This window comes from Streptomyces sp. NPDC097617 (genome assembly GCF_044761485.1).
Classification (GTDB): domain Bacteria; phylum Actinomycetota; class Actinomycetes; order Streptomycetales; family Streptomycetaceae; genus Streptomyces.
Genome location: NZ_JBIWCL010000007.1, coordinates 55,361 through 164,183 on the forward strand (window position 1 = coordinate 55,361; position 108,823 = coordinate 164,183).

At 71.2% G+C, this 108,823-nt stretch carries 94 protein-coding genes, 2 pseudogenes and 1 riboswitch; of the genes and pseudogenes, 28 read left to right on the forward strand and 68 right to left on the reverse strand.

Annotation, left to right across the window (positions count from 1 at the left end; genetic code table 11):
* Nucleotides 1-513: 513 nt before the first annotated feature.
* Nucleotides 514-672 carry a transposase gene (locus tag ACIQZO_RS14360; protein ID WP_403625745.1) on the forward strand — a complete coding sequence of 53 codons (159 nt, stop codon included), beginning with the start codon at nucleotides 514-516 and terminating at the stop codon, nucleotides 670-672.
* Between the two features lie 37 nt (nucleotides 673-709).
* Here ACIQZO_RS14360 and ACIQZO_RS14365 read toward each other — a convergent pair whose 3' ends face one another.
* The 6 genes from ACIQZO_RS14365 to ACIQZO_RS14390 form a co-directional block, all read right to left on the reverse strand.
* Nucleotides 710-1,216 carry a DinB family protein gene (locus tag ACIQZO_RS14365; RefSeq protein ID WP_403625184.1) on the reverse strand — a complete coding sequence of 169 codons (507 nt, stop codon included), beginning with the start codon at nucleotides 1,214-1,216 and terminating at the stop codon, nucleotides 710-712.
* Between the two features lie 779 nt (nucleotides 1,217-1,995).
* Nucleotides 1,996-3,168, reverse strand: coding sequence for an acyl-CoA dehydrogenase family protein (locus ACIQZO_RS14370; RefSeq protein ID WP_403625187.1), 1,173 nt, complete (start codon nucleotides 3,166-3,168; stop codon nucleotides 1,996-1,998).
* A gap of 147 nt (nucleotides 3,169-3,315) precedes the next feature.
* Nucleotides 3,316-4,005 (reverse strand): TetR/AcrR family transcriptional regulator, encoded by a 690-nt coding sequence (locus tag ACIQZO_RS14375; RefSeq protein WP_403625190.1) that lies wholly within the window; start codon nucleotides 4,003-4,005, stop codon nucleotides 3,316-3,318.
* Nucleotides 4,006-4,146: 141 nt separating this feature from the next.
* Entirely contained in the window at nucleotides 4,147-4,299 is a 153-nt protein-coding gene (locus tag ACIQZO_RS14380; RefSeq protein WP_403625193.1) for an SCO1431 family membrane protein, read from the reverse strand.
* A gap of 201 nt (nucleotides 4,300-4,500) precedes the next feature.
* Nucleotides 4,501-4,932 (reverse strand): SPW repeat protein, encoded by a 432-nt coding sequence (locus tag ACIQZO_RS14385; protein ID WP_403625196.1) that lies wholly within the window; start codon nucleotides 4,930-4,932, stop codon nucleotides 4,501-4,503.
* Between the two features lie 97 nt (nucleotides 4,933-5,029).
* On the reverse strand, nucleotides 5,030-6,400 hold the full coding sequence (locus ACIQZO_RS14390) for a C39 family peptidase (RefSeq protein WP_403625199.1): 1,371 nt from the start codon (nucleotides 6,398-6,400) through the stop codon (nucleotides 5,030-5,032).
* Nucleotides 6,401-6,531: 131 nt separating this feature from the next.
* Between ACIQZO_RS14390 and ACIQZO_RS14395 the strand changes: the two genes are divergently transcribed.
* Nucleotides 6,532-7,119, forward strand: a complete 588-nt coding sequence (locus ACIQZO_RS14395) for a uridine kinase (RefSeq protein WP_403625202.1) — start codon at nucleotides 6,532-6,534, stop codon at nucleotides 7,117-7,119.
* A gap of 422 nt (nucleotides 7,120-7,541) precedes the next feature.
* The gene (locus ACIQZO_RS14400; protein WP_403625205.1) at nucleotides 7,542-9,470 is read left to right on the forward strand and encodes an AAA family ATPase; all 1,929 of its coding nucleotides are present in this window, start codon (nucleotides 7,542-7,544) and stop codon (nucleotides 9,468-9,470) included.
* 113 nt (nucleotides 9,471-9,583) lie between these two features.
* Here the strand turns inward: ACIQZO_RS14400 and ACIQZO_RS14405 are convergent, their stop codons facing one another.
* From ACIQZO_RS14405 to ribD, 10 genes are all read right to left on the reverse strand, one after another.
* A complete protein-coding gene (locus ACIQZO_RS14405) occupies nucleotides 9,584-10,627 on the reverse strand; it encodes a hemolysin family protein (protein WP_403625208.1) in 1,044 nt (347 codons plus the stop codon).
* Complete coding sequence (locus ACIQZO_RS14410; protein WP_403625211.1) at nucleotides 10,624-12,030, reverse strand: hemolysin family protein; 1,407 nt, start codon at nucleotides 12,028-12,030, stop codon at nucleotides 10,624-10,626. Before ACIQZO_RS14410 ends, ACIQZO_RS14405 begins: the two co-directional genes overlap by 4 nt.
* Before the next feature lie 200 nt (nucleotides 12,031-12,230).
* A complete protein-coding gene (locus tag ACIQZO_RS14415; protein ID WP_403625748.1) occupies nucleotides 12,231-12,695 on the reverse strand; it encodes a PH domain-containing protein in 465 nt (154 codons plus the stop codon).
* A 71-nt stretch (nucleotides 12,696-12,766) separates the two neighbouring features.
* Nucleotides 12,767-13,615 carry an ATP phosphoribosyltransferase gene (gene hisG, locus ACIQZO_RS14420; RefSeq protein WP_403625214.1) on the reverse strand — a complete coding sequence of 283 codons (849 nt, stop codon included), beginning with the start codon at nucleotides 13,613-13,615 and terminating at the stop codon, nucleotides 12,767-12,769.
* A 56-nt stretch (nucleotides 13,616-13,671) separates the two neighbouring features.
* The gene (locus tag ACIQZO_RS14425) at nucleotides 13,672-13,953 is read right to left on the reverse strand and encodes a phosphoribosyl-ATP diphosphatase (RefSeq protein ID WP_327261486.1); all 282 of its coding nucleotides are present in this window, start codon (nucleotides 13,951-13,953) and stop codon (nucleotides 13,672-13,674) included.
* Nucleotides 13,954-13,988: 35 nt separating this feature from the next.
* Nucleotides 13,989-14,474: a 6,7-dimethyl-8-ribityllumazine synthase gene (ribH, locus tag ACIQZO_RS14430; RefSeq protein WP_351596345.1), complete on the reverse strand. Its 486-nt coding sequence runs from the start codon at nucleotides 14,472-14,474 to the stop codon at nucleotides 13,989-13,991.
* A 72-nt stretch (nucleotides 14,475-14,546) separates the two neighbouring features.
* Nucleotides 14,547-15,836: a bifunctional 3,4-dihydroxy-2-butanone-4-phosphate synthase/GTP cyclohydrolase II gene (locus ACIQZO_RS14435; RefSeq protein ID WP_403625218.1), complete on the reverse strand. Its 1,290-nt coding sequence runs from the start codon at nucleotides 15,834-15,836 to the stop codon at nucleotides 14,547-14,549.
* Nucleotides 15,833-16,486 carry a nicotinamide riboside transporter PnuC gene (locus tag ACIQZO_RS14440; protein WP_403625220.1) on the reverse strand — a complete coding sequence of 218 codons (654 nt, stop codon included), beginning with the start codon at nucleotides 16,484-16,486 and terminating at the stop codon, nucleotides 15,833-15,835. The genes ACIQZO_RS14435 and ACIQZO_RS14440 overlap by 4 nt, the downstream gene beginning before the upstream one ends.
* Nucleotides 16,483-17,106, reverse strand: a complete 624-nt coding sequence (locus tag ACIQZO_RS14445; RefSeq protein ID WP_403625223.1) for a riboflavin synthase — start codon at nucleotides 17,104-17,106, stop codon at nucleotides 16,483-16,485. The genes ACIQZO_RS14440 and ACIQZO_RS14445 overlap by 4 nt, the downstream gene beginning before the upstream one ends.
* Nucleotides 17,107-18,246, reverse strand: coding sequence for a bifunctional diaminohydroxyphosphoribosylaminopyrimidine deaminase/5-amino-6-(5-phosphoribosylamino)uracil reductase RibD (gene ribD / locus ACIQZO_RS14450; protein ID WP_403625225.1), 1,140 nt, complete (start codon nucleotides 18,244-18,246; stop codon nucleotides 17,107-17,109).
* 150 nt (nucleotides 18,247-18,396) lie between these two features.
* Nucleotides 18,397-18,527, reverse strand: a riboswitch (FMN riboswitch).
* 286 nt (nucleotides 18,528-18,813) lie between these two features.
* On the opposite strand from ribD, the gene ACIQZO_RS14455 reads away from it, so the two are divergent.
* The 3 genes from ACIQZO_RS14455 to ACIQZO_RS14465 all read left to right on the forward strand — a co-directional run bounded on the left by ACIQZO_RS14455 (nucleotide 18,814) and on the right by ACIQZO_RS14465 (nucleotide 22,990).
* Complete coding sequence (locus ACIQZO_RS14455; protein WP_403625228.1) at nucleotides 18,814-21,186, forward strand: chitinase C-terminal domain-containing protein; 2,373 nt, start codon at nucleotides 18,814-18,816, stop codon at nucleotides 21,184-21,186.
* Nucleotides 21,187-21,282: 96 nt separating this feature from the next.
* Nucleotides 21,283-22,182 (forward strand): RNA polymerase sigma-70 factor, encoded by a 900-nt coding sequence (locus ACIQZO_RS14460; protein ID WP_403625231.1) that lies wholly within the window; start codon nucleotides 21,283-21,285, stop codon nucleotides 22,180-22,182.
* Nucleotides 22,183-22,234: 52 nt separating this feature from the next.
* Nucleotides 22,235-22,990, forward strand: coding sequence for an SDR family oxidoreductase (locus ACIQZO_RS14465; RefSeq protein WP_403625234.1), 756 nt, complete (start codon nucleotides 22,235-22,237; stop codon nucleotides 22,988-22,990).
* Nucleotides 22,991-23,164: 174 nt separating this feature from the next.
* Here ACIQZO_RS14465 and ACIQZO_RS14470 read toward each other — a convergent pair whose 3' ends face one another.
* The gene (locus tag ACIQZO_RS14470) at nucleotides 23,165-24,316 is read right to left on the reverse strand and encodes an ROK family protein (RefSeq protein ID WP_403625237.1); all 1,152 of its coding nucleotides are present in this window, start codon (nucleotides 24,314-24,316) and stop codon (nucleotides 23,165-23,167) included.
* A 52-nt stretch (nucleotides 24,317-24,368) separates the two neighbouring features.
* On the opposite strand from ACIQZO_RS14470, the gene ACIQZO_RS14475 reads away from it, so the two are divergent.
* The 3 genes from ACIQZO_RS14475 (at nucleotide 24,369) to ACIQZO_RS14485 (ending at nucleotide 27,825) form a co-directional block, all read left to right on the forward strand.
* On the forward strand, nucleotides 24,369-25,616 hold the full coding sequence (locus ACIQZO_RS14475) for an MFS transporter (protein ID WP_403625240.1): 1,248 nt from the start codon (nucleotides 24,369-24,371) through the stop codon (nucleotides 25,614-25,616).
* An 82-nt stretch (nucleotides 25,617-25,698) separates the two neighbouring features.
* Nucleotides 25,699-27,108 (forward strand): uracil-xanthine permease family protein, encoded by a 1,410-nt coding sequence (locus tag ACIQZO_RS14480; protein WP_403625243.1) that lies wholly within the window; start codon nucleotides 25,699-25,701, stop codon nucleotides 27,106-27,108.
* 75 nt (nucleotides 27,109-27,183) lie between these two features.
* Nucleotides 27,184-27,825, forward strand: coding sequence for a DUF5995 family protein (locus tag ACIQZO_RS14485; RefSeq protein WP_403625246.1), 642 nt, complete (start codon nucleotides 27,184-27,186; stop codon nucleotides 27,823-27,825).
* A 90-nt stretch (nucleotides 27,826-27,915) separates the two neighbouring features.
* Here the strand turns inward: ACIQZO_RS14485 and ACIQZO_RS14490 are convergent, their stop codons facing one another.
* Nucleotides 27,916-30,843 (reverse strand): DNRLRE domain-containing protein, encoded by a 2,928-nt coding sequence (locus ACIQZO_RS14490; RefSeq protein ID WP_403625249.1) that lies wholly within the window; start codon nucleotides 30,841-30,843, stop codon nucleotides 27,916-27,918.
* 465 nt (nucleotides 30,844-31,308) lie between these two features.
* Between ACIQZO_RS14490 and ACIQZO_RS14495 the strand changes: the two genes are divergently transcribed.
* Nucleotides 31,309-37,593 carry an RHS repeat domain-containing protein gene (locus ACIQZO_RS14495; RefSeq protein WP_403625252.1) on the forward strand — a complete coding sequence of 2,095 codons (6,285 nt, stop codon included), beginning with the start codon at nucleotides 31,309-31,311 and terminating at the stop codon, nucleotides 37,591-37,593.
* A complete protein-coding gene (locus ACIQZO_RS14500) occupies nucleotides 37,590-38,051 on the forward strand; it encodes an SUKH-3 domain-containing protein (protein ID WP_403625255.1) in 462 nt (153 codons plus the stop codon). The genes ACIQZO_RS14495 and ACIQZO_RS14500 overlap by 4 nt, the downstream gene beginning before the upstream one ends.
* 161 nt (nucleotides 38,052-38,212) lie before the next feature.
* On the opposite strand, the gene ACIQZO_RS14505 is transcribed toward ACIQZO_RS14500, so the two are convergent.
* From ACIQZO_RS14505 to ACIQZO_RS14520, 4 genes are all read right to left on the reverse strand, one after another.
* Nucleotides 38,213-39,910: a flavin monoamine oxidase family protein gene (locus ACIQZO_RS14505; protein ID WP_403625258.1), complete on the reverse strand. Its 1,698-nt coding sequence runs from the start codon at nucleotides 39,908-39,910 to the stop codon at nucleotides 38,213-38,215.
* Between the two features lie 42 nt (nucleotides 39,911-39,952).
* Complete coding sequence (locus ACIQZO_RS14510; RefSeq protein WP_403625261.1) at nucleotides 39,953-40,753, reverse strand: carbon-nitrogen hydrolase family protein; 801 nt, start codon at nucleotides 40,751-40,753, stop codon at nucleotides 39,953-39,955.
* A gap of 188 nt (nucleotides 40,754-40,941) precedes the next feature.
* Entirely contained in the window at nucleotides 40,942-41,325 is a 384-nt protein-coding gene (locus ACIQZO_RS14515; RefSeq protein ID WP_403625264.1) for a hypothetical protein, read from the reverse strand.
* An 86-nt stretch (nucleotides 41,326-41,411) separates the two neighbouring features.
* Nucleotides 41,412-41,558 carry a hypothetical protein gene (locus ACIQZO_RS14520; RefSeq protein ID WP_403625267.1) on the reverse strand — a complete coding sequence of 49 codons (147 nt, stop codon included), beginning with the start codon at nucleotides 41,556-41,558 and terminating at the stop codon, nucleotides 41,412-41,414.
* An 81-nt stretch (nucleotides 41,559-41,639) separates the two neighbouring features.
* On the opposite strand from ACIQZO_RS14520, the pseudogene ACIQZO_RS14525 reads away from it, so the two are divergent.
* Nucleotides 41,640-41,840, forward strand: a pseudogene (locus ACIQZO_RS14525) (GNAT family N-acetyltransferase); the annotation flags it as partial.
* A gap of 13 nt (nucleotides 41,841-41,853) precedes the next feature.
* Here the strand turns inward: ACIQZO_RS14525 and ACIQZO_RS14530 are convergent.
* Both ACIQZO_RS14530 and ACIQZO_RS14535 read right to left on the reverse strand, forming a co-directional pair.
* Nucleotides 41,854-42,309: an Lrp/AsnC family transcriptional regulator gene (locus tag ACIQZO_RS14530; RefSeq protein WP_393850619.1), complete on the reverse strand. Its 456-nt coding sequence runs from the start codon at nucleotides 42,307-42,309 to the stop codon at nucleotides 41,854-41,856.
* A 10-nt stretch (nucleotides 42,310-42,319) separates the two neighbouring features.
* Nucleotides 42,320-43,774 carry an amino acid permease gene (locus ACIQZO_RS14535; protein ID WP_403625270.1) on the reverse strand — a complete coding sequence of 485 codons (1,455 nt, stop codon included), beginning with the start codon at nucleotides 43,772-43,774 and terminating at the stop codon, nucleotides 42,320-42,322.
* A gap of 360 nt (nucleotides 43,775-44,134) precedes the next feature.
* Between ACIQZO_RS14535 and ACIQZO_RS14540 the strand changes: the two are divergent.
* From ACIQZO_RS14540 to ACIQZO_RS14570, 7 genes and pseudogenes are all read left to right on the forward strand, one after another.
* Nucleotides 44,135-44,470, forward strand: a pseudogene (locus ACIQZO_RS14540) (SDR family oxidoreductase); the annotation flags it as partial.
* On the forward strand, nucleotides 44,467-45,516 hold the full coding sequence (locus ACIQZO_RS14545) for a GDSL-type esterase/lipase family protein (RefSeq protein WP_403625273.1): 1,050 nt from the start codon (nucleotides 44,467-44,469) through the stop codon (nucleotides 45,514-45,516). The pseudogene ACIQZO_RS14540 and the gene ACIQZO_RS14545, both read left to right, overlap by 4 nt.
* 117 nt (nucleotides 45,517-45,633) lie before the next feature.
* Nucleotides 45,634-46,578, forward strand: a complete 945-nt coding sequence (locus tag ACIQZO_RS14550) for an SCO0930 family lipoprotein (protein WP_403625750.1) — start codon at nucleotides 45,634-45,636, stop codon at nucleotides 46,576-46,578.
* Nucleotides 46,579-46,701: 123 nt separating this feature from the next.
* The gene (locus ACIQZO_RS14555; RefSeq protein ID WP_403625276.1) at nucleotides 46,702-47,544 is read left to right on the forward strand and encodes a LytR/AlgR family response regulator transcription factor; all 843 of its coding nucleotides are present in this window, start codon (nucleotides 46,702-46,704) and stop codon (nucleotides 47,542-47,544) included.
* Nucleotides 47,545-47,777: 233 nt separating this feature from the next.
* Entirely contained in the window at nucleotides 47,778-48,155 is a 378-nt protein-coding gene (locus ACIQZO_RS14560; RefSeq protein WP_403625279.1) for a hypothetical protein, read from the forward strand.
* Nucleotides 48,156-48,191: 36 nt separating this feature from the next.
* Nucleotides 48,192-49,922, forward strand: coding sequence for a cation acetate symporter (locus tag ACIQZO_RS14565; protein ID WP_403625282.1), 1,731 nt, complete (start codon nucleotides 48,192-48,194; stop codon nucleotides 49,920-49,922).
* Complete coding sequence (locus ACIQZO_RS14570) at nucleotides 49,919-51,160, forward strand: histidine kinase (RefSeq protein ID WP_403625285.1); 1,242 nt, start codon at nucleotides 49,919-49,921, stop codon at nucleotides 51,158-51,160. The genes ACIQZO_RS14565 and ACIQZO_RS14570 overlap by 4 nt, the downstream gene beginning before the upstream one ends.
* Before the next feature lie 168 nt (nucleotides 51,161-51,328).
* Here ACIQZO_RS14570 and ACIQZO_RS14575 read toward each other — a convergent pair whose 3' ends face one another.
* Together ACIQZO_RS14575 and ACIQZO_RS14580 are read right to left on the reverse strand one after the other, a co-directional pair.
* The gene (locus ACIQZO_RS14575) at nucleotides 51,329-52,771 is read right to left on the reverse strand and encodes a GuaB1 family IMP dehydrogenase-related protein (RefSeq protein WP_403625288.1); all 1,443 of its coding nucleotides are present in this window, start codon (nucleotides 52,769-52,771) and stop codon (nucleotides 51,329-51,331) included.
* Between the two features lie 346 nt (nucleotides 52,772-53,117).
* A complete protein-coding gene (locus ACIQZO_RS14580; protein WP_403625291.1) occupies nucleotides 53,118-54,386 on the reverse strand; it encodes an IS701 family transposase in 1,269 nt (422 codons plus the stop codon).
* 839 nt (nucleotides 54,387-55,225) lie between these two features.
* Between ACIQZO_RS14580 and ACIQZO_RS14585 the strand changes: the two genes are divergently transcribed.
* From ACIQZO_RS14585 to ACIQZO_RS14595, 3 genes are all read left to right on the forward strand, one after another.
* On the forward strand, nucleotides 55,226-55,735 hold the full coding sequence (locus ACIQZO_RS14585) for a hypothetical protein (protein WP_403625294.1): 510 nt from the start codon (nucleotides 55,226-55,228) through the stop codon (nucleotides 55,733-55,735).
* A 73-nt stretch (nucleotides 55,736-55,808) separates the two neighbouring features.
* Entirely contained in the window at nucleotides 55,809-56,138 is a 330-nt protein-coding gene (locus ACIQZO_RS14590; protein WP_403625297.1) for a putative quinol monooxygenase, read from the forward strand.
* A complete protein-coding gene (locus ACIQZO_RS14595; RefSeq protein ID WP_403625300.1) occupies nucleotides 56,135-56,611 on the forward strand; it encodes a group II truncated hemoglobin in 477 nt (158 codons plus the stop codon). The genes ACIQZO_RS14590 and ACIQZO_RS14595 overlap by 4 nt, the downstream gene beginning before the upstream one ends.
* A 21-nt stretch (nucleotides 56,612-56,632) precedes the next feature.
* Here ACIQZO_RS14595 and ACIQZO_RS14600 read toward each other — a convergent pair whose 3' ends face one another.
* From ACIQZO_RS14600 to fmt, 7 genes are all read right to left on the reverse strand, one after another.
* The gene (locus ACIQZO_RS14600; protein ID WP_403625303.1) at nucleotides 56,633-57,085 is read right to left on the reverse strand and encodes a barstar family protein; all 453 of its coding nucleotides are present in this window, start codon (nucleotides 57,083-57,085) and stop codon (nucleotides 56,633-56,635) included.
* Nucleotides 57,082-57,525 carry a ribonuclease domain-containing protein gene (locus ACIQZO_RS14605; protein WP_403625306.1) on the reverse strand — a complete coding sequence of 148 codons (444 nt, stop codon included), beginning with the start codon at nucleotides 57,523-57,525 and terminating at the stop codon, nucleotides 57,082-57,084. The genes ACIQZO_RS14600 and ACIQZO_RS14605 overlap by 4 nt, the downstream gene beginning before the upstream one ends.
* A 49-nt stretch (nucleotides 57,526-57,574) precedes the next feature.
* Nucleotides 57,575-57,796, reverse strand: a complete 222-nt coding sequence (locus tag ACIQZO_RS14610; protein WP_030012151.1) for a CarD family transcriptional regulator — start codon at nucleotides 57,794-57,796, stop codon at nucleotides 57,575-57,577.
* A gap of 125 nt (nucleotides 57,797-57,921) precedes the next feature.
* Entirely contained in the window at nucleotides 57,922-58,935 is a 1,014-nt protein-coding gene (locus tag ACIQZO_RS14615; protein ID WP_403625753.1) for a sugar-binding transcriptional regulator, read from the reverse strand.
* 124 nt (nucleotides 58,936-59,059) lie between these two features.
* A complete protein-coding gene (gene rpe / locus ACIQZO_RS14620) occupies nucleotides 59,060-59,746 on the reverse strand; it encodes a ribulose-phosphate 3-epimerase (RefSeq protein ID WP_403625310.1) in 687 nt (228 codons plus the stop codon).
* A 218-nt stretch (nucleotides 59,747-59,964) separates the two neighbouring features.
* Entirely contained in the window at nucleotides 59,965-61,440 is a 1,476-nt protein-coding gene (locus ACIQZO_RS14625) for an RsmB/NOP family class I SAM-dependent RNA methyltransferase (protein ID WP_403625313.1), read from the reverse strand.
* 138 nt (nucleotides 61,441-61,578) lie between these two features.
* On the reverse strand, nucleotides 61,579-62,523 hold the full coding sequence (gene fmt, locus ACIQZO_RS14630) for a methionyl-tRNA formyltransferase (protein ID WP_403625316.1): 945 nt from the start codon (nucleotides 62,521-62,523) through the stop codon (nucleotides 61,579-61,581).
* Between the two features lie 250 nt (nucleotides 62,524-62,773).
* On the opposite strand from fmt, the gene ACIQZO_RS14635 reads away from it, so the two are divergent.
* Complete coding sequence (locus ACIQZO_RS14635; RefSeq protein WP_403625319.1) at nucleotides 62,774-63,340, forward strand: hypothetical protein; 567 nt, start codon at nucleotides 62,774-62,776, stop codon at nucleotides 63,338-63,340.
* Nucleotides 63,341-63,456: 116 nt separating this feature from the next.
* Here ACIQZO_RS14635 and ACIQZO_RS14640 read toward each other — a convergent pair whose 3' ends face one another.
* The 14 genes from ACIQZO_RS14640 to pyrR all read right to left on the reverse strand — a co-directional run bounded on the left by ACIQZO_RS14640 (nucleotide 63,457) and on the right by pyrR (nucleotide 80,131).
* A complete protein-coding gene (locus ACIQZO_RS14640; RefSeq protein ID WP_403625322.1) occupies nucleotides 63,457-65,577 on the reverse strand; it encodes a primosomal protein N' in 2,121 nt (706 codons plus the stop codon).
* Nucleotides 65,578-65,685: 108 nt separating this feature from the next.
* Nucleotides 65,686-66,894 (reverse strand): methionine adenosyltransferase, encoded by a 1,209-nt coding sequence (gene metK, locus ACIQZO_RS14645; RefSeq protein ID WP_403625325.1) that lies wholly within the window; start codon nucleotides 66,892-66,894, stop codon nucleotides 65,686-65,688.
* A 211-nt stretch (nucleotides 66,895-67,105) separates the two neighbouring features.
* A complete protein-coding gene (gene coaBC, locus ACIQZO_RS14650; RefSeq protein ID WP_403625327.1) occupies nucleotides 67,106-68,305 on the reverse strand; it encodes a bifunctional phosphopantothenoylcysteine decarboxylase/phosphopantothenate--cysteine ligase CoaBC in 1,200 nt (399 codons plus the stop codon).
* Between the two features lie 161 nt (nucleotides 68,306-68,466).
* A complete protein-coding gene (gene rpoZ / locus ACIQZO_RS14655) occupies nucleotides 68,467-68,739 on the reverse strand; it encodes a DNA-directed RNA polymerase subunit omega (RefSeq protein WP_004948662.1) in 273 nt (90 codons plus the stop codon).
* Between the two features lie 73 nt (nucleotides 68,740-68,812).
* Nucleotides 68,813-69,376: a guanylate kinase gene (gene gmk, locus ACIQZO_RS14660; RefSeq protein WP_403625330.1), complete on the reverse strand. Its 564-nt coding sequence runs from the start codon at nucleotides 69,374-69,376 to the stop codon at nucleotides 68,813-68,815.
* A gap of 61 nt (nucleotides 69,377-69,437) precedes the next feature.
* Nucleotides 69,438-69,761, reverse strand: coding sequence for an integration host factor (locus ACIQZO_RS14665; protein ID WP_030008746.1), 324 nt, complete (start codon nucleotides 69,759-69,761; stop codon nucleotides 69,438-69,440).
* Between the two features lie 303 nt (nucleotides 69,762-70,064).
* Nucleotides 70,065-70,898 carry an orotidine-5'-phosphate decarboxylase gene (gene pyrF / locus ACIQZO_RS14670; protein WP_403625756.1) on the reverse strand — a complete coding sequence of 278 codons (834 nt, stop codon included), beginning with the start codon at nucleotides 70,896-70,898 and terminating at the stop codon, nucleotides 70,065-70,067.
* Nucleotides 70,899-70,900: 2 nt separating this feature from the next.
* Nucleotides 70,901-72,025, reverse strand: a complete 1,125-nt coding sequence (locus ACIQZO_RS14675; RefSeq protein ID WP_403625333.1) for a quinone-dependent dihydroorotate dehydrogenase — start codon at nucleotides 72,023-72,025, stop codon at nucleotides 70,901-70,903.
* A gap of 94 nt (nucleotides 72,026-72,119) precedes the next feature.
* On the reverse strand, nucleotides 72,120-75,428 hold the full coding sequence (gene carB, locus ACIQZO_RS14680; RefSeq protein ID WP_403625336.1) for a carbamoyl-phosphate synthase large subunit: 3,309 nt from the start codon (nucleotides 75,426-75,428) through the stop codon (nucleotides 72,120-72,122).
* Nucleotides 75,421-76,584 (reverse strand): glutamine-hydrolyzing carbamoyl-phosphate synthase small subunit, encoded by a 1,164-nt coding sequence (gene carA, locus ACIQZO_RS14685; protein WP_403625339.1) that lies wholly within the window; start codon nucleotides 76,582-76,584, stop codon nucleotides 75,421-75,423. The genes carB and carA overlap by 8 nt, the downstream gene beginning before the upstream one ends.
* Nucleotides 76,581-77,171, reverse strand: a complete 591-nt coding sequence (locus tag ACIQZO_RS14690) for a hypothetical protein (protein WP_403625342.1) — start codon at nucleotides 77,169-77,171, stop codon at nucleotides 76,581-76,583. Before ACIQZO_RS14690 ends, carA begins: the two co-directional genes overlap by 4 nt.
* The gene (locus ACIQZO_RS14695; protein ID WP_403625345.1) at nucleotides 77,168-78,454 is read right to left on the reverse strand and encodes a dihydroorotase; all 1,287 of its coding nucleotides are present in this window, start codon (nucleotides 78,452-78,454) and stop codon (nucleotides 77,168-77,170) included. Before ACIQZO_RS14695 ends, ACIQZO_RS14690 begins: the two co-directional genes overlap by 4 nt.
* Nucleotides 78,455-78,456: 2 nt before the next feature.
* Nucleotides 78,457-79,449, reverse strand: a complete 993-nt coding sequence (locus ACIQZO_RS14700) for an aspartate carbamoyltransferase catalytic subunit (RefSeq protein ID WP_398563786.1) — start codon at nucleotides 79,447-79,449, stop codon at nucleotides 78,457-78,459.
* 106 nt (nucleotides 79,450-79,555) lie between these two features.
* The gene (pyrR, locus tag ACIQZO_RS14705) at nucleotides 79,556-80,131 is read right to left on the reverse strand and encodes a bifunctional pyr operon transcriptional regulator/uracil phosphoribosyltransferase PyrR (protein ID WP_403625348.1); all 576 of its coding nucleotides are present in this window, start codon (nucleotides 80,129-80,131) and stop codon (nucleotides 79,556-79,558) included.
* Nucleotides 80,132-80,419: 288 nt separating this feature from the next.
* Here pyrR and bldD point away from each other — a divergent pair, with 288 nt between their 5' ends.
* Nucleotides 80,420-80,920: a transcriptional regulator BldD gene (gene bldD, locus ACIQZO_RS14710; protein WP_030008755.1), complete on the forward strand. Its 501-nt coding sequence runs from the start codon at nucleotides 80,420-80,422 to the stop codon at nucleotides 80,918-80,920.
* A gap of 165 nt (nucleotides 80,921-81,085) precedes the next feature.
* On the opposite strand, the gene nusB is transcribed toward bldD, so the two are convergent.
* The 14 genes from nusB to ACIQZO_RS14780 form a co-directional block, all read right to left on the reverse strand.
* Complete coding sequence (gene nusB, locus ACIQZO_RS14715; protein ID WP_403625352.1) at nucleotides 81,086-81,520, reverse strand: transcription antitermination factor NusB; 435 nt, start codon at nucleotides 81,518-81,520, stop codon at nucleotides 81,086-81,088.
* 3 nt (nucleotides 81,521-81,523) lie between these two features.
* Nucleotides 81,524-82,090 carry an elongation factor P gene (gene efp / locus ACIQZO_RS14720; protein ID WP_403625355.1) on the reverse strand — a complete coding sequence of 189 codons (567 nt, stop codon included), beginning with the start codon at nucleotides 82,088-82,090 and terminating at the stop codon, nucleotides 81,524-81,526.
* Nucleotides 82,091-82,150: 60 nt separating this feature from the next.
* Nucleotides 82,151-83,257 (reverse strand): aminopeptidase P family protein, encoded by a 1,107-nt coding sequence (locus ACIQZO_RS14725; RefSeq protein ID WP_403625358.1) that lies wholly within the window; start codon nucleotides 83,255-83,257, stop codon nucleotides 82,151-82,153.
* 84 nt (nucleotides 83,258-83,341) lie between these two features.
* A complete protein-coding gene (locus tag ACIQZO_RS14730; protein ID WP_403625759.1) occupies nucleotides 83,342-84,151 on the reverse strand; it encodes an AAA family ATPase in 810 nt (269 codons plus the stop codon).
* 92 nt (nucleotides 84,152-84,243) lie between these two features.
* Entirely contained in the window at nucleotides 84,244-84,684 is a 441-nt protein-coding gene (aroQ, locus tag ACIQZO_RS14735) for a type II 3-dehydroquinate dehydratase (RefSeq protein WP_403625361.1), read from the reverse strand.
* On the reverse strand, nucleotides 84,681-85,772 hold the full coding sequence (aroB, locus tag ACIQZO_RS14740; RefSeq protein WP_403625364.1) for a 3-dehydroquinate synthase: 1,092 nt from the start codon (nucleotides 85,770-85,772) through the stop codon (nucleotides 84,681-84,683). Before aroB ends, aroQ begins: the two co-directional genes overlap by 4 nt.
* Entirely contained in the window at nucleotides 85,769-86,287 is a 519-nt protein-coding gene (locus ACIQZO_RS14745; RefSeq protein ID WP_403625367.1) for a shikimate kinase, read from the reverse strand. The genes aroB and ACIQZO_RS14745 overlap by 4 nt, the downstream gene beginning before the upstream one ends.
* Nucleotides 86,284-87,468 carry a chorismate synthase gene (aroC, locus tag ACIQZO_RS14750; RefSeq protein ID WP_403625370.1) on the reverse strand — a complete coding sequence of 395 codons (1,185 nt, stop codon included), beginning with the start codon at nucleotides 87,466-87,468 and terminating at the stop codon, nucleotides 86,284-86,286. The genes ACIQZO_RS14745 and aroC overlap by 4 nt, the downstream gene beginning before the upstream one ends.
* 376 nt (nucleotides 87,469-87,844) lie before the next feature.
* The gene (locus ACIQZO_RS14755; RefSeq protein WP_403625373.1) at nucleotides 87,845-88,669 is read right to left on the reverse strand and encodes a shikimate dehydrogenase; all 825 of its coding nucleotides are present in this window, start codon (nucleotides 88,667-88,669) and stop codon (nucleotides 87,845-87,847) included.
* Nucleotides 88,670-88,675: 6 nt separating this feature from the next.
* Nucleotides 88,676-90,511, reverse strand: a complete 1,836-nt coding sequence (mltG, locus tag ACIQZO_RS14760) for an endolytic transglycosylase MltG (protein WP_403625376.1) — start codon at nucleotides 90,509-90,511, stop codon at nucleotides 88,676-88,678.
* Nucleotides 90,512-90,639: 128 nt separating this feature from the next.
* Nucleotides 90,640-91,110: a Holliday junction resolvase RuvX gene (ruvX, locus tag ACIQZO_RS14765; protein WP_403625379.1), complete on the reverse strand. Its 471-nt coding sequence runs from the start codon at nucleotides 91,108-91,110 to the stop codon at nucleotides 90,640-90,642.
* A gap of 2 nt (nucleotides 91,111-91,112) precedes the next feature.
* A complete protein-coding gene (gene alaS / locus ACIQZO_RS14770; RefSeq protein ID WP_403625382.1) occupies nucleotides 91,113-93,797 on the reverse strand; it encodes an alanine--tRNA ligase in 2,685 nt (894 codons plus the stop codon).
* The gene (locus ACIQZO_RS14775) at nucleotides 93,797-94,159 is read right to left on the reverse strand and encodes a DUF6167 family protein (RefSeq protein WP_403625385.1); all 363 of its coding nucleotides are present in this window, start codon (nucleotides 94,157-94,159) and stop codon (nucleotides 93,797-93,799) included. The genes alaS and ACIQZO_RS14775 overlap by 1 nt, the downstream gene beginning before the upstream one ends.
* Nucleotides 94,160-94,167: 8 nt before the next feature.
* On the reverse strand, nucleotides 94,168-94,611 hold the full coding sequence (locus tag ACIQZO_RS14780; RefSeq protein ID WP_403625388.1) for a DUF948 domain-containing protein: 444 nt from the start codon (nucleotides 94,609-94,611) through the stop codon (nucleotides 94,168-94,170).
* A gap of 147 nt (nucleotides 94,612-94,758) precedes the next feature.
* Between ACIQZO_RS14780 and ACIQZO_RS14785 the strand changes: the two genes are divergently transcribed.
* Nucleotides 94,759-96,939 carry an ATP-binding protein gene (locus tag ACIQZO_RS14785; RefSeq protein WP_403625391.1) on the forward strand — a complete coding sequence of 727 codons (2,181 nt, stop codon included), beginning with the start codon at nucleotides 94,759-94,761 and terminating at the stop codon, nucleotides 96,937-96,939.
* Nucleotides 96,940-97,055: 116 nt separating this feature from the next.
* On the opposite strand, the gene rpsD is transcribed toward ACIQZO_RS14785, so the two are convergent.
* Entirely contained in the window at nucleotides 97,056-97,667 is a 612-nt protein-coding gene (rpsD, locus tag ACIQZO_RS14790; RefSeq protein WP_008740451.1) for a 30S ribosomal protein S4, read from the reverse strand.
* A 241-nt stretch (nucleotides 97,668-97,908) separates the two neighbouring features.
* Between rpsD and ACIQZO_RS14795 the strand changes: the two genes are divergently transcribed.
* Nucleotides 97,909-98,646 (forward strand): DUF2470 domain-containing protein, encoded by a 738-nt coding sequence (locus ACIQZO_RS14795; protein WP_403625762.1) that lies wholly within the window; start codon nucleotides 97,909-97,911, stop codon nucleotides 98,644-98,646.
* Between the two features lie 12 nt (nucleotides 98,647-98,658).
* Here the strand turns inward: ACIQZO_RS14795 and ACIQZO_RS14800 are convergent, their stop codons facing one another.
* From ACIQZO_RS14800 to ACIQZO_RS14820, 5 genes are all read right to left on the reverse strand, one after another.
* Nucleotides 98,659-99,381 carry an HNH endonuclease family protein gene (locus tag ACIQZO_RS14800; RefSeq protein ID WP_403625395.1) on the reverse strand — a complete coding sequence of 241 codons (723 nt, stop codon included), beginning with the start codon at nucleotides 99,379-99,381 and terminating at the stop codon, nucleotides 98,659-98,661.
* Nucleotides 99,382-99,441: 60 nt separating this feature from the next.
* Nucleotides 99,442-100,800, reverse strand: a complete 1,359-nt coding sequence (locus tag ACIQZO_RS14805) for a replication-associated recombination protein A (protein WP_403625398.1) — start codon at nucleotides 100,798-100,800, stop codon at nucleotides 99,442-99,444.
* Nucleotides 100,801-100,868: 68 nt separating this feature from the next.
* Nucleotides 100,869-101,486 carry a vitamin K epoxide reductase family protein gene (locus ACIQZO_RS14810; RefSeq protein ID WP_403625401.1) on the reverse strand — a complete coding sequence of 206 codons (618 nt, stop codon included), beginning with the start codon at nucleotides 101,484-101,486 and terminating at the stop codon, nucleotides 100,869-100,871.
* A gap of 122 nt (nucleotides 101,487-101,608) precedes the next feature.
* The gene (gene hisS / locus ACIQZO_RS14815) at nucleotides 101,609-102,868 is read right to left on the reverse strand and encodes a histidine--tRNA ligase (RefSeq protein WP_403625404.1); all 1,260 of its coding nucleotides are present in this window, start codon (nucleotides 102,866-102,868) and stop codon (nucleotides 101,609-101,611) included.
* A gap of 10 nt (nucleotides 102,869-102,878) precedes the next feature.
* On the reverse strand, nucleotides 102,879-103,589 hold the full coding sequence (locus tag ACIQZO_RS14820) for an MBL fold metallo-hydrolase (protein WP_403625406.1): 711 nt from the start codon (nucleotides 103,587-103,589) through the stop codon (nucleotides 102,879-102,881).
* A 153-nt stretch (nucleotides 103,590-103,742) separates the two neighbouring features.
* Between ACIQZO_RS14820 and ACIQZO_RS14825 the strand changes: the two genes are divergently transcribed.
* Together ACIQZO_RS14825 and ACIQZO_RS14830 are read left to right on the forward strand one after the other, a co-directional pair.
* Complete coding sequence (locus tag ACIQZO_RS14825) at nucleotides 103,743-104,534, forward strand: peptidylprolyl isomerase (protein ID WP_403625408.1); 792 nt, start codon at nucleotides 103,743-103,745, stop codon at nucleotides 104,532-104,534.
* A 193-nt stretch (nucleotides 104,535-104,727) separates the two neighbouring features.
* Nucleotides 104,728-105,957 carry a DUF349 domain-containing protein gene (locus tag ACIQZO_RS14830; RefSeq protein ID WP_403625410.1) on the forward strand — a complete coding sequence of 410 codons (1,230 nt, stop codon included), beginning with the start codon at nucleotides 104,728-104,730 and terminating at the stop codon, nucleotides 105,955-105,957.
* Between the two features lie 66 nt (nucleotides 105,958-106,023).
* Here ACIQZO_RS14830 and ACIQZO_RS14835 read toward each other — a convergent pair whose 3' ends face one another.
* Nucleotides 106,024-108,453 carry a RelA/SpoT family protein gene (locus ACIQZO_RS14835; protein WP_403625413.1) on the reverse strand — a complete coding sequence of 810 codons (2,430 nt, stop codon included), beginning with the start codon at nucleotides 108,451-108,453 and terminating at the stop codon, nucleotides 106,024-106,026.
* Nucleotides 108,454-108,823 lie beyond the last annotated feature (370 nt).

Consider the following 108,823-nt stretch of genomic DNA (forward strand, 5'->3'; position numbering starts at 1 on the left):
GTACGTCAGAAATACGCCCGGGGACCAGCCTTCTGGCACGGTGTGACAGACCGTCACGCCACGCCGATCCCCCGGTCGCGCGGCGGGGCGGCTCGGGATGGGAGCCAGACGGGCCAGAGTGGAGGGCGCGCGGGGGCCTCGGTGGGGGCGGGATCCACGGGGCCGGTAGTCAGAGCCGCGTATGGGGGTTTCCCGTCAGCCTCATCGTCTCTCCGTGTCGTGCCGGTCCCACAAGGGCGCTCCCTCGTCGCGTCGCTGCGCGATGGCCTTCGGCCACCCTTGACCGACCGACCCGCCCCGGAAAACCGAAGACTGCCGAGAAAGGAGACGGGCCCGCAGGAGCAGCCTGCCGGGTCGGGGGGCGCACCAACCCGCTGCCCGCTCCACACGTCTCAGCGTCCGACGACCGTCTGTGGCCGGACATAAGCCGCCCACGACCGGTGGGCGCTCCTCGACGACCGCGACCGACGACCGTCCGGGACTGGGGCATGTCCGGCCGATCATGTGACCGTCGTGGGTTCGGGTCGTTGGCATGGGCATGGGGCGGGGTGGGCCGGCCACCGCAGGGTCACCGACGAGACCCCGTACCCAATGCGCACGGGGGCGCCATGGCGGAACCTACCTGCGCGTTTCGGTCCATGGAAGACGGAGTACGAACGGCACAGATGTTGATCGGCGGAGGGCACCTGGGACGCGATCTTCGCCGGATCTAGTCGCCGGTCGTGCCGTCGAGCATCTCGCGCAGGATGTCCAGGTGGCCGTTGTGGCGGGCCGTCTCCTCGGTGAGGTGGAGGAGGATCCAGCGCAGGTCGACGTGGAGGCCGTTACGGACGGCCCGCTGGGCCTGCTTGTCCAGGCCGTTCCCGGCGACCAGTTCACGGTACTGGGCGCTCTGTTCAGTGTATTCGTCGAGCAACTGCGTGAGCGGGAAGTCGACGGCGATACGCATCTCGCGGTCGGGGTCCTCCTCGGTCCAGGGGCCCCGGTCTTCCTCACCGAGGAAGACCACTTGGAACCAGTAGTACTCGACCCAGCGGAGGTGGTTGATCACTCCGCTCATGGTCATCAGCGGTGAGCCCGGCAGGAGCGCCTTGCGTGCGTTCTCCGCAGAGATGCCATCGCACTTGGCCCGGGAGGTGTCACGTGCGTAGTCGAGAAACGTGGTGAGCTGGGTACGCTCGTCCCACGCGGGCGGTGTGTCGTCGATTCGAATCATCGCGCGAAGCGTCCCCGATCACCGCGGCCGATGTCGAGGCGTTTATCGACGGACCCAACCTCCTCCACCCAACTCCTTGTCCGTCGGGTCGCCACAGCAATTCAGCGCCGGTGGGCCGTCCGGCGCCCGCCGGGGGGTGGAAAAGCGTGGGACAGCGGCCATTCCGTCGTGAAGCCGGGTCAGCGCACGAGAGCGGGCCAAAAGCTCGCCAATTCGCACCGATTGCCCCTGTCTGTGTCCCTGGTGGTGGAGTCGGTCGCGCGTTGACCCGGATCCACGACGAAACAGCTGAGGAATCAGCCGTCAGTACCTCTCAACGGCCCCGGACGGCCGTCGGACGCCGAGACGTGTGGAGGCCGTCGCGAGTTGGTGCGCCCGCCGACCCGGGCGGCCGCTCCGGGTGGGCCCGTCTCGAAAGCGGGTCGCCCCCGCCCCCGGCTCGGTCCCGCCCCCCGCCCCGCTTCCGGCGACACCTCGAACGGATGGGCGCCCCTCGGCGGGGATTACCCGGCCCTTCGGTTCCGCGTTGGCCGGGTATGACCATGCTTCAGTCTTCAACGGGCCGAAGGCGTCGCCCGGTGCCACCGGGTTTCGAAGAATCGGTTCAGCGTCCGCGTGAGCAACCGCAGCCTGCGCCGGATCCGCCGATCTACCGCGATCTGCTCGCGCGGTGGGCCGACGCCGGCCGGACCCTGCCCGGCCGACGCGATCCGGAGTGGTCGCGGCTCACGTCCTCCCCGGTGTGGCCCACCACGAGCAGCGGGCTCTACTGACCGCGGTCAGCGCGTCTCCGGTCCCGCCAGGTGGCGGGCGATGACCATGCGCTGGATCTGGTTGGTGCCCTCGACGATCTGGAGGACCTTCGCCTCGCGCATCAGCCGCTCGACGGGGAAGTCCGCCGTGTAGCCGTATCCGCCGAGGACCTGCACCGCGTCCGTGGTGACGGACATCGCCGCGTCCGTGCAGAACAGCTTGGCCATGGCCGCCTGGCGGGAGAACGGCTTGCCCGCGTCCCGCAGCCGCGCCGCCGCGAGGTACAGGGCCCGGCCCGCCTCGATCTTGGTGGCCATGTCGGCCAACATGAAGCGCAGTCCCTGGAAGTCCGCGATCGGGTGTCCGAACTGCTTGCGGTCCAGGGCGTACGTCAGCGCCTCGTCCAGGGCGGCCTGGGCGACGCCGATGGCGCAGGCCGCGATGCCCAGGCGCCCCGCGTCGAGTGCGGCCAGGGCGATGGTGAAGCCCTGCCCCTCCTCGCCGATGCGGCGGGCGTCGGGGATCCGTACGCCGTCGAAGTGCAGCTGGGCGGTGGGCGAGCCCTTCATGCCCATCTTCTTCTCGGGCACGGCCGCGGTCAGGCCCTCCGCGTCCCCGGGGACCAGGAAGGCCGTGATGCCCTTGGGGCCCTGGGCGCCGGTGCGCGCGAGGACGGTGTAGAAGTCGGCGACCCCACCGTGGGTGATCCAGGCCTTGGTGCCGGTGATGATCCAGTCGTCGCCGTCGCGCACCGCCTTGGTGGTGAGCGAGGCGGCATCGGAGCCGGCGGCCGGCTCGGAGAGGCAGTAGGCGCCCAGCAGGCCTCCGCCGAGCATCGCGGGCAGGTGGGCGCCCTGCTGCTCCTTGGTGCCGTAGCCGGCGAGGCCGTGGCAGGCCAGGGAGTGCACGCTGACGCCGAGCCCGACGGTGAGGCGGGCCGCGGCCAGCTCCTCGAGGACCTGGAGGTAGACCTCGTACGGCTGCTCGCCGCCGCCGAATTCCCCCGGGTACGGAAGGCCGAGCAGGCCGGCCTCGGAGAGCAGGGTGAAGACCTCCCGCGGGAAGCGTCCGGAGTCCTCCTCCTCGGCTGCCTCGGGGCGGATCTCGCGCTGCGCGATCTCGCGTACGAGGGCGAGGAGGTCCCGGGACTCCTCGGTGGGCAGCTGTCGGTCCACCGGCTGCGGGGCGCGGTCTGTCATGGCGGCGCTCTCCTCCCTGGTCGGGCACGGCGGCGGCGCGTGAGGTGTGGGACGCGGCGCCGGGTCTCGGTACTCCCACAGCCGATGTTGCCCTCCCGGATCACGGAAGGGGCTGTTCAGAGGCTGCGGCGGGATGAGTATGCCCGATCAGGGGCTTCCCGTCACCGGTGCAAGATCACCGAGCTGACCGAACGGTCCGTCGGGAGCGGGAGGTGCCGGACACTCCGGGACGAACTCCTCGATCACTGTCAGTGTCGCGCGCAGCTGGCGCACCAGCAGGGCGCCGAGCCCGGCGCGGTCGGGCTGGTCCGGGGCGTCCAGTGCGCCGATCCAGTCCAGGGTGGTCCCTTCGACCCCGGAGAGCCAGCCGACGAGGGCGAGGCGGGCGATCGGGGGGAGGGTGCGGCGTCCGTAGGCACCTTCGGCGATCGTGGCGACGAGCTCCTCGCGGACGGAGTCGCGGATGGCGAGCACCTCGGCGTCGGATCCGACGCCGCCGGTGACGATCGTGCGGTAGGCGGCGTGGTGGTGCTCGGCGTAGTACAGGTAGCCGTCGATGGTGCGGCGCACGCGCTCGGCGTTCGGGAGGTCGGTGTCGCCGCCGGCGCGGGCGACGAGTTCCGCCACGGAGTCCTCGACGATGGCGAGGTAGTAGCCGCGCTTGCTGGTGAAGTAGTAGTAGATCAACCCCTTGGCGACGCCTGCCTGTTTGGCGATGTCGTCCATGGAGAGCGCGTCGTACGAGGTGTCGGCGAACAACTTGCGCCCGATGGCTATGAGTTCGGCCCTGCGCACCCGGGATCGCCCTGTCGTTCCGCGCTGTTGACTATTGTTCAAATTCAGCCCTAGCCTCGAACCGCCACAGGATGCCCGCAGTATTGCAGACCCTGCGCGCCGCGCTCGTTCACGCAGTTCCCTGCGCACCGGAGGTGGGCACGGCGCCGCCGGACGACCCGCCGCTCGTCCTCGTGACCCGACTCAGAGCCAGCCGATCTGGGTGACGAACATGGCGACGACGACCACGAGGGTCCAGCCGAGCACGTGCTCCAGCCACGAGGAGTCGTCCTTGGGGCCTCCGGTGCGGACGAGGTCCCGGGGGGCGGCGATGGGGGCGGCGCTGTCGGCAGTCATGGCGTCCAATGTGCCAGCGTTCGCGGCTTTCGCGGTAGGGACGTCACGAGTGGTATGCATCACGCAAAAACTGACAGAAACGGACAGAGCCAGACAGTTGGCAAAGGGCGGACGGCCGGGTCCCGGCCTCTTCGGTCGGGACCCGGCACTCACACGCATCCTGCGTCCGCGCCCCACTCGGGCGCCTCCTGCGGCGCCCGGTCAGACGCGGGTCTCGCGGTTGCGGCCGGCCATGGCCGCCATGGCGAGGCCGAGGCACAGGGCGACTCCTCCGGCGATCACATTGCTGACCACCGTTCGCGTCGTGGCCATATCCCCGGCGATGGCCCACGGGGCGATGATCGTCCACGCGCCGAGGGCGACCGCCGTCCACGCCATCGCGTGCGTGCGCTCGTAGGCGGAGCCCAGACCGCCCATGCACAGGCAGAAGGCCAGGCCGGCGATCAAGTTGTTGATGGCCAGCGGGGTGAGGCCGCTGAATCCTGCGATCCACGGCGAGGCGGCCAGGTACAGGCCCGTGATCAGGGCCAGCGCTTCGACGGCCTGCGCGCGGGGGGTGCTGGTCACCCGCTCGAACCGGGTGCGCATCTCGGCGAGGTCGGGGTGGTGCTCGATGCTGGGATGGGTGGTCATGGCGGGCCGCCTCCTACTGAGAAGCCTTTATGTGCCATTTACCCCACTATATTCCGCTTACCCGCGCGCCTGGTCAACGGGCAATTTCACCGAGGCCTCACAGCACCCCCACCGCCCGCAGCGCACGGATCTGCGCCCGGCTCGGAAGGGCCGGGGCGTAGAGGTAACAGATGCCCCCCGAACCCGAGGTGACCTTGCCCGAGACTCCCGTGCGCTGGGTGCGAAGCCAGATGTTCCCCCACTCGGCGCGCTTGTAGACGCGGCGCACGGCGGGGTTGTCGGGCGAGTTGGGATCATTGGCGATCACATCCCCGGCAGCGGTGAAGCCGACGACGGTCATCAGGTGGCCGGCGGTCCCGTAGCCCGCGCCCGAGAGCTCGTCCGGGCGGAAGGACTGCGAGGTGATGGCCGGGATGCCGACCCCGACCAGGGTCTCCAGGTCGGCCAGGGAGGTGAGCCGGGTGACGACGCCGGCCAGCCCGGGGTACGTGGCGGCGTACGCGGCGTTGAAGGGCCAGTTGCCACAGCCCTTGTAGGCGGCGTCGTAGGTGGAGCGGGCCGCGTGGCAGATCTGCGGGTCGGGGTACTTCGGGTCGACCCAGGCCGTGGCGGAGGGGGCCGCCCGGCCGCCCCAGTACTCGACGATCATCTGGGAGGAGGTGGGGCTGCACCAGGCCTCCCCGCCGTTGTCGTACTCGGGGTACTGGCCGGCGTGGATCTCCTGCGAGTAGCGCGGGACCTTCAGCTCGCGGGCGGTGCGGGCGGAGGGCACGGAGGCGGGGACGGTGAAGCGGTCCGGGACGTCGGAGACCATGGCGCCCGCGAGCCATACGGTGGGTCCGCGTTCGGCGCCCGGCCGCCGGTGGAGGGTGAGCCGCAGCTGCCAGGCCGCGATCCGCAGGCCGGCGGTGGCCGCCGGGCTGTCGAGGGCCAGGGTGTCGGTCCCGACGGTGGACCGACCATCGGTCTGCCCGTCCACCGAGGTGCGGCGGATGTCGCCGTCGCCCGAGGCCCAGCGGCCCATCACGTACCAGGGGGTGGTGGTGGCGTCGGTGTAGGTGCCGCGCAGTTCGATCTGGATCCAGGTGCCGGCCGGGGTGCGGGCGTTCCAGGAGGCGATGGCCTCGGTCGCGGGCACGGCGGAGCGGTGCACCGGGGAGGTCCAGGTGGCGTACTCCCAGGTGGCCTTGCGCCCGGTGTGCGGGTCGGCGTACTCCGTGCGGCCGACGGCCGCCGCGATCTCCAGGCCGGGGCGGTCTCCGCCGACGGCGGTGGTGCCCCGGTGGGTGCCGGCGAGCCAGTGGGCGTAGGAGTACCAGAAGCGGTTGTCGACGGTGGGGCCCGTCACCCCCGCGGCCGCGGGGGCGGCCGCCGAGGCGCTGCCGCCGGGGACGGTGGCGGCGGTGGCCGCGGCGGCGACCGCCAGTGCGGCGACGAGTACGGCCCTGCGCGGCGTGGGTTCGGTCATCGCGTGGTTCCCCCAGGGTGGGTCGGCGCTTCGGCGGGACTTCGGTGGCACGTGGGTGGCATCACCCTTCCAGTTCCCGGCGTCGGCGGCCCGAAGCCACGGGTCGTGTCGGGCTTGTCTAGGCTGGTCGGGTGGAGCCGCAGCCGTCACTCGAGACACTCGCGCGGGAGCTCGCCGCCGTGGCGCCCTCCCTCGGCCCGGTGCGCCTGATCGGGATCGACGGGCACGCGGGATCCGGGAAGAGCACTTTCGCGGGGCGGCTCGCCGGGCTGCTCGGGGCGCCCGTGCTGCACCTGGACGACGTGGCCACCCACGAGGAGCTGTTCGGCTGGGAGGAGCGGCTGCGCGCGCAGGTGCTGGAGCCGCTCGCCGCCGGTCGGCCCGCGCACTGGGCCCCGTACGACTGGGTGGAGCGCCGCTTCGGGCCGGAGCGGGTGCTGGAGCCGGCGCCGTTGCTGCTGGTCGAGGGGGTGGGTGCCGGGCGGCGGGCGCTGCGCCCGTGTCTGGCGCGGCTCCTGTGGATGCAGACGCCTCTCGAGGAGTCCTGGCAGCGGGGGCGAAACCGGGACGGGCGTGAACTTTCCGACTTCTGGGACGGATGGGAGCGCGCGGAGCGCGCGCACTTCTCCAACGACCCTTCGCGCCCCTTCGCCGACACCCTGGTACGACAGAGCGGTACGGGATACGAGTGGTCTTCCGGGACCCCAGCGACGGCATGAACCAATGCTTCCGTCACCGGGCGTGACGGACTCCCCCGGGCCTGAACGGCCCCGGAAACCGGCGCCGCCGGGCCCCGCCGACCCGCTTGACCCGGGGCCCGCACCGGCCTTACGTTCTCAATGCGAGGCCTTCACCGGCCGACGCGGACACGAGGCCCCCGGTTGTTCCCCCGTGATCGGGGGCTTCGTTCTGCCCGCGCACCCCTCCCCGGCGGTGTCGCGCGAGGCCGATCCGCCCCGATCATTCACCCTGAGTCACCGGATGCCCGAGGGGCGCGCGCCGGAACGGTGCCTGTCGCGCCCTACGTAAGGTGCGTGACCGCAGGTACGATGCAGCCCTGATTTCATCGGCGCAGTGGGCAACTCATGTGCTCGTCACAGGGGTTGCCGCGCACCACGGGGGCAGGCTTGTGGGGGACGTGATGGATTTCGGCACGCCGGGCAGCATGCACGCCCCGGCCGAACTCGCCTGGCTGCGCGGGGTCGACGCCTGCACGATGGGCGCCTATCCGCAGGCCGAGGAGGAGTTCCGGGCGGCCGTACGACTCGACCCCTCCATGGCCGACGCATGGCTGGGTCTGCACGCGCTGCGGGTCGACACCAGCAACGCGTTACTTCGCATGTACGCCCACCGGGAGCGGTTCGGCGAGCAGCGCGCCCGGCACCGGCGGACGCTGAACTCCTGGTACTGGCTGGGCTGGTGGGTGCAACCGGTGCTGGAGAGCCGGCGGGACCTGCTCCTCGCCCATGCCTCGCACTGGCTGGACGGCCGCCACGTACCGGAGCTGGACCAGGCGCTGGCCGCGCTGCCGCCGGTGGACACCGACGCGCAGGTACGGTTCCTGCACGCCTGCCGGGCCTACCTGGTCAAGGACTGGGAGCAGCTGGTCCGGCACACCGAGCCGCTGGTGAACGATCAGCTGCTGGGCATCGAGGCCGGGCTGTTCGGCGGGATGGCGCGGGTCCGGCTGGAGATGTACGGGCAGGCCGAGCCGATGCTGGCGGCGGCGCTGATGCGGTGTCGCAGCGAGCAGCCCCAGCGCAAGGAACTGCGCTACTGGCTGGCGCGGGCGCGGGAGGGCACCGGGCGCAGTGCGGCGGCGCTGCCGCTGTACCGGGCGGTGCACCGGGTGGATCCCTCGTTCATGGACACCGCGGCCCGGCTGACGGCCATCGAGGACGGCGACGACACCGACGGCGTGGCCGATCTGGCGGGCCTCGCGGGGTACGCCGGGTACGGGGGCTACGCCGGGCACGGCCCGTCCCCGGCCGGCGGGGACTTCGCGGCCGTCGCGCTGGGCGGCGGGCCGGGCGGGCCCGTCCAGGACATCGCGGCGGACGGCCAGGTGGAGCCGGACCCGCTGACTCCGCCTCCTCCCCCGACGGGGCGGGCGGCGGGGGCACGGCGCAAGGTGTCCGTCCCGCCGCAGGGCGCGTCCGCGGGGCTGCCGGCCGGGCCGGCGGATCCGGCGGCGCTCGCCGAGGCCCTGGCGGAGCTGGAGCGGATGGTGGGCCTGGAGCCGGTCAAACGGCAGGTGAAGGCACTGTCCGCGCAGCTGCACATGGCGCGGTTGCGGGCGGGTCAGGGGCTGCCGGTGCAGCCGCCGAAACGGCACTTCGTGTTCTCCGGGCCCTCCGGAACGGGCAAGACGACGGTCGCCCGGATCCTGGGCCGCGTCTTCTACGCGCTGGGGCTGCTCGGCGGCGACCATCTGGTGGAGGCCCAGCGGGCCGACCTCGTGGGCGAGTTCCTCGGGCAGACCGCGGTGAAGGCGAACGAGCTGATCGATTCGGCGATCGGCGGGGTGCTGTTCGTGGACGAGGCGTACTCGCTGTCGAACTCGGGCTACAGCAAGGGCGACGCGTACGGCGACGAGGCCCTCCAGGTGCTGCTGAAGCGGGCCGAGGACAACCGGGACCACCTGGTGGTGATCCTGGCGGGCTACCCGGCCGGGATGGACCGGCTGCTCGCCACCAATCCGGGACTGTCCTCGCGCTTCACCACCCGGGTGGACTTCCCCAGCTACCGGCCGCTGGAACTGACCGCGATCGGCGGGGTGCTGGCGGACGCGAACGGGGACCACTGGGACGAGGAGGCGCTGGAGGAACTGCGCAGCATCAGCGGGCACGTGGTGGAGCAGGGCTGGATCGACGAGCTCGGCAACGGCCGGTTCCTGCGGACCCTGTACGAGAAGAGCTGCGCGTACCGGGACCTGCGGCTGGCGGGCTTCGCGGGTGAGCCGTCGCGGGACGACCTGGCGACGCTCCGGCTGGCGGATCTGATGCAGGCGTACGGGGAGGTCCTGTCGGGCCGCGGCCCCCAGGAACGCCCGGACCCGCCGGCGCCGTAGCCCCGGGCGCTCCGCCCCGGACCCCGCGCCTCAACCGCCGGCGCGGCTGGATGTTCCAGTCGTCCGGCGTTCGAGGACCGGGTCCGGGGCGGAGCCCTTGGAATGCCGGCCGGCTACGCGCCCCGGACGTACGCGCGGTGGGACGGGTCGCGGACCTCGCCGACCAGCATTTCCAGGACGTCCTCCAGGGCGACCAGGCCCAGGACCCGGCCCCCCGCGTCCGCGACCTGCGCGAGGTGTGTGGCGTCCCGGCGCATGACGCCGAGGGCGTCGTCCAGCGGGACGGTGGCGTTCAGCGTGGTCATCCGGCGCCAGACCCGCTGGGGCACGGCACGCTCCCGGTCCTCCAGGTCCAGTACGTCCTTGACGTGCAGGTAGCCCATGAAGGCGCCGCTCTCCGCGCGGACGGGGAAGCGGGAGTACCCGGTGCGCACGGTGAGCTGCTCGATCTGGCGCGGGGTCACCTCCGGGCCGACCGTGACCAGCCGGTCCGGGCCGAGGAGGACGTCGGTGACCGGGCGGCTGCCCAGTTCCAGCGCGTCCTCCAGGCGCTCCTGCTCGACCGCCTCCAGGAGCCCGGCCTGCCTGGAGTCCTGGAGGAGCCGGCCCAGCTGGGCGGAGGTGTAGACGGCCTCGACCTCGTCCTTGGGCTCCACCTTGAAGAGCTTCAGGACGAGCTTGGCGCAGGCCCCGAGCGCGGTGGTGACCGGCCCGCACAGGCGGGCGAAGGCGACCAGGCCGGGGCTGAACCACAGGGCGGTCTTCTCGGGGGCGGCCATGGCCAGGTTCTTCGGCACCATCTCGCCGATCACCAGGTGCAGGAAGACCACGGCGCCGAGCGCGAAGGCGTATCCGAGGGGGTGGATCAGCCCCTGCGGTACGTGGACGGCGTGGAACACGGGCTCCAGCAGCCGGGCCACGGTGGGCTCGGCGACCGCGCCCAGGGTGAGCGAGCAGATGGTGATGCCGAACTGCGCCGCGGCCATCATGCGGGGCAGGTTCTCCAGGCCGTGGAGCACCTGGCGGGCCCGCTTGGACTCGGCCGCGAGGGGCTCGATCTGGCTGCGCCGTACGGAGACGAGTGCGAACTCGGCGCCGACGAAGAAGCCGTTGGCGAGGACCAGCAGCAGGGCGAAGAGGAGCTGGAGCGCGTTCATCGGGCGGCGCCTTCCAGCTCGGCCCGCTCGGGTTCGAACGCGGGCGCGCCGTCGGTCCCGGACGCGGACCGGTACGTACCGGCGGCGGGCACCGCCGCGAGCCGGACCAGCCGGACCCGCTCGGCGCGGTTGCGGCCGACGCGGCGGACGGACAGCTTCCAGCCGGGGAGCTCCGCCCGGTCCCCGGGGGCGGGGATCCGGCCGAGGAGGTCGGCGACGAGCCCGGCGACGGTCTCGTAGGGGCCCTCGGGCACTTCGAGGCCTATCCGGCGCAGGGTCTGCACCCGGCAGCTGCCGTCGGCCTCCCAGGAGGGGCGGCCGTCCTCCGCCGCCACGGCGGCCAGTTCGGGGCTGTCGTCCTCGGCGAGGTCGTGCTCGTCGCGGACCTCGCCGACGAGCTCCTCCACGATGTCCTCCAGCGTGACGACGCCGGCGGTGCCGCCGTACTCGTCGACGACCACGGCCATCGGCTGCTCGCTGCGCAGCCGCTCCAGCAGCGGCTGCACCGGCAGGGAGCCGGGCACCAGCAGCGGGGCGACGCAGATCCGGCTCACGGACGTGCGGTCGCGCTCCGACTCGGGCACGGCGAGGGCGTCCTTGAGGTGGACCACGCCGGTGATCTCGTCGATGCGGTCGCGGTAGACCGGGAACCGGGACAGGCCCGTGGCGCGGGTCAGGTTGAGCACGTCGGCCGCGGTGGCCGTGTGCATCAGGGCGCTGACCTTCACCCGCGGGGTCATGACGTGCTGGGCCGTGAGCCCGCCCAGCGAGAGGGTCCTTACGAAGAGTTCGGCGGTGTCCTGTTCCAGGGCGCCGGCCTGGGCCGAATGGCGGACCAGGGAGAGCAGCTCGCCGGGGGTCCGGGCGGAGGCCATCTCCTCGGTCGGTTCCACGCCGAGCGCCCGTACGAGGCGGTTGGCCACGGCGTTGAGGCCGGCGATCACCGGTCGCAAGACGCGGGAGAAGCCGTTCTGGGGGCCGGCGACGAAGCGCGCCACCTGGAGCGGCCGGGAGACCGCCCAGTTCTTCGGGACGAGCTCGCCGACGACCATCTGGACGGCGGAGGCGAGCAGCATGCCGATGACGACGGCGACGCCGGAGACGGCTCCCTTCGGGAGGCCGGTCGCGCCGAGCGGCCCGGCCAGCAGTGCGGCGAGGGCGGGCTCGGCGAGCATGCCGACCACGAGGGAGGTGATGGTGATGCCGAGCTGGGTGCCGGAGAGCTGGAAGGACAGCTCCCCCAGGGCTTTGACCACCGTGCGGGCACGGCGGTCACCGTCGGCTGCGGCGCGCTCGGCCTCGGGTCTCTCCACGGTGACGAGGCCGAACTCGGCCGCCACGAAGAAACCGTTGGCGAGGATGAGGACGAAGGCCGCCGCGAGCAGAAGTAGCGGGGTGGTCATGCCGCCGCCTCCGGGGGGAGGGCGGCGCGGGTACTACCGGACGATCCGTCCATTGCTGGAGGGAGTCACTCCTCAAGTTGCAGGTGCCCACGGGCCACGAGGTCCCGGGGCCGGTGGGAGGGCGCACACCTGCGCCCCGCCACCAGGGTAGTCATTGAGATCCCGGCCGCAACGGTACGCAGCCGGGAGGATCTGCCGACTCAGTGGTCGTGTCCGCCCGTTCCGCGTGCCTCGGCCAGTGCGCGCAGGGCGCGGGCGTCGCCGATCGCCTGCTGCTTGGCGACACCCGGCTGGATGCCGAGGGCGGGCAGGCTGGTGCCGTCGCTGAGGTCGAGGAACACCCACGGGTCGCCGGGGCGGAGGTTGACCCGCAGGATCTGGGCCCACTCCAGGCGCCGGGTGGTGGTGAGGTTGACCACGGTGACGCCGGCCTCGTCGGCGACCACTTTGGGGCGGCTGAGCAGGACGAGTACGGAGCTCAGCAGGACGGCGGTGAAGACGAAGCTGATCCGCTCGCCGGGGCTGAGGTTCTCCAGCAGCAGGGCGATGGCCGTGATGGTGGTGAACATGGCGAGGCCGACGCCCAGCAGGACGACCCGGGTGCGGGTCGGCCGGAAGGTGACCGGCAGGGCGGGCGTGACGGGCTGGGCGGCGGACTCGGCCATGGTGCGTTGCCTTCTGGAGGTGACGTGCGGGTCGGTGTGCGGCGCGGCGGTGTGCGGCACGCCGGACACCGTTAGAGGCGGCAGGCGTGGATCGAGGTGGTGAGGATCGCGCGCGCGCCGAGCTCGTACAGGTCGTCCATGATCCGCTGGGCTTCCTTGGCGGGGACCATCGCGCGGACGGCGACCCAGCCCTCGTTGTGCAGCGGGGAGATGGTCGGCGACTCCAGGCCGGGGGTGAGGGCGACCGCCCGCTCCAGGTGCTCGGCGCGGCAGTCGTAGTCCATCATCACGTAGCTGCGGGCCACCAGGACGCCCTGGAGGCGGCGCAGGAACTGCTGGGCGCGCGGGTCCTCGGGGTCGGAGGCATTGCTGCGGATGACGACGGCCTCGGAGGTCATGATCGGCTCGCCGATGACCTCCAGTCCGGCGTTGCGCAGGCTGGTGCCGGTCTCGACGACATCCGCGACGACCTGCGCCACGCCGAGCTGGATGGCGGTCTCGACGGCTCCGTCGAGGTGGACGACGGAGGCATCGATGCCCTGCTCGGCGAGGTGCTTGGCGACGATTCCCTCGTACGAGGTCGCGATCGTCATCCCGGTGAAGTCCTCGGGGCCCTTCGCCGTGCCGGGGATGGTGGCGTAGCGGAAGGTGGAGCGCCCGAAGTTCAGCGGGAGGATCTCCTCGGCGCTGGCACCGGAGTCGAGCAGCAGGTCGCGGCCGGTGATGCCGATGTCGAGCTTGCCCGAGGAGACGTAGATCGCGATGTCCTTGGGGCGGAGGTAGAAGAACTCCACCTCGTTCTCGGGGTCGACGACCACGAGCTCCTTGGACTCCTTGCGCATCCGGTAGCCGGCCTCATGGAGCATCGCCGACGCCGGTCCGGAGAGTGAACCCTTGTTGGGGACGGCGATGCGCAGCATGGGGCTTCCTTTGGTGCGTGGATTTCGGGATTGCGGGCGGGGTGTGCGTGCCGTGCTCAGAGGTGCGCGTAGACGTCGTCGAGGGAGATCCCGCGCGCCACCATCATCACCTGAACGTGGTAGAGCAGCTGGGAGATCTCCTCGGCGGCGGCTTCCTTGCCCTCGTACTCGGCGGCCATCCAGACCTCGGCGGCCTCCTCGACGACCTTCTTGCCGATGGCATGGACGCCCTTGTGGACGAGCTCGGCGGTGCGGGAGGTAGCGGGGTCGCCGTTGGCGGCCTTGTGCTGGAGCTCGGTGAAGAGCTCTTCGAAGGTCTTGGAGGGTTCGTTCGCCATGATGGTCCTCAGAATACGGGGTAGCCCGTCGCCACTCAGCGCCAGGGTTCGCTGACGGTGCGCAGGGTCATGGCGGTGGAGACGGCGGCGGTGACCGCTTCGTGCCCCTTGTCCTCGTTCGACCCCTCGAGGCCGGCTCGGTCCAGCGCCTGCTCGTCGTTGTCGCAGGTCAGTACTCCGAAGCCGACGGGGACTCCGGTGTCGATCGACACCTGCACCAGGCCCTGGGTGACGCCCTGGCAGACGTAGTCGAAGTGCGGGGTGCCGCCGCGGATGACCACTCCGAGGGCGACGATGGCATCGTAACCGCGACCGGCCAGTACCTTCGCCACGACCGGGAGCTCGAAGCTGCCGGGGACGCGCAGCAGGGTGGGCTCGTCGATGCCCAGCTCGTGCAGGGCCCGCAGGGCTCCTTCGACCAGTCCGTCCATGACCTTCTCGTGCCACTGGGCCGCGATCACGGCGACTCGCAGGTCTCCGCAGTTCTTCACGCTCAGTTCGGGTGCGCCCTTGCCGCTCACAGCTCTGCTCCTCGGTGGTTCGTGATGGGTGGGTGATCGGTGGTGGATATATGTACGGGTGGTGGTGCGCGGCTACTGGTTGCCGCAGGCGGAGGTGGTGACGGGCCCTTCCAGCCAGGGCAGGTCGTGGCCCATCCGGTCCCGCTTGGTGCGCAGGTACCGCAGGTTGTGCTCGCCGGCCTCCGTCGGCATCGACTCCCGGCTGGTGACCGTGATGCCGTGCCGGACGAGGGCGTCGGACTTCTCGGGGTTGTTCGTCATCAGGCGGACGCTGTGCACGCCGAGGTCGGCGAGGATCCGGGCGCCGGCGCCGTAGTCGCGCGCGTCGGCGGGCAGGCCGAGTTCCAGGTTGGCGTCGAGGGTGTCGCGGCCGCGCTCCTGGAGCTCGTACGCGCGCAGCTTGGACAGGAGTCCGATGCCGCGGCCCTCGTGGCCGCGCAGGTAGACGACGATGCCGCGGCCCGCGGAGGTGATGCGTTCCATGGAGGCGTGCAGCTGGGGTCCGCAGTCGCAGCGCTGGGAGGCGAAGATGTCGCCGGTCAGGCACTCGGAGTGCATGCGCACCAGCATGTCGGCGCCGTCGCCGATCTCGCCGTGGACCAGGGCCACGTGCTCGACGCCGTCGACGGTGGAACGGTAGCCGTACGCGGTGAACTCGCCGAAGGCGGTCGGCAGGCTGACCTCGGCCTCGCGGCGCACGGTGGGCTCGGCGGAGCGGCGGTAGGCGATCAGGTCCTCGATGGAGATGATCGTCAGGCCGTGCTTGCGGGCGAAGGGGATCAGCTCGGGCAGGCGCAGCATGACGCCGTCCTCGCCGGCGATCTCCACGATGGCGCCGGCCGGGCGCAGGCCCGCGAGGCGGGCCAGGTCCACGGCGGCCTCGGTGTGGCCGTTGCGGACCAGGACACCGCCGGGCTTGGCGCGCAGCGGGAAGACGTGGCCGGGGCGGACGAAATCGCCGGGCTCGGAAACCCCGTCGGCGAGCAGCCGCAGGGTGGTGGCGCGGTCGGCGGCCGAGATGCCGGTGGAGACGCCGTGGGCGGCGCTCGCGTCGACGGAGACGGTGAAGGCGGTCTGCATCGACTCGGTGTTGTTCTGGACCATCTGCGGGAGTTCGAGCCGGTCCAGCTCGTCGCCCTCCATGGGGGCGCAGATCAGGCCGCGGCACTCGCTCATCATGAACGCGATGATCTCGGGGGTGGCCTTCTCGGCGGCGATGACGAGGTCGCCCTCGTTCTCACGGTCCTCGTCGTCGACGACGACGATGGGACGGCCCGCCGCGATGTCGCGGATGGCCTGCTCGACGGGGTCGAGGCGGAAGGCCTCTTCGGGGATGTCGGGCACGGGCTTGAGGCTGGTCATGCCGTTGCTCCTTCCAGGGCCGGGGCGGGGGTGGTGCGGGAGCGCTGGTACCAGTCGTAGGCGCCCCACAGCACGAGGGCGAAGTAGACGACGTAGACGAGGCCGGAGAAGACCAGGCCGCCGTTGAAGGCGAGCGGGACGCCGACCAGGTCGACGAGGAGCCAGGCGAACCAGAACTCGACGAGGCCGCGGGCCTGGGCGACCATCGCGACGATGGTGCCGACGAAGATGTACGCGTCGGCCCACGGGCTCCACGAAAGGTCCGGGAAGAGCGTGAAGAGGCCGCCGACGGCGAGGGTGCCGAGCGCCGCGCCCGCCAGGAGCAGCCCGCGCTCCTTCCAGGAGGCGGTGCGCACGGCGATGGAGCCGTCCTGGGCCTTCTGGCGCCCGAGCTGCCAGGCGCGCCAGCCCCACACGGCCACGCCGATGACGAGGAGCTGCTTGCCGACGCCGCCGGCGAGGTGTGCGGAGGCGTAGGCGGCGATGAGGATCAGGCCGGAGAGGAGCTGGGCGGGCCAGGTCCATATGGAGCGGCGCCAGCCGAGGGCGAGCGCGGCCAGGCCCATCAGGTTGCCGATCATGTCGGACCAGATGACCTTCTGGCCGAAGACGGTGAAGGCCTCCGCGTTGAGCCAGGTCAGGGCGCTCACCGGGCTTCTCCCGTCGTGTGCAGCGGGTCCACTCCGGCGGCCAGGAGGCGCTCGACGTACTTCGCGAGGACGTCGACCTCCAGGTTGACGGGGTCGCCGCTCTGCTTGAGGCCGAGGGTGGTCAGCGCCAGAGTGGTGGGGATGAGACTGATGGTGAACCAGTCGGCGGCGGCCTCGACCACAGTGAGGCTGACGCCGTCGACCGTGATGGAGCCCTTCTCGACCACGTAGCGGGAGAGGTTCTTCGGGAGGGCGACCTGGACGATCTCCCAGTGCTCCGAGGGAGTCCGGGAGAGGATCTCGCCGGTGCCGTCCACGTGCCCCTGGACCAGGTGGCCGCCGAGGCGTCCGCCGAGGGCCATCGGGCGCTCCAGGTTGACCCGGGAGCCCTTGGTGAGGGCGCCGAGGCTGGAGCGGTTGAGGGTCTCCTGCATGACGTCGGCGGTGAACTCGCCGTCCGCGGTCTCCACGACGGTCAGGCAGACGCCGTTGACCGCGATGGAGTCGCCGTGCTTGGCGCCCTCGGTGACGAGAGGGCCGCGGAGCCGGAAGCGGGAGGCTTCCTCGAGCTGCTCGACAGCGGTGACCTCGCCCAGTTCTTCGACGATTCCGGTGAACACTCAGTGCTCCTTGGTGGCGGGGGTGGCGGGGACGGGGACTGCGGTGATGCGGAGATCGGGGCCGATGCGGACGGCCTCGGTGATGTCGAGGCGCAACGCACCGGAGATGTTCTTGATTCCGGCGTCGGCGAGGGCCGCGGGGCCCGCGCCGAGGAGGGCCGGGGCGAGGTAGCCGATGACGCGGTCGACGGCGCCGCTCTCGAGGAAGGTGCCGGCCAGTGTGGGCCCGCCTTCCAGCAGGAGGGAGCGCACGCCGCGCAGGAACAGGCGGGCGAGGAGGTCCTGGACGGCGATGCGGCCGTCGTGCAGGGGCAGCCGGAGCAGTTCGACGCCGGTCAGGTGCCGGGTGTCGGCGTCCTCTCCCACGACGAGCAGGGTGGGCGCCGCGTCGTCGAGGATGCGGGCGGTCGCCGCGATCGCGGCGCGGGTGTCGAGGGCGATCCGCAGGGGTTGCGCGGAGCCCTCGACGCCGCGCACCGCGAGGTGCGGGTCGTCGGCGCGCAGGGTGCCGCCGCCCACGAGGACGGCGTCGCTCTCGGCACGCAGCCGGTGGACGTCGGCGCGGGACTCGGAGGAGGTGATCCAGCGGCTGCTGCCGTCGGCGGCGGCGCTGCGGCCGTCGAGGGTGGCGGCGTACTTCCAGGTGACGTGCGGCCGGCCGAGGCGTACGGAGGTCAGCCAGGCGGCGTTGCCCGCCTCGGCCTCGTCCGCGAGGAGTCCGGCCGCGGTGCCGATCCCGGCGGCGCGCAGGGTGGCGGCGCCTCCGCTGGCCTGCGGGTTCGGGTCGGAGACGGCGTAGACCACGCGGGCGATCCCGGCGTCCGCGAGCGCCTGGGCGCAGGGCCCCGTACGCCCGGTGTGGTTGCAGGGTTCGAGAGTGACGTAGGCGGTGCCGCCGCGGGCGGCCGCGCCTGCCGTGCGCAGGGCGTGGACCTCGGCGTGCGGGCCGCCGGCCCGCTCGTGCCAGCCCTCGCCGACGACGGCGCCCGAGGCGTCGGTGATGACGCAGCCGACGACCGGGTTGGGGCTGGTGGAGCCGAGTCCACGGGCGGCGAGCTCGATGGCTCGGCGCATGGCACGGGTGTCCGCGTCGGGTGCTGCGTGCGCGGCGTGTGTCGCCACCGGGTCCTCCTGCCTCATCGGGCACGGACTCCGGGGCCTGTCGGGATACGACAGATGAAGCGGTACAGCGCACAGGGGGACGCCGAGGCCGGAAAAACGGTTCGACCGGGCATATCCGTAGGAATATGCCGACGAACCGCCGACGGCGGCGTACCGGTGACTGGCCCGCCGCGCACTGCCTCCCATCCGGACTTTAACCGTCGGTCCAGGAATCTCACCTGGTCAACCGGCCGCTGGCTGCGGACGGGTCGCGGACTATAACCGCCGGTTCGGAATTGCACCGACCCCGGAGTGCGCTGCTACTGGTACTCCAGCCAGTCTGCCACGCGCGATCGCCGGCCATGCGAGCGATGTGGTGTGGCCTGGCTCACATCAGGTCACCACCCGTGCGGACTTTGTCAAGTGGGGCGGGGTTGGTCCAGACCTATTGACGCGGTGGTCTAGTCCTCTTAACGTTCCCTTCATCTTCCCGGGAACAGCCCGTCAGATGTGCGCACGTCACGGGCCAACACGCTTCCGCACCACCCCTGTTGCCACATGTTGTGTCCAGTTGTGTCCTGCATCCTCCCCTCCCCAGGAGGCACAATGCTGTCCCCCACACGTACGAGAGCGATGCTCCTGGCATCCGGCGCCGCAATCGCCGGACTCCTGGTGGGCGGGCTCTCCGCGGGCGTCTCGCACGCGGCCGACAACGAGAGCTGTCGCCCCGACGGCCTCTACAAGACCGCCGGCGTCGACGTCCCTTACTGCTCGGTCTACGACGGCGAAGGCCGCGAGAAGATGGGCGCCGACCACCAGCGCCGCGTCATCGGGTACTTCACCGGCTGGCGCACCGGCAAGGACGGCACCCCCGCCTACCTCGCCAACAACATCCCGTGGTCCAAGGTCACCCACCTGAACTACGCCTTCGCCCACGTGGGCTCCGACAACAAGATCTCGGTCGGCGCGAACAACGCGAACAACGCCGCCACCGGGATGACCTGGCCCGGCGTCGCGGGCGCCGAGATGGACCCGGCCCTCCCCTACAAGGGCCACTTCAATCAGCTGACGAAGTTCAAGAAGCAGTACCCGAACGTCAAGACGCTCATCTCGGTCGGCGGCTGGGCCGAGACCGGCGGCTACTTCGGCGACGACGGCAACCGGGTCGCCTCCGGCGGCTTCTACTCGATGGCCACGAACGCCGACGGCTCGGTCAACCAGGCCGGCATCGACACCTTCGCCGACTCCTCGGTCGAGTTCGTCCGCACGTACGGGTTCAACGGCGTCGACATCGACTACGAGTACCCGACCACCATGAAGGACGCCGGCAACCCGCTGGACTGGCAGCTGGCCAACGCCCGCCGCGCCGGCCTGGTCCAGGGCTACGCCGCCCTGATGAAGTCGCTGCGCGAGAAGCTCGACCGCGCGGGCGCCGCCGACGGCAAGCACTACCTGCTCTCCGTCGCCGCGCCCTCCTCCGGCTACCTGCTGCGCGGCATGGAGACCTTCCAGGTCCAGAAGTACCTGGACTACGTCAACATCATGTCCTACGACCTGCACGGCGCCTGGAACGAGTACGTCGGGCCCAACGCCTCGCTCTTCGACGACGGCAAGGACGGCGAACTCGCCGCCGCCGGCGTCTACTCCACCTCCCAGTACGGCGGCGTCGGCTACCTCAACACCGACTGGGCGTACCACTACTTCCGCGGCTCCATGCCGGGCGGCCGCATCAACATCGGCCTGCCTTACTACACCCGCGGCTTCAAGAACGTGCAGGGCGGCACCGACGGCCTGTGGGGCAAGGCCGCCGCGACCACCTGCCCGGCCGGCGCCGGCCTGACCAAGTGCGGCGACGGCGCGGTCGGCATCGACAACCTGTGGCACGACAAGGACACCAACGGGGTCGAGTCCCCGGCGGGCTCCAACCCGATGTGGCACGCCAAGAACCTGGAGAAGGGCGTCGTCGGCGACTACGTCACCTCGTACGGCTTCCCGGCGAACACCACGCTGACCGGCACCTACGTCCGCAAGTACGACTCCACCCTGGTGGCGCCGTGGCTGTGGAACGCGCAGAAGAAGGTCTTCCTCTCCACGGAGGACGAGCAGTCGGTGGCCGCCAAGGCCGACTACGTGGTCAACAAGGGCATCGGCGGCACGATGGTCTGGGAGCTCGCGGGCGACTACGCCTACAACGCGGCCAAGGGCCAGTACGAGGTGGGCGACACGCTCACCGACACGATGTACCAGAAGTTCAAGTCGGCCTCCCCCTACGGCGCGAAGAAGGCGGGCGCCACCGCGCTGCCGACTCGGGCCGTGGACATCAGGACGGAGTTCACCGAGTTCAAGCTCGGCGACTCCAACTACCCGCTCACCCCGAAACTGAAGATCACCAACAACACGAACGCCACGCTGCCCGGCGGCACCGAGTTCCAGTTCGACTACGGCACCTCGGCCCCGAACAACGCCTCCGACCAGTCCGGCTTCGGCACCACCGTGATCAGCAGCGGCCACACCGGCAACAACGTCGGCGGCCTGAAGGGCGACTTCCAGCGGGTCTCCCTGAAGCTCCCGGCCTGGCAGACCCTGGCCCCGGGCGCCTCCGTCGACCTGGCCTTCAACTACTACCTGCCGGTGTCCACCCCCTCCAACTGGACGGTGAACATCTCGGGCACCAGCTACGCCCTCGCCGGGGACCTGGCGCGCGGCACGACGCTGGTGCAGCCCGGCTCCACCCAGCCGCCCACCACTCCTCCCACCACTCCTCCCACCACCCCGCCGACCACTCCCCCCACGACCCCGCCCACCACGCCTCCGGGCGGGACCTGCACCAACCCGGCGTACGTGGCGGGCACGGTCTACAACAGCGGCAACCTCGTCTCCCACAAGGGCCGCAACTGGAAGGCCCAGTGGTGGACGCAGAACGAGGAGCCCGGCACCACCGGTGAGTGGGGTGTCTGGAAGGACCAGGGCGCCTGCTGACATTCATGAGGTGTGAGTGAACGTGAGGACCCGGTGGCCCGGCGGCCACCGGGTCCTCGCGCGTTCCGCGGGCACCCGGCCTCGTACGCTGCTGAGGTGATCACACACGTCACCGCGTCCGACGCGGACTTCGAGGAAAACCGTCCCCGGATGTTCGGCATCGCCTACCGCATGCTCGGCTCCGCCGCGGAGGCCGAGGACATCGTGCAGGACGCCTACCTGCGCTGGGCGTCCGCGGACCGCGAGAGCATCGAGTACCCGGGCGCCTGGCTCGCCAAGGTCGTCACGAACCTCTGCCTCAACGCCCTCACCTCGGCGCGGGTCCGGCGGGAGGAGTACGTCGGCCCCTGGCTCCCGGAGCCCGTCCTGACCGGGGACGGCGCCCTCGGCCCGCTGGAGTCCGCGGAGCAGCGGGACAGCGTGTCGATGGCCCTGCTCCTGCTGCTGGAGCAGCTCACCCCGGTCGAGCGGGCCGTCTACGTCCTGCGCGAGGCGTTCGCCTACAGCCACCGGGAGATCGCCGCCGTCCTGGACCTCACCGAGGTCAACTGCCGGCAGCTCTACCGGCGGGCGGCCGGCCGGGTGGCCACGGACCGGGTGACCCCTGAGGAGCGGCGCTCCGAGCCGGACCCCGAACGGTGGCGGAGCCTCGTGGAGACCTTTATGACGGCGGCGCGCGGCGGGGACCTGGCCCGGCTGGAGGGGCTGCTGACGGCCGACGTCCGGTTCGTCTCGGACGGCGGCGGCGTGGTCAGCGCGGCGCTGCGGCCGATCCTGGGGCGCGAGAAGGTGGCCCGGTTCGCGGTCGGTGTGCTCAAGAAGTACGCCGGGGACCTGCCGGTCGGCTTCGTAGAGATCAACGGATCGCCCGCGCTGCTGTTCGGCGAGGAGGCCGTTCTTCTGGTGGAATTCGAGAACGGGCTGGTCAGCGGCATCAGCACGGTACTCAACCCGGAGAAGCTGGAATTCCTCCAGCGCCAGCTGTCACATTCCTGAGAGCTGTCCGGTCCCCGCTGCTGAAGGATCACATCGGCGAAAGGCGGACCCCATGAGCACCATCCTCGTCACCGGAGGCACCGGCACCCTCGGGGTGCCGGTCGTCGCGCGGCTGCGCGACGCGGGCCACGATGTCCGCGTACTGAGCCGGCACGCCGCGGAGCACCCGGTCGACCTGATGGACGGCAGGGGGCTGGACGCGGCGATGGCGGGCACGGAGGTGATCGTCCACTGCGCGAGCGACACGCGCGGCGCCGGCAGGAACGACGAGGCCGCCACCCGGCACCTCATCGACGCGGCCCGGCGGGCGGGGACCGTCACCAACATCGTCTACATCTCGATCGTCGGGGTGGACGTGGTGCCGCTCGGCTACTACCGGGCGAAGCTGCGGGTGGAGCGGCTGCTGGAGGGCTCCGGGCCCGGTGTGACCGTCCTGCGCACGACGCAGTTCCACAACCTGGTGGCGCAGCTGGTGGACACGGCGGCGAAACCGCCGCTCCTGCCGGTACTGGTGCCCGGCGGGGTGCGGGTGCAGCCGATCGCCGTCGAGGAGGTCGCGGACCGGCTGGCGCAGCTCGCGGTCCCGACCCCGTCGGGCCGGGTCACGGACATGGGCGGCCCGGAGATCCACACCCTGGCGGACCTGGCCCGCACCTACCTGGCGGCAACGGGCCGCCACCGCCGGGTGCTCCCGGTCCCCCTGGCGGGCAAGACCTACGCGGCCTTCAAGCGGGGCGGCCACCTGTCGCCGTCCCACGCGGTGGGGCGGGAGACGTTCGCGCAGTTCGCGGCGGGACGGGGGCGGTAGCCGGGGTGGTGCCGCGGCGGCTCCGGTGGCTCCCGTGGCTCCGGTACGTCGGAGCGGACGCGCCGGAGTTCCTCGAGCCGCAGGACCCGGCCGAACCGGCGGAGCGCGGCGAGATCGGTCCGGTCGGGCCGGTCGGGCCGGGCTGCGAGCCGTTCTGATCCGCCGGCTTCCCTCCTACCCCCCGAACAGCACCGCCTGAGCGGCCTCCCGCGCCGCCAGTCGCGCTCCCGCCAGGACCGCCGGGTCACCCAGGGTCGTCGCGCGGATCTCCGTCGGGACCGGAGTCAGCTTCGCCACGCGGTCGGCGACCCTCGCGGCCAGGGCGGGGCCGCCGGCGCGGCCCAGTTCGCCCGCCAGGACCACGCATCCGGGGTCCAGGATCGCCGCGGCCGCCGCCGCGCCCAGGGCGAGGCGCTCGGCCAGGGCTTCGAGGAAGGCCTCGCCCGCGGCCCCGGCCGCGGCCTCCTCCGCCGGTCCCGCGAAGCCGTGTTCGCGCGCCAGCGCGGTCACCGCTTCGCGGCCCACCAGGGCGTGGAATCCGCCCTCGCAGTCCGCGGCCGACGGCAGTCCGCCCGTACCGGGCACCGGGAGGAAGCCGATCTCGCCCGCCCCGCCGGAGGCGCCCCGGCGCAGCCGGCCGTCCAGGACCACAGCCGCGCCCACGCCGGCGCCGAGCCACAGCAGGACGAAGGAGTCCAGGTCGCGTGCGACGCCGAGGCGCTGCTCGGCGAGGGCGGCGAGGTTGGTCTCGTTCTCGACGACGACCACGGCGGGCAGGCTCCGCTGCAGGGCGCAGACCAGGTCCCGGTGCCAGGCGGGCAGGCCGGAGGTGTCGCGGAGTTCGCCGGTGGCCGGGGCGACCAGGCCCGGGGCGCCTATGACGACGGTGTGCAGTTCGGCGGCGCCGGCCTCGCGCGCGGTGCACAGCAGGGCCGCCACCGCGTCCTCGGGGGCGCCGACGGGCAGCGCGGCTTCGGCGAGTGTCCGGCCGAGGAGGTCGGTGACGACTGCGGTGACCCGGTCGGTGCGCACGTCGAGGGCGGCGAGGTGGGCGCGGTCGGCGACGATCCCGTACAGCTTGGCGTTGGGGCCGCGGCGCTGTTCACCGGATTCGCCGGCGATCTCGATGAGTCCGGCTTCGGTGAGCCGGTCGACGAGGTCGGCCACCGAGGGGCGCGAGAGGCCGGTCATCGCCTTGAGCTGGTTGGCCGTCAGCGGCCCGGATTCCTGGAGCAGTTGGAGCGCGAGGCGGTCGTTGATGGCCCGGGCCGTGCTGGGCGAGGCGGGGGACGTTACCGGGGTGGGGGCAGGAGTCACGGCGCCCATCCTAGGAGTCTGGCCGTTATCTATCAGGCAGGGTCCCTGATAGTTTAATCCCATGACCGGGGACACCGACCTCAGCCCGGCGCGTCTGCGCCATGCCCGCTACGCCATCGCGGCCGTCTTCTGCACCCACGGCGCCGTCACCGGCTCCTTCGCCACCCGCATCCCCTGGATCCAGGAGCACGCCCAGCTCAGCCCGGGCACCCTGGGCCTGGCCCTCGCCTTCCCCGCCCTGGGCGCGGCCCTCGCGATGCCGCTGGCCGGCCGGATCAACCACTGGCTCGGCGCCCGGACCTCGCTGCGGGTGCTGCTCTCGCTGTGGACCCTCTCGCTGATCCTGCCGAGCCTCGCCCCGAACCTGCCCACCCTGTGCTTCGTCCTCTTCGTCTACGGAGCCACCGCCGGGATGTCGGACGTGGCGATGAACGCGCTGGGCGTGGAGACGGAGAACCGGCTCGGCCGCTCGATCATGTCCTCGCTGCACGGCATGTGGAGCGTCGGCGCCCTGCTCGGCTCGGCCGCCGGCACGGTCGCCGCGCACACCGGGGCCGACGCCCGGCTGCACCACCTGATCGCCGCCCTGGCCCTCACGGCGGTCGGGCTGGTCGCCGCACAGGGGGTGCTGGACCTGAGGAGCGACGAGGGCGCCACCGCGCCGCCGCACTTCGCGCTGCCTCCCAAGTCGGCGCTGCTCATCGGGGCCGTCGGATTCTGCGCGGTGTTCGCCGAGGGCGCGAGCCTGGACTGGTCGGCCGTCTACCTGCGGGACGTCCTGCACACGGACGCCGGCCTGGCGGCCGCCTCCACCACCGCCTTCGCACTGACCATGGCGGTGGCCCGGCTGGTCGGCGACCGCGTGGTGGACCGGTTCGGGGCGGTGCGCACGGTCCGGGTCGGCGGGGTAGTGGCCACCCTGGGCGGGCTGCTCGTGGTCGGGGTGCGCCATCCGGCTGGTGCACTGGCCGGTTTCGGGCTGATCGGGCTGGGTATCGCGGTCGTGGTCCCGCTGGCCTTCGCGGCGGCGGGGCGCAGCGGGCCGGCCCCCGCGCAGGCCATCGCGGGTGTCGCGACGATCACGTACACCTCGGGACTGATCGCGCCGTCGGCGATCGGCGCGGTGGCGGACGCGACCTCGCTGGTGGTGTCCTTCGGGCTGGTCACCCTGCTGGCGTTCGCACTGATCGCGGGCGCGACGGTACTGCGCCAGGGGCCACCGGTCGGGCAGGCTGGGGGCGATCCCGGCGGGGCCACGGCCGGGTCCGGGGCCACCGACCTCGACGAACCTGCCCAAACCCGGCCGTAGTATGTCGACCGGCCGCAGCTGCACGTACTCCGTGCGCTGCGGCCTCGATGTGTGAGCAGTAGCCGGAGAAACGGAGTGGAACATGGGCCTCGGCGTGGGCTGGACCCTGCACGGAGACGGGCGGACTCCCGCCCCCGGCGCGGTGGTCCGCCCGGAGGAGCGGCTGTCGTGGCCGCGGACCGCCGGGCTGGGTGCCCAGCACGTCGTGGCGATGTTCGGAGCGAGTTTCGTCGCTCCGGTCCTGATGGGCCTGGACCCGAACCTGGCCATCATGATGTCCGGCGTGGCGACGGTGATCTTCCTCCTCGCCACGCGCGGCCGGGTCCCGTCGTACCTGGGCTGCTCGCTGTCGTTCGTCGGTGTCGCGGCGGCGATCCGGGCCTCGGGCGGGGACAGCGCGGTGGTCACGGGCGCCGTCTTCGTCGTCGGTGTGGCGCTGTTCCTGGCGGGCCTGGCGGTCCAGCGGTTCGGTGCCCGGATCATCCACGCGGCGATGCCGCCGGTGGTGACGGGCGCGGTGGTGATGCTGATCGGCTTCAACCTGGCGCCGGTGACGGCGAGCACCTATTGGCCGCAGGACCAGTGGACGGCGCTGCTGACCATGCTGTTCACCGGGGCGGCCGTGGTCTGCCTGCGCGGATTCTGGTCGCGCATCGCGATCTTCCTCGGCCTGCTCTTCGGGTACGGCATCTCCTGGATCTTCGACCTGCTCTTCGGCATGATCCACTCGACGGTGGGCGGGGAAGCGGCCGTCGACCACTGGCGGCTCGACCTCTCCGCGGTCGCCAAGGCCGACTGGATCGGCCTTCCGTCCTTCCACGCGCCCGCCTTCGAGTGGTCGGCGATCCTGATCGCGCTGCCCGTGGTCATCGCACTGATCGCCGAGAACGCCGGGCACATCAAGGCCGTCGGCGAGATGACCGGCGACCCGCTCGACGACAAGCTGGGCACGGCCATCGCCGCGGACGGCGCCGCGTCGATGCTGTCCACGGCGGTCGGCGGCCCGCCGAACACCACCTACTCCGAGAACATCGGCGTCATGGCCGCCACCCGGGTCTACTCCACGGCGGCCTACTGGGCGGCCGCGGGCTTCGCGCTGCTCTTCGGCCTGTGCCCCAAGTTCGGCGCGATCGTCGCCGCGATCCCGGGCGGGGTGCTCGGCGGCATCACCGTCATCCTCTACGGGATGATCGGCCTGCTCGGCGCCCAGATCTGGATCAGCGGCCGGGTGGACCTGCGCAACCCGCTGAACCTGGTTCCGGCCGCGGCGGGCATCATCATCGGCATCGGCGGTGTGAAGCTGCAGATCACCGATACCTTCGAGCTGGGCGGCATCGCCCTGGGCACGATCGTGGTGATCACCGGCTACCACGCACTGCGCTACCTCGCGCCCGCGCACCTCAAGCAGGAGCCCCTGCTCGACGAGGGCACCTCCGCCTACGACGACGACTCGGGGGACGGCTCCGGTGGCGGCCAGGACAAGCCCCGTTGACGGTGTTTCGCCCGAACCGGGGAAGCGTACGGCCAAGTTCCCCGGATCCGCGTCCGCGCCTGCGACTCTGCCCCCATGGATGCGGTGCTGGCGCGGATGCGCGCCCTGGAGGAGCGGCTCCCGCCGCAGGACGGCGTCGCCGTCTTCAACCGGGTCTACCTGACGGTGACGGAGACCCTGCACCGGCGCATCGAGCACGGCGGGTTCCCGACGCCCCGGCGGGCGCAGACCCTCAGCGTGCGGTTCGCGGAGCGGTACCTGACGGCGGTGGAGGCGGACCGGGCGCCGGCGTGCTGGCGCCCGCTGCTGCAGTACCGCCGCCACCCGGGGATCCGGCCGCTCCAGCACGCGCTGGCCGGGATCAACGCGCACATCGGCCACGACCTGGCGCTCGCCGTGGTGGCCACCTGCGGTGAGCTGAACTGCGAACCACGGGCCCTGGAGGCGGACTTCGACCGGGTCGGCGACACCCTGGTCTCCCTGGAGGAGCACATCCGGGAGGACCTGATGCCGGGCCCGGACCTCCTGGAGATCGCCGACCCGCTGACCCACCTGGTCGGCTCGTGGAGCCTGGAGCGGGCCCGCGCCGGGGCCTGGTCGGCGGCCCGGCTGCTCTGGACGCTGCGCCGGGTGCCGGACCTGGCCGAGGAGTTCACGGACTCCCTCGACGCGGGCGTGGGCCTGGTCGGCCGCTGCCTGCTGACCCCGCGCGGCTGAATCGGCGCTCCGAAGACGGCGGGGCCGTCTCCCCCACCGGTCGTGGGAGGGACGGCCCCGCTGCTGCGGCGGCCCGGTCGGGCCGTGCCGTTACGGCTGGTAGATGTCCTTCCATCCGCTCCAGTGACCGCCGGCCGTGCGGGTGGTCTGGCTGATGGTGCCGTTGGCGATGGCGGTCAGCCGGAAGCCGTCGCCGGCCGTGGTGGCGAGGAGCTCGCGCGTGTATCCGGGGTTGCCCACGACCGCGGTCACGTCTCCCCACGCGGTCCAGCTGCCGTCGGCCTTGCGGGTGGTGTGGTGGATGCGCCCCTCGGCAGCGGCACTGAGCTGGAAGTCCCCGCCGGTGCCCGCGGCGGCCGAGGCCTCGATCGAGGTCAGCGGCTGGGCGACGGGAAGCGGGGTGAAGGCGGACCAGTTGCCCGGGCGGCCCTGCCCCCCGTGGTAGGCCAGGCCTGCCGAGAGGATCGCCAGCTGCGGCTGGCCGTTCACCGCGGCGAGGGTGATCTGGTCGATCTGCGCGGGGGTACCCGGGACGAGCCGCCAGGGGTCCCAGCGGTCGGGATAGCGGGTCGTCAGGTAGACCTTGCCGTCCGCGACGGCGGCGATCACCATGTTCCAGCCGTCCTGGGCGGCGGCGATCTGCGTCACCCTCGGCAGCCCGCCGGCGGCGGCGGTGGCGTCGCCCCAGCGCTGCCAGTCGCCGGGGAGGCGCACGGCGTGGTGGATCTTTCCGTCGGCCAGGGCCAGTACGTGGAGCTGGCTGTCGGCGCCGATGGTGGCCACCTGCTCGACGTTCGGGATCTCACCCGCGACCGGTGTGGTGTCCTCGACGCTGCCTCCGGTGAAGCCGTGCCACACGCGGCCGTCGACGACCGCGACCATGTGGCCGCCCTGGGTGGTGGTGGCATCGGAGAGGGAGGTGGCCGTGTTGTTGTCGTCCCACTGGATACCGCTGTTGAGCGTGGCCTCGGAGTCGTTGCCCGCCTTGTCGGTGGCGTAGGCCTTGATCTCGTAGCGGCCCTCGCCCATCTTGGGCAGCAGTACCGCCGCCTTGCCGTGCCAGGCCTCCACCCGCCGGGTCGGCTGGTCGGTGTTGATCCCGAACCGGTACGTCTGGACGTGCTCCCCGCCCGTGGCGCCTTCCGCGGTGAAGGTGGCGATGCCCTTGACGGGATCGATCGCGATCGTCGGAACCGGCGGGGCGGTCCGCTTCACGGTGAACCGGCCGCCGCCCTGCCAGGCGGACGCGCTCGTACCGTCGTCGGCCTGCACTTCCCAGGCGTACGACTCGTCCCAGGGCAACCACGTGTCGGGGATGCGGAAGTCGGCGATGCCACCGCTGGGGACGCTGACGGTGGATTCGTTGAACCAGCCGCCCCGGTCGACGTAGTGGACGCGGAAGCGGGCGGTCACGTTCCCGCTGTCGGGGTCCGCGATGCGGGCGCGCAGGTGCACGCCGGTGGCGAGGTTGGTCTTGCCGATGTAGCCGTGAGCGGTGGGCTGCGGGGTCATCTGCAGCTCGCCGGGGGTGTTCGGCGTCTGGTTGTACTCGATGGAGAGGGTGGCGCTGTTGAGGAACTTCTTCCAGCCGAAGGTGTCGGACTCGTTCTCCGCCTTCAGCCCCAGCGTGATATCGCGCCAGCCGGCCGCAGCCGCTTCCCTCATCTTGTTCGTGACGTCGAACTCGACCCCTCCGGCGGGGCAGTTGGGGCCCCAGCCCTTGGCCGTGTTCACCGTGGCCAGGTGCTGGTCCCAGCCCGGCTGGTTGCGCCACGTGGTGCCGGAGCTGATGGCGCCGGTGAACCAGAGCTGGACCGGTCGGGCCTGGCAGGACCAGGACCATTCGAGCTGGGTGGAGAACGTGCCGCGGATGACGTTCTTGCCGGCGAAACCGGCCGTGTCCATCCGGTACAGCGACCGGGAGAGGCCGTTGGACTCGTTCTCGTAGCCGACGCGGGCCAGTTCGTTCTTGTTCCAGTACGCGGTGTCCTGGAACTTCTTGTACACCCGGGTCCAGGCGATCCGGCCGCCGCTCATCCACGGGTCGATGAAGACCGGGTAGACGGTGTCCTTGCCCTTGAGGATCTTCTGGTCCGGGACCACCGTCAGGGTGGTGCCGTCCACCGTGGTGGCCATCGGGGCCTGCTTCGCGCTCAGACCCGGCTCCCACGCGGTCGAGGCGCTGCCGTCCTTGACCACGGGGCCGCTGCTGTCCTGCGCCGCGGCCGCGCTCCGGGCCAGCGAGGAGACCTTCTGCTGGCCGGCGGTCGGGGTCGACTCCCACATGGTCGGGGTCGGCCCGCCGAAGACGATCCGCCCGGCGGCGTCCTTGGCGGTCAGGTTTCCGTGGCCGTCGGCGGCGACGGCGAGGTTCTTGGTCCTGAGGCCGAAGCCGATCTCGGCGAGCTTCGGATTCGCGGCCGCCTCGGCGGACTTGACCTCAAGGACCTGGGAGAAGCCCTCGATACCGGCGCGGACCTTCAGGTCCACACCCGGGAGCACGTCGGGGTACGTGGCCGTGTCCCCGCTGATGCGCGGCTTCGGCAGGGCCTGGGGCCAGGTCAGGGATATCTCCTTGTCCCCGTCGGTCAGGCTGACCAGGGGACCCGTTCCGCCGCCGGACAGCGAGAGCGGAAGGAGCGAGGCCTTCGGGGTCACGACCCCCTTGGCCGAGACCTGGAGGGAGGCGTCGAGATCGACCCACTTGCCGCCCTTCTTCACCCACTTGGGGCTGGTGTGGCGTTCCAGAGTGAACGTGCCCGAGGGGTTCGCGAGCGTGCGGGTGTCCTCCGTGCGCTGCTCCAGGACCTCCACCGGCTTCCCGCTGGAACGTGCGCTGCTCTGGGCCTTCTGTTCCGGCGTCATGCCCTTCGTGTCCGCGGCGGGCGCGGCCTGGGGGAGGGAAGTCGCGTGGGCGGGCGTCAGGCTGACGCAGAGACCGGTGAGCGCCAGCACGGCCAGGGCCTTCGGCCAGGCGTGTGGTCTTCGTGGGCTCCTCGACGGAGGGGCGGAGTACATGGCGAAACCATCCAGGGGTGAGGGCGATCGGATTGAGCGACCGCCTCGTCGGCGGCACGCGTGAAGAGTTCGGGGGCCCCGCGTGCCGGCGGGTGGATGACCGAGGTCGAGCCGAAGATCACACGCACCCAGAACCTTACGGAACTAGATCATACTTATACTCATTCTTGACCTTCTCCTGGGTTTACCAAGAGATCGGAACAGGTTCGTCCGGTTCCACTATGGACTACGTTGACTAATGCATGACCATGTCAGGATTGATCGTTTACTGTGTGCGTGATAGGTGCGTTGGTCGTCAACGCGCCTCATTCTGCATAGAGGAATTGCGTGAGTCCGTCGCACATACCCCGGAGATCCGAGCCCCATTGGAGCTCGGACAACGTATGGAACTGGCCCAAATACATTCGCCGTTCGGCCCAGACCATTGCCATTACGGTCAGCTCCGCCCTGCTGGTATCGGCAGGCGTGAGCACCGCGGCCGCGGCCACCGAGAAGTTCAAGGTCCGCGGCACCCAGAACGAGCCGGCACTCACCGGCACCGCCGTGCCGGTGAAATCCGCGCCGAAGAACGAAGCAGCGCAGAACGCCCAGAAGAAGGCCCCCAAGGTCGCCTGGCCCAAGGGCGGCGAAGCGCTCCTGGAGCCCGGCACCGGCGCAACCGCCCGCGCGCAGGCCGCTGCGCCCGCCCGCAGTGACGTAGGCGGCCTCCCCGTCGGAATACGCGCCGCGACCACGGCAGTTCCGTTCACCCGGTCGGGAGCCGCGGCTGCTCCTGCCGCACCGGCCGCACCGGCCGCACCGGCCAATGTGAAGGTCTCGGTCAAGAACCAGGCCCACGCCGAAAAGGCCGGCATCAACGGTGTGCTGATGGCCGTGGAACCGGGCGCGGGCGCACCTTCGCCCGGCAAGGTCGAACTGGACGTCGACTACTCCGCGTTCGCCGGAGCCTTCGGCGCGAACTTCGCGGGCCGCATGCGCGTGGTGCAGTACCCGGCATGCGTACTGACGACGCCGGAGAAGCCCGAGTGCAAGACCGGAACGCCGGTCGACAGCGGAAATGACGTCAAGAACAAGACGCTGACCGCCCGTATCGCCCTGGCCGGTACGGGCAGCGACGCCGGTGCCGGCGCCAAGTCACCGCAGGCGCTTTCCGCGCGGAGCGCGGCCGCCGCGGCTCCGATGGCCCTGGCCGCCGAAGCGGGTGCCTCCGGCACCGGCGGAGACTTCAAGGCGACGCCGCTCGCCCCCACCTCGAGCTGGCAGTCGGGCGGGGCCTCCGGTGACTTCAACTGGACCTACCCCATGTCCACCCCGGAAGCTCCCGGAGACCTCTCTCCCGAGCTCGGGCTGAACTACTCCGCGCAGAGCGTGGACGGCCGCATGGCCGCCAGCAACACCCAGCCCTCGCAGGCGGGCGACGGGTTCGAGCTCACCTCCGGCGGTTTCATCGAGCGCCGCTTCCAGCCCTGTTCGGACGTCCCCGGCTCCGGAGTGAGCTTCAAGGACGGCAAGGGCGACCTGTGCTTCGCCTCCGAGAACGCCATGCTCTCCCTCAACGGCTCGGGCACCGAGCTGGTCAGGGACGACGCCACCGGCACCTGGAAGGGTGTCAAGGACGACGGCTCCAAGGTCGAGTACCTCACCGGTGCCGCCAACGGGGACGCCGAGGGCGGCTACTTCCGCCTGACGACCGTCTCCGGCACGGTCTTCACCTTCGGCCTGGGCCGGCCGGGCAACTGGAAGGCCGGCGACCAGGAGACCAACTCCGCCTTCACCGTCCCGCTGTACGGCAAGGACGGCGGCAAGCAGCGCGCCTGGCGCTACAACCTCGACCACGTCTCCGACGTGCAGGGGAACGCCATGGTCTACTACTACGCCAAGGAGACAAACCGCTACGGCGCCAACAAGCAGCTCCAGGGCGTCGAGTACACCCGTGGCGGGCACCTCAGCCGCGTCGAGTACGGCCTGCGGACCGGCGCCGAATACGGCACCAAGGCCCCGGCCAAGGTCCTGATCGACACCGCGGAGCGCTGCCTGCCCGGTGCGGACTGCTCGGACGCCAAGTTCACCAAGGAGAACGCCAAGAACTGGCCCGACGTCCCCGTCGACCAGTTCTGCGCTCCCGGCAAGGAGTGCAAGAACCAGCACTCCCCCACCTTCTGGACCCGCAAGCGGTTCTCGGCCATCACCACCCAGGTGCTGACCCGGGGCGCGTACAAGGACGTCGACCGCTGGGACCTGACCCACTCCTTCCCCCAGACCGGCGACGGCACCAGCAACGGCCTGTGGCTGGCCTCGGTCAAGCACACCGGTAAGACCAACGGTGAGCTCAGCACCCCCGAGATCACCTTCTCCGGCCAGCAGCTGGCCAACCGCGTCGACGGCCTGGAGGGCCTGCCGCCCTTCATCCGCTACCGGATCAACGCCATCAGCACCGAATCCGGTGGCCTGATCGGCGTCACCTACTCGGCTCCCGAGTGCAACCGCAACGGCACCCTGCCGGCCTCGGACGCCGACAACACCCTGCGCTGCTACCCGGTCAACTGGTCCGCGCCGGGGCAGCCCATCGGCCCGGACGGCCGGCCCAAGCCGTACAAGGACTACTTCCACAAGTACGTCGCCACCCAGGTCGTCGAGAACGACCTCGTCGGCGGATCCCCCTCGACCGTCACCCGGTACGAGTACTCCGGCGCCCCGGCCTGGGCGTACGACACCTCCGAGTTCCTGCGCGACACCGAGCGCACCTGGAACCAGTGGCGCGGCTACGGCAAGGTCATCACCCGCACGGGCGACGGCGCCGACCAGCGCACGCGTTCGGAGAACGTCTACTTCCGGGGCCTGGACGGCGACCGCACCGCTTCCGGCGGCGCGCGCAGCGTCAAGGTCGCCGACTCCGAGGGCAACCAGATCACCGACCACCTCTCGCAGGCCGGCGGTACCCGGGAGACCCTCAGCTACAACGGTGACGGCGGCCCGCTGATCGCCGCGACCTCGTACGAGCCGTTCATCAGCGCCGCGACCGCGACGCGCAACCGCACCGGCACGACACCGTTGACCGCGCACCGGTTCAACAACGGCGCGGAGCGCACCCGCACGGCCCTCGCGACCGGCTTCCGGCGCACCGCGGTGAAAAAGACCTACGACGAGCACGGCGTGATCACCGAGGTCAACGACCTGGGTGACACGTCCACCGCAGGCGACGACCGCTGCGTGCGGACCGAGTACGCGCGCAACACCCGCAAGCACCTGCTCAACCTCGTATCCCGTCAGGAAACCGTCTCCGTCGCCTGCGACGCCGCCGTCCAGCGGCCCGCGCACGTCATCTCCGACGAGCGCACCCACTACGACGGCAAGGGCTTCGGGGGAACCCCCGAGCGGGGCGACGCCACAGCAGCGGAGGAGCTGGCCGAGTACGTCGGCGGGCAGCCGCGCTATGTGGTGACCGGAACGGAGAAGTTCGACCACTACGGCCGCTCCGTGGAGACCACGGACGTCCTGGGCAACACCTCCGGCACCGCGTACACCCCGGCTACCGGCGAAATGCCGCACCAGGTGGTCACGACCAACGCGCTCGGACACACCGAGACCGAGATCATCGACCCCGCCCGGGGCCTGACCCTGACCGAGATCGACGCCGACGGCCGCCGTGAGGAGTCCGAGTACGACGCCCTCGGCCGCCTAACCAAGGGCTGGTCGGCGGGACGGACCCGGGACCAGAAGCCCGACGTCGAGGTCTCGTACCTGACGCGCAAGGACGGCCCCTCCGCCGTCACCACGCGCACCCGTCTCGCGGACGACACGTACACCGTCAGCCAGGAGCTGTACGACGGTCTGATGCGGCCGCGGCAGACCCAGGCCACGCGCGCCGACCTCAACCAGAACGACGAGGCGCGCTCCGGCCGCGTCGTCACCGACACGGTGTACGACTCCCGGGGCCTCCAGGTGAAGGCATCGGGTCCCTACCTGGAGAAGAGCAACCCCGCCACCACCCTGGTCTCCGTCCCGGACAACCAGATCATCCGCCAGACCGGCTACCTGTACGACGGTGCCGGGCGCAAGTCGGCCGAACTGTTCTACAGCCTCGGCACCGAGAAGTGGCGCAGCACGACCGCCTACGAGGGTGATCGTCAGCACGTCGTCCCGCCCCAGGGCTCGACGGTCACCACCACGATCGGCGATGCCCGCGGCAACACCGTCGAACTGCGCCAGTACAAGGGCCGCGAGGCCAGCGGCGCGTACGACAGCACCCGTTACGAGTACGGCCCCGGTGGTGAGCTGCTCAAAGTCGTCGACCCGGTAGGCAACACCTGGACGCACGAGTACGACCTGCGTGGTCGCAAGACCAAGGACACCGACCCCGATCGCGGCGTCACCACGTACACCTTCGACGACGGTGACCAGCCCGTCTCGACGACCGACGCCCGCGGCAAGACCGTGCACGCCTCCTACGACAAGCTCGGCCGCCGTCTCGCGGTGCGCGATGGGGGTCCCGCGGGACCGAAGCTCTCCGAGTGGACCTACGACACCCTGTCCAAGGGCCGACCGACGTCCTCGACCCGCAACGTCGACGGCAAGGCGTACACCACTTCGGTCCTCGGCTACGACGGCAGCGGAACCGCGACCGGATCCAGAACCACGGTTCCGGACGGGCTGGGCAAGCTCTCCGGAAGCTACGAATCCAAGGTCGACTTCGACAGCGTCGGCAAGCCTGCCTCCGCGCACCTGCCCGCCGTGGGCGGACTCGCCGCTGAGAAGGTGGACTTCGGCTACAACGCCGCAGGGGTGCCCAGCACCCTCAAGGGCGCGGCCGAGTACGTCAGCAGCAGTCGGTACACCCCCTTCGGCGAGCTCATGCAGTACATGCAGGGCGCCAAGGGCAAGCGCATGATCCACACCAACTACCTGGACGACTCGACCCGTCGGGTCACCAAGTCGTTCGCGGACCGTGAGGTCGCACCGTCCGCGCTGTCCGAGGTCGACTACGCCTACGACCCTGCGGGCAACATCACTTCTCTCAGCGAACTGCGCGAGGGGACGACCCGCGACACGCAGTGCTTCGCGTACGACTACCTGCGTCGTATGACTGAGGGTTGGACCGCGAAGACGACCTGTGCGGGGGGACCTTCCGCAGCCACCGTCGGCGGTGTGTCGCCGTACTGGCACTCGTACACGTTCGACCCGACGGGCAACCGCACCAGCGAGACCAAGCACGACGTGGGCAACGGCGAGACCCGCCGCACCTACACCTACCCGACTGCCAAGAGCAGCCAGCCGCACGCACTGAGCGGCGTCGACGTCGTCGAGCCCACGGGAACCCGCAAGGACTCGTACGCGTACGACGCCACCGGCAACACCACCCTCCGCAAGATCGGGAACTCCGAGCAGAAGCTGGAGTGGGACACCGAGGGGCAGCTCACCAAGGTCACCGAGGGCACCAAGGTCACCGAGTACGTCTACGACGCCGAGGGCAACCGCCTGCTGCGCAAGGACCCTTCGGGCACCACGCTCTACCTTGGCACCACCGAGGTGGCCTTGGCTCCGGACGGCAGCACGAAGGCCACTCGCGGGTACGGGTTCAGCGGCTCAACGGTTGCCGTCCGCTCCTCGGACGGAAAGGTCTCCTACCTCTCCGCCGACCACCACAACACGGCGACCATCTCGGTGGACGCCGTGGGTTCGATGACCGCCACCCGGCGGGACATGACCCCCTACGGTGAGACGCGGGGTACCGCGCCGCAGGCATGGCCGGACCAGAAGGGCTTCGTCGGCGGCACAGTCGACGCCTCCACCGGTCTGACTCAGCTGGGTGTCCGCTCCTACGAGCCGGCCACCGGGCGCTTCCTGTCGGTCGACCCGTTGATCGACATCGACGACCCGCAGCAGATGAACGGGTACGCGTACGCGAACAACAACCCGGTGTCCATCTCGGACCCCGACGGCAAGATCATCCCCATCCTCGTCGGCATAGCCATCCGCATCGCCGCCCAGCGCATCGCGATGGAGATCGCCCGCCGCGCCGCTATTGAGGCCGCAAAGAGGGCAGCAGCCGAACTCGCGAAGCGTCTCGCTATCGAAGCCGCCAAGAAGGCCGCTGCCGAAGCCGCCAAGAAGGCCGCGGAGGAAGCCGCGAAGAAGGCAGCCATCGAGGCTGCGAAGAAGGTGGCACTGGAAGCCGCCAAGAAGCAGGCGGCCAAGGAGGCCGCCAAGCAGGCGGCCAAGAAGCAGGCGGCGAAGCAGGTCGCCAAGAAGCCGCAGGCAAAGGCCGCACCGAAGCAGCAGGCGGCCGCGAAGAAGGCCCCCAAGTCCAATCAGAAACCGCCGAAGCAGCAGCAGAACGCCCCGAAGAAGGGACCGAACGACGAACTCAAGAAAGAGCTGATGGACATTGGAAAGGATCACATCACCGAGATGCTGGCAGAGCATGCCAGAGGGGAGCGAAGCCACGCGCCCGGTGCATTCAGCGTTGGTCGGGACTCGACCACCGGCAAGACGTATCTCGGTGCAAGCGGCTCTCCGGACAACCTTCACCCGACCGTGCGAAGCCTTCTCCCGAGGACTTCCCAGCACCCCAAGGGACGACCGCCGCAGGTTTGCGCGGAGGCACGCATGTGCACCAATGCCCTCAACGACGGAGCGAAACTGAAGAACCTGGACATAGTCACCGTGAACACCAAGGGGAAAAAGTTCGGCGCATGTGAAAATTGCTCGACATGGATCTTCTCAGTAGTGAGGAACGTACTGACCGGATGAACATCGAGAACGAACGTCCGAACCTGGACGAGGTGGTAGAAGCCCTTCCTCAGGCGACGGCCGTGGAGTACGGGGACCTTGACGTCGAGACGATCTGCGACCAGTACCGGGAAGAGGGATACGAGGTGACTCCCCGCCTGCTCGACTTCCTCGAGCAGTATCGAGAGATCACCATCTCGTGGCTGCACCAGGGTAGGTCCGAGACCGAACTGGAGATCAGTATCGAGGGTGCCCTGAACGAGCACATCATCCGCATCGGGTACTACGCGAAGATCGCCGGTAAGGGACTGCTCCCTGTCGGAACGGCTTTCGGTGACTCCACGGTCCTCCTCTCGGAGGACGGTGACATCTACTTCGGCGACGTCGCGGGCGTCCAGCGGGTGGGCCACGGCTTCCTACCGTCGATGACCGCGCTGATCTCTGACAACTGGAACAAGGCGTATCTCATAGAACCCTGACGGATCTCCGTCCACGGAAGCCCTGCCGGATCCTCCGGCAGGGCTTCTGCCGTTCCCGGCGCCGGCGAAGGCGACGGCGAAGTCGACGGTGGACATGAGAACGGGCCGTTCCCCGCGCTGCTCGCGCGGGGAACGGCCCGTGGCCTTGATGCCCTGAGGGGTCAGTCCTCCGGGAGTTCGACCGGGGCAATGTCGTCGTAGACGTCGCCGGGGCCCGGGTTGGTGGAGTCCGTGGAGCCGCCGAGGTGGTGCATGACGCCCCAGACGGCGTTGAGGGCGGTCTGGACCGCACCCTCGGCCCAGCCGGCCGTCCAGGAGATGTCGTCGCCCGCGAGGAAGATGCCGCGCTTGTCCTCGGGGAGGCGGTCCTGCATGAAGTGGGTGAACAGGCGGCGCTGGTAGCGGTAGTGGCCCGGGAGGTTGGCCTTGAACGCGCCCATGAAGTAGGGCTCGTTCTCCCAGGACACGGTCACCGGGTTGCCGATGATGTGGCGGCGGATGTCGACCTTGGGGTAGATCTCGCCGAGGGACTTCAGCATGACCTCCATCCGCTCGTTCGCGGACAGCGGCAGCCACTTCAGGCTGTCGTCGCACCAGGTGTACGAGAGGCAGATGACGGCGGGCTTGTCCGGGCCGTTGTCCAGGAGGTACGTACCGCGCGTCATGCGGTCCGTCAGGGTCATCGACATGACGTCGCGGCCCGTCTGCTCGTCCTTGTCCAGCCAGAACGGCCGGTCGACGGGGATGAAGAGCTTGGACGACTCCATGTAGTGGGTGCGCTCGATCGCCGTCCAGTGGTCGATCGGGAACAGCGTGTCGTCGCACGCGATCTTCGACAGGAGCATCCAGGACTGCGCCGTGAAGATCGCGGCGCGGTAGGTGCGGATGTCGCCGGAGGAGTCGGTGACCGTGATGCGGTTGCCGGCCGTGCGGTGCAGGCGGGTGACCGCCGGACGCGGGGTGCCGTCGTGCAGGGAGGACAGCGAGGTGCCCTGGGCCCAGTGCACGATCTTCTCGGGCTCGCGCTCCCACAGGCGCAGCGGCAGCTGCTGGGAGCCGCCCACGATGCCGCGGTGGTGGTCGTCGGCCTCGGTGTAGACGACGCGCAGGATCTCCAGGATGGAGTTCGGGAAGTCGGTGTCCCAGCCGCCCGTGCCGAAGCCGACCTGGCCGAAGATCTCGCGCTTGCGGAAGGACTTGAAGGCCTCGGACTTGCAGAGGAAGCCGTAGAAGGTCTCGTCGTCGAGCTTCTCGACGAGCTTCGCCCAGATCTCGCGGATGCGCGGGACGTCCCGCTCGCGCATCGCGGTGTTCATGTCGGAGAAGTCGGCGCCCTCGTCGAGGCAGGCGTTCCACGCGGCGGACACGTCGCGGTAGACCTGCGGGAGGTCGGCGATGGTCTCGGCGTAGTGGGTCTCGCCCTTGAGGTCGACGACCGTGGAGGGGGTCGCCTCGGCCAGCGGGTTCGGGAAGGGCTCCGTGACCAGGCCGACGAGGTCGATGTAGTGCTGCAGGGCCGTGGACGACGGCGGGAAGCGCATGGCGCCCATCTCCGCGGTCAGCTCCTCGGTGCCGGCGCCCTCGAAGCCGACGGTGCGCAGGCGGCCGCCGATCTGGTCGGCCTCGTAGACGACGGGCCTCAGGCCCATCTTCATCAGCTCGTACGCCGAGATGATGCCGGACAGTCCGCCGCCGATGACCGCGACCTCGGTGCCGAGCTCGGTCGCCGGTATCTGGCCGAGGCCCGCCGGGTGGGCGAGGAAGTCGTCGTACGCGTACGGGAAGTCCGGGCCGAACATGGTGATCGGCGGCTGTCCGTCGCTGTGCGGGACGGCGGTGGTGGGCACCGTGGACGTCATGGGGGTACGTCTCCTTGCGGCAGGGCTGGGGGAAGAGAGGTCTTAGACGAGGGAGGCGTAGAGCCCGGGTCGGCGGTCGCGCAGGTAGGGGTTGTTCTCGCGCGAGGCCGACAGCAGCTCGGGATCGGCCTCGCCGAACACCAGCTCCTCGCCGCGGCCGGCCCGGGTCCGGGTGACCCCGTCGGGGCTCGCCAGGCAGCTGAGCCCGACGAACTCGAACTCGCCTTCCGGGCCGGTGCGGTTGACGTACGCGATGTACATCTGGTTCTCGAAGGCCCGTACGGGCACCAGCTGTTCGGCGACGAACTGGAACGGGTGCATCTGCGCGGTCGGCACCAGGAGGAGGTCGGTGCCGGCGAGGGCGTGCGCCCGGACGTTCTCGGGGAACTCCACGTCGTAGCAGATCATGATGCCGATGCGGAGGCCGTTCAGGTCCGCCTGGACGACGGGGATGTCGCCGGGGGTGAAGGCGTCCTGTTCGAAGCAGCCGAAGAGGTGGGTCTTGCGGTAGTTCGCCAGCGCCGCGCCGTCGGGGCCGATGAGCTGGGCGGCGTTGTAGACGGCGCCGTCCGCGCTCTCCGGGTAGCCGTAGAGGACGGCGACCCCGTGGCGGCGGGCGATCTCGCCGATGGCTCGGGCGGCGGCGCCGTCGGCCGGTTCGGCGAGGCCGGGAATGTCCTGGAGGTCCAGCGCGTAGCCGGTCAGGAACATCTCCGAGGTCACGAGGAGCCCGGCCCCGCTCTGCGCGGCGCGCGCCGCTGCCTCGTCGAGCGCCTTGAGGTTCTCGGCGGTGTCGCCGAGAACGCCGGAGCTCTGGAGGAGGGCGGTGCGCAGCGGGGGCATGGGCTACCTCTGTGACAGGCGGGGTCGGGGTCATAAAACGGTACGTTCGCACCTTCGACCGCGACAAGCCGTGAGCGTTGCGCTCCGCGCATCGATTCGTTGCGTGTTCCGCGGCTGTCGCGGCGATTCGTTGCGCGGGCGCGTCCCACCCCCCTCATGGGGCCCGTACGACCCCTGCGCGGCCCCCGCTACGAGGCCGTGCGGAAGGCCGGGTGACCGGCGAGGAAGCGCAGGTCGTCGAGGATATCGGGGGTGCGGTCGGCGACGACGCGGCCGCTCCAGGTGTCGACGAGGGCCGGGACGGTCAGGGCGCCGTGGAAGTGGTGGCCGGTGGCCTCGTAGGCCAGGCGCAGCCCGGTGTACTCGGGCTTTCGGGGGTCCGCACCGAGGACGGTGGCGGGGATCGAGTCGGCCAGGCCCAGCTCGGCGAGGGCGTCGGTGACCTGCCGGGAGCGGGGACAGTCGGCGCAGAGGTACAGGTGGTAGCGGTGCGGGACGGGTGAGAAACCGGCTCCGATGCGGCCGCGCGGGGCGGGCGCCGGGCCGGTGCGGGGCAGGATGGTGTACGACATGGCTCTCCCGGGGTGGAGGACTGCACGGCGGGGCCCCGGGCGGCGCGGGGCGCGCGCCCGGTCCGGGTCACTCGTCTCTGAGGGGGTCAGCCGCGCGGGCCGAATGCGCTGCACACCCGCAGGAGGTCGATGTGCAGGCGCCGGGTGAGCCACCAGCTGCGCAGGGCCCGGGGACGCGTGTGCGGATGCGGGGATGCGTGGAGGTGCGGGTGCGCCGTTGTGGCTGCGTCCACCTCCGCCCACCCCCCGTCCTGTCCTCGGCCGCCCCCGACCGGCGCTGGTTAGGCTTCCCGGTGGCGGGCCATGTCGGTCGCGCCGTGTGCACGCACCCGGGCCACCGGGGCCGGGGACTGGCGGGCCGGCTGGTCCGCGCGGTCGCGGCGGCGGCCCGCGAGCGCGGGGAGAGCCCGTTCCTGCACGCGGCGGCCTCGAACACCGGGGCGATCCGGCTCTACGAGTCGATGGGCTTCACCCTGCGCCGCAGCTCCGTGTTCCTGGGCCTGCGCACCCCTTGAGCGGGGTACGGCCTCAGGCCGGCGCGCCGGAGGTGAAGCGGCGGAGCAGGGGGGAGAGGACGAGCACCGACTTGGTGCGTTCCACGAAGGGCTCGCCGGCGATGCGTTCCAGGACCCGCTCGAAGTGGCGCATGTCGGAGGCGAAGATCTGGACGAGGGCGTCCGCGTCGCCGGTGACGGTCGACGCGGCCACTACCTCGGGGTACCGCTCCAACCCTCGCCGGATGTCGTCCGGCGAGGTGTTGTGGCGGCAGTAGATCTCGATGAAGCCCTCGGTCTCCCAGCCCATGGCTGCGGGGTCCACCCGGACGGTGAAGCCGGTGATGGCGCCTTCGGCGCGCAGCCGGTCCACGCGCCGTTTGACGGCGGGGGCGGAGAGCCCGACCTCGGAGCCGATGTCCGCGTAGGAACGCCGGGCGTCCTCGGCGAGGGCGTGCACGATGCGTTCGTCGAGATCGTTCAGTCGCACTGCGGGCGGATCACTTCTCTGCTGTGGCCAGTCGGGAGCGGCGGATGCCGTACAGGAAGTAGAACACGAGGCCCGCGACCATCCAGCCACCGAAAACGATCCACGTGGCGGTATCGAGGCTGAACATCATGTAGCCGCAGGCGAGGACGCCGAGGATCGGCGTGATCGGGAACAGCGCCACCTTGAAGGTGCGGGGCATGTCCGGGCGGGTCCTGCGCAGGATGATCACGGCGACGTTGACGAGGCCGAAGGCGAAGAGGGTGCCGATGCTGGTCGCGTCGGCCAGCTTGCCGAGCGGGATGAAGGCGGCGAGGGCTCCGCAGAAGAGGGAGACGATCACCACATTGGCGCGGGGGGCGCCGGTCTTCGGGTTGACCTTCGCGAAGACCTTGGGGACGAGGCCGTCGCGGGACATGGCGAAGAGGATGCGGGTCTGGCCGTAGAGCACGGCGAAGACGACGGAGGCGATGGCGACGACGGCGCCGGCGGCGAGGACGACGCCCCAGAAGGTGTGGCCGGAGACATCGGTCATGATCTGCGCGAGCGCGGCCTCGGTGCCCTCGAAGTCCTGCCACGGCATGGCGCCGACGGCGACGAAGGCGACGAGGACGTAGAGCACGGTGACGATCAGCAGCGAGAGCATGATCGCGCGGGGCAGGTCCCGCTTGGGGTTCTTGGCCTCTTCACCGGCGGTGGAGGCGGCGTCGAAACCGATGTACGAGAAGAAGAGCGTGGAGGCGGCGGCGCTGATGCCGGTGACGCCGAGCGGGGCGAGCGGGGCGTAGTTGCCGGCCTTGATGCCCATGAAGCCGATGCCGATGAAGAGCAGCAGGGTGACGATCTTCACGCCGACCATGATCGAGTTGATCCGGGCGCTCTCCTTGGCGCCGCGCATCAGGAAGACCATCGCGAGCAGGACCACGACGAGCGCGGGCAGGTTGATCAGGCCGCCGTCACCGAGGGGCGCGGAGACCTGGTCGGGGATCGTGATGCCTATCGTTCCGTCGAGGAGCTCGTTGAGGTACTCGCCCCAGCCGACGGCGACCGCCGCCACGGACACGCCGTACTCCAGGACCAGGCACCAGCCGCAGATCCAGGCGACGAGCTCGCCCATCGTGGCGTACGAGTAGGAGTACGAGGACCCGGAGACCGGGACCGATCCGGCGAGCTCCGCGTAGGAGAGCGCCGAGAACAGGGCGGTCAGACCCGCTATCACGAAGGAGATCGTCACGGCGGGGCCGGCCTTGGGGGCCGCGGTGCCGAGGACGACGAAGATGCCGGTGCCCAGGGTGGCGCCGATGCTGATCATCGTCAGCTGCCACATGGTGAGCGAGCGGCGCAGCGAACCGCCCTCGCCCTGGCCGCCCTCGGCGACGAGCTGCTCGACGGGCTTGCGGCGCATCAGCGGGTGGACGGGCCTACTGGGCTCGGACGTGAGCGGTGGCGCCTGGCCGGTTTCGAGCACGTGTGACTCCTTTGACGCTGCGGGTGGGGATAAGGCTTCGACCGCAGCGGTCCGGAGCGGGCGGGCAGGAGCCAGCCTGGGCATGGGGAACCGCCGAGCAGGCGGTCCACGCCACTCCACGTACAGCGAGTGAGCCTACGAGCTGAGTGATACCGCCCGTAATGCACCATCCTTGCACATTGGCGCACGATCATTGCGCGGATCCGTCACTGACAGTCGTTTGTTGCGTATGGATGATCGATCGCTGCGCAACCCCCTCCGAACCCCTCTTCTTGACACCTCGTCAGATCTGCCGCAGCGTGCCGCCATGGATCGGGACGTGCTCCACGAGATCGACGTGCCGGGACCGGACCGACCGCCGCCCCGCAGCGCGCGGCGTACGGGGCCGCGAAGGCCGCGCTGATGGCATTGGTGCGCTCCTCGGCGGTGGAAGCGGGTCCCCGCTGGGTACGGGTGAACGCGGTGGCACCGGGGGTGGTGTGGACCCCGCGGGTCGCCGCGCTGCCGGGCAGCGAGGGGCGGCGGCGCAACGCGGAGAACACCCCACCGGGCCGGGTCGCCGAGACCGCGGACATCGCGGCCGCCCTGTACATCCTCGCCCTGCCGCTGCCCTCGTACGTCACGGGGCGGACGCTGGTGGTGGACGGCGGGGTCGGCGTGCAGTTCCCGTACCCGACGATCGGAGGCGACCTGTGATACCACCGGAAGCGGTGGGCGGCCCTGACGAGCCGTCGCCGTGGCAGGACGCGCAGCCCTTCCTGCGCGGGGTCGCCTGGCTGGACCGGGGGCGTCCGGTGCGCGCCGATCCGGCCGACACCATGCGGCTGCCCTGGGACACCGGCGAGCGTTCCACCCTGCCCATCGGGGTCCGGCTGGAGTTCACCACCGAGACCGCGCGGGCCGTGGAGATCCGCTACCGGGCGACCGTGCCCGGCCCCACCGACGCGCTGCGCGACCTCGCGCACGGCTTCGCGCTGTGGGACCGGCACGGGGTGGTCAGCGAGGTGTTCACCGAACCGGCCGCGGAGGCCGTCGTACGGATCGAGCTGGGCGGCGCAGGCCGCGGGGGCGGCACAGGCGGCCCGTTCACCGTCCACCCGCCCGAGACCCAGTCCCCGCTGATCCTCGGGCTGCGCGGGATCGGCGGCCCGCTCGCCCCGGCGCCGCCCGCCCCGCGCTGGGTGGTGCACGGCGACTCCATCACCGAGGGCTGGTGGTCCACCCGCCCCGCGCACGGCTGGCCCGCCGTCGCCGGCCGGGCGCTCGGCTGGGACACCGTCAACCTCGGCTACGCGGGGGCCGCGCGCGGTGAACTGACCACCGCCGAACAGCTCGCGGGACTGCCCGCCGACGTCCTCACCCTCGCCTTCGGCACCAACTGCTGGTCCCGGGTGCCCTTTTCGGCGCCCCTGCTGTACGAGACCACGCGCGCCTTCCTCGAACTGGTCCGCCAGGGCCATCCGCGGACCCCGATCCTGCTGGTCTCCCCCGTCCTGCGGCCGGACGCCGAGCGCACGCCGAACAAACTCGGCGCCACCCTGGGCGCCCTGCGCGACGCGATGGAGCGCGCCACCCGGGACCGGGTCGCCGCCGGGGACGACCGGCTCGCCGTCCTCCCCGGCCGTGACCTGCTCGGTCCCGAGCATCTGGCGGACGGACTGCACCCCAACGACAGCGGACACCAGGTACTCGGCCTCGCTGTGGCCACGGCTCTGCGGCGCACCGGGTTCGGAGCGGGGTGAGTGAAACAGCCCACACCTGAGGAGTTGAACAGATCTCGCCCACCACGGCGTGTCCTGGGCAGAGTTGACGCCACCACGGTGGCGGACACGAAGACACCGGACGTGGGAGAGATCAAGATGGGCATCAAGCGCGGAACCACCCTGGCCGCGGCCGCGATCGTCGTCGTCCTCGCGGCGACGGCCTGCGGCCCGACCGATGACAAGGCCGCAGACACGACCAAGCCGGTCGGGGCCGCCGCAGCCCAGGACTACGGGAAGGCCCCGGCCGCCGCCGACGGCGCCGCGGGCGCCAAGCCGGCCGGCCAGCTGGCCGCCGCCCCCAACGAGCAACTCGGCCAGGTACTCACCGACAGCACCGGGCTCACCCTCTACCGCTTCGACAAGGACACCGCCAAGCCGCCGAAGTCGAACTGCGACGGCGACTGCGAGAAGACCTGGCCGGTGGTCGCCGCGGGCGATGCCACCGCCGCCGCGGGGATGGACCCGGCGCTGCTGGGCGAGGTCGTACGCACCGACGGCAGCAAGCAGCTCACCGTGGCCGGCTGGCCCGCGTACCGCTTCAACAAGGACGCCAAGGCCGGCGACGTCAACGGCCAGGGCGTCGGCGGGGTGTGGTTCGCGTTCGGGCCCGACGGCAAGAAGGCCGCGAAGGCGGCTGCCCCGGACGCTGCGGCCCCGGCCCCGGAGGGCGCCGCCGAGGCGGAAGGAGCCCTGTCGGTGGCGAAGGACCCCAAGCTGGGCGACCACATCGTCGACGGCAAGGGCATGACCGTCTACCGGTTCAAGCCGGACACCGCGTGGCCGATGGTCTCCAAGTGCACGGGTGAATGCCTGGCCAAGTGGCCGGCCGTCCCGCCGGTGGACAAGGCCAACGCCAAGGGCATCGTCGAGAAGAACTACACGGTCCTGGACCGCCCGGACGGCAAGAAGCAGCAGTCGATCGACTGCTGGCCCGTCTACACCTTCACCGGTGACAAGAAGGCCGGTGACATCAACGGCCAGGGCGTGGGCGGCACCTGGTACGCCGTGTCCCCCGAGGGCAAGCTCATCACCGTCCAGTAGTCCCCGCCCCCGCCTCCCCACCCCCCCACCCCGTTCGCGCGGCCCTCGCCCACATCCCCCCTGGGCGGGGGCCGCGTCCTTTCCCCGTTCCGCCCGGACGGAGTGCTCTCTAGACTCGGCCGCATGCTGCGCGTACTGGCCGTCGACGACGAGAAGCCGCTCCTGGAGGAACTCCTCTACCTGCTGCGCTCCGACACCCGGGTGCGCAGCGCGGAGGGCGCCTCGGACGCCACCGAGGCGCTGCGCCGGGTCACCCGGGCCCTGGAGTCCGGCCCCGACGGGCCCGACGGCATCGACGTGGTCTTCCTGGACATCCACATGGCCGGGCTGACCGGGCTGGACATCGCCCGGCTGCTGGCCGGGTTCGCGCGGCCGCCGCTGATCGTGTTCGTCACAGCCCACGAGGGCTTCGCCGTACAGGCCTTCGACCTCAAGGCCGTGGACTACGTACTGAAGCCCGTGCGGCCGGAGCGGCTGGCCGAGGCCGTCCGGCGCTCCTGCGAGCAGCTGGGCCGCTCCGAGGACGCGTCGGCGGCTGCGGTGGCCGCCGGGCCTGTACGCCCGGCAGCGGGCCCGCCGGCCGTGCCCGTCGCGCACCGACCGGTCACCGCGGTCACGGTCGCCGACCGCGCATCGGACCAGATCGCCGTCGAACTGGGCGGGGTGACCCGCTTCGTGGCGATCGCGGACATCTCCTACGTCGAGGCGCAGGGCGACTACGCCCGCCTGCACACCGACGAGGGCAGCCACCTGGTCCGGATCCCGGTGTCCACGCTGGAGGAGCGCTGGGCGGCGCGCGGTTTCGTACGGATCCACCGCCGGCATCTGGTCGCGCTGGCCCGGATCGACGAGCTGCGGCTGGAGGCCGGGACCACGAGTGTCCGGGTGGGGTCGACGGACCTCCAGGTGAGCCGTCGGCACGCGCGGGAGCTGCGGGATCTGCTCATGCGGCAGGCGACCGGCTGACACCGTCCGGGCCGGACCGGGCCGCGTCTCGCGTCGCACCGGGCCGCACCGGGCCGCCGCCCGGGCGCCGCGGGCCGCCCGGCCCGACCGTCCGGCGCTCGGGGGCGCCGTTCGTCGCGCCGCGCGGGGCGTACGGCGATCCGCCGGGGCCGTCGGCCGCACCGCTGCCCCGATCGGCCGTCGGGCGCCTCCGCCCCTGCCTATCGTGGATCTTCCGGCGCGGGAGGAGCGCGATGTCCGAGATCCAGGCGCTGGTCGACGCCCTGAGCGGGCTGCCCCGCGCCCGGCCCGCCGGGCCCGCCGAGGCCGAGGTGCTGCTGGCCCGGCTGCGCAGCGCGGCCGCCCGCTGGGCCGACATCCTGTACGAGGCCCGCGAGGGGGTCCGCGAGCAGGTGCCACCGCGCGCGGAGGCCGCCCTGACGCTGGCGTTCCGACGCGCGGAGGAGTCGTACGTGGAGCTGGAGATCGCCCTGCGGGACTGCGCGGAGCACCGAGACCCGGCTCTCCGACCCGACCCTGCGACCAGGCCGTGCGACGCGGCGGATGCGGCGCCCCGACCCGCTCCGGTGGGTCCGGAACGGACCTGTCGCCCGGTCAGGGGGCCTGCGTAGACTCCGGACACCCCTCCCCAGCCGAAGGACCGACCGGTGAACCAGACGTACGCGCTGACCGCGGTCGCCGTCGTCGTCCTGGTCACGGTCCTGGTCGGCGCGCTGGGCCTGCGGATATCCCGGACCACCTCCGACTTCTACGTCGCCTCGCGGACGGTGGGGCCCCGTCTGAACGCGGCGGCCATCAGCGGGGAGTACCTGTCGGCCGCGTCGTTCCTCGGGGTGGCGGGGCTGGTCCTGCTCCAGGGGCCCGAGATGCTCTGGTACCCGGTGGGCTACACCGCCGGGTACGTGGTGCTGCTGGTGCTGGTGGCGGCCCCGCTGCGCCGCTCCGGCGCGTACACGCTGCCCGACTTCGCCGAGGCCCGGCTGGAATCGCTGGTGGTGCGCCGGATCGCGGTGCTGTTCGTGGTCGGGGTCGGCTGGCTCTACCTGCTGCCGCAGTTGCAGGGCGCCGGGCTGACCCTGGAGATCCTGACCGGTGCACCGCACTGGGTCGGGGGGCTGGTCGTCGCCTGTGTGGTGACCGTGGCGGTGGCATCCGGCGGTATGCGTTCGGTCACCTTCGTCCAGGCCTTCCAGTACTGGCTCAAGCTCACGGCCCTGCTGGTACCGGCCTTCTTCCTGCTCGCGGCGTGGGCCGGGGACGGCGCCCCGCGGGCCACTTTCGACGCCCCGGCCGTCTTCCGGGAGCACACCTCGGTGACGGTTGCGCAGGACGTGCGGCTGTCGGTGGCTCGGCCGCTGACGGTGACGGTGACCGGGCAGGTGGACGGTCGCGACCATGTGTCGGAGCAGCTGACCCTGGCCGCCGGTGAGCATTCCGTACGGGCCCGGGCGCGGCTGGATTTCGCCGCGGACACGCCCGTTCCGGACGCCCGGGCGCAGGCCCGGCCCGAGGTGGCCACCTGGTCGGTGCCGATGTCCGGTGGGCTGCGCGAGTACCGGCTGTACGCCACCTACGGGCTGATCCTGGCGACCTTCCTCGGCACGATGGGCCTGCCGCACGTGGCGGTGCGGTTCTACACCAGCCCCGACGGGCGGACCGCGCGGCGCACCACGCTCGTCGTGCTCGCCCTGGTCGGCGCCTTCTACCTGCTGCCGCCGGTGTACGGGGCACTGGGCCGGATCTACGCCCCCGAGCTCGCCCTCACCGGCGACGCGGACGCCGCGGTGCTGGTGCTGCCCGAGCGGATGCTCGGCGGGCTGCTCGGCGATCTGCTGGGTGCGCTGCTGGCCGGCGGCGCCTTCGCGGCGTTCCTGTCGACGGCCTCGGGGCTGACCATGGCGGTGGCCGGGGTGCTGCACCAGGACGTGCTGCCGGCGCGCGGGGTGCGCAGCTTCCGTTCGGCGGCGGTCGTGGCGATCGCGGTGCCGCTGGCCGGGAGCGTGGCGGCGACGCAGGTCCCGGTGGCGGACGCGGTCGGGCTGGCCTTCGCCGTGTCGGCCTCCTCGTTCTGCCCGCTGCTGGTGCTGGGCATCTGGTGGCGCGGGCTCACCCCGCCGGGTGCGGTGGCCGGGCTGATCACCGGCGGCGGGGCGGCGCTGGGCGCGGTGCTGGCGACCCGGGCCGATCTGGCCCCGCCGGGCTGGGCGCACACGCTGCTGGCGTGGCCGGCGGCCTGGTCGGTGCCGCTCGGGTTCCTGACGATGGTGGCGGTGTCGCTGGCGACCCGGTCGCGGGTCCCGGCCGGGACGGCGGCCACCCTGGCCCGGCTGCACCTGCCGGAGGTCGTGGCCGGGGAGCGGGCGGGGGGTCCGCGGTGACGGGGCCGGCGCCGACGGTGACGGCCGTGCTGGCGGCGGCGGGTGCGGTCCTCCTGCTGGCCGCGGGCTGGGCCGCGGGTCGCCGGCACGCCCGCCACGGGGAGCGGGCGGCCGGAACGGACCTGGGGACCCCGGTGGAGCGCGCCACCTTTCACACCCTGCACACAGCTTCGCTGGCCGCTCCCCCGCTGCGGGCCGGCCTGACCGAGGACGCGGCCCGCAAGGCCGCCCGACGGCTGCGGTCGCTGCTGGGCACGGAGGCGCTGTGCCTCACCGACCGGGAGTCGGTACTGGCCTGGGACGGCCCGGGCGCCGACCACCACGAGCGGCGCGCGATGGCCCGGGTGGCGGTGATGCTGGCGTCGGGGCGCAGCCAGAGCGTGCGGACCGAGTGCCAGCGGCCGGACTGTCCGCTGAAGTGGGCGGTGGTCGCCCCGTTGACCGGCGAGGACGGGGTACTGGGCGCGCTGGTGGCGTACGGGTCGCGGGAGTCGGCGGTGCTGGTGCGGGCCGCGACGGAGGTCGCGCGGTGGGTGTCCGTACAGCTGGAGCTGTCGGAGCTGGACCGCTCGCGGACCCGGCTGATGGAGGCGGAGATCAAGGCGCTGCGGGCGCAGATCTCCCCGCACTTCATCTTCAACTCCCTCGCGGCGATAGCCTCGTTCGTGCGGACCGATCCGGAGCGGGCCCGGGAGCTGCTGCTGGAGTTCGCGGACTTCACCCGGTACTCCTTCCGGCGGCACGGCGACTTCACCACGCTGGCCGACGAGTTGCGCTCCATCCAGCAGTATCTGGCCCTGGCCGGTGCCCGGTTCGGCGACCGGCTGAAGGTGACCCTGCAGGTGGCGCCGGAGGTGCTGCCGGTGGCGCTGCCCTTCCTGTGCCTGCAGCCCCTGGTGGAGAACGCCGTCAAGCACGGGCTGGAGGACTCCACGCAGGAGTGCCGGATCACCATCACGGCGCGGGACGCGGGCTCGGAGGCGGTGATCACGGTGGAGGACAACGGGGTCGGGATGGATCCGGCGCTGCTGCGCCGGATCCTGGCCGGGGAGCAGGGCACTTCCTCCGGGATCGGGCTGCCGAATGTCGACGAGCGGATCCGCCAGGTGTACGGGGACGCGTACGGCCCGGTGATGGAGACGGGTGTCGGGGCGGGCATGAAGGTCACCCTGCGCATCCCCAAGTACCGCGCGGGCGTGCACAGTTCCCCCTCGGCGGACCGCCCTCCCAGGCCCTGATGCGACCGTAACCGGCCTCGCCGGCGGGTGCGGCGCGGTTCCGGGCAGAGCCCGGTTCGCTGCGCGCGGCCACCCCGCCACCCGGCCACCCCGCCGCCCCGGGGACCCGGAAACCCCGTGGCCCGCAGCCGTCCACCGGGGACGGCCGCGGGCCACGGGACCAGGGGACTAGCTCCAGCTGGCGTGCAGCGGCTTGCCCTCGGCGTAACCGGCGGCGGACTGGATGCCGACCACGGCCTTCTCCTCGAACTCCGCGAGGGAGCCTGCACCGGAGTAGGTGCACGAGGAGCGGACGCCCGCGATGATCGAGTCGATCAGGTCCTCGACACCCGGGCGGGCCGGGTCGAGGAACATGCGCGAGGTGGAGATGCCCTCCTCGAACAGGCCCTTGCGGGCGCGGTCGTAGGACGACTCCTCGCTCGTGCGGTTCTGCACCGCGCGGGCGGAGGCCATGCCGAAGGACTCCTTGTACAGGCGCCCGTCGGCGGACTGCTGAAGGTCGCCCGGGGACTCGTACGTCCCGGCGAACCAGGAGCCGATCATCACGTTGGACGCGCCGGCGGCCAGCGCCATCGCCACGTCACGCGGGTGGCGGACGCCGCCGTCGGCCCACACGTGCTTGCCGTACTTCTTCGCCTCCGCCGCGCACTCCAGCACCGCGGAGAACTGCGGGCGGCCCACGCCGGTCATCATGCGGGTGGTGCACATGGCGCCGGGGCCCACACCGACCTTGATGATGTCCGCGCCGGCCTCGATGAGGTCCTTGACGCCCTCGGCGGCGACGATGTTGCCCGCCACGATCGGGACCTGCGGGTCCAGCGCGCGGATGGCCTTGATCGCGCTGATCATCGACTCCTGGTGGCCGTGCGCCGTGTCGATGACGATCGTGTCCACGCCCGCGTCGAGCAGCTGCTTGGCCTTGGCCACGAAGTCGCCGTTGATGCCGACGGCGGCCGCGATGCGCAGCTTGCCGTTCGCGTCGGTGGCCGGGGTGTAGAGCGTCGCGCGCAGCGCACCCTTGCGGGTGAGGAGGCCGACGAGACGGCCGTCCTTGTCGACGGCCGGGGCCAGCTTGCGGTGGCCGGCGTCGAGCTGGTTGAAGGCCTCGCGGGGGTCGATGTCGGCGTCGATGAGCAGCAGCTCCTTCGACATGACCTCGGAGAGCTGGGTGAAGCGGTCGACACCGGTCAGGTCGTGATCGGTGACGACGCCGACCGGGCGGCCCTCGGCGTCGACGACGACACCGGCGCCGTGGGCGCGCTTGGGCAGCAGGGACAGCGCGTCCGCGACCGTCTGGGTGGGCGCCAGCGTGATCGGGGTGTCGAGCACGAGGTGGCGGGTCTTCACCCAGGAGATGACGTCGGTGACGACCTCGATCGGGATGTCCTGCGGGATGACGACGATGCCGCCGCGGCGGGCGACCGTCTCGGCCATCCGGCGGCCCGCGATGGCGGTCATGTTGGCCACGACGAGGGGAATGGTGGTGCCGGTTCCGTCGGGCGAGGACAGGTCGACACCCTGACGGGAACCGACCGCGGAGCGGCTCGGCACCATGAACACATCGTCGTACGTCAGGTCGTACGGCGGCTTCAGGTCATTGAGAAAACGCACGTGCTGAACATCCCAGTCGATCGAAGGATCCGTCTACGCCCCGACAGGACAGCCGAGGAAACGCACGTACTTCATTCTCCCACGACCTGGCGTTCATGCCGCCCGGGCTGATCGTCCAGGACGGACCGGGCCCGATGGTCCTTTCCTACGGGACCTTGGTCCCGGCGGGCCTCTTCCGGCAGTGGACCGCACCCTGGCGCCGGACCGAGCGCGGGCCGGACCGGGTCGGGCCGCGTGGTGCGCAGCGCAGCGCAGCGCAGCGGGAATCCTCCCCGGCCACCGCCGGGTCCGGGTCCGGGAGCGTTCCCCCCGGACCCGGACCCGGACCCGGCGCCGATGGCGGGCATCAGCGGATGTACTCGCGGCGCGGGGCCTGTCCGGGCACATGCGGGCGCGGCGGAAGGCCGGCCGGGGTGGTGGCCGGCCCGGTGGGGCCGGGGTGGCCCGCGGGCGGCCGCGGGCGGGCGCCGAGCAGTTTGGCGGCGTGGGCCACGCTGGCGAGGGTGGCGTGGTGGTGCCAGCCGCGGAAGGAGCGGCCCTCGAAATCCCGGATGCCGACGGGTTCGCAGGTCTCGGCGAAGTCGAGGGAGACGCGGTCGGTGAGTTTGGCGAGCAGGAAGAGCTGGGCGAGCGGCCGGTCCCCGATGTTGGTGATCCAGAACTCGGAGGGCAGCAGGGCGGCTTCTGTCCAGGCTCCGACCAGCAGCAGTGGGGTGGGCGGCGTGGGCACGGGGCGCTCCTCGCAAGGGGTGACGAAGACCGAGGCGGAGGCCAGCCCGGTGGCGGCGCCCTCGGCGCGGCCGTGCCGGGTCCATTCGACGACACGGCGCTGGGAGCGCAGGGAGTCGATGAGTTCGCGGGCGGGGGCGGTGTGCGGACCGGGCTTGTGCCGGCCCGTGCCGCCGAAGGAGACGGGGAGCGAGCCGTCGACCTTGAAGACGAAGGGGATGTCCTGGAGGGTGAAGGACCCGACGCTCTGCGGCAGATCGCCGTTGGCCACCTCCATCACCACGGGCCGACGCTGGAGTTGCCAGCCGGCGGCCATCCGCTGGACGGCGTGCACGGCGTCCTCGGCGGGGGTGAGGGAGCGGGCGGTGTCGGGAATGCCGGCCCGCCGACGACGCAGGAGTTCGCCGGTCCAGGGCCCGGGGAGGGTGAGGGTCCATTCGACAGGGAAGCTGGCCTCGCTGGAGGCGAGCCAGATGCCGCTCGCCTGCTGGCAGTTGGCGGTGCGGCCGAGCTGCGGGACGAACTGCCGGCCGACGCCGACGGAGCGGTCTCCGGCCTTCTCGATGACCATGGGCTGGAGCACCCAGGCGAGGGGGCGCTGTGCAGTGCGTTCGAGGTGCTGGGCGAGGGAGCGGCGGACCGGGGTCCAGTCCCAGGGGGACTTGCTGATGAACTGCTGGAGGCTCTGCTCGACGGAACTGGCCCCTGCGCCGGCGATATTACGAATTGTTTTCTTTCCGGCGGTCCGCACCAGGCCGTTCAGATAGACGCGGGCCCAGTTTCGCTGGTCCCGCCGGGGTAAGGATTCGAAGAGCAGCGAGATCAGGACGTCGATCAATTCGGAGATTTCTGCCGTGGAATCCTCCGGCAGGACTACGCGAGCCATCTGGGCCTCCCCCGCGACCAGCTAGATCCAATACCCTACTTGCCCGCGACGAACGGCCGTAGGCCCCGGCGGCAACTTCCTGAGGCCGCCGACAGATGCGAGCCGCTCTTCCTCCACCACGAGAGGGGCGGAGATCCGGCTCGCCGCACACGAGATCGCAATCAAAAAGTGGGCGTCAAGTCCAAGCCGCCCGCATCCACATCCCACGCATACCGAGGAACAAGGAAAGCAATAACGACGGCGCATACACCGTCATCAAATCCCTCGACGCCCGGTTTCGCTTCCCATTACCTCCCCTTCCTTTGCCGCGCAGGCAGCGCCACACCATAAGGGGAGCCGTTGCGGCGCGCGCCCTCCCCGCACACGCTACCCAGATTTCGGCCGTCAGCCGCCGAATCCCGCTGCCTGGCGCCAGATTCGGCCACCGCGGACGATGCGCGTCCCGAACGCGTGCTCCGGTTCGGCGTTCAGGCTCACGCCCGCCCGGTAGAAGACGCCGACGCCGGACCACCGTCCGGATCTCGCCGGGACGCGATCGGGCGGTGCCGCCGACCTCCACGGCCTCGGCCGCGCGGTCGGCCGGCGCGCTCTCCTGCCCCTCGATCACCGGAAACTCCGTCCGGGCGCGCGGTCGCGGTTGGCGTGATCCCGAATGGCGTAATCCGGGGGGCGGGGCCAGTTCCTGCGCCGTCCGGGCCACGGCTGCCGCCGGGTCGTTCAGCTCGTGGGCGAGTCCGGCGACCAGGGCCCCGCACCGCTCGACGGGCCGGGAGCGCTGGGCTGAGAGCGAACGCCACAAGCCTTGCGATCAAGGGTGCAATGGATGCAACGTTGATTACATGATTACAACTGATCAGAGCGAACAGCTCCGCGCATGGTTCGCCGAGCGCCTGCCGGTCGACGTCTACGAGTCCCTCCACACGGTCGCCGTCGACCGCGAGGAGATCACGGTCGTGGGCGTCATACCGGCGACCGAATCGGTCAAGGAGTTCCGCGAACGCACCCGCGAACAGCGCATCGAAGTGGCCCGCGAGGCCGAGTCCCTCTACCGCCGGAAGGTGGCCTGGGGCGTACGGGTGGGCGAGGAGACGACCCTCTTCACCCACCTCGCCGTCCCGGTGATGACCCGCCTGCGCCAGTCCGAACGCCAGGTCCTCGACACCCTGGTCGCCGGCGGCGTGGCCCGCAGCCGCGCCGATGCCCTCGCCTGGTGCGTCCGGCTCGTGGGGCGCAACACGGACGAGTGGCTGACGGAGCTGCGCGACTCCCTGGACAAGGTCCAGCGGGTCCGCGCACAGGGCCCCGACGTCTCCGGGACCACCGACTCCATGAAGTCCGAGTCCGAATGAGGAATCCGCCCCGCGGCGGCGCGTGATCGCGTAAGGCTGGCGACGACCTTCACCCTGGGAGAGGCACGCACCCATGACGACCACCGTCGAATACATCCGCTACCGGATCGCATTGGACGACCAGCCGGCCTTCGAGGACGCCTACGCCCGGGCCGCCGTGTCCCTGGCCGCCTCGCCCGAGTGCATCGACTACGAACTGGCCCGCTGCGAGGAGGAGAAGGAGCGCTACATCCTCCGCATCCGCTGGACCTCCATCGAGGAGCACCTGGGCGGCTTCCGCAAAGGCGCGCAGTTCCCCGCCTTCTTCAACGCGATCCGTCCGTACGTGAGCGCCATCGAGGAGATGCAGCACTACCTCGTGACGGGCGTCGCCGGCACGGGAAAGGCCTCGGGAGAACGATGAGCACCACACCCACCATCTACGAGTGGATGGGCGGAGCGGAGGCGTTGAGCCGCCTCACGGACGCCTTCTACACGCACGCCCTGCGGGACGAGATCCTGGCCCCGGTCTTCGCCGGCATGGACTCGGAGCACCCTCAGCACGTCGCGGTCTGGCTGGCGGAGGTCTTCGGCGGCCCCTCCGACTACACCGCCCACCACGGCGGCCACCAGCACATGGCCACCAGGCACCTGGGCCGGGCGATCACCGAGAAGCAGCGCCGCCGCTGGGTGGACCTGCTGATGGACACGGCCGACGAGGTCGGCCTTCCGACGGACCCCGAATTCCGCGGCGTGTTCGCCTACTACATCGAGTGGGGCACCCGCATGGCCCTGATCTACTCGGGCCCCAACCCGCCCCCGGTCGACGCGGCCAAGATCCCGGTCTGGTCCTGGGGCCAAACCCCACCCTGGACCCCACCCACCCCACCGGCCTGACCCAGGGGGCGGGACGCTCCCTCAGCCTCGCCGGCGCTTGAGGCGCGGGGTCCGGGGCGGAGCCCCGGCAACCGGCCCGGCAACCGGCCCGGCATCGGCATCGGCATCGGCCAGTACCACCACCAGCTCCGGCCCGCCGTCGCCTCGCTCCCGCCAGAAGTCGACGGCCTCCTCCAGCACCTCGACGAACGTCTCCCACTCACCCGCCCGCGCGGCACCGGCGTACTCGCGCCACGAAGTCACCGCCACCAGCCACCCGCCACCGCCCGCCGGCAACCACGACAGATCCCGCAGCGCATCGGCCAGCGCATCCCAGTTCCCGCCGACCCACCCCGGCAGCCGCAAGGCACCCCCGCACCGCCGCATCAGCTCGGCCTTGCCACGCACCCCGTCCAGATCCAGCCGTACGGTGGTCCGGCCCACGACTTCGGCGGCTTCGAGCGCCGGGGCGAGCGGCTGCGGGTACAGGCTCATCGGAGAACCGCCTTGAAGGTCTCGTAGTGGTCGTCCGTGTAGAAGAACTCCCCACCCTCGCCCGTCACGATCCGCCGGGCCCCGCGGTCCCGCTCTCCCGGCGTCCGCACGGTGTACTCGTGGTAGTAGCCACGTTTCTGCTTGGGCAGGGCCTTCTCGAAGTTCCCGAAGACCGTGCCGTCCTGCCGGTAGGGGTACGGCCCGCCCTTGTCGATGAGCGCGAGCACGTCACGGGCCTGCTGCGGCAGCCCGTCGGCCCGTACGGCGGCCATCCCCTTCGCCCACCCGGGGACGGCACTGGCACTGGCACTGGCGCTGGCGGCGGTAGGCGCGGGCGCGGGTTTCGGCCCGCCACAGCCCACCGCACCGACCAGCGCGGCAGAGAGGAACAACGCCCCCAGCAAACGCAGCAACGATCGGGGCACGTTCCGAAAGATCATGCACCGATCGTGCCAAATATCCGATTCGCTCGCGAATCGCCCGGTCGCCTCAGAGGGCGGCCATCTTGGTGTAGGGACTCAGGATTCGCTTCTGGACCGAACCGAAGTCAACGAGAACAGCGATCCCCTCCTCGATTCCGACGACACGGCCGAGACCGTGCTCATCGTGAGTAACCCGGTCGCCGACGTTGAACTGCCGGATGGGCTGTTCCACGGGGGCCTTGAACGGGCTGGACGGCAAATGGCGGCGAGGTACTGCTGACTTTGTCATTGGAACCAGTATGCGCCCCGCAGGCCGCCGCGCGGTCCGCCGTTCGGATCTCAATTCCAGCACCATCCGCACCGGCGGCGTCATCAGAGGGGCCGCCGGGGCCCGTCGTGGCCGGTCAGGGCGCTTCAGTCGTCCGGGTCGGCCCGGTCCAAGGCCGGCCGCAGCCCTGGGGCCGACTCGGTGAGGAGGTAGTCGGCGACCGCTGTGTCCGTGACGAGACTGGTCACCAGACCCGACCTCAGCACGGCCCCGATCGCGGAGGCCTTGCGCAGCCCGCCCGCGATCGCGACGACCTCCGGGATCCGGCGCAGCCGGTCCGCCTCCACGGTGATGCACCGTTCGCCGAGGTCCCGGCCGACCCGGCGACCTTCCGAGTCGAACAGATGCGCGGACATCTCCGCCGCCACACCCAGCGAGGCGTAGTGTTCCCGCTCCTCGTCGGTCAGCATGTCGTGCACGGTCGAGATACCCGGCTCCCACGAGCCGATCGACACGGCCGCGACCGTCACCTTGTCGAAGTACTCGAAGGCGCGCGCGATCCCCGTCTGGCTGCGCAGCGCGGCCGCGGTCGCCGGATCGGGCAGCAGCATCGGCGCGTAGATCGGGTGCGCGTCGCCTCCCGAGACCTGCGCGGCCCGGCGGACGGCCTCGACCGACCCGCGCTCGGCGGTCCCCGCGTCGTAGACGCCGGTCAGCTGCACCACGGTGCACGGCGGCAGCCGGTGCAGGGAGGCGGCCATGTGAATGGTCGACCGCCCCCACGCCAGGCCCAGTACGTCGCCCTCGTTGACCAGCTCGCCCAAGAGGTCGGCGGCGACCGCGCCCAGGTTCTCCGGGTCCGGCGCGTCCTCGGTCGCATCGGCGGGCGACTCCACGACGACGGCGTGCCGGAGCCCGTACCGGGCCCTGAGCGCGTCCGACCGCTCCGCGTCGAGTTCCGCCGGTACCCGGATTTCGATGCGTACGAGGTCACGTTCGAGGGCGGTCTCCAGGACCCGGGCCACCTTGAAGCGGCTCACGCCGAACTCCTCGGCAATCTGGATCTTGGACTTGCCCTCCAGGTAGAAGCGGCGCGCCATGGCCGCCGCCTGCACCAGCTCCGCGGGTCCCATCCGCAGGGCTGACCGTCCCGCCGACATTGCAGACACCGCGTTCTCCTCACTGCTGTTCACACTCTCGACTCGCCGTTCATCCTGTCAGATCCGACGGCCGTTGATCAGCCTGGACAGCTCCCGTTCACCGAGCTGTTCATCAACCCTTGGTTCAGTGGTCGCAAGCCCAGGGTGCAGCTGCGATCGCCGCACCCGCCTGCTCACGCAGCGTGCGCACCGCGGAGGCCGGATCGACCGCTCCGTAGACCGCGCTGCCCGCCACGAAGACGTCCGCGCCGGCCTCGGCGCAGCGCTCGATCGTCGAGGCCGAGACCCCGCCGTCGACCTGGAGCCACAGCTCCAGGCCGTGCTTGGCGATCAGCTCCCGGGTGCGGCGGATCTTCGGCAGCATGATGTCGAGAAAGGGCTGGCCGCCGAACCCGGGCTCGACCGTCATGATCAGCAGCATGTCGAGCTCGGGGAGGATGTCCTCGTACTGCTCGATCGCCGTCGCGGGCTTGAGCGCCATGGAGGCACGCGCCCCCTTGGCCCGGATCTCCCGCGCGAGCCGCACGGGCGCGGCGGCGGCCTCGGCGTGGAAGGTGACCGAACCGGCACCCGCCTCCACGTACTGCGGGGCCCAGCGGTCCGGGTTCTCGATCATGAGGTGGAGGTCGAGAGGGATGTCCGTGGCCCTGCTCAGGGATTCCACGATCGGCATACCGAGGGTGAGATTCGGGACGAAATGGTTGTCCATGACGTCGACATGCAGCCAGTCGGCTCCCTCGACGGCCTTCGCCTCCTCGGCGAGTCGGGCGAAGTCGGCGGACAGGATGCTGGGATAAATCTGAGCGGCCATGCCCCAAGCCTGCCATGCCCCCACCGGGTTCCGGCCACGACCCCGCAAGTCGCTCCGCGACGGGCGGGGCGGCGGGGGTGGGGGTGGGGGTGGGGGTGGGGCGCCCTTGAGGGACCGGCACGACACGGAGAGACGATGAGGCTGACGGGAAACCCCATACGCATCCCTGACTACCGGCCCCGTGGATCCCGCCCCCACCGAAGCCCCCACCCACGCGACTACGCCGTGCGCCTCAGCAGTGCCAGGTACATCGCGTCCGTGCCGTGCAGGTGCGGCCACAGTTGGACGTCCGGGCCGTCGCCCAGGGCCGGGACGCCCGACATGAAGGGCCTCGCGTCGATCAGTTCCGCGGACACCGGGGAGTGGCCCGCGCCGCGGCCCTTGAGGACGTCGTCCACGACGACGCGGGTCTCCGCCAGGTGTGGCGAGCACGTCGCGTAGCCCACGATGCCGCCGACCCGCACCGCGGACAGCGCTTCGCGCAGCAGCCCGCGCTGGAGCGGCGCGAAGCCCTCCAGGTCCTCCGGACGCCGGCGCCAGCGGGACTCCGGGCGGCGGCGGAGCGCACCCAGGCCCGAGCACGGGACGTCCATCAGGACGCGGTCGAAGGAGCCCGGCATCCAGGGCGGGCGGGTGCCGTCGGCCGTGATGACCTGGTACGGGCCCGGGTTGCCCGCGAGGGAGCGCTCCACGAGCCGGGCCCGGTGCGGCTGCTTCTCCGAGGCCAGCAGGAACGCCCCGCGCTGCGCCGCGAGCGCCGCGAGCAGTGCAGCCTTGCCGCCCGGTCCGGCGCAGCCGTCGAGCCACATCTCGTCGCGGCCCTCGACCGGCGCGGCCGCCAGGGCCATGGCCACCAGCTGGCTTCCCTCGTCCTGCACGCCCGCACGGCCCTCGCGGACCGCCTGCAGCGCGCCCGGTTCGCCGCCCTCGGCCATCCGGACGGCGTACGGCGACCAGCGGCCCGGCAGCGCCGAGTCCTCGCCGACGGCCTCCAGCAGTTCCTCCTGCGTGGAGCGACCCGGGCGGGCGACCAGAGTGACCTCGGGCCGTTCGTTGTCGGCCTCCAGCAGGTCCTCGATGCCCGCGCGCCCGCCGCCCAGCGAGTCCCACAGGGCGCTGACGACCCACCTGGGGTGCGAGTGGTAGACCGCGAGGTGTTCCTCGGCGTCGTCCTCGTAGGGCGGGGCGACGCGCTCCAGCCAGCCGTCCAGGTCGTGCGCGGCGATCTTCCGCAGTACGGCGTTCACGAATTTGGCGCGCCCGTCCCCGAGCACGACCCGGGCCAGTTCCACGCTTGCGGAGACGGCCGCGTGGGTGGGGATGCGGGTGCCGAGCAGCTGGTGGGCGCCGAGCGAGAGCACGTCCAGTACCGGCGGGTCCACCTCGCGCAGCGGCCGGTCGATGCACGCCTTGATGACGGCGTCGTAGGTGCCCTGGCGTCGCAGCGTCCCGTAGACCAGCTCGGTGGCCAGCGCCGCGTCGCGCGCCTGGAAGCTCTCGTCCTGGCGGGCCTTCTTGAGCAGCGGCGGCAGCACGAGGTTGGCGTAGGCGTCGCGCTCGTCCACCGCCCGCAGCACCTCGAAGGCCAGCATCCGGACGGGGTCCTTCTTGGGCCGACGGTGCGGCTTGGCCTGCTTGCCACCCGCACCCGCGGGGGCGGGCGTGCGACGGGGCTGGCGGGGCTGTTCGCTCACGTGAAAGGTGCTCCGGGGTTACGAGTGCTGCGAAGTGCGGCGAAGTGCTACGAGTGGTACTGGTTCTGCGGGTGCCACGAGGGCGCGAGGCCTGCGCATCGTGCGCGGGGACGTCCGGCGTGCGGACGTCCCCGCCGATCAGCCTACGTCGGCTCCGCCGAGCCGCTCGCCGGGAGCGATCCGCACCCCGCGCGCCCAGTCGGCGGCCCGCATCGGCTTCTTGCCCTGGGGCTGCACCCACAGAAGCTCCACGGCGTGCGAGCCGGTGCCGACGTACACGTTGTTCTTGGCCGGGGCCAGCGCCCCCGGCTCCAGGTCCGTCCGGTCGGGCACCAGGCCCAGCGAGATCAGCTTGAGCCGATCGCCGCGGAAGACCGTCCACGCGCCCGGCGCCGGCGTGCAGCCGCGCACCAAGCGGTCGGCGCGCATCGCGGGGGCGGTCCAGTCGATCCGGGCGTCCTCCACGGTGATCTTGGGCGCGTGGGAGATCCCGTCGTGAGGCTGTTCGACGGCGCGCAGCGTGCCGTCCTCGATGCCGTCCATGGTGGCGGCGAGCAGCCCGGACCCGGCGAAGGCGAGCCGGGTGAGCAGGTCGCCGCTGGTGTCGGTCGGCCGGATCTCCTCGGTCAGGACGCCGTAGACGGGGCCGGTGTCCAGGCCCTCCTCGATCCGGAAGGTGGCGGCGCCGGTGACCTGGTCCCCCGCGATGATCGACTGCTGGACGGGCGCGGCTCCGCGCCAGGCGGGCAGCAGCGAGAAGTGCAGGTTGACCCAGCCGTGCCGCGGGATGTCGAGGGCGCTCTTCGGGATCAGGGCGCCGTAGGCGACGACCGGGCAGCAGTCGGGGTCGATCTCGCGCAGCCGGGCCTGGAAGTCGGGGTCGCGGGGCCGGGCGGGCTTGAGTACCTCGATGCCCGCCTCCTCGGCGCGTTCGGCGACCGGGCTGGCGACGAGCCGGCGGCCGCGGCCGGCCGGTGCGTCGGGCCGTGTGATGACGGCGGCGACCTCATGCCGCCCGGAGGCGATCAGGGCGTCCAGGGCGGGTACGGCGACCTCGGGGGTGCCTGCGAAGACGAGCTTCACTGTTGGACTACCTCGCTATCTCGGCTGTCAGCAGCGCACCAGTCTATGGGGCGTGCGTCGGGCCGCCCACCTGTGATGCTGAGGGGGCGTACGCACACGCGCGCGCCCCTCGCATATGCCGACACGCCCCCACAGCGTGACCTGGGCGACGGGTGGCGCGTTGGTCAAGAGAGATTGACCAAAACGGGCCGCGTGTGAACGGTGTCTGCGGCCCGATCCGCCCTTCAGCACCGGTTCGAGAGGCTTCTTCATGGCCGACCACGCCACCCACGACGCTCAAGCCCGGGCCAGCCTGCACCTCCTGGTACGGGACATCGAGCGGGTTCGCCGGCAGGTGGATGCCCTGCGTACGCTCACCGCCCAGCTCGGCAACGTGTACCGCCCGCGCCGATCGGGTCCTTCCACGGGTTTCGTCGTCTACGGCCGGGCGCCCGCGCCGACCGTCCGCCTCGCGCAGGAGCTGCGGGACAGCGTCGAGACGCTGGTGACCGCAGCGGTGGACTTCGACCGCTCGCTCGGTTTCTCGTGGGACGCGGTCGGCTCGGCGCTCGGTGTCACCAAGCAGGCCGTGCACCGCCGCTACGGGGCCCGCCGGGCGCAGTCCGCGGAATCCGCGGACCCGCTGGCCGAGGGCACGACCACAACCACGACCACGATCACCCGGACCCTGGGGCCGCTGCCGACCGTCCCGGCCGCCCGTTCGATGCCGCCGCAGCCGGTGCGCGAGGAGGCCCAGGCCACTGCCGGGGGTGTTCCCGGGCGGGTTCTGGGCGAGGCTCCCCGCTCTCCCGCCTTCCCCGGTCCGCGCAACGGCTGACGGGTGTCCTGCCGCCGGGACGCCGACACCCGACGGCCGGTGGACCCGGCTCGCAGCGTCGTGACCGACCCCTGGCGGGGCGACCGTACGGGTCGCCCCACCAGGGGTTTTCCGCGTCAGCCGATGTCCGGCGGGTCGATGCGCACCCGGACGGCGTCCGCCGCCGGGACCCCGCGTGCCATCCGGGCCGCCTGCGCGGCCTTCAGGGCGGCCGCGAGGGCGGCTCCGCTGCCCGGCGGGACCCGGACCAGTGCCCGCTCCCCGGGGGACGGCTCCCCGCGCCGCCCCGGGAGCGGTACCGGTCCCAGGATCTCCGCGTCGGGCGGCAGCCCGGCGCCGGCCAGGAAGGCCTCGACCACTTCGCCCCGCCCGGCCACCGCCGCCATCCGGGACACGGGTGGGAAGCCGAGCTGGGCCCGCTCCGCCAGCTCCCGTACGGCATGGCCCACCGGGTCCCACCGGACGAGCGCCTGGACGGGCCGCAGCGTCGGCTCGGCGACCACCACGACCTGGCCGTCCCCCCGGACCAGGGAGGCGGCCGCGATCCAGCGCCGCAGCGCGTCCTCGCCGGCCCGCAGGTCGGGGCGGGTCAGCATGGCCCAGCCGTCGAGCAGCAGCGCGGCCGCGTAGCCGGCTCCCGCGGCCACCGGTTCGGCGCCGGGGGTGCTCACCACCAGCGCCGGCCGGTCCGGTACCTCGTCCAGGATGTGGTCGCGCCCCGAGGTCCGTACGGGCACGGCCGGGAAGACCCGTCCCAGTTCCTCGGCGGTGCGCCGGGCGCCGACCACCTGGGCCCGCAGCCGGAACGACCCGCACTCCTCGCAGTGCCAGGACGTCTCGTCCCTCCCGCACCACCCGCACCGCAGGTCCCGCTCGTCGGGGGCCTCCAGCGGTCCCGCGCAGACCCTGCAGCGGGCGGGGGTTCGGCAGCGCTCGCACGCCAGGCGGGGTGCGTAACCCCGCCGCGGCACCTGCACCAGCACCGGCCCGGTCTTCAGCCCTTCCCGTACGGTCTCCCACGCCAGGCTGGGCAGGCGCGCGGCCCGGGCCGCCTCGTCGCGGGCCAGCAGTTCGTCCCCGACGGTGCGGATCCGGGGCGCGCGGGCCCGTACCGTCTCACGGTCGGCGACCAGGGGCCGCGCCCAGCCGGACTCGACCAGCTGGGCGGCTTCCACGGTGCAGCTCGTACTGCCCGCGAGGAAGCCGCAGCCGTCGCTGACGGCACGCAGCTCCAGCACCTCCCGCACGTGCGGGAAGGGGGCGCGGTCGTCGCTGTGGCTGGAGTCCCCGTCGTCCCAGACGGCCACGAGCCCGAGGTCCTGTACGGGTGCGAACATCGCGGCCCGGGTGCCGATGACGGCCCGCACCGAGCCCCGGTGCACGGCGAGCCACTGGCGGTAGCGCTTCTCAGGTCCCGACTCGGCGGTGAGCAGCGCGTGCCGGCCCTCGCCGAGCAGGGCGGTCAGGGCCGCGTCGACGCGGGCGGCGGTCCGCCCGTCGGGGAGCACGGCCAGGGCGCCGCGGCCGGAAGCCAGCGTGGCGGCCATGGCGCGGGCGAGTTCGTCGGCCCAGCCGGGGCCGGGCAGTGCGGTCCACACGGCGCGCGGGGCGCCGCCGGTGGCGAGGGCGCGCAGGAAGCCGGGCCCGGCGCCGTACTGCTCCCAGCCGCCGGGTTCGGGGGCGGCGGGCGGCGGCAGCGGCTCCGGTGAGGGCTTGGCCTCGGCCCTGGCGTTGCGCGGGGGCAGGGCGAGCTGGAGGACGTCGGCGAGGCTGCCCGCGTACCGGTCGGCGACGGCCCGCGCGAGGGCCAGCATGCGGGGGCTGAGGACCACCTCGGGCGAGACCACGTGGGCGAGGGCGGCCAGCGCCCCGTTGTAGTCGGAGTCGGCGCGGCGCTCGACGATGAATCCGTCGATGAGGCCGCCGCCCTCGCGGCGGCCGCCGTGCACCTGGTGGGAGCCGGCGCCGAAGCGGACGCGGACCCGGACCCCGGGCTGCGCGGCCTCGGAGAGCTCGGCGGGCACGGCGTAGTCGAAGGTCCGGTCGAGGTGGAGCACGCCCTTGTTCACGAGGACCCGGGCGACGGGCAGCTCCTCGGCGAGTGCGGCCCCCCGCCAGGTACGCGGCTTCGCCTTGGGCGCCTTGGCCTTCGCCTCGGCGACCATCTCCCGGATGAGCGCGAGCTGCTCGGGCGGCGCTCCCGCCGGGGATTCGTTCTCGCCGTTGTCGCTGCTCACATCAGCATTCTTACCAAAGTCCACTGACAGCCACGGCATGCGTACGGCCCCGGACCAGGAGGTCCGGGGCCGTACGCGTCCGCCGTGCGGCGGGGTGTCCGAGCCGGTTTACAGGCCGGCGGCCGCGCGCAGTGCTTCCACGCGGTCGGTGCGCTCCCAGGTGAAGTCCGGCAGCTCGCGGCCGAAGTGGCCGTAGGCGGCGGTCTGGGCGTAGATCGGGCGCAGCAGGTCGAGGTCGCGGATGATCGCGGCCGGGCGCAGGTCGAAGACCTCGCCGATCGCGTCCTCGATCTTCTGGACCTCCACCTTGGCGGTGCCGAAGGTCTCGACGAAGAGACCGACGGGCTCGGCCTTGCCGATGGCGTACGCGACCTGGACCTCGCAGCGCGATGCGAGGCCGGCGGCGACCACGTTCTTGGCGACCCAGCGCATGGCGTAGGCGGCGGAGCGGTCGACCTTGGACGGGTCCTTGCCGGAGAAGGCGCCGCCGCCGTGGCGGGCCATGCCGCCGTAGGTGTCGATGATGATCTTGCGGCCGGTGAGGCCGGCGTCGCCCATCGGGCCGCCGATCTCGAAGCGGCCGGTCGGGTTCACCAGCAGCCGGTAGCCCTCGGTGTCGAGCTTGATGCCGTCCTCGACGAGCTGGGCCAGGACGTGCTCGACGACGAACTCGCGGATGTCGGGAGCGAGCAGCGAGTCGAGGTCGATGTCCGAGGCGTGCTGCGAGGAGACCACGACGGTGTCCAGGCGCACGGCCTTGTCGCCGTCGTACTCGATGGTGACCTGGGTCTTGCCGTCGGGGCGCAGGTACGGGATGGTCCCGTTCTTGCGGACCTCGGACAGCCGGCGCGAGAGCTTGTGCGCGATGTGGATCGGCAGCGGCATCAGCTCGGGGGTCTCGTCGCAGGCGTAGCCGAACATCAGGCCCTGGTCGCCGGCGCCCTGCTTGTCGAGCTCGTCCTCGTCGCCCTCGACGCGCTTCTCGTAGGCGGTGTCGACGCCCTGCGCGATGTCCGGGGACTGCGCGCCGATGGACACCGACACGCCACAGGAGGCGCCGTCGAAGCCCTTCTTCGAGGAGTCGTAGCCGATTTCGAGGATCTTCTCGCGCACGAGCTGCGCGATCGGCGCGTAGGCCTTCGTCGTCACCTCTCCCGCGATGTGCACGAGACCCGTGGTGATGAGGGTCTCCACGGCGACGCGCGAGGTCGGGTCCTCGGTGAGGAGCGCATCGAGGATCGTGTCGCTGATCTGGTCAGCGATCTTGTCGGGGTGGCCCTCGGTGACGGACTCCGAGGTGAAGAGACGACGGGACACAACGCTCCCTGGGGTTGCAGCGGCTGCTGGCTGATCATTTGGCGGAACCACATCGGAGGCTGCGCCCGATCACGTTCCGGATGCAGTTTATCGGTCGCCACCGTTTCCGGGACCACCCGTCTCGCCTTATGGGAGCCGTGTGACCTGCGGCACTCCCATTCTTACGCACGGATGTGATCAGGAGAAGGGGAATCGGCCCAGGCGCGTCGCGCTAGAGCCGGACCGCCACCTGGTCCCAGATCACATCGGCCAGCGCTTCCTTCGGACCATAGGGCACCGACACCTCGGACCCGCCGGTGGCCAGGATGACTGCCTCGTTCTCCTCGGAACCAAAGGTTCGGGACTCCCCCACCTCGTTCACGACGAGAAGGTCACACCCCTTGCGCGCGAGCTTGGCCCGGCCGTTCGCGAGGACGTCGTCGGTCTCCGCCGCGAACCCCACCACGACCTGCCCCGTCCGGGCCCGGTCGGCAGAGATCTCCGCGAGAACGTCCGGATTGCGCACGAGCGCGACCGGCGCCGGGTCCTGGCCGTCCTTCTTCTTGATCTTCCCACCCGCGTACTCGGCGGGCCGGAAGTCGGCCACGGCCGCGGCCATCACCACGACGTCGGCGTCCGGGGCCGCCGTGAGCACGGCTTCCCTCAGCTGTACGGCGGTCCCCACGCGTACGACGTCCACCCCGGCCGGGTCTGCCAGCGCGGTGTTGGCCGCGATCAGGGTGACCCTGGCCCCTCGGGCGACGGCGGTGCGGGCGAGGGCGTAGCCCTGCTTGCCGGAGGAGCGGTTGCCGAGGAACCGGACCGGGTCCAGGGGCTCGCGCGTACCGCCCGCGCTGATCACCACGTGCCGTCCGGTGAGGTCCGGCCCGGCCGTCCCGCGGGCCAGGACCCGGCGGCAGACCTCGAAGATCTCCTCGGGGTCGGGCAGCCGCCCCTTGCCGGTGTCCTTGCCGGTGAGCCGGCCGACGGCGGGCTCGATGACCAGGGCGCCGCGGCGGCGCAGTGCGGCCACGTTCTCCTGGGTGGCGGGGTGCTCCCACATCTCGGTGTGCATGGCGGGGGCGAAGACGACCGGGCAGCGCGCGGTGAGCAGGGTGTTCGTGAGCAGGTCGTCGGCCAGCCCGTGGGCGGCCTTGGCCAGCATGTCGGCGGTGGCCGGGGCGACGACGACGAGGTCGGCGGACTGCCCGATGCGCACGTGCGGCACCTCGTGGACGGATTCCCACACCTCGGTGGAGGCCGGGTTCCCGGAGAGGGCGGACCAGGTGGCCTCCCCCACGAAGTTCAGGGAGGCCGCGGTGGGCACCACCCGCACGTCGTGGCCGGACTCGGTCAGCCGGCGGAGCAGCTCGCACGCCTTGTAGGCGGCGATCCCGCCACTGACTCCCAGTACGACCTTCGGCTTATCCATCCGCGTGCACCCCTTTGACTGCGCGACGTGTGCGACGTGTGCAATGTGTGACGTGTGCCATGTGTCCGACGCGTTCGGCTCCGAGCGACGTCGTACCCACCCATGACACACCACAGGCCCGGCAGATGTTCTGCCGGGCCTGTGGTGAAAGGACTGGTGCCTTACTGAGCCGGGGCCTCGATGGCCTCGGAGGTCAGCAGACCCGCGTTGATCTCGCGCAGCGCGATCGAAAGCGGCTTCTCGTGGACGTGGGTGTCCACCAGCGGGCCGACGTACTCGAGCAGGCCCTCACCGAGCTGCGAGTAGTACGCGTTGATCTGACGCGCGCGCTTGGCCGCGTAGATCACGAGGCTGTACTTCGAGTCCGTGGCCTCGAGCAGCTCGTCGATCGGCGGGTTGATGATGCCCTCGGGCGCAGTGATGGAAGAGGACACGCTCTACCTTCCGAAGATGGGTGAAAGATGGGGCCGTCCTGGAATTGATCGACTGAAAACCATCGATCAACGATCAGACAACTGCCACCAAGGCTAGCAGCTCACGCGCCACGTCCTCGACGGAGGTGTTGACCAGGGTGGTATCGAACTCGGACTCGGCAGCGAGCTCGATCTTCGCGGCGGCCAGCCGACGCTCGATGACCTCAGCCGATTCCGTGCCGCGACCGGTCAGCCGGCGGACCAGCTCGTCCCAGCTCGGCGGTGCCAGGAAGACCAGCTGGGCGTCGGGCTTGGACTCGCGGACGAGTCGTGCGCCCTGGAGATCGATCTCCAGCAGTACCGGCTCGCCGTTGTCCAGGCGTTCCAGCACCGCGCTGCGGGGAGTGCCGTAGCGGTTGCCCGCGAACTCGGCCCACTCCAGCAGCTCGCCGTTGGCGATCAGCTTGTCGAACTCGTCGTCATTGACGAAGAAGTAGTGGACTCCGTGTCGCTCACCGGGCCGCGGCTTGCGGGTGGTGGCCGACACCGAGAGCCATACCTCGGGGTGAACCTTGCGCATATGCGCGACGACCGTGCTCTTACCGACCCCTGAAGGGCCGGAGAGCACGGTCAGCCGCGGACGAACCTCTGCTGCCATAGAGCGATTATCCAGCTTCTCAGGACTGCCTGAGAACGCCGGGAGAACTTCAGTCGACGCCTCAGGCGCCGGTGCTGCCGAACTCGCGCTCCAGAGAGGCGATCTGGTTGGAACCGAGACCTCGGACACGCCGGGACTCGGAGATGCCGAGACGCTCCATGATCTGCTTGGCGCGCACCTTGCCCACGCCAGGCAGAGACTCCAGCAGGGCGGAGACCTTCATCTTGCCGATGACGTCGTTCTCCTGGCCCGTCTTGATGACCTCTTGGAGCGAGGCGCCGGAGTGCTTGAGCCGATTCTTCACCTCGGCCCGCTCCCGGCGAGCCGCGGCGGCCTTTTCGAGCGCGGCTGCGCGCTGTTCAGGGGTAAGGGGCGGAAGAGCCACGCCTACGTCACCTCGGATGTCGAACTGTCGGATACGGACCGGTGGGTAGCCCAAAGGCAACACACCTCGCGAGCTCCCGAACAGCGATGGAACTCGTTCGCTGCGCGTTCACTCTGATCGGAGACTAGCGGCCAACACCGCTCCAGTCAGCGAGAACGGACGAAAAGTCCTGGTCAGCCTCCACTGAACCGTACATCACGGACAAAATACCCCGCTTTTGTCCGATGAAGAGCGTTCGAGTTTCGCCAAGAATTACGAGAGGCCCTGCCGCGGAGGTGCGGCAGGGCCTCAACGGGTGACCGATTACGCGGTGACGGCCTCGTGGATCTCGTCGGCGAAGCGCCGTGCGGCGTCGCGCAGGGCGTTCACGTCCGGACCGTGCTTCAGGACGCCCCGCGACACGTTCGGGACGACGTTGCGCACGGCCTTGCCGAACACGCCCGGCAGATCCGCGGCCGTCGCGCCCTGCGCGCCGATGCCGGGAGCCAGCAGCGGCCCGTTGATGTCCAGGTCGAAGCGGGACAGGTCGCCCAGCGTGGCACCGACCACCGCGCCGAAGGAGCCCATGGGGACGGCGTCCGCGTTCTCCGCCGCCAGGTGCGCCAGCATCGTCGCGCCGATCGTCCTGCCGTCCTCCCGGACCGCCCGCTGGACCTCCGCGCCCTCCGGGTTCGAGGTCAGCGCGAGGACGAAGAGGCCCGCGCCCGACTCCCGGGCCAGGTCCACGGCCGGCTTCAGCGAGCCGTAGCCCAGGTACGGGGAGACCGTCAGCGCGTCCGAGAACAGCGGCGAGGCCGGGTCCAGGAAGGCCGAGGCGTACGCCGCCATCGTCGAGCCGATGTCGCCGCGCTTCGCGTCCATGACCACCAGGGTCCCGGCCGCCCGGGCGTCCGCGACGGTCCGCTCGAGGGCGGCCACGCCCTTCGAGCCGAACCGCTCGAAGAAGGCCGCCTGCGGCTTGAAGACCGCCACCGACTCGGCGAGCGCGTCGACGACCGTACGGGAGAACCGCTCCAGGCCCGCGATGTCGTCCTGGAGGCCCCACTGGGCCAGCAGGGCCGCGTGCGGGTCGATGCCCACGCACAGCGGGCCCCGGGAGTCCATCGCCGCGCGCAGGCGGGCGCCGAACGGGGTCACAGTCACTTGGTGGCCTTTCGGGTCTCGGCGCCCACCGCTTCGGCGAGCGTCGCGTACGGGCTGGTGGCCAGGCGCGCGGCCAGGCCCTTGTGGAGGGCACGGGCGTAGAACGGGCCCTCGTAGATGAAGGCGCTGTAGCCCTGGATCAGCGTGGCACCGGCCAGGATCCGCTGCCAGGCGTCCTCGGCGTTCTCGATGCCGCCGACCCCGACCAGGACGAGGCGGTCCCCCACACGGGCGTACAGGCGGCGCAGGACCTCCAGCGAGCGCTCCTTGACGGGGGCGCCGGAGAGCCCGCCGGTCTCCTTCACCAGGGACGGGGAGGACTTCAGGCCCAGCCCCTCGCGGGCGATGGTGGTGTTCGTCGCGATGATGCCGTCGAGGCCCAGCTCCAGGGCCAGGTCGGCGACCGCGTCCACGTCCTCGTCCGCGAGGTCGGGGGCGATCTTGACCAGCAGCGGAACCCGGCGGTCGGTCACCGCGCGGTCGGCGGCCTCGCGGACGGCCGTCAGAAGCGGCCGCAGCGACTCGGTGGCCTGCAGGTTGCGCAGGCCGGGGGTGTTCGGGGAGGAGACGTTCACGACGAGGTAGTCGGCGTGCCGGGCCAGGCGCTCGGTGGAGGCGACGTAGTCCCCCACGGCCTCCTCCTCGGGCACGACCTTCGTCTTGCCGATGTTGACGCCGACGACCGTCCGGCTGCTCCTTTGACCGAGAGCGGCCTCACGGGCCGCCAGGCGGGCCGCCACGGCCGCGGAGCCCTCGTTGTTGAAGCCCATGCGGTTGATCAGCGCGCGGTCCGGCACGAGGCGGAACAGGCGCTTCTTCGGGTTGCCGGGCTGCGGCTCGGCCGTGACGGTGCCGATCTCGATGTGGTCGAAGCCGAGCATCGACATGCCGTCGATGGCCACGGCGTTCTTGTCGAAGCCCGCGGCGAGGCCGAAGGGGCCGTGCATGCGCAGGCCGAGGGCCTCGGTGCGGAGCTCCTCGTAGCGCGGGGCCAGGGCGGCCGCGACGAAGGTGCGCAGCACGGGGGTGCGGGCGGCGAGGCGGATCCAGCGGAAGGCCAGGTAGTGGGCCTGTTCCGGGTCCATCCGCTTGAAGACCAGGTTGAAGAAGGTTTTGTACATCGTCGGAAAATCCCTCTGCGCTCGTGAAGAGGGGGACACCCGTCGTGAAACCGGTGTCCCCCTCCCCGTGTCCGGGCTGGCTCTACTGCCTGCGTCAGTCGCGGGCTGCGGTCAGGTGCTCCGCGTGCTCCTGGAGGGAGCGGACACCCACGTCGCCGCGGTTGAGCGCGTCGATGCCCTGGACGGCGGCGGCGAGCGCCTGGACCGTGGTCAGGCAGGGGACGCTGCGGGCCACGGCCGCGGTGCGGATCTCGTAGCCGTCGAGGCGGCCGCCGGTGCCGTACGGGGTGTTGACGATCAGGTCGACCTGGCCGTCGTGGATCAGCTGGACGATGGTCTTCTCGCCGTTCGGGCCCTCGCCCTCGCTGAGCTTGCGCACCACGGTGGCGTTGATGCCGTTGCGGCGCAGCACCTCGGCGGTGCCGGAGGTGGCCATCAGCTCGAAGCCGTGGGCGACGAGCTCGCGCGCCGGGAAGATCATCGAGCGCTTGTCGCGGTTGGCGACGGAGATGAAGGCGCGGCCCTTGGTGGGCAGCGGGCCGTAGGCGCCGGCCTGCGACTTGGCGTAGGCGGTGCCGAAGACGGCGTCGATGCCCATGACCTCGCCGGTGGAGCGCATCTCGGGGCCGAGGACGGTGTCCACGCCACGGCCGTGGATGTCGCGGAAGCGCGACCACGGCATGACGGCCTCCTTGACGGAGATCGGCGCGTCGATCGGCAGGGTGCCGCCGTCGCCGGTCTTCGGCAGCAGGCCCTCGGCGCGCAGCTCGGCGATGGTGGTGCCGAGCGAGATGCGGGCGGCGGCCTTCGCGAGCGGGACGGCGGTGGCCTTCGAGGTGAAGGGGACGGTCCGGGAGGCGCGCGGGTTGGCCTCCAGGACGTAGAGGATGTCGCCGGCCATCGCGAACTGGATGTTGATCAGGCCGCGGACGCCTACGCCCTTGGCGATGGCCTCGGTGGAGGCGCGCAGGCGCTTGATGTCGTAGCCGCCGAGGGTGATCGGGGGCAGGGCGCAGGCGGAGTCGCCGGAGTGGATGCCGGCTTCCTCGATGTGCTCCATGACGCCGCCGAGGTACAGCTCGTGGCCGTCGTAGAGGGCGTCGACGTCGATCTCGATCGCGTCGTCGAGGAAGCGGTCGACCAGCACGGGGCGGGTCGGGGAGATCTCGGTGGACTCGGCGATGTACGACTCCAGGCGGGTCTCGTCGTAGACGATCTCCATGCCGCGGCCGCCGAGCACGTAGGACGGGCGCACCAGGACCGGGTAGCCGATCTCGTCGGCGATCGCCTTCGCGCCCGCGAAGGTGGTGGCGGTGCCGTGCTTGGGGGCCGGCAGGCCGGCCTCGGCGAGGACCTGGCCGAAGGCGCCGCGGTCCTCGGCGGCGTGGATGGCCTCCGGCGGGGTGCCGACGACGGGGACGCCGTTGTCCTTGAGCGCCTGGGCGAGGCCGAGCGGGGTCTGGCCGCCGAGCTGGACGATGACGCCCGCGATGGGGCCGGCCAGGGACTCGGCGTGGACGATCTCCAGCACGTCTTCCAGCGTGAGCGGCTCGAAGTACAGGCGGTCGGAGGTGTCGTAGTCGGTGGAGACGGTCTCCGGGTTGCAGTTGACCATCACGGTCTCGTAGCCGGCGTCGCTGAGGGCGAAGGAGGCGTGGACGCAGGAGTAGTCGAACTCGATGCCCTGGCCGATGCGGTTCGGGCCCGAGCCCAGGATGATCACCGCGGGCTTGGTGCGGGGCGCGACCTCGGACTCCTCGTCGTACGAGGAGTAGAAGTACGGGGTCTTCGCGGCGAACTCGGCGGCGCAGGTGTCGACCGTCTTGTAGACCGGGCGGACGCCCAGCGCGTGGCGGACCTCGCGGACGACGTCCTCGCGCAGGCCGCGGATCTCGGCGATCTGGGCGTCGGAGAAGCCGTGGCGCTTGGCCTCGGCGAGCAGCTCGGGGTGGAGCTTCTCGGCGGCGGCGAGCTCGTCCGCGATCTCCTTGATGAGGAAGAGCTGGTCGACGAACCAGGGGTCGATCTTCGTGAACTCGAAGACCTCTTCCTGGGTGGCGCCGGCGCGGATGGCCTGCATGACGGTGTTGATGCGGCCGTCGGTCGGGCGGACCGCGGTGGCGAGCAGCTCGTCCTTGTCGCCGGTGGGGCCGACGAAGGTGAACTGCGAGCCCTTCTTCTCCAGGGAGCGCAGGGCCTTCTGGAGGGCCTCGGTGAAGTTGCGGCCGATGGCCATGGCCTCGCCGACGGACTTCATCGTGGTGGTGAGGGTGGCATCGGCCAGCGGGAACTTCTCGAAGGCGAAGCGCGGGGCCTTGACGACGACGTAGTCGAGGGACGGCTCGAAGGAGGCCGGGGTCTTCTCGGTGATGTCGTTGGGGACCTCGTCGAGCGTGTAGCCGATGGCCAGCTTGGCGGCGATCTTGGCGATCGGGAAGCCGGTGGCCTTCGACGCGAGCGCCGAGGAGCGGGAGACGCGCGGGTTCATCTCGATGACGATGACGCGGCCGTCGACGGGGTCGATCGCGAACTGGATGTTGCAGCCGCCGGTGTCGACGCCGACCTCGCGGATGATCGCGATGCCGATGTCGCGCAGCCGCTGGTACTCGCGGTCGGTGAGCGTCATCGCCGGGGCGACGGTGATCGAGTCACCGGTGTGGACGCCCATCGGGTCGAAGTTCTCGATGGAGCAGACGACGACCACGTTGTCCTTGGTGTCGCGCATCAGCTCCAGCTCGTACTCCTTCCAGCCGAGGATGGACTCCTCCAGGAGCACCTCGGTGGTCGGGGAGAGCATGAGGCCCTGGCCGGCGATGCGGCGCAGCTCGTCCTCGTCGTGGGCGAAGCCGGAGCCGGCGCCGCCCATGGTGAAGGAGGGGCGCACGACGACGGGGTAGCCGCCGAGGGTGTCGACGCCCTTGATGACGTCGTCCATGGTGTGGCAGATGACCGAGCGGGCGGACTCGCCGTGGCCGATCTTGGCGTTGACGGCCTCGACGACGCCCTTGAAGAGCTCGCGGTCCTCGCCCTTGTTGATGGCCTCGACGTTGGCGCCGATGAGCTCGACGCCGTACTTCTCCAGCACACCCTGCTCGTGCATGGAGATGGCGGTGTTGAGCGCGGTCTGGCCGCCGAGGGTCGGCAGCAGCGCGTCGGGGCGCTCCTTCGCGATGATCTTCTCGACGAACTCGGGGGTGATCGGCTCGACGTACGTGGCGTCGGCGATCTCCGGGTCGGTCATGATCGTCGCGGGGTTGGAGTTGACCAGGATGACCCGCAGGCCCTCGGCCTTGAGGATGCGGCAGGCCTGGGTGCCGGAGTAGTCGAACTCGGCGGCCTGTCCGATGACGATCGGGCCGGAGCCGATGACCAGGACGGACTGGATATCGGTGCGCTTAGGCACGCTCGGCCTCCATCAGGGCGGTTTCCATCAAAGACGTGAAGCGGTCGAAGAGGTACGCGGCGTCGTGCGGGCCGGCGGCCGCCTCGGGGTGGTACTGGACGCTGAAGGCCGGCTGGTCGAGCAGCTGGAGGCCTTCGACGACGTTGTCGTTCAGGCAGACGTGGGAGACCTCGGCGCGGCCGTAGGCGGTCTCGGAGACCTTGTCCAGGGGCGCGTCGACGGCGAAGCCGTGGTTGTGCGCGGTGATCTCGACCTTGCCGGTGGTGCGGTCCTGGACCGGCTGGTTGATGCCGCGGTGGCCGTACTTCAGCTTGTAGGTGCCGAAGCCGAGCGCGCGGCCGAGGATCTGGTTGCCGAAGCAGATACCGAAGAGCGGGGTCCTGCGCTCCAGCACACCCTGCATGACGGCGACGGGGCCGTCGGCGGTGGCCGGGTCGCCCGGGCCGTTGGAGAAGAACACGCCGTCGGGGTTCACCGCGTACACGTCCTCGACGGTGGCGGTGGCGGGCAGCACGTGCACCTCGATGCCGCGCTCGGCCATCCGGTGCGGGGTCATGCCCTTGATGCCGAGGTCGATGGCGGCGACGGTGAAGCGCTTCTCGCCGATCGCGGGGACGACGTACGTCTCCTTGGTGGCGACCTCGGCGGAGAGGTTCGCGCCCTTCATCTGCGGCTGCGACTTGACCTTGGCCAGCAGGGCCTCGTCGCGGATGCCCACCCAGGCCTCGCCGGAGAAGATGCCGACGCGCATGGCGCCGCGCTCGCGCAGGTGGCGGGTCAGGGCGCGGGTGTCGATGCCGGAGATCCCGACGACGCCCTGCTTGACGAGCTCCTCGTCCAGCGAGCGCTGCGAGCGCCAGTTGGAGGGGACGCGGGCGGGGTCGCGTACGACGTAGCCGGCCACCCAGATGCGGGAGGACTCGGGGTCCTCGTCATTGACGCCGGTGTTGCCCACGTGCGGGGCGGTCATCACGACGACCTGCCGGTGGTACGACGGGTCGGTGAGGGTCTCCTGGTAGCCGGTCATGCCGGTGGAGAACACGGCCTCGCCGAAGGTCTCCCCCACAGCGCCGTAGGCGCGGCCGCGGAAGATCCGACCGTCCTCCAGGACGAGTACGGCGGGAGCTTTGGCTGCTCCCCTGGTGGAGGTCGTCATCGTTCGGCGCCTTCCGTCGTGATGGATGAGTTCTGTGTTACTAGCGTGTCGATGCTTCGAACCCAGGCGGCGTGTTCGGCCGCGCGGTCGGAGCGGAATCCGGAGTCGATCAGCTTGTCGCCGTGCGCCCAGGTGACGACGAGCAGACCGCCCTCGGTGAGTACCTTGCCCGCGATTCCCTTGTCGAGGCGGGCGCCGCGCAGCTGCGCGGCCGGTACGAAGAAGTCGCCCGCCCCCGGTCGGACCACGTCCAGGCCCGCGTCGGTGAGCGTGAGCTCGACCCGGCTGCGGACGCCCAGACCGTGGGCGACGATCCGGTCGAGCCACTGCCCGGCGGTGGTGGAGCCGTGGTACCGGCCGGTCAGGGCCAGCCGGTGCTCGGGGAGGCCGTCGGGGGCGGCGGGCAGCTCCGGCAGATCGTTCTGCAGAGCGCCGCGCCATTTCCAGCCCTGCCGCATCAGCCAGTAGACGAACGCGATGAAGACGACCAGGCCGATCACCCATGCGATGCGGGCGCCGAAGCTGGTCACCTCCGCCGACTGTCGTTCGGCGGCCTCGGCGGCCAGTTGGATTACTGCAGGTGTCACGCCAGTTTCCCGTCCACGACCGTTGCCCGGCCCCGCAGGAAGGTATGAGTGACGCGCCCCGGCAGCTCACGGCCCTCGTAAGGCGTGTTGCGGCTGCGGGAGGCGAAATGTGCGGGGTCCACGACACCACGGTACGAGGTATCGACCAAGGTCAGGTTCGCGGGTTCACCTGCCGAGACGGGACGGCCGTGGTTCTCCAGGCTGCCGATGCGCGCCGGAGCGAAGGACATCCGCTCGGCGACGCCCGCCCAGTCGAGCAGTCCGGTCTCCACCATCGTCTGCTGGACGACGGAGAGCGCGGTCTCCAGGCCGACCATGCCCATGGCGGCGGCGGCCCACTCGCAGTCCTTGTCCTCGTGCGGGTGCGGGGCGTGGTCGGTGGCGACGATGTCGATCGTGCCGTCGGCGAGCGCCTCGCGCAGGGCCAGCACGTCGCGCTCGGTGCGCAGCGGCGGGTTGACCTTGTAGACCGCGTTGTACGAACGCACGAGCTCCTCGGTGAGGAGGAGGTGGTGCGGGGTGACCTCGGCGGTGACGTCGATGCCGCGGGACTTGGCCCAGCGGACGATCTCGACGGAGCCGGCGGTGGAGAGGTGGCAGATGTGGACGCGGGAGCCGACGTGCTCGGCGAGCAGGACGTCGCGGGCGATGATCGACTCCTCGGCGACGGCCGGCCAGCCGCCGAGCCCGAGTTCGGCGGAGACGATCCCCTCGTTCATCTGGGCGCCCTCGGTGAGGCGGGGCTCCTGCGCGTGCTGGGCGACGACGCCGCCGAAGGCCTTCACGTACTCCAGGGCGCGCCGCATGATCACGGCGTCGTCCACGCACTTGCCGTCGTCGGAGAAGACGGTGACGCGGGCGGCGGACTCGTGCATGGCGCCCAGCTCGGAGAGCTGCTTGCCCTCCAGGCCGACGGTGACGGCGCCGATGGGCTGCACGTCGCAGTAGCCGGACTCCTTGCCCAGGCGCCAGACCTGCTCGACGACGCCGGCGGTGTCGGCGACCGGGAAGGTGTTCGCCATGGCGAACACCGCCGTGTAGCCGCCGGAGGCCGCGGCGCGGGTGCCGGTGAGGACGGTCTCGGAGTCCTCGCGGCCGGGCTCGCGCAGGTGGGTGTGCAGGTCGACGAGGCCGGGCAGGAGGACCTGGCCCTCGGCCTCGATGACGGTCGCGCCCTCGGCGGAGAGGTTCTGCCCGACCTCCGCGATGGTCTCGCCGTCGATCAGGACGTCCTGCGCCTCGCCACCGAGTACCTTCGCGCCACGAATCAGGATCTTGCTCATGGTTACTTGCTCTCCTCGGTACGCGTGGCGGCGGGGGTGGTGGTGACGGCGGGCTCGGAGCCGCCGAGCAGCAGGTACAGCACGGCCATCCGGGTGGAGACGCCGTTGGCGACCTGCTCGACGGCCGTGCAGCGGTCGGAGTCGGCGACCTGGGCGGTGATCTCCATACCGCGGTTCATCGGGCCGGGGTGCATCACGATGGCGTGCTCGGGCATCTTCGCCATGCGGTCGCCGTCGAGCCCGTACCGGCGGGAGTACTCGCGCTCGGTCGGGAAGAAGGCGGCGTTCATGCGTTCGCGCTGCACACGCAGCATCATCACCGCATCGGACTTCGGCAGCACGTCGTCGAGGCTGTACGAGACCTCGCAGGGCCAGCTCTCGACGCCGATCGGGACCAGGGTGGGCGGGGCCACCAGGGTGACCTCGGCTCCGAGGGTGTGCAGCAGGTGGACGTTGGAGCGGGCCACGCGGCTGTGCAGGATGTCGCCGACGATGGTGATCCGGCGGCCGTTCAGGTCCTTGCCGAGGCCGGCGTCGCGGCCGACCAGGCGGCGGCGCATGGTGAAGGCGTCCAGCAGGGCCTGGGTGGGGTGCTCGTGGGTGCCGTCGCCGGCGTTGACGACGGCGGAGTCGATCCAGCCGGAGGTCGCGAGCCGGTAGGGGGCGCCGGAGGCGTGGTGGCGGATGACGACCGCGTCGGCGCCCATGGCCTCCAGGGTCAGCGCGGTGTCCTTCAGGGATTCGCCCTTGGAAACGGAGGAACCCTTTGCGGAGAAGTTGATGACGTCGGCCGAGAGCCGCTTGGCGGCCGCCTCGAAGGAGATCCGGGTACGGGTCGAGTCCTCGAAGAAGAGGTTGACGACGGTGAGGCCGCGCAGGGTGGGCAGCTTCTTGATCGGCCGGTCCGCGACGCGGGCCATCTCCTCGGCGGTGTCGAGGATCAGGACGGCGTCGTCGCGCGTGAGATCGGCGGCCGAGATGAGGTGGCGCTTCATCTGGATGGCTCCGTAGGTCGGGAGGGCGGGCGGACTGACGTGCGCAGGTGCGGGCGGGCAGGGCAGGACTCGGCGCGGGCCCATCGGGGCCCGTCACTCGGACGGTCTACTGGCCTGCTGCCTGGGTGGTCCGCTGGCCGAGCAGCACGGCGTCACGGCCGTCCTCCTCCTGGAGCTGGACCTTGACGGTCTCCCGCAGCGACGTGGGGAGGTTCTTGCCGACGTAGTCGGCGCGGATCGGCAGTTCGCGGTGGCCTCTGTCGACGAGGACGGCGAGCTGCACGGCGCGGGGGCGGCCGAGGTCGCCGAGGGCGTCGAGGGCGGCTCGGATGGTGCGGCCGGAGAAGAGCACGTCGTCGACGAGGACGACCAGGCGGCCGTCGAGGTCGTCGCCGGGGATCTCGGTGCGACCGATCGCGCGGGCGGGCTTCATCCGCAGGTCGTCGCGGTACATGGTGATGTCGAGGGAGCCGACCGGGATCTTCGTACCGGTGATCTCTTCGAGCTTGGCGGCCAGCCGGCGGGCGAGGTAGACACCGCGGGTGGGAATGCCGAGGAGCACCACGTCGTCGGCACCCTTGGCGCGTTCGACGATCTCGTGGGCGATGCGGGTCAGGACCCGCGCGATGTCCTGCGCCTCGAGCACGGGGCGCATGGAATCGGTGTTCTGCTGAGTGTCCATGAAAAGGACCTCCTTCTCCGCCTCACGGGACGGACCTTAAAGGACGTCTGATGTACGTCTCACACGGTACCAGGGAGAGACCGGTGACTCGGACCGGGCCGGTTCGGAAATGACTCTCTCGCGGCTGCCGGGAGGGACCCCCCGGGGGGCGACGAAGACCATTCGGCTTGACGCATCCAAGTAACGCTGCGTAACCTCACAGTGAGTTACCAGCCGCGCGGCGGAGCCGCACGTAGTTACGTAGTCGCAGTGTCCATCAGTCACAGCGTCACAGCGTCCGGGAGCGTTATGTCCAGCGAATACGCCAAACAGCTCGGGGCCAAGCTCCGCGCCATCCGCACCCAGCAGGGCCTTTCCCTCCACGGTGTCGAGGAGAAGTCCCAGGGCCGGTGGAAGGCCGTCGTCGTCGGTTCTTACGAGCGCGGGGACCGCGCCGTGACCGTCCAGCGTCTCGCCGAGCTGGCGGACTTCTACGGGGTTCCGGTTCAGGAACTGCTGCCGGGCACGACTCCCGGCGGGGCGGCCGAGCCGCCGCCGAAGCTCCGTCTCGACCTGGAGCGCCTGGCCGGGGTGCCCGCCGAGAAGGCCGGCCCGCTGCAGCGTTACGCCGCGACGATCCAGAGCCAGCGCGGCGATTACAACGGCAAGGTGCTGTCGATCCGCCAGGACGACCTGCGCACCCTGGCCGTCATCTACGACCAGTCGCCCTCGGTCCTGACCGAGCAGCTGATCAGCTGGGGCGTGCTGGACGCGGACGCGCGTCGCGCGGTGGCGCACGAGGAACTCTGAGTTCCGGGCCCCAGACCAGCAGAAACGTTTACCGGTGGGTGCCGGACCCTTGCGGGGGTCCGGCACCCACCGGTTTTTTCGTTCCCTCGCGCCGCATACGGAAGGGCCCGCAACGCTGCCGTTGCGGGCCCTTCCGTAAGGCGTTGCCGGCTCCGGGCCGTGCGGTCAGCTCTCGCTGCGCCGCAGGTTCGGCTTCAGGTCCTTGAAGCGGGCCAGCATCCCGTTCACGAACGAGGGCGACTCGTCCGTCGAGAACTCCTTCGCCAGCTGGACGGCCTCATCGATGGCCACGGCGTCCGGGGTGTCGTCCACCCAGATCAGCTCATAGGCGCCGAGCCGCAGGATGTTCCGGTCCGCGACCGGCATGCGGTCGAGCTCCCAGTCCACGGCGTAGGTGACGATCAGGTCGTCGATGCGGTCCACCTTGTCGGCGTAACCCTCGACGAGATCCATCGTGAAGGCGCTGACCGGCGGCTGCCGGTCGTCCGACCGCGCGTGGCGGATCCAGTCGGCGAGGACCTCGCGGACGGGCACGTCGCGCTGGTCGGCCTCGAAAAGGATCTGGAAGGCGCGCTTGCGCGCATTGCTCCGAGCAGCCACGGGTTAGTTGCTCTTCCGGCCGAGGTAGTCGCTGGTGCGGGTGTCGACCTTGACCGTCTCGCCGGTGGTGACGAAGAGCGGGACCTGGATCTCGTAGCCCGTCTCCAGCGTGGCGGGCTTGGTGCCACCGGTGGAGCGGTCGCCCTGGACGCCCGGGTCGGTGTGCTCGATCTTGAGCTCGACCGCGGTCGGGAGCTCGACGTAGAGCACCTCGCCCTCGTGCTGGGCGACGGTGGCGGTGAAGCCCTCGATCAGGAAGTTCGCGGCGTCGCCGACAGCCTTCTTGTCGACCATCAGCTGGTCGAAGGTCGTCATGTCCATGAAGACGAAGTACTCGCCGTCCATGTACGAGAACTGCATGTCACGGCGGTCGATGGTGGCCGTCTCGACCTTCGTGCCGGCGTTGAACGTCTTGTCGACGACCTTGCCGGAGAGCACGTGCTTGAGCTTGGTGCGCACGAAGGCCGGGCCCTTGCCGGGCTTGACGTGCTGGAACTCGACGACGGACCAGAGCTGGTCACCGTCGAGCTTGAGCACCATGCCGTTCTTGAGGTCGTTCGTGGAAGCCACGGTTGCGGAATCTCCTGCACTGGAAGACCACGGGTGCGCGCACCGACCGGGCAGAGCCGGCTAGAGCGCGAGCAGCTCCTTGGTCGTAATGGTGAGTAGCTCGGGACCGCCGTCCGCCTCGGGGCGTACGACGAGCGTGTCATCGATCCGGACACCTCCCCGGCCCGGGAGGTGAACCCCCGGTTCGACGGTGACCGGCACGCAAGCGTCCAGTTTACCCATTGCCGTAGGTGCAAGCTGCGGGTCCTCGTCGATTTCGAGGCCCACGCCGTGTCCGGTCCACGGAGCAAGGTCCTCCGAGTGCCCCGCGGAGTCCAGAACGGAGCGTGCGGCATGGTCCACGTCCCGGTACGCGGCCCCCGGCAGGAGGGCCTCCCGCCCGGCCCGCTGAGCGGTGAAGACGAGGTCGTACAACTCGATCTGCCAGTCGGCCGGACTGGTGCCGATCACGAAGGTCCGCCCGATCTCGCACCGGTAGCCACGGTAGTTGGCGCCCAGACAGACCGTCAGGAAGTCGCCCTCCTCCACCCTGCGGTCGGAGGGCCGGTGCCGGGAGCGGCCGGAGTGCGGGCCGGTGCCCACGGAGGTGGGGAAGGCGGGGCCGTCCGCCCCGTGGTCGACGAGCCGGCGCTCCAGCTCCAGGGCGAGGTGCCGCTCGGTGCGCCCCACGAGGATCGATTCCAGCAGCTCGCCGAGGGCCTGGTCGGCGATCTCGGCGGCGATCCGCAGGCAGGCGATCTCCTCCTCGTCCTTGACGAGGCGCTGCTGTTCCACTGCGGTGCCGAGGTCCGCGAGGCGCAGTTTGGGCGCCACGGAGCGCAGGGCCCGGTGCCGGCCGACCGTGAGGTGGTGTTCCTCCACGGCGAGCGAGTCGGCCCGTACGGAGGCGGCCAGGTCGGCGGCGGCGACGGCCGGGTCACCGCCGGGAGCGTCCAGGACGCAGACGTCCAGGCGTTCGTCGAGGCGGCCCTCGTCGGCCTCGCCGGTGGGGGCGCCGGAGCAGAACAGCATGTCCTCGGTGGGGCCGACGAGCAGCACCGCGCCGAGCGGGGAAGCCCCGGAGAGGTAGCGGACGTTCGCCGGACGCGTGATCAGTGCGGCGGCGTTCCCCGCGGCGGCGCATCGGTCGCGAAGCAGGGCCCGGCGGGCGGCGTACACGTCTGACATGTCTTCGAGCGTACGAGCGCCCCGGCGATCCGGCCCGGCGAGCGCGTCCGGACGGGCCCCGGGGAGGTCCGGCCGGATCGGGGGCTAGAAGCCGCCGGGGGCGGCCAGGGCGCGGGCCAGCGCCTCGTCGAGGGCGCGGGCGGTGCCCTCGACGTCGAGGTGGGAGTTGTCGATGATCGGCAGGCCGGAGCCGTACCAGCCGGCCATCCGGCCGTGGATCCGCGCGACCTCCTCGTCGGAGAGCCTGCGGTTGCCCGAGCGGGCCGCGTTGCGCTCCAGGACGATCTCCAGGCCTGGCAGGAGAACCACGGGCAGCAGGGTGGGCCCCACGTGCCGCTTCCAGCCGCCCAGCCCGACGACGGGCCGGTCGGGGAAGACCGCGTCGTCGAGGATGCAGGAGATGCCGTTCGCCAGGTAGTTGCGGGCGGCGAAGCCGCAGGTGCGGCGGGCGAGCCGGTACTGCGCCTCGGAGTGCTCGTTCCAGCCCGCCTGCGGGTCCGCGAAGCCGGAGCAGACCCACTCGCGGACGTCGTCCAGGCTCACGTGGGCCGTCGGCACGGGCCGGGTGCCGGCCCAGTGCCGGGCGACGGTGGTCTTCCCGGCGCCGGCCGGACCGATCAGCAGCACCGCGAGGACGGCCCCGCCGGTGCCCGCGACGGCGGGCGGCAGCGGGATGTGCCCGGTGGCCTCCGGCACGGCGGGCACCGGCTGCGACGGGTACTGCTGATGGGGCTGGTGGGGCGGTTGGTGCTGCTGCTGATGCGGAGACTGCGGCGGGGGCGAACCCGGCCAGCCCTGCGCCGGGGGTATCGGCGGCTGAGGGGGCGCCGACGGATGCGGTCCCGGCTGCCCCCAGCCGGCGCCCGCGCCCCCGCCCCCCACTCCGTGCTGCATCCGCTGCCACTCCGTCTCGTTCAAGCGACTGATGCGAGAACGTTATATGACTGCCGGGACCCGGCCGTCCACCAGCACCGTCAGGCAGAGTGTCAGGCGGAGATCTCGTCCGCCAGTGCCCGCAGCGCGAGCCGGTACGAACCGATACCGAAGCCCGCCACCGTTCCGGTCGCCACGGCGGCGATGACCGAGGTGTGGCGGAACTCCTCGCGGGCGTACGGGTTCGAGATGTGCACCTCGATCAGCGGCGCCGTGCGCTGCGCCGCCGCGTCCCGCATCCCGTACGAGTAGTGCGTGAAGGCCCCCGGGTTGATGACCACGGGAATCTTCCCGTCCGCCGCCTCGTGCAGCCAGCGGATCAGCTCGCCCTCGTCGTTGGTCTCGCGGACCTCCACGTCGAAGCCGAGCTCCTCCCCCAGCTCACGGCAGCTCTCCACGAGCCCCGCGTACGAGGTCGCCCCGTACACGTCGGGCTCGCGCGAGCCGAGCCGGCCCAGGTTCGGGCCGTTCAGCACGAGCACCGGGCGGCTCACGCCGACACCTCGCCGTAGGCGGCGATCAGGTGCGCCGGGTCGGGCCCCTCCAGAACGGTCGGCTTGCCCAGTCCGTCCAGGACGATGAAGCGCAGCAGGTTGCCGCGGGACTTCTTGTCGAGCTGCATGGTCTGGAGCAGCTTGGGCCACTGGTCGCCGCGGTAGGTCAGCGGCAGCCCGACGGCGGCCAGGATCTCCCGGTGCCGGTCGGCCGTCGGGTCGTCGAGGCGGCCCGCGAGCCGGCCGAGTTCGGCGGCGAAGACCATGCCCACGGACACGGCGGCGCCGTGCCGCCACTTGTAGCGCTCGTTCTTCTCGATGGCGTGCGCGAGGGTGTGGCCGTAGTTGAGGATCTCGCGCAGACCCGACTCCTTGAGGTCGCTGGAGACCACGTCGGCCTTGACCTGGATGGAGCGCACGATGAGCTCGGCGGTGTGCGGGCCCTCGGGTGTACGGGCCGCCGCCGGGTCCGCCTCGATCAGGTCGAGGATCGCCGGATCGGAGATGAATCCGGCCTTGATGATCTCGGCGAGGCCGCTGACGTAGTCGTTGACCGGCAGCGAGTCCAGCGCCGCCAGGTCGCACAGCACACCGGCCGGCGGGTGGAAGGCGCCCACCAGGTTCTTGCCCTCGGCGGTGTTGATGCCGGTCTTGCCGCCGACCGCCGCGTCCACCATCGCAAGGACGGTGGTCGGTACGGCGATCCAGCGCACCCCGCGCAGCCAGCTCGCCGCCACGAAGCCCGCGAGGTCGGTGGTGGCTCCCCCGCCGACACCGACGATCACATCGGTACGGGTGAAGCCGGACTGACCCAGGGCCTTCCAGCAGTAGGCCGCCACCTCGATCGTCTTGGCCTCCTCGGCGTTCGGCACCTGGATGGCGACCGCCTCGTAGCCCTGCTCGGCCAGGTCGTCGCGCAGCGCCTCACCCGTCGAGGCCAGCGCCTCGGGGTGGATCACGGCGATCCGCTGGGCCCTCGTACCGATCAGGGAGCCGAGCTCGCCGAGCAGCTGCCGCCCGACCAGCACGTCGTACGCGTCGTGTCCGGCGGTCGCGCCGACCTGGATCCGCGTCACCTGGTCTGTCATACGTCCTTCAACTCCAGAGCGTCGAGGACCGCCTGGGCGACCTCTTCGGGGGTGCGGTCGTCGGTGGCCACCACGACGCGCGCGACTTCGGTGTACAGGGGGCGCCGGGCGTCCATCAGCTCGCGCCACTGGCGGCGCGGGTTGACGGCGAGCAGCGGGCGGGCGGCGCCGAGGCCCACGCGGCGCACGGCTTCCTCGACGTCCATCGACAGGTAGGCGACGGGCAGGCCGGCCAGCAGCGCGCGCGTGCCCTCGTCGAGGACCGCGCCGCCGCCGAGGGCGAGGACTCCGGTGTGCCCGGTGACGGCGGCGGTGACCGCCTGCCGCTCCAGGTCACGGAAGTACGGCTCGCCCTCGTCGACGAAGATGTCGGAGACCTCCCGGCCCTGGGCCGCGACGATGTCGGCGTCGGTGTCCCGGTAGGGGACGCCGAGCCGCTCGGCGAGCAGCGCCCCCACCGTGGACTTGCCGGACCCCATGGGTCCGACGAGGACGACCAGCGGTCCGGCCGTCACCGGATCTGCAGGTTGTCGAGGTACGAGCGGACGTTGCGCCGGGTCTCCGGGACGGAGTCCCCGCCGAACTTCTCGACGACCGCGTCGGCCAGCACGAGGGCGACCATGGCCTCGGCGACGATGCCGGCGGCCGGCACGGCGCACACGTCGGAGCGCTGGTGGTGGGCCACCGTCGCCTCTCCGGTCGCCACGTCGACGGTCGCCAGGGCGCGCGGGACGGTCGCGATGGGCTTCATCGCAGCCCGTACGCGCAGCAGTTCGCCGGTGGTCAGGCCGCCCTCGGTGCCGCCGGAGCGGCCGGAGGTGCGCTTGATGCCCTCGGGCGTGGAGACGATCTCGTCGTGCGCCTGGGAGCCGGGCACGCGGGCGAGCTCGAAGCCGTCGCCGACCTCGACGCCCTTGATGGCCTGGATGCCCATGAGGGCGGCGGCGAGACGGGCGTCGAGACGGCGGTCCCAGTGGACGTGCGAGCCGAGGCCGACCGGGACCCCGTACGCGAGCACCTCGACGACACCGCCGAGGGTGTCTCCGTCCTTGTGGGCCTGGTCGATCTCGGCGACCATCGCCTTGCTGGCGTCGGCGTCGAGGCAGCGCACCGGGTCGGCGTCGAGCTTGTCGACGTCGGAGGGGGTCGGGTAGACGCCGTACGGGGCCTTGGCCGCGGCCAGTTCCACCACGTGCGAGACGATCTCGATGCCGGCGACCTCCTTGAGGAAGGACCGGGCGATCGCGCCGAGGGCGACGCGGGCGGCGGTCTCGCGGGCGCTGGCGCGCTCCAGGATCGGCCGCGCCTCGTCGAAGCCGTACTTCTGCATGCCGGCGAGGTCGGCGTGGCCGGGCCGCGGGCGGGTCAGCGGCGCGTTGCGGCCGGTTTCCTTGAGCAGCGAGGGGTCGACGGGGTCGGCCGACATGACCGTCTCCCACTTGGGCCACTCACTGTTGCCGACCATGACGGCCACCGGGGAACCCAGCGACAGGCCGTGCCGGACGCCGCCCAGGAAGGTGATCTCGTCCTGCTCGAACTTCATCCGGGCACCGCGGCCGTAGCCGAGCCGGCGCCGGGCCAAGTGGTCGGCCACCAGCTCGGTGGTGACCGGGACGCCGGCGGGAAGGCCCTCCAGCGTCGCCACCAGTGCCGGTCCGTGGGATTCCCCGGCGGTCAGCCAACGCAACCTGCTCAACGATGCTCCTCATGCTCGCGCCTGGTACAGCGACGGCGCGATCGGGTGCGCGGCCCGGACCCGCCTGACCCGATCCTCCCATGTCCGCGGGGGTTTCCCGGGCCCCGGTCCAGCCTTCGGACGCCCGAATGGTCAGCGGACCCGCCGGTCGCGCTCGTGGCGCCGGGTGATCGTCGGCCACAGGACGGCGGAACGGAGGAGTCCGATCGAGGCCGCCGCGCCGGCAGCGACAGGCCTCCTAAGGCCACCCCGGCCGTGCCGAAGCGCACGGAGGGGAGGTCCCACTTCGGTCCCGCTTCGGTCCCGCTTCGACGCGCGCATCCGGTCCGCGGGGTGCCCGTCCCCGCCGCCATCGGTGAATACGCAGGTGGGGAGCCTATCGGGAGGCGAGGGCCAGCTCTCCGGCAGCCCGCATGGCGGCGAGCGGACCCGGGGTCCGGCCCGTCATCCGCTCGACCTGGAGCACGGCCTGGTGGACCAGGAGGTCCAGCCCGCCGACGACCTGGCCGCCCCGTCCCGACCATGCGGCGGCCAGCGCGGTCGGCCAGGGGTCGTACAGGACGTCGAAGAGGGTGCCCGCACCCTCGGGCACGGACGCGGCCAGGGCGTCGGTCGTACCGGCCGGGGTGGTGGCGATCACCAGCGGCGCGGACAGGGCCGCGGCCGCCTCGGACCAGTCGGCCGTGCGGACGGGAACACCGAGCCGCTCGCCCCACTGGCGCATCTCGTCGGCGCGCGCCGACGAGCGGACGTACGCGGTGACCTCGCCTGAGCAGATCCGCGCGAGCGCGGCGAGCGCCGAGGAGGCGGTGGCTCCCGCACCGAGGATGGCGGCGGAGGACACCTTCTCCACGCCGCGCTCGTGGAGCGCGGCGACAATGCCGGGGATGTCGGTGTTGTCGCCGAGGCACCGGCCGTCCTCGGTGAACACGACCGTGTTGACCGTCTCGACGGAGGCGGCCGTGTCGCTGACGCCGTCCAGCAGCGGGATGATCGCCCGCTTGAGCGGCATGGTCAGCGACAGCCCGGCCCATTCGGGGCCGAGGCCTGCCACGAACTGCGGGAGCGCGGCCTCGTCGATCTCGAAGCGGTCGTAGGACCAGTCGTCGAGGCCGAGCTCCTGATAAGCGGCGCGGTGCAGCACCGGCGAGAGCGAGTGCTCGATGGGCGAACCCAACACCGCGGCCCTTATGCGTGACATGTCCTACTAACCGCCGTTCTTCTGCTTCTGCCGTTCCTGGAACTCGTTGGCCAGCTTCGTGTGCTCTTCGTAGGTCTTGGTGAAGGTGGTCGTGTTGCCGTCGACCGACACGAAGAACATCCAGCCACCGTGGTCCGGGTTGAGCGTAGCGGTCAGCGCGTCCAGTCCCGGGTTGTTGATCGGACCGGTGGGCAGCCCCTTGATGAAGTGCGTGTTGTAGGGGTTGTCGAAGGCCTGGGCTTCCTTCAGATTGAAGTTGATCTCGCTCTGGTTCTTGACGTAGTTGTACGTCGAGTCGAACTGGAGCTTCTGGTTCGTGACGTCGTTGGTCTTCTTGAGGCGGTTGTAGACCACCTCGGCCATCTTCCGGAAGTCGTCGTGGTTCTTGCCCTCGGCGTTGACGAGGCTGGCGACCGTGACCACCTGGAGCGGATTCTCCAGGCCCAGCTCCTTGGCCTTGCCCTCGATGCCCAGCTCCGCATACTTGTCGGTCGCGTTCTTGACCATCTGCTTGAGCAGGGAGTCCGGGGTGCTGTCCTTGCTGAGGTCGTAGCGCGCCGGGTACAGGAAGCCCTCGAGCGGGTCGATGAGCTTCTGATTGTTGTTCGCCCAGGCCGGCAGGCCGAGGTTCTTGACCTCGCGCTTGGCGAGCTCGGCGGTGGTGCCCTCCTGCTGGCCCAGCTTCTTGTCGATCGCCGCGTACACCGTGGTGTTGCGCATGCCCTCGGCGACGGTGATGACGTTCAGCTTCGAGGGGTCGCTCATCACCTCGACCGCGGACGCGGCCGACATCTGCTTGCGGAGCGGGTAGACACCGGCCTGGATGGCCTTGCCCGGAGGGAGCTTGGACGCGGCGTCGACGAACGCCTGCCCGCTGGCGACGACGCCCGCCTTCTTGAGGATCAGACCCATCGCCATGAGGCCCGAGCCCTTGGGGATCTCGACCTCGACGATCTCGCCGGAGCCCTCCCCCGCGAAGTCCTCGGCCGAGCTGAACCTGGCCTTGATGTAGTTGTAGCCGTAGTAGCCGCCACCGCCGACCACGCCGAGGATGACGACCGCGGCGACCAGGCAGGCCATGCCGCTGCGCTTCTTGGGGCTGCCGCCCTTGGAGCGGCCGCCCCGGCGCCCGTCACCGGGCTCGTCGCCGTCACCGTCGTCCTCGCCGTCCCGGCCGCCGCCCGCGGCGAGGAAGCCGCTCTCCGGCTCCTCCTCGACGGGCTCCGGTTCCAGGTGGCGCTTGCCCGGGGGCTGCGGCGGCGCGTAGGCGTCCTCGGTGCTGTAGTGGTCCGGGGCCTCACCGGGGTAGCCCGTCGCGGGCTGCTGGGTGTAGGGGTCCACGCCCGCGTACGGGCCGTTCTGCACGGCGGAGGTGTACTGGACCTGGCCGGTGTCCCAGCCCTGGCTGTCGTACACCGGCTGCGGCTGCGGCTGGGCGTGCGCCTGCTGCCGGGCCTGGTGCTGGGCCTGCTGCTGGGCGTAGGCACGCTGCTGCGCCTGCTGCTGCTCGGCGTACTGCTGCTGCGCGTACTGCTGCGCCTGCTGCTGCTCGTACGGGTCCTGGGGGTACTGCCCCTGCGGGTACTGCTGCTGCGCGTACTGCCCCTGCTGGTACTGGGGCTCCTGCGGATACTGCTGCTGGTGCTCCGGGTACTGCTGGTACTGCTGTGGCTGGGGGTACTGCTGCTGGTGCTGCGGCTCCTGCGGGTACTCCTGCTGCGGGGCACCGCTGTAGGGCACCTGGCCCTGCTGGGTCTGGTGCCCGGTCCACCCCTGGTCCCCGTAAAGGGGATCCTCGGGGTGCCAGGGTTCGGGGCCACGGCCCCGGCCATACTCAGTCATCGGTCCCCTAGAGCCGCGAGACGGAGGCCGCGGACTCCTTCGTCCGTGGCACCCGGTTCCGCCTCTTTGACGGTGGGCGACGGCTGTTCGAATGCCGTCTCATCGCGCGGAACGTTACCGTATCGCGATCAGACAACCACTTCGACGCACTCACCGGGCGGATTACCTGATACCCGTTCGGTCTCAAGAGCGTTCTGAAGGATCACCACAGCGGCGGCCTGGTCGATGACCGACCGGCCCTTCTTGGCGTTCTTCCCGGCGGCCCGCAGGCCCTGGGCGGCGGTGACCGTGGTCATCCGTTCGTCCACCAGACGGACCGTCACCGGCTTGATGCCCTTGGCGAGTTCGTTCGCGAACACACGCACCTTGGCCGCGGCCGGACCTTCCCGCCCGCTGAGCGAGCGCGGAAGGCCGACCACGACTTCGAGGGGCTCGTACTCCTCGACGAGCTGCCGCAGCCGCCGGTGCGCGAAGGGGATGTCCCGGCCCGGAACGGTTTCCACCGGTGTGGCCAACACCCCGTCGGGGTCGCACGAAGCGACCCCGATACGGGCGTCACCGACATCGATGGCGAGCCGGCGGCCGCGGCGCAGAGTCATCTTCAGGCCGTCTCGACGACGAGGCGCTCGACGGCGCTGATGGCTTCCGCGACGGCGTCCGGGTTCTGGCCGCCGCCCTGGGCCACGTCGGGCTTGCCGCCACCGCCGCCGCCGAGGGTCTTGGCTGCCGCACGGACCAGGTCACCGGCCTTGAGGCCACGCTCGCGGGCGGCCTCGTTGGTGGCGATGACGGTCAGCGGGCGGCCGCCCGACACCGCGAACAGGGCCACGACGGCCGGGCGGTCGCCCTGCCCCGGCAGGTGACCGAGCCGGCCGCGGACGTCGAGGACCAGCTTGCGCAGGTCGTCGGCCCCGGTGCCGTCCGGCACCTGGCCCACGACCAGGGCGACACCGTGGATGTCCTGGGCGCCCGCGGCGAGACCGGCGGCGGCCTGGAGGACCTTCTCCGCGCGGAACTTCTCGATCTCCTTCTCGGCGTCCTTCAGCTTGCCGAGCATGGAGGCGATCTTCTCCGGCAGCTCCTCCGGACGGCCCTTGACCAGCTCCTGGAGCTGGGCGACGACCGTGTGCTCCTTGGCGAGGAAGTTGTACGCGTCCACACCCACGAGGGCCTCGACGCGGCGCACGCCGGAGCCGATGGAGGACTCGCCGAGCAGCTTCACCAGACCCAGCTGGGCGGTGTTGCCGACGTGCGTGCCACCGCACAGCTCCTTGGAGAAGTCGCCGATGGTCACCACGCGGACGCGCTCGCCGTACTTCTCACCGAACTCGGCGATGGCGCCCTGCTTCTTCGCCTCGTCGATGCTCATGATCTCGGCGGTGACGTCGAGCTCGCGCGACAGCACGTCGTTGATCTTCTGCTCCACGTCGGTGAGGACCGAGCCGGGGACGGCGTTCGGGGAACCGAAGTCGAAGCGGAAGCGGCCGGGGCTGTTCTCGGAACCGGCCTGGGCAGCCGTCGGGCCGAGGGCGTCGCGCAGCGCCTGGTGGGTCAGGTGCGTGGCCGAGTGGGCGCGGGCGATGGCCCGGCGGCGGCTCACGTCGATGGCGGCGTACGCGGAGGCGCCCACCGTCACCTCGCCGACCTGGACGGAGCCCTTGTGCACGGAGACGCCCGGGACCGGCTGCTGCACGTCGCGGACGACGATGACGGCGCCCGAGTCGAGCTTGATGCGGCCCTGGTCGGCGAGCTGGCCGCCGCCCTCGGCGTAGAAGGGGGTGCGGTCGAGGACGACCTCGACCTCGTCGCCCTCGGAGGCTGCGGGCGCGGAGACGCCGTTGACCAGCAGGCCGACGATGGTGGACTCGCCCTGGTTGGTGGCGTAGCCCGTGAATTCGGTGGCGCCCGAGCCGTCGGCGATCTCACGGTAGGCGGACATGTCCGCGTGGCCGGTCTTCTTGGCCTTGGCGTCGGCCTTGGCGCGGTCGCGCTGCTCCTGCATCAGGCGGCGGAAGCCGGGCTCGTCCACGGAGAGGCCCTGCTCGGCGGCCATCTCCAGGGTGAGGTCGATCGGGAAGCCCCAGGTGTCGTGGAGCAGGAACGCCTTGTCGCCGGAGAGGACCGTGCCGCCGGTGGCCCTGGTCTCCGTCACGGCGCTGTCGAGGATGTTGGTGCCGCCCTTGATGGCCTTGAGGAAGGCCACCTCTTCGGCGAGCGCGACGGTCTCGATGCGCTTGCGGTCGGTGACGAGCTCCGGGTACTGCCGGCCCATCGTCTCGATCACGACGTTGATCAGGTCCTGGACGACGGGACCGGTGGCGCCCATGAGGCGCATGTTGCGGATGGCGCGGCGCATGATGCGGCGCAGCACATAGCCGCGGCCCTCGTTGCCGGGGGTGACACCGTCGCCGATGAGCATGGCGGAGGTGCGGATGTGGTCGGCGACCACGCGCAGCGAGACGTCGGTGCCCTGGGCGGCTCCGTACTGCACACCGGTCAGCTCGGTGGCCTTGTCCATGACCACGCGCAGGGTGTCGGTCTCGTACATGTTCTGCACGCCCTGCAGGATCATGGCGAGGCGCTCGAGGCCGAGACCCGTGTCGATGTTCTTCGACGGGAGGTCACCGAGGATCGGGAAGTCTTCCTTCCCGTCGCCGGCGCCGCGCTCGTACTGCATGAAGACCAGGTTCCAGATCTCCACGTAGCGCTCGTCGTTGACGGCGGGGCCGCCCTCGACGCCGAACTCGGGGCCGCGGTCGTAGTTGATCTCGGAGCACGGACCGCAGGGGCCCGGGACACCCATGGACCAGAAGTTGTCCTTCTTGCCCAGGCGCTGGATGCGCTCGGCGGGCACGCCGATCACGTCGCGCCAGATCGTCTCGGCCTCGTCGTCGTCGAGGTAGACGGTGATCCAGAGCTTCTCCGGCTCGAGGCCGTAGCCGCCGTCCGCCACGGAGCCGGTGAGCAGCTCCCAGGCGTACTTGATGGCGCCTTCCTTGAAGTAGTCCCCGAAGGAGAAGTTGCCGCACATCTGGAAGAACGTGCCGTGGCGGGTGGTCTTGCCCACCTCTTCGATGTCCGGCGTGCGGACGCACTTCTGGACGCTGGTGAGCGTCGGGGCCGGCGGCTTGGTCTCACCCAGGAAGTAGGGCTTGAACGGCACCATGCCCGCGGGCACCAGCAGCAGAGTCGGGTCGTCCGCGATGAGCGACGCCGAAGGGACAACGGCGTGACCGCGCTCCTCGAAGAAGCTCAGCCAGCGGCGGCGAATCTCGGCCGACTCCATCAGTGGTCCTCATTCCGGTCGTACGTAACCGCCGACTGGTTCGGGCGGTATGTGTTCTTGGTGTTCTCGATGTTCTCGATGGCTCGCAGCCGCCGCGGCCCGGGAAGGGCGGTGACGTTGTCGGGCCGCTCGGGGTCCTGGTGGAGCCCCAGTGCGTCGTTCAGCTCGTCCTCGCGCTGCGTCATTCCCGCCTTGACGTCGAGGGCGAAATCCTTGAGGCGGTGGCCCGCCTCCACGGCCTTGTCGGCCGCCTGGGCCGCGAGGCTTTCCGGCGTCAGCTTCTTCAGCTGGCGGTTGACCTTGGTGGTGGCCCACACGCCGGCGGCCGCGCCGGCGGTGAACCAGAAGGCTCGGCGGAACATCGGCGGTCTCAGCCCTTCTGCCTGCGGCGCCGTGCGGCGGGCACCGTACGGCCAACGATCACGGTTCGTCGGGATGCCTTCGGCGGCGTGCCGCCCGACGTCGCGGCATCCCCCTTGCCCAGCGCCTTGCGGACGCCGTAGCCGAAGGCCGCGACCTTCACCAGCGGCCCGCCGAAGGCGGTGGCCACGGTGGAGGACAGGGCGGAGGCGTTGGAGGTGACCTCCTGGACGTCGCTCGCGATGGCGTCGACCCGGTCGAGCTGGGTGCGCGCGGAGCGGACGGTCGTGGAGGCGTCTGCCAGCAGCGGGACGGCCTGGTCGGTCACGTCCGCCACCAGCTTGGTGGTCGCCCTGAGCACCTGGGCCAGCCTCACCAGGGCCACGGCCAGGAAGGAGATCAGGATGGCCCAGAAGACGGCCACGATGATCCCGGCCACCTCTACACCGGACACGTCACACCGCTCTCTGTCTGTTCCTGAAGTGCAGGACTATTCGCCCTCCGACCCTATCGCGCCGGAGATCCCCGGCCGTACCCGAATTCGGGGAGTAGGGGTCCCGCCTTGAACGCAGCGCATCCGGACCAGTACCCTCCGTGTCCCATGGGACAGAGACCCCTTCGAAGTGCCGCCGGGGGCAATCTTCCCTCGGAGCTCAGCCGGTTCATCGGGCGGGGTGGCGAACTCGCCGAGCTGGTGCGGCTCCTGGAGCGCTCCCGGCTGGTGACGGTGACCGGTGTGGGCGGGGTGGGCAAGTCCCGGCTCGTGCTCGCTGCGGCCCGGGGCGCCGCCGAGGGAACGCAGGAACGCTACTGCGACGGGGTGTGGCTGGCCGAGCTGGCATCCCTACGGGACCCTGCGCTGCTGGAGTTGGCCCTCGCCGAGGCGCTGGAGCTGACCGACCACACCACCCGCCCGCTGCCGACCGTCCTGGCCGAGCACCTGGCCGGGCGACGGCTGCTGCTGGTTCTGGACGGCTTCGAGCAGCTGGTCGACGAGTGCGCCGACCTGGTACGGGAACTGCTGCGCCGCTGCCCCGGCCTGCGGGTCCTCGCGGCGGGCCGGCGCCCGCTGGCCGTGGACGGGGAGCTGGTCCTCCCGTTGGCCCCGCCGGTCCCGGAGGAGGCGCTGGCCCTGCTGGCGGCGCGGGCCGCGGCGGCGGACCCGGCCTTCGCCGTGACCGCGGACAACCGGGCCGCGCTGGTGGAGCTGTGCGCCCGGCTCGACGGGATTCCGCTGGCCCTGGAGCTGGCGGCGGGCCGGCTGCGGACGCTGTCCCCCGCGCAGGTGCTCACCCGGCTGGAGGACCGCTTCGCGCTGCTGACGGGCGGTGCGCGCGGCGGGCTCGCCCGGCACCGGGCGCTGCGCACGGCCATCGGCTGGAGCCACGAGTTGTGCACGCCGGCGGAGCGGCTGCTGTGGGCACGGCTGTCGGTCTTCGCGGGGCAGTTCGACCTCGAGGCCGTCGAATACGTGTGCGCGGGCCCGGATCTGCCGGTGGAGGACGTGCTCGACCTGGTCGGGGAGCTCCTGGCCCAGTCGCTGCTGGTCCGGGAGGAGACGCCCGCCGGGGTGCGCCTGCGCATGCTGGAGACCGTACGGGTGTACGGAGCGGGCTGGCTGGAGTCGCTGGGCGACGCCGGCCGCCTGCGGCGACGCCACCGGGACTGGTACCTGGGGCTGGCCACCTGGTGCGAGCTGGACTGGTTCAGCCCGCGCCAGGAGGAGGTGGCCGCGCTGGTGGAGACGGAGCTGCCGAACCTCCGGCTCGCCCTGGAGTGCTGCCTGGACGAACCGGACGAGGCGCATCTGGGCCAGTACCTGGCGGGGGCCCTGTGGTTCTACTGGGCGGGCTGCGGACGTCTGACCGAGGGCCGGCACTGGCTGGAGCGGACGCTGGAGCCGGTGGAGGACCGGGCGGCGCCGGAGTACGAGAGTTCACGGCTGAAGGCCCTGTGGGTGCTGGGCTACGTCGCGGCGCTGCAGGGGGACGCGGCGGCCTCGATGAGCGCCCTGTACGAGTGCCGGGACGGGGCGGCGCAGAGCGGGAACCCGGTGGCTGCGGCCTACGCCGTGCACCGGATGGGCTGCCTGGCGCTGGTCTCGGACGATATGACGCGGGCCCGGGAGCTGCTGGGCGCGGCGCTGGAGCAGTACCGGGCGGCCGGCGAGCTGAACAGCAATGTACTGATGTGCCAGGTGGAGCTGGGGATGGCGCTGGCCTTCCTCGGCGACCTGCCGGGCGCGCTCGCGCTGTGCGGTGAGGTCCGGGAGATCTGCGAGGAGCGCGGGGAGCGCTGGACGAAGGCGTACGCCTTGTACGTCCTCGCGTACGCGGCCCTGGACGCGGGACGCACCTCGGAGGCCCGGCTGTTGCTGACCGAGTGCGTGGCGATCAACCACGTCTTCCACGATCTGGTCGGGCTGGTGCTCGCGCTGGAGCTGCTGGCTCTGGTCACGGTCGCGGAGGGGGACGCGGCCGAGGCCGCGGTGCTCCAGGGCGCGGCGGAGGCGATGTGGGGCGGGGTGGGGCTCCAGCTGTTCGGCTCGGGGTACTTCAACGCCCCGCGGCTGATGTGCCAGGAGCAGGCGGGCGAGCTGCTGGGCGCCGAGCGCTGCGCGGCGTACGAGGCCGAAGGGCGCGAGCTGAGCCGTGAGGCGCTGGTCGGGCGGGCACTGCGCGATCCGCAGGAGCGCGGCGGCGGCCCCGGCGGGGCGCCCCGGCAGGCGGGACGGCTGCGCGGCTCCCGGGTGGCGACGGGCGCGGCGGCGGAGCAGCCGTAGGACCGAGGCCGTAGCCCTCGAGGCCTTAGCGCCCGGTGCGGTCCCGGAAACGGAAGACCCGCCGCCCCCCGGAGGGGACGACGGGCCTCGACCAGCCTGTGAGGGCTACGCCTGCATCAGCGGGCGTAGTACTCGACGACGAGCTGCTCGTCGCAGATGACCGGGATTTCCTTGCGGTTCGGGTCGCGGTCCAGGCGGAAGGCCAGGGCCTTCAGGTTGACCTGCAGGTAGCGCGGGGTCTCGCCCTCGCCTGCGTAGCCACCCTCGCGGGCAACCTGGAACGGAACCTTCTCGCGGCTGCGCTCGCGCACGGTGATGACGTCGTCCGGACGGACACGGAACGACGGCTTGTCGACCTTGTCACCGTTGACCTCGATGTGGCCGTGAACGACCATCTGGCGGGCCTGGTAGATGGTGCGGGCGATGCCCGAACGCAGGACCAGGGCGTCGAGGCGACGCTCGAGCTCGACGACAAGCGCCTCGCCCGTCTTGCCTTCGGCCTTCTTGGCGCGGTCGTACGCGCGGGCCATCTGACGCTCAGAGATGTCGTACTGAGCGCGCAGACGCTGCTTCTCGAGCAGACGAACCTTGTAGTCCGAGTTCTGCTTGCGGCCACGGCCGTGCTCGCCCGGCGGGTAGGGGCGGGCCTCGAAGTACTTGACGGCCTTCGGGGTCAGCGCAATGCCGAGGGCACGCGACTTCTTGACCTTGGGTCGCTTCTGGTTCACGGGGAACCTACCTCCATGTAAGTTAGGTGAGGCTTACCTTAGCGAGGAGGACGTAATGTCTCGACCACATGGGATCCCCCTGCCCAGTGCGCATCGAAGTTCGGATTCCAACGAAACGGAATCCGCTTTCGACGACGATAAGCAAGGTCAGCCGCGTCCCAGGGAAGGCGTTCGGCAGCTCACCGGAGCCGAACGCGTACGAACCCTCGTAGAGTCCAACGCCTCAGTATCCCTCACGCTGATCGGTGCTCGTGACAGTCACGATGCCGAGGAATTCGGGACAGGGCTGCCGGTCGCACGGACCGTCACCCCGGACGGGGACGTGATTCTCCTTGTATCAGGGGAATCCACGGCTGCCAGAGCAGCCGCTCACGCCCAGGACGACGACCTCACCGCCGTGATCGAGATCACGGATGTGGCGCCGGTGTCCGTGCCCCATCGTATCCGAGGCCGCGCCTGGCTCGCCGGGTGGCTGACGCCGGTGCGCGGGGACGAGCGGGCCGCCTGCGCGGCGCTGCTCGCGGAGCGGCACCCGGTGGGCGAGCTACTGGGCATGCGGGAGCCCCTCGACCCCCCGGCCGATGTTCTGCGGGGCGGCGGCCGCCCGGCCTGGATGATGCTGCGCCTGGAGGTCGGCGAGATCTCGGTGGACGACCTGTGGGGCGCCGAGCACGTGGACCCGGAGCACCTGGCCGCCGCCGAGCCGGACCCGATGGTCGCGCACGAGACGGAGCTGCTGCAGCACCTGCACGCCGCCCACGGCGACCGGCTCGGCGAGCTGTGCGGACTGCTGGGCGCCCGCGAGGCCGGCGGCACGACCGCCGTCCCGCTCGCCCTGGACCGCCTCGGCCTGCGCGTCCGCTTCACCGGGGGCGCCGTCGGCTCCTTCGACGCCCGCTTCGACTTCCCGGAGCCGGTCGCCGACATCTGCGGCCTGCGCCGGGCGATGCACTCCTTGTTCTCGGCGGCCTCGCACTAGGCCGACCGGGCCTCAGGCGGTGCAGGTGGCCAGCATGTCCTGGAGGGCGAGCTTCTCCGGCGCCGTCACGGACAGCCCGTACTCGGCTTTGATGCCGGTGTAGCGGCGGGCGTACTCGCACCAGTACGCCCGCCGGGGCGGCCGCCACTTGTCGGCCGTGCTGCTTCCCTTGTCGTAGTTGGTCTGCTTGTCCACGGCGAGCAGTACGTCGAGGTCGTTGGCGTACTCCAGCCTGCGCTGCGGGGTCCACGCGTACGCGCCGCCCCGCCACGCGGCGCCGAGCGCGACCACATGATCGGTCTGGATCTGCGAGGCGCGCCGGTAGGTGTAGGGCAGCTCCTTGCCGGTGTACGGGTCGTGCAGCACCCCGGACAGCACGACGCAGGGGTTCCGGTCCCCTTCTCGGAGCTCCTTCAGGTCCCGGCGCAGCACGTCGTCGCGGGTGTCGCAGCCGTTGCGCCCGCCGACGGCATCCGTCTCGTCGGACCAGTACGTACCGAAGTTCTCGCGCTTGTACGTCTGCCGGTTACGGCCCGGCTCGACCTTCAGCCCGGCCAGCCGCGCCTTCGCGGTGGCCGCGTCCGGCGGGAACCCGGCGTCGGTCAGGGGCACCTGCGCGGCCAGCGCCGCCGCGCTGGCCCGGGCCGTCGCGACGTCCTCGTGATGGCACCCGCCGAGCGTCAGTGCTGCGGCTGCGGCTGCCGCTGCGGCGAGGAGCGGAATCCGGCGTCCCATGCCGGGAGCGTAGGCCCGGACCGCGTCCACCGCCGCCACAGACACGGCGCCGCGGGTCGATCAGGAGCCGGAGCCGCCGCGCAGCCGCTCGCGGACCTTTTCCACCACGTCCGCGTAGCGGGCCTCCGCGCCGTAGCGCGTCGGCTCGTAGTACCGCTTCCCCTGGATCTCGTCCGGCGCGTACTGCTGCGCGGCAATCGCGCCCGGCACGTCGTGCGGGTACACGTACCCCTGCGCGTGCCCCAGCTTCGCCGCGCCCTTGTAGTGCCCGTCCCGCAGGTGCGCCGGGACCGAGCCGGCCAGCCCCGCCCGTACGTCGGCCAGCGCCGCGCCGATCGCGGTCGTCGCGGTGTTCGACTTCGGGGCCAACGCCAGCGCGATCGTGGCGTGCGAGAGGGTCAGCGCCGCCTCCGGGAAGCCGATCATCGCCACCGCCTGGGCGGCGGCCACAGCGATCGGCAGGGCCGTGGGGTCCGCCAGTCCGATGTCCTCGCTCGCGGAGATCATCAGGCGGCGCGCGATGAACCGGGGGTCCTCGCCGGCCTCGATCATCCGCGCCAGGTAGTGCAGCGCCGCGTCCACGTCCGAGCCGCGGATCGACTTGATCAGCGCGCTGGCCACGTCGTAGTGCTGGTCGCCGTCCTTGTCGTACCGGACCGCCGCGCGGTCGACCGCCTCCTCCAGGGTCTGGAGGGTGATCTCGTCCTCGCCCTTGGCGATGGCCGAGCCGGCGCCGGCCTCCAGGGCCGTCAGCGCCCGCCGGGCGTCGCCCCCGGCGATCCGCAGCAGGTGCGCTTCGGCGTCCTCCGGGAGGGAGACGGCCCCGCCCAGGCCCCGCTCCTCGGTGAGCGCGCGCCGCATCAGCGCCCTCAGGTCCTCGTCCGTCAGCGGTTCCAGCGTCAGCAGCAGCGAGCGCGACAGCAGCGGGGAGATGATCGAGAAGTACGGGTTCTCGGTGGTGGCCGCGATCAGCGTCACCCAGCGGTTCTCGACGGCGGGGAGCAGCGAGTCCTGCTGCGCCTTGCTGAAGCGGTGGATCTCGTCGAGGAAGAGGACGGTCTCCTTGCCGTATCCCCCGGCCGCGCGCTTGGCGCCCTCGATGACCGCCCGGACTTCCTTGACGCCCGCCGTGATCGCGGAGAGCTCCACGAAACGCTTCTGGGTGGCCTGGCTGACCACATACGCCAGCGTCGTCTTCCCGATGCCCGGCGGGCCCCAGAGGATCACCGAGGAGGCACCGGCGGGGCCGCCGGCCCCTTCCTCGACCAGCCGCCGCAGCGGTGATCCAGGTTTCAGCAGGTGCTGCTGGCCGACGACCTCGTCCAGGATGCGCGGGCGCATCCGGACGGCGAGCGGGGAGCTCGAGGGGTCCTTCTCCCTGCGGTCTTCGGCAGCGGCGGTGAACAGGTCTGGTTCCACACAGGAAGCGTATGCGACCCCACCGACAGGGCCGCCCCGGCCGCCCGAGCCGCCCGGGCCGCCCGCCGTCAGGAGGTCCAGAAGTCCCACCAGCGGGTCAGGATCAGCATCCCGATGATCCCGACGTGCAGCACGGGCAGGACCCAGGTGAACTCGTCGAGGAAGGACTTGACCCAGCCCGGGGCGGGCAGCAGCCCCTCGCGGACGTTGTGCGAGGTGACGTACCAGAACATGAAGATCGTGGCGACCCAGGCCAGGCAGCACCACAGGCACAGGGAGTTGATGTTGTACAGCGACTGGTACATGAGCCAGGTGCAGAAGACGACGCCGAAGAGGGTGCCGGCGTTGAACGTCAGCCAGTACCAGCGGCGGAACGAGGCGCCGGCCAGCAGGCTCATGCCGACGCAGATCACGATCCCGTAGGCGACGAGTCCGAGCATCGGGTTCGGGAAGCCGAAGGCCGACGCCTGGTCGCTCGTCATGATGTTGCCGCAGGAGACGATCGGGTTCAGGCTGCACGCCGGCTTGAAGGTCGGGTCCTCCAGCAGCTTGAACTTGTCGATCGTGATCACCCAGGCGGCGAGCAGTCCCGCGGCTCCGGTGATCACCAGCAGCAGGGCCAAGGCCCGGCTTCCCGCGACGGTCCTGCCCCGGGCGGTGTCCGCGTCCGCACTTCGTGTCGTCATACCGCCCGCTCCGCTTCTGCAAGGTGATCAAGCAGGGCCATTGTGCCGTATGAGCCTGTGAACGGACGGGGCCGGGGAAACATCCCCGGCCCCGTCCTGTGCGCTGCTCCCGGCCACTGCCGTCAGGCGAGGCGGGCCCGGACCGTGTCGACCAGCTCGGCGACGGGCACGGAGCTCTGCTCACCGGATTCCATGTCCTTGAGCTGGACGACGCCCTCGGCGAGGTCCCGCTCGCCCACCACGACCGCGAAGCGCGCACCGCTGCGGTTGGCGTCCTTCATGGCGCCCTTGAGACCCTTGCCGCCGTACGACATGTCAGCGGCGACTCCCGCCTTGCGCAGCTGCGTCACCAGCCCGAACACGGTCGCCTTGGCCTCGCCCAGCGCCACCGCGAAGACCGTCGTCGTCGCCGGGATGTCCAGCTCGATGCCCTCGGCCTCCAGGGCCAGGACGGTGCGGTCCACGCCGAGGGCCCAGCCGACCGAGGGCAGCGCGGGTCCGCCGATCATCTCGGACAGTCCGTCGTAGCGGCCGCCGCCGCCCACCGCGGACTGTGCGCCCAGGCCGTCGTGGACGAACTCGAAGGTGGTCCGGGTGTAGTAGTCCAGCCCGCGCACCAGCTTCTCGTCGTCCTCGAAGGCGACGCCGGCAGCCGTGATCAGCGCCCGCACCTCCTCGTGGTACGCCTTGCACCCGTCGCACAGGTAGTCGCGCAGCACCGGAGCGCCGACCAGTTGCTTCTGCACCTCGCCCCGCTTGTCGTCGAGGACGCGCAGCGGGTTGATCTCGGCCCGGCGGACGGTCTCCTCGTCGAGGTCGAGGCCTCGCAGGAAGGCCTGCAGCGCCTCGCGGTAGACCGGGCGGCACTCCTTGTCGCCGAGCGAGTTCAGCAGGATGCGGAAGTTCGACAGGCCGAGGGTGCGGTAGGCCTGGTCGGCCAGGATGATCAGCTCGGCGTCCAGGGCCGGGTCCTCGGCACCGATCGCCTCGGCGCCCACCTGCGAGAAGTGGCGGTAGCGGCCCTTCTGCGGACGCTCGTAGCGGTAGTACGAACCGGAGTACCAGAGCTTGGCCGGGAGGTTGCCCTGCTTGTGCAGGCTGGCCTCCAGCGCCGCGCGCAGCACGGAGGCGGTGCCCTCCGGGCGCAGGGCGAGGTTGGTACCGCCCTTGGTGGTGAGGGTGAACATCTCCTTGGTGACGATGTCGGTGGACTCGCCGACTCCGCGGGCGAAGAGGTTCACGTCTTCAAAACCGGGCGTCTCGATGTAGCCGTACCCGGCCGTGCGCAGCGGGGCGGAGATGGCGTCGCGGACCGCCAGGAACTTGGCCGAGTACGGCGGGATCAGGTCGTACGTGCCCTTGGGGGCCTTGAAAGTGCTCACGAAACTCTCGTCACATTCCTCGTCGTGGAGCGGCGATGCCGTCTCCGAGCCCGGCGGCGACCTCCCGCAGGTACGGGTTGGTCGCGCGCTCGCGGCCGATGGTGGTCTGGGGACCGTGGCCGGACAGCACCACGGTCGAGTCGTCGAGCGGCAGGCACACGCGGCCCAGCGACTCGAGGATCTCGGTGTGGGAGCCGCCGGGCAGGTCGGTGCGTCCGATGGAGCCGGCGAAGAGCAGGTCGCCCGAGAAGAAGACCGGCGGAACGTCGGCCAGCTCGGGCATCCGGAAGGTCACCGACCCCTTGGTATGCCCCGGCGCGTGCGCCACGGAGAAGTCCATTCCCGCCAATTTCAGCGCCGCGCCGTCGGTCAGCTCACGGACGTCGTCCGGCTCCCCCACGGTCAGCTCGCCCATGAGAGGCATCCCGATGGAGCGGCCGAGGGCCTTCTCCGGGTCGCTCATCATGTAGCGGTCCTCGGGGTGGATCCAGGCCGGTACGTCGTGTGCTCCGCACACCGGGACCACCGAGGCCACATGATCGATGTGGCCGTGGGTCAGCACGACCGCGACGGGCTTGAGCCGATGCTTCTTCAGCGTCTCCTCGACACCCTGGGCGGCCTGATGGCCCGGGTCGATGATGACGCACTCCTCGCCGGCGGCGGGGGCGACCACGTAGCAGTTGGTGCCCCAAGCGCCTGCGGGGAACCCGGCAATCAGCACGTTCGTCCTCAATCGTCGTCCGGTGGGAGGCTGCAGACAGGAATCCTGCTGCTCAGAGCCTACCGGCGCCGCTCATTACACAGCGAACCCATATACGGTACGGCCTATCCCAGCCCGGACAGCAGTAGCAGACACGTACAAGGAGACGACCCGGTGGTCACGAGCGATCAGCGACGGCGACAGCTCGCCAAGGAGAAGTACGAGCGCCAGCAGGAGCGCCGGGCCGAGGCCCGGCGGAAGTCGCGCCGGCGTGCGGCCGTGATCGGCGCGGCGGTGGCCGTGGTGGTCGCGACGCTGGTGGGCCTGGTCGTCGGCGGGGTCTTCGACAAGGACAAGAAGGACCAGGCCGCGGACCCGTCCGCGAGCCCGTCGGCCTCGGCGAGCGAGCCGGCGCCCAAGCAGTCCCCCTCGCCGGAGATGGCGATCGACCAGAAGGCGAAGTACACCTTCGCGCTGAAGACCAGCGCGGGTGACGTCAACTTCACGATGGACGCGGCCAAGACCCCGCAGACCGTGAACTCCTTCAAGTCGCTCGCCGACAAGGGCTACTTCGACAACACCAAGTGCCACCGGCTGACGGCCGGCGGGATCTTCGTGCTCCAGTGCGGTGACCCCGAGGGCACCGGCCGGGGCGGACCGGGCTACACCATCCCGGACGAGAACCTGGACTCCCTGGGCAAGGCCAACGAGCAGGGCCAGGTCGTGTACCCGGCCGGCACGGTGGCGATGGCCAACACGGGCCAGCCCGGCTCGGGCGGCAGCCAGTTCTTCCTGGTCTACAAGGACAGCCCGCTGGCGCCGTCGTACACGCCGTTCGGCAAGATCGACGCGGCCGGACTGAAGGTCCTGGAGGAGATCGCGAAGGCCGGTACGGTCGACGGCGGCCAGGACGGCGCGCCGAAGACCGAGGTCAAGATCGAGAAGGGCGCGGTCACGCAGAACTGACGTGACGCGCCGGCCCCGGGCCCGGCCGGCCCGCCCCCCCCGTACGCCGATATTCCGTCGTGCGGGATGCGGACAGCCGGCCCGGCGGTCGCCTATGTTGGCGTTGTGCAGGGCGGGCGCTGCCCGCCCCAGGAAACTGTGGACGATGCCCAGGGGGTGAACCCCTCGCAAGGCATCAGGTGGAGGAGGCGCTGTGAGCAGCGACCCGTGGGGCCGAGTCGACGAGACGGGCACCGTGTACGTGCGTACTTCCGATGGCGAGCAGGTCGTCGGATCGTGGCAGGCCGGCACCCCTGAGGAGGCCCTGGCCTATTTCGAGCGCAAGTACGAGGGCCTGGTGGTCGAGATCGGCCTCCTCGAGAAGCGCGTGCGGACCACTGATCTGTCCGCCAAGGACGCGCAGACGGCGATCGACCACCTGCGCACGCAGGTCGACGAACACCACGCCGTGGGCGACCTGGACGCCCTCCGGGTGCGGCTGGACAAGCTGGTCACGACCGTGGAGTCCCGGCGCGAGGAGCGCAAGGTCGCCAAGGCCAAGCAGACGGACGAGGCCCGTGGGGCCAAGGACGCGCTGGTCGTCGAGGCCGAGCAGCTGGCGCAGAGCGACCAGTGGCGCAGTGCCGGTGAGCGGCTGCGCGCCCTGGTGGACATCTGGAAGGGTCTGCCGCGCCTGGACCGCAAGTCGGACGACGAGCTGTGGCACCGGTTCTCCCACGCCCGTTCCGCCTTCTCCAAGCGCCGCAAGGCGCACTTCGCCTCGCTGGACGCGCAGCGCGAGGACGCCCGCAAGGTCAAGGAGAGGCTGGTCGCGGAGGCCGAGTCGCTGTCGAAGTCGACCGACTGGGGCCCGACGGCCGCGCGCTACCGCGAGCTGATGGCGGACTGGAAGGCGGCGGGCCGGGCGCAGCGCGAGTCCGAGGACGATCTGTGGAACCGTTTCCGCGGTGCTCAGGACGTGTTCTTCGCGGCGCGCAGCGAGGTCTTCGCCGAGCGTGACGCCGAGCAGATCGAGAACCTGAAGCTCAAGGAGGAGCTGGCCGACGAGGCCGAGAAGCTCGTCCCGATCACAGACCTGAAGGCGGCCCGGGCCACATTCCGCTCGCTCAACGAGCGCTGGGAGGCCGTCGGCCACGTGCCGCGGGACGCCCGGCCGAAGGTCGAGGGCCGCATGCACTCGGTCGAGCGGGCGATCCAGGAGGCCGAGGAGGGCGAGTGGCGCCGTACGAACCCGGAGGCGCGGGCCCGTGCGGCCGGCCTGACGGGTCAGCTCCAGGCGGCGGTCGACAAGCTGCGTGGGCAGGTCGACGCGGCGCGCGCTGCGGGCAACAACACCAAGGCCGACAAGCTGTCGCGCGAGCTGGAGGGCCGCCAGGCCCTGCTGGACCAGGCTCTGAAGGGCCTGGAGGAGTTCGGCGGCTGATTCCCGGCCGCCCGTGTACGCGAGAGGGCCCCGGTACGGAGATCCGTACCGGGGCCCTCTCGCGTGTTACGGCCTGCGGGCCGACGTCACGCGGTAGACGTCGTAGACGCCCTCGACGCCCCGGACGGCCTTCAGGACGTGTCCCAGGTGCTTGGGGTCGCCCATCTCGAAGGTGAACCGGGAGGTGGCCACCCGGTCGCGGGAGGTCTGGACGGCCGCCGACAGGATGTTGACGTGCTGGTCCGACAGGACCCGGGTGACGTCCGAGAGCAGCCGGGACCGATCGAGCGCCTCGACCTGGATGGCGACCAGGAAGACCGAGGACTGGGTGGGCGCCCATTCGACCTCGAGCATCCGCTCGGGCTCCTGGGAGAGGGAGTCCACGTTGACGCAGTCCGCACGGTGCACCGATACGCCGCTGCCGCGCGTGACGAAGCCGACGATCGGGTCTCCCGGCACCGGGGTGCAGCAGCGGGCCAGCTTGACCCACACGTCGTCGACGCCCTTGACGACCACACCCGGGTCGGCGTTGCTGCGCCGCTTGCGGCCGCGCGCGGGCGGGATCGATTCCTCGATGTCCTCGTTGGCCGCCTCCTCGCCACCGAGGGCCGCCACCAGCTTCTGCACGACGCCCTGCGCGGCCACGTGGCCCTCGCCGATCGCCGCGTACAGGGAGGAGATGTCGGGGTAGCGCATCTCGTGCGCGAGGGTGACGAGCGAGTCGCCGGTCAGGATGCGCTGGATCGGCAGGTTCTGCTTGCGCATGGCCCGCGCGATGGCGTCCTTGCCGTGCTCGATGGCCTCGTCGCGGCGCTCCTTGGAGAACCAGGCGCGGATCTTGTTGCGGGCCCGCGGGGACTTGACGAAGCCGAGCCAGTCGCGGGACGGGCCCGCACCCTCGGCCTTGGAGGTGAAGACCTCGACCAGGTCGCCGTTGTCGAGCGTGGACTCCAGCGGGACGAGCCGGCCGTTGACCCTGGCCCCTATCGTCCGGTGGCCGACCTCGGTGTGGACGGCGTACGCGAAGTCCACGGGGGTGGCGCCGGCGGGCAGCGCGATGACGTCGCCCTTGGGGGTGAAGACGAAGACCTCGTTGCGGGAGAGGTCGAAGCGCAGCGAGTCGAGGAACTCGCCCGGGTCCTCCGTCTCCTTCTGCCAGTCCAGCAGCTGACGCAGCCAGGCCATGTCGTTGACGGTGTCCTGGCCGGCGCTGCCCTTGGCGGCCTGCGGGACGTCGGTACGGACCTTGGAGGTGCCCGCGACGGTCTGCTGCTTGTACTTCCAGTGCGCGGCGATGCCGTACTCGGCGCGGCGGTGCATGTCGAAGGTGCGGATCTGCAGTTCGACGGGCTTGCCGCTGGGTCCGATGACCGTCGTGTGGAGCGACTGGTACATGTTGAACTTGGGCATCGCGATGTAGTCCTTGAACCGGCCGGGGACCGGGTTCCATCGCGCGTGCACGGTGCCCAGGGCCGCGTAGCAGTCCCGGACCGTGTCGACGAGGACGCGAATGCCCACCAGGTCGTAGATCTCCGCGAAGTCACGGCCGCGGACGATCATCTTCTGGTAGACGCTGTAGTAGTGCTTCGGCCGGCCCGTCACGGTGGCCTTGATGCGGGCGGCCCTGAGGTCGACCTGCACCTCGTCCGTGACGACGGCGAGGTACTCGTCGCGCTTGGGGGCGCGCTCGGCGACCAGGCGCACGATCTCGTCGTACATCTTCGGGTAGAGGATCGCGAAGGAGAGGTCCTCGAGCTCCCACTTGATCGTGTTCATGCCCAGCCGGTGCGCCAGCGGGGCATAGATCTCGAGGGTCTCGCGGGCCTTCTTCTCCTGCTTCTCCCGCTTGAGGTAGCGCATGGTGCGCATGTTGTGCAACCGGTCGGCGAGCTTGATGACCAGGACGCGCGGGTCCTTGGCCATCGCCACGACCATCTTGCGGACGGTCTCGGCCTGGGCCGCCTCGCCGAACTTCACCCGGTCCAGCTTGGTGACGCCGTCGACGAGCAGGGCCACGGCGTCACCGAAGTCGCGGCGCAGGTCCTCCAGGCCGTACTCGGTGTCCTCGACGGTGTCGTGCAGCAGACCGGCCATGAGGGTGGCCGGATCCATTCCGAGCTCGGCGAGGATGGTCGTCACGGCGAGCGGGTGCGTGATGTACGGGTCGCCGCTCTTGCGCTTCTGGCCGCGGTGCCAGCGCTCGGCCACCTGGTAGGCCTGCTCGAGCTGGCGCAGCGTCGACGTCTCGATCTTCGGGTCGTTGCTGCGGACTATGCGGAGCAGCGGCTCCAGCACCGGGTTGTACGGGTTCGAGCGCTGCACGCCGAGCCGGGCGAGGCGGGCGCGCACCCGGTTGGAGGACCCGGCGGACTTCGCCGGCGCGGGCTTGACCGGAGGCGCCGGCGGAGCCGGCGGGGGCGTGGCGGGGACCGCCGGGGCCGGCTCGGCCTGCGGGTCGGGCTGCGCGGCGGAGATGGGCTGGACCTCGTCTGGCAAGAGCGCTCCTCACGGGGGCCCCCCGGAGGGAGTCCGGGGGTGGATCCGGTGCCCGTGTCCGGTCCGGACAACCCATGGTAGCGAGGGTTCGGCCCCCTCGTTCCGCGAGCCCCTCCCCGCCCCGGCCCCACCCGGACCCTCGTTCCGCCACACCCACCCGGCCCCGCCGGCGTTTGAGGCGACCCTTCGGCCTCGCCGGCTTTGAGGCGCGGGGGTCCGGGGGCGAGCCCCCGCAGCGACCCCGCACACGAAAGCGGCGGGGCCCCCGGCCCGCCCCGGGGGCCCCCCCCCCCCCCCCCCACCCCCCCCGGCCCCCCCCCCCCCCACCCCCCCCGCCCCCCCCCCCCCCCCGCGCCCCCACCCCCCCCCG

Excerpts from the sequence above, each read along its gene's own strand:
- rpe (WP_403625310.1), bottom strand. The coding sequence starts at position 59,746 with ATGGCCGCTCAGATTTATCCCAGCATCCTGTCCGCCGACTTCGCCCGA.
- ACIQZO_RS14380 (WP_403625193.1), bottom strand. The coding sequence starts at position 4,299 with ATGACTGCCGACAGCGCCGCCCCCATCGCCGCCCCCCGGGACCTCGTC.
- ACIQZO_RS14390 (WP_403625199.1), bottom strand. The coding sequence starts at position 6,400 with ATGACCGAACCCACGCCGCGCAGGGCCGTACTCGTCGCCGCACTGGCG.
- ACIQZO_RS14415 (WP_403625748.1), bottom strand. The coding sequence starts at position 12,695 with ATGGCCGAGTCCGCCGCCCAGCCCGTCACGCCCGCCCTGCCGGTCACC.
- ACIQZO_RS14465 (WP_403625234.1), top strand. The coding sequence starts at position 22,235 with ATGAGCACCATCCTCGTCACCGGAGGCACCGGCACCCTCGGGGTGCCG.
- ACIQZO_RS14435 (WP_403625218.1), bottom strand. The coding sequence starts at position 15,836 with ATGACCAGCCTCAAGCCCGTGCCCGACATCCCCGAAGAGGCCTTCCGC.
- ACIQZO_RS14385 (WP_403625196.1), bottom strand. The coding sequence starts at position 4,932 with ATGACCACCCATCCCAGCATCGAGCACCACCCCGACCTCGCCGAGATG.
- ACIQZO_RS14635 (WP_403625319.1), top strand. The coding sequence starts at position 62,774 with ATGGCCGACCACGCCACCCACGACGCTCAAGCCCGGGCCAGCCTGCAC.
- ACIQZO_RS14515 (WP_403625264.1), bottom strand. The coding sequence starts at position 41,325 with ATGTCGTACACCATCCTGCCCCGCACCGGCCCGGCGCCCGCCCCGCGC.
- ACIQZO_RS14810 (WP_403625401.1), bottom strand. The coding sequence starts at position 101,486 with ATGACGACACGAAGTGCGGACGCGGACACCGCCCGGGGCAGGACCGTC.
- ACIQZO_RS14615 (WP_403625753.1), bottom strand. The coding sequence starts at position 58,935 with ATGTCGGCGGGACGGTCAGCCCTGCGGATGGGACCCGCGGAGCTGGTG.
- ACIQZO_RS14555 (WP_403625276.1), top strand. The coding sequence starts at position 46,702 with ATGCTGCGCGTACTGGCCGTCGACGACGAGAAGCCGCTCCTGGAGGAA.
- bldD (WP_030008755.1), top strand. The coding sequence starts at position 80,420 with ATGTCCAGCGAATACGCCAAACAGCTCGGGGCCAAGCTCCGCGCCATC.
- aroB (WP_403625364.1), bottom strand. The coding sequence starts at position 85,772 with ATGACAGACCAGGTGACGCGGATCCAGGTCGGCGCGACCGCCGGACAC.
- ACIQZO_RS14490 (WP_403625249.1), bottom strand. The coding sequence starts at position 30,843 with ATGTACTCCGCCCCTCCGTCGAGGAGCCCACGAAGACCACACGCCTGG.
- ACIQZO_RS14425 (WP_327261486.1), bottom strand. The coding sequence starts at position 13,953 with ATGGCGAACGAACCCTCCAAGACCTTCGAAGAGCTCTTCACCGAGCTC.
- ACIQZO_RS14470 (WP_403625237.1), bottom strand. The coding sequence starts at position 24,316 with ATGGGCGCCGTGACTCCTGCCCCCACCCCGGTAACGTCCCCCGCCTCG.
- ribD (WP_403625225.1), bottom strand. The coding sequence starts at position 18,246 with ATGAGGCAGGAGGACCCGGTGGCGACACACGCCGCGCACGCAGCACCC.
- alaS (WP_403625382.1), bottom strand. The coding sequence starts at position 93,797 with ATGGAGTCGGCCGAGATTCGCCGCCGCTGGCTGAGCTTCTTCGAGGAG.
- ACIQZO_RS14560 (WP_403625279.1), top strand. The coding sequence starts at position 47,778 with ATGTCCGAGATCCAGGCGCTGGTCGACGCCCTGAGCGGGCTGCCCCGC.
- ACIQZO_RS14485 (WP_403625246.1), top strand. The coding sequence starts at position 27,184 with ATGGATGCGGTGCTGGCGCGGATGCGCGCCCTGGAGGAGCGGCTCCCG.
- ACIQZO_RS14580 (WP_403625291.1), bottom strand. The coding sequence starts at position 54,386 with ATGGCTCGCGTAGTCCTGCCGGAGGATTCCACGGCAGAAATCTCCGAA.
- ACIQZO_RS14500 (WP_403625255.1), top strand. The coding sequence starts at position 37,590 with ATGAACATCGAGAACGAACGTCCGAACCTGGACGAGGTGGTAGAAGCC.
- ACIQZO_RS14365 (WP_403625184.1), bottom strand. The coding sequence starts at position 1,216 with ATGATTCGAATCGACGACACACCGCCCGCGTGGGACGAGCGTACCCAG.
- ACIQZO_RS14475 (WP_403625240.1), top strand. The coding sequence starts at position 24,369 with ATGACCGGGGACACCGACCTCAGCCCGGCGCGTCTGCGCCATGCCCGC.
- mltG (WP_403625376.1), bottom strand. The coding sequence starts at position 90,511 with ATGACTGAGTATGGCCGGGGCCGTGGCCCCGAACCCTGGCACCCCGAG.
- ACIQZO_RS14700 (WP_398563786.1), bottom strand. The coding sequence starts at position 79,449 with ATGAAGCGCCACCTCATCTCGGCCGCCGATCTCACGCGCGACGACGCC.
- ACIQZO_RS14505 (WP_403625258.1), bottom strand. The coding sequence starts at position 39,910 with ATGACGTCCACGGTGCCCACCACCGCCGTCCCGCACAGCGACGGACAG.
- ACIQZO_RS14755 (WP_403625373.1), bottom strand. The coding sequence starts at position 88,669 with ATGTCACGCATAAGGGCCGCGGTGTTGGGTTCGCCCATCGAGCACTCG.
- ACIQZO_RS14480 (WP_403625243.1), top strand. The coding sequence starts at position 25,699 with ATGGGCCTCGGCGTGGGCTGGACCCTGCACGGAGACGGGCGGACTCCC.
- ACIQZO_RS14405 (WP_403625208.1), bottom strand. The coding sequence starts at position 10,627 with ATGAACGCGCTCCAGCTCCTCTTCGCCCTGCTGCTGGTCCTCGCCAAC.
- ACIQZO_RS14510 (WP_403625261.1), bottom strand. The coding sequence starts at position 40,753 with ATGCCCCCGCTGCGCACCGCCCTCCTCCAGAGCTCCGGCGTTCTCGGC.
- coaBC (WP_403625327.1), bottom strand. The coding sequence starts at position 68,305 with ATGGATAAGCCGAAGGTCGTACTGGGAGTCAGTGGCGGGATCGCCGCC.
- ACIQZO_RS14600 (WP_403625303.1), bottom strand. The coding sequence starts at position 57,085 with ATGAGCCTGTACCCGCAGCCGCTCGCCCCGGCGCTCGAAGCCGCCGAA.
- ACIQZO_RS14585 (WP_403625294.1), top strand. The coding sequence starts at position 55,226 with ATGATTACAACTGATCAGAGCGAACAGCTCCGCGCATGGTTCGCCGAG.
- ACIQZO_RS14695 (WP_403625345.1), bottom strand. The coding sequence starts at position 78,454 with ATGAGCAAGATCCTGATTCGTGGCGCGAAGGTACTCGGTGGCGAGGCG.
- hisG (WP_403625214.1), bottom strand. The coding sequence starts at position 13,615 with ATGCTGCGCATCGCCGTCCCCAACAAGGGTTCACTCTCCGGACCGGCG.
- ACIQZO_RS14370 (WP_403625187.1), bottom strand. The coding sequence starts at position 3,168 with ATGACAGACCGCGCCCCGCAGCCGGTGGACCGACAGCTGCCCACCGAG.
- ACIQZO_RS14675 (WP_403625333.1), bottom strand. The coding sequence starts at position 72,025 with ATGTACAAAACCTTCTTCAACCTGGTCTTCAAGCGGATGGACCCGGAA.
- ACIQZO_RS14550 (WP_403625750.1), top strand. The coding sequence starts at position 45,634 with ATGGGCATCAAGCGCGGAACCACCCTGGCCGCGGCCGCGATCGTCGTC.
- ACIQZO_RS14775 (WP_403625385.1), bottom strand. The coding sequence starts at position 94,159 with ATGTTCCGCCGAGCCTTCTGGTTCACCGCCGGCGCGGCCGCCGGCGTG.
- ACIQZO_RS14725 (WP_403625358.1), bottom strand. The coding sequence starts at position 83,257 with ATGTCAGACGTGTACGCCGCCCGCCGGGCCCTGCTTCGCGACCGATGC.
- ACIQZO_RS14590 (WP_403625297.1), top strand. The coding sequence starts at position 55,809 with ATGACGACCACCGTCGAATACATCCGCTACCGGATCGCATTGGACGAC.
- carA (WP_403625339.1), bottom strand. The coding sequence starts at position 76,584 with ATGACGACCTCCACCAGGGGAGCAGCCAAAGCTCCCGCCGTACTCGTC.
- ACIQZO_RS14605 (WP_403625306.1), bottom strand. The coding sequence starts at position 57,525 with ATGATCTTTCGGAACGTGCCCCGATCGTTGCTGCGTTTGCTGGGGGCG.
- ACIQZO_RS14455 (WP_403625228.1), top strand. The coding sequence starts at position 18,814 with ATGCTGTCCCCCACACGTACGAGAGCGATGCTCCTGGCATCCGGCGCC.
- ACIQZO_RS14595 (WP_403625300.1), top strand. The coding sequence starts at position 56,135 with ATGAGCACCACACCCACCATCTACGAGTGGATGGGCGGAGCGGAGGCG.
- ACIQZO_RS14730 (WP_403625759.1), bottom strand. The coding sequence starts at position 84,151 with ATGCAGCACGGAGTGGGGGGCGGGGGCGCGGGCGCCGGCTGGGGGCAG.
- ACIQZO_RS14785 (WP_403625391.1), top strand. The coding sequence starts at position 94,759 with ATGGGACAGAGACCCCTTCGAAGTGCCGCCGGGGGCAATCTTCCCTCG.
- gmk (WP_403625330.1), bottom strand. The coding sequence starts at position 69,376 with ATGGCAGCAGAGGTTCGTCCGCGGCTGACCGTGCTCTCCGGCCCTTCA.
- ACIQZO_RS14400 (WP_403625205.1), top strand. The coding sequence starts at position 7,542 with ATGGATTTCGGCACGCCGGGCAGCATGCACGCCCCGGCCGAACTCGCC.
- ACIQZO_RS14410 (WP_403625211.1), bottom strand. The coding sequence starts at position 12,030 with ATGACCACCCCGCTACTTCTGCTCGCGGCGGCCTTCGTCCTCATCCTC.
- ACIQZO_RS14800 (WP_403625395.1), bottom strand. The coding sequence starts at position 99,381 with ATGGGACGCCGGATTCCGCTCCTCGCCGCAGCGGCAGCCGCAGCCGCA.
- pyrR (WP_403625348.1), bottom strand. The coding sequence starts at position 80,131 with ATGGACACTCAGCAGAACACCGATTCCATGCGCCCCGTGCTCGAGGCG.
- ruvX (WP_403625379.1), bottom strand. The coding sequence starts at position 91,110 with ATGACTCTGCGCCGCGGCCGCCGGCTCGCCATCGATGTCGGTGACGCC.
- ACIQZO_RS14610 (WP_030012151.1), bottom strand. The coding sequence starts at position 57,796 with ATGACAAAGTCAGCAGTACCTCGCCGCCATTTGCCGTCCAGCCCGTTC.